The organism is Serinicoccus hydrothermalis, from assembly GCF_001685415.1.
Taxonomy (GTDB): Bacteria; Actinomycetota; Actinomycetes; order Actinomycetales; family Dermatophilaceae; genus Ornithinicoccus; species Ornithinicoccus hydrothermalis.
In genome coordinates, this window is the sequence record NZ_CP014989.1 from 1,136,398 (window position 1) to 1,248,129 (window position 111,732).

The following is a 111,732-nucleotide window of genomic DNA, read 5'->3' on the forward strand; positions in this document are numbered from 1 at the left end:
GGGGATGCACCCCACGTTGAGGCAGGTGCCGCCGAAGACGCCCTCCTCGACGACCGCGATCCGGCGCTCCTCGAGCTCGGGGGTCACGAGCGAGTTGCCCGAGCCGGTGCCGATGATGATCAGGTCGTAATGGGTGGTCTCGCTCACCGTGCCAGCGTAGGTCGGTCGGAGGAACGGCGTCACTCGACCCCTCCCGGGAGCCCCAGCCTCTGAGACCACAGGTGAAGGGCCAGGAGCGTGTCGATGGCCGAGCAGAAAACATCAGAACAACCCCTTGCATTCGTACACATGTTCGAGTATGCTGGTCGTACCAGCCCACTACGGTGGTGGGTGTCGCAGGGTCCTCGGGGGAGGTGGGTGTCATGGCGGTCACGGTGGTCGAGCCGGGACGGGAGGGTCCGCAGGTGGCGGTGCTGGGGGCGTTGGGGGTGATCGCGACCGCCCGGGGTGGCCTGGAGGCCAGGCTGATCGAGGCCGCCCGGGTGGTGGTCGCCACGACCGGGGCGGTGCTGCTCGCGGACAAGGGCTTCACCAGCGTCGACGAGCTCTCCAAGACGCGCCGCAAGATGTGGCGCGCCGAGGCCAAACGGGCCGCGTGCGCCGAGATCGAGGCCACCCTCGGCATGGGCGTCGGGGAGACCCGGCACCTGGTCGGGATCGCCTGCGCACCGGCCACCATCCGCGGACCGGTCCTGGCCGCGTTGGACGCCGGGGAGGCGACCTGGGCCATGGTCCGCGACTTCTGGGCCCGCTGCGCCCGGCTCCCGGTCGACCAGGGCGCCCTGGTCGCCGAGGCCCTCTTCGGGACCGATCCCGCGACCGCCGCCCGTGAGCTTCTCACCCCCGGCGGTGACCTGCGCGGCACACCGTGGCACGCCGCCGACTACAAGGCCGCGCTGGAACGGGAGGCCACCCGCGCCGAGGGCACCGACGCCCAAGCAGAAAGAGAACGCCGCCGCGCGGCCTACCAGGCCCGCCGCGCCACCATGACCGTCGGCGAGGACGGCACCGCCACCCTGTCCATCACCGGACCACTGATCGCCATGGCCGCCGCCCACACCCGTATCGAACGCGCCGCCCGCCTCCTCCGCAAGCACGGCGACACCCGCACCCTGGACCAGCTGCGCGCCGACATCGCCGCCACCCTGCTCATCCACGGACACCTCCCCCTGCCCCACACCGGGGACAGCGACGGGAGCACCCAGGCCGGGGACACCACGACCGGCGACACACAGGCCAGGGACGAAGATGTCAGGGATGCCGAGGCGGTGTGGCGGGACCTGCAGACCCCGGACCTGGAAGCCATCGCCCGCGTCGTGACCGGGATGCCCGCGATCCAGCTGCAGGTCATCATCCCCTGGGACACCCTCACCGCAACCCCCGCCTGCACCCACACCCAGCACCGGCACGGCGGGCACGGGGATGCAGATCGTGAACCCCCCGGCCGGGGGGTGGGCCACCTGGTCGGGTACCCGGCCTACCTGACCCCCGGGCACGCCCGCGAGCTCGCCCTGGCCCCGGGCACCACCCTGTCCCGGCTGCTGACCGACCCCGCCGACGGGCGCCTGATCGAACGCACCCAGAGCACCTACCGGCCCGACGCCGCCATGCGCACCCAGATCCACGCCGCCGACGTCCACTCCCGCGCCCCCGGCACCGGCCACCCCGCCACCAGCTGCGAGCTCGACCACGTCACCCCCTGGACCGGACCACCCGACCCCACCACCGGCCAAGCCCCCGGCGGCACCACCACCGAGACCAACCTGGTCACCCTCGACAAACGCCACCACCAGCTCAAGACCCTCGGCATCGCCACCGCCACCATCAACCACCTGCGCGACCTGACCTGGACCACCCTGCTCGGCCACACCACCACCACCCGCACCCACGACTACCGCCACTACCAGACGCCCGCACCACCCACCCGAAACGAAGGGGAGGACTCTGCCCACCAGCAGCCTCAGCCCCACGAGGACCGGGACCCCGACGACCAGCGCGACCTGCTCAACCGCGCCCTCTACACCCTCCTCTCCGAACGCGGACCCGACGCCCTGCTCACCGACCACGACGACCACCCCGGCACCGGAGACCACGGCGGACCCCTGTCCCGCTGGATGTTCATCACCAAGAACGAACGCCGCGCCGACCCACACCAGTCACCACGCACACCTCGTCGGGAGCAGCACCCCCGACCCCGCGACCACGAACCCCCACCCTTCTGAGCAGCAGGGGGCGCGGCTCGCTCAGCGCTGCAACTCCTCCAGGATCGCCGCGAGCCCGTCCCACACCTCGACGAAGGTGGTGGAGAGCGGTGACAGCCCGAGCCGGAGCCCGTCCGGGGACCGGAAGTCGGGGATCACCCCGCGGTCCCACAGCCCGGGGTAGATCTCCTCGAAGGCCGGATGGCGCAGCGTCAGGTGTCCCCCACGTCGCGCGTGCTCGCGCGGGCTGGCGACCACCACACCCAGCTCCTGCGGCCAGGTCTCGACGACCGACCAGGCGAAGTCGGTGAGGGCCAGGGACTTCTCCCGGACCGCGTCGATGCCTGCCTCAGCCAGCATCTGCACGCCGAGCCGCACCGGCACCATCCCCACGATCGGCGGGGTGCCGCTGACCAGCGCGCGGACCCCCGCGGCCGGCTGGTAGCCCTGCTCCATGAGGAAGGGGTCCCGGCGCCCCATCCACCCCTGGATCGGCTGCTGCAGGGTGGGCAGGTCATGGTGCCGCCGTGCGAGGTAGGCGTGCGCCGGCGCACCGGGACCGCCGTTGAGGTACTTGTAGTCGCAGCCCACCGCCGCGTCCCAGTCCCAGGCGTCGGCGTGCACCGGGACCGACCCCGCGCTGTGGCACGTGTCCCACAGCACCAGCGCCCCGGCGTCGTGCACCGCGCGCGTGATGGCCTCGGCATCGGCGACGAACCCGGAGCGGTAGGCCACGTGCGAGAGCAGGACCACGCCGGTGCGCTCCCCCATGACGGCTCGCACCTGGTCCTCGCGGACCCCGGTCGCGGTGTCCACCTCGATCCAGCGCAGCACGAGGCCGCGCTCGGCGGCGATCCCCTCGGCCACGTAGCGGTCAGTCGGGAAGTTGTCGGTGTCGAGCACCAGCTCCGTGCGTGAGGGGTCGACCCGGAGCTGGTGGTCGACCAGGGCCCGCAGGACCTTGTAGAGCAGGACCGTCGTCGAGTCGGCGACGACCGTCTGTCCCGGCGCCGCCCCGAGCGCGGCGGACCCCAGCAGGTCCCCGACCTGCTCGGGCCACCCCATCCACCCCTCGTCCCAGGACCGGGCGAGCCGGGTCCCCCACTCCTGCCGGACGAAGGAGGCCATCTCCTCCGCGGCCCCGGCCACCGGACGACCCAGGGAGTTGCCGTCGAAGTAGGCCACGACGCCCTCGGCGCGCTCGAAGCGCCCGGCGAAGGGCGCCAGCGCGTCCTGCTCGTCCAGCGCCGCCGCGGACTCCCGCGACGGGGACTGCTCAGCCACGTCCGTCGCCCCCGTGGTAGCCCTCCGGCGTCACGTCCTGGATGGCCGAGCGCACGTCGTAGAGCTCGGGGAAGAAGGTCAGCTCCAGCGCGCGCCTCAGGAACGGGACGCCGCTGGACCCACCGCTGCCCCGCTTGCTCCCGATGATGCGCTCCACGGTCTTGAGGTGACGGAAGCGCCATACCTGGAAGTTGTCCTCGAGGTCCACGAGCTCTTCGGCCGTCTCGTACTCCGCCCAGTGCTCCTGCGGGTCGGCGTAGATCCGGCTGAGCGCAGCGACGACACCCTCGTGCGCCTCGTAGGGCTGCGACACGTCGCGGTCCAGCACCTCCTGCGGGATGGGGTGCCCGCGCCGGGCCAGCCAGGCGAGCACCTCGTCGTAGAGGCTGGGCTCGTGCAGCAGCCGCTCCAGCTCGGCGTGCTGTTCCTCGTCGTGGGCGAAGACCGGCAGCATGCCCGCGTTCTTGTTGCCGAGCATGAACTCCACGGCGCGGTACTGCCAGCTCTGGAACCCGGACCCGGTGGCGAGGAAGGCGCGGAACTGCGCGTACTCGCTCGGGGTGAGGGTGGCCAGCACCGACCACTGCTCGGTCATCGAGGCCTGGATGTGTTTGACCCGGGCGATCCGCTTGAGCGCCTGACGGTGGTCGTCGGCGGCGAGCAGCGCCCGCGCGCTGGTCAGCTCGTGGATGACCAGGCGCAGCCAGAGCTCGGTCGTCTGGTGCTGGATGATGAAGAGCAGCTCGTCGTGCTGCGGCGGCGTCGCGCGGGGGTGCTGCGCCGAGAGCAGCGTCGGCAGGTCGAGGTAGGCCCCGTAGGACAGGTTCTGCCCGAAGTCCTGCTCGATGCCCTGCTCGAGGTCGCGCCGGGACCGGGTATGCCGGGTGACCGGGTCGAGGTCGGCCCCGGACCGGGCGTCGCTGCTCGGCATCCCGCTCACCGCGTCCGGTCGCGCAGGTCCGCGACGTGCGGGGACACCGAGGGGTCCAGCCCGAGCCCGATCGCCAGGTAGGTGGCCGCGAAGTCCAGGGCGGCGACGTGGTCGGCGAGCCGGACGATCGGTGCGCCCTCCTCGGCCTGCACCTCCATGACCCGGGCGCCGGCCTCCCGGGCCGTGGTGAGCACGGCGTCGGTGAGCGCCTCCGCCTGCACCGACTCCGGCGTCGCCGGGGAGACCGCGGCGTCGCGGAGCATGAGCAGGCCGAGCCGCGGTGGCGCCGGCCCGTCGAGGTAGGGATCGGCGAAGATGTCGTCGCCGCGGCCCGGCCCGGACTCCGGGCCCCGCGGCCGCTCCATGAGCTCGCCCTCGGGCTCGGCGAAGTGGTGCGGCTCCCAGCCGGAGGTGTCGATGTCGCCCAGCCGGATGCGCGCGTCGTCGTAGGTCCCGGCGCGCCGCCCCCCGATCGCCGTGTAGGGGCCGTCGAAGCAGGCGACGATCCCGCTCGCGGCGTCCGGCAGCTCGCCGAAGGTCGCCGGGATGCGGGCGGTCCGGGCCAGCATCGAGGCCGCCCGCGCCGCGGCGACCCCGCCGAGCGGCCCGTCACCCAGCACGACCGGCACCGTCTCGGCGAGCTGGACGGCGAGGATCTTCGCCGGGTTGACGAAGGCGTCCGAGGAGGGCCGGAACTGCTCGGCCCGCAGGTCCAGCCGCTCCGCGACCGCGTGGAGGACGTCGACCGGTGCGTCCAGCAGGCCCAGCCGGTCCGCCCCGAGGAGGACCGGGGCGAGCAGGGTCCACAGCGCCGTGCGCGAGCTGGTGCGCCCACCGGCCCCCACGCCGACGTGGACGCCCCGCGCGCTGCGGCACACCTGCGCCAGCGGCGAGTCGTCGGCGCCGACGGTGAGGAGCATGGCCCCGCGCCGCGCGGCCTCGGCCGCGACGGCGAGCGGCCCGGGTGCGCGACCGGACAGCGAGACGGCGACGACGAGGTCCATCGGGCCGACCCAGCCGGGCAGCGGGAGGTTGCGGCGCGCCTGCACCGGCACCGGCGACCCGGGCTCGGCGAGCAGCTCGAGCACGTCGGCCACGATCGAGGAACCCCCGATCGCCGCCACGAGCACCGAGCGCGGGCGGTCGGTGCTCGCGAGGCGGTCGATGCCGGCCTCCTCGGCCAGCGTCATGGCCTCCCGCACCTGCGCCCCGGCGCTGGCCAGGGCGCGCAGGGTGTCCCGCGAGTCCTTGCGCTGCAGCTCCTCCGGGTCGTCGAGGAGCGCTTCGTCGATGTAGGGCATACCGCTCTCTCCTGGTGTCCTCAGTCGGCGACCGTGACGACCACGGCGTCGTCGGCGAGCAGGACGGGTATGCCCCCGCGCCACGGGTAGCGGCGGCGCCGCCCGGGCCCCTCGCAGTCCTCGGCGCACTGCAGGGCGGGCTCCCCCTGCTCGTCGGTCACGTCGATCAGCTCGTGCCGTCCTATCGGGCAGCGCAGGATGCCGCGCACCCACGGGTCGAACTCCGGTCGAGCCATCCCTCAGTCCTCCTCCAGCAGGGCCAGGACGGCGTCCCGGACCTGCTCCATCGTCGCACCGTCGAGCGCCTCGACGGTGAGCCGCAGCAGCGGCTCGGTGTTGCTGGCCCGCAGCGAGAACCACCAGAACGCGCCGGTGCCGTCGGCCCAGCGCATGAGCATGCCATCCGTGTCGTCGGCGACGGCGCCCTGGTCCAGCGCCCAGCGCCGGACCCGCCCGGCGACCGCGGCGACGTCCCGCACCGCCGAGCTGATCTCCCCGGAGGCGGCATAGGGATCGAGCGCGCCCAGCAGCTGCGAGACGGGCAGGTCCTGCTCCCCCACGGTGGCCAGGAGGTGGAGCACGGCGAGCAGCCCGCTGTCCGCGGACCAGAAGTCGCGGAAGTAGTAGTGGCCCGAGTGCTCGGCCCCGAAGACCGCACCGTGCCGCGCCATCGCCGCCTTGACGAAGGTGTGCCCCACCCGGCAGGTCACCAGCCGGGCGCCGCTCGCGGCCACCCCCTCCTCGACCGCGCGCGGCAGGATCGACCCGTGGACGACCGTCACGTCCGCCGGGTCCTGCCCGGCGGCCACGGCGCGGGCGACGAGGCGTGGGACGAGCAGACAGGTGAGGGCACCCGCGGGCACCTGGTGGCCGCGCTCGTCCACGACGAAGACGCGGTCTGCGTCGCCGTCGAAGGCCAGGCCCAGGTCGGCGCCGCGGGCGAGCACGGCGTCCTGCAGCTCGCGCTGGTTGGCCGGGTCCAACGGGTTCGCGTCGTGGTGCGGGAAGGTGCCGTCCAGCTCGAAGTGGAGCGGGTCCACCCGCAGCGGCAGCCCGTCGACGCCCAGCACGACGGGCACGGTGTGCCCGGCCATCCCGTTGCCCGCGTCCACGACGACGTGCAGGGGCCGGATCCCGGAGACGTCGACGAGGGAGTGCAGGTGGGCGGCGTACTCGTGGAGCAGGTCGGTCTCCTGCCGTCGTCCCGGCGACGGTGCGGAGAGCCGGTGCATCTCGCCGCGGTCCAGGAGCCACTGGGCCAGGTCGCGGACCTCGGCCAGACCCGAGTCGTGCCCGACCGGGGCGGCACCCGCGCGGCACAGCTTGATCCCGTTGTAGCCCGCCGCGTTGTGGCTGGCCGTGACCATCGCCCCGGGCAGGGACCGGGTGCCGCTCGCGTGGTAGAGCCCGTCGGTCGAGCACAGCCCGATGTCGGTCACGTCGACGCCCTGGGCGAGCACGCCGTCGGCGAAGGCCGCAGCCAGCTCCGGGGAGGACTCGCGCATGTCGCGGCCCAGCACGATCCCGGTCTGCCCCTCGGGTCGCACCACCACCTGCGCGAAGGCCGAGCCCAGGGCCCGCGCCACCGTCGCGTCGAGCTGCTCCGGCACGAGGCCACGCACGTCGTAGGCCTTGACGACCTCGGCCAGCCGCATGCTCGCGCTCAGCGGTCGCGCAGCACCCGCAGGTGGCCGCGCCGGGCGATCTCGGTCACGGTCGCGCCCTCGTGCGGGCTCTGCGCGGAGTCCACCCGGACGATGGTGCCGCGGTGCTCCCGGACCGCGTCGGCCAGCGCGGCGAGGTCGTCGACGGGCGGTCGCGGCTCCCCCTCGGGCAGCTCGAGCCGCACCACGTCCCAGCCGCGCGGGGCGGTGAGCCGGGTCGCGTGCTCCTCGCACAGGTCGTAGCTGTGCGGTTCGGCATACGTCGCCAGCGGCCCCAGCACGGCGGTCTGCTCCGCGTAGACGTAGGTGAGCGTCGACGTGGCGGGGCGGACGCACGCCGTCTTCGAGCACTGGCGAGTCAGGGTCACGCCCGACACTCTAGGCGCCCGCCCCGACGATCCCGTGGTGCCACCCCGACCGGGCGCGCGCCCGGGTGCTCTATCGTCGCGCCATGGGCACGCGTCGGGACCGCCGGGACCGGGGGGTCCGTGGCCCCCTCGCCTGGCCGCGCGTGCCCGTCATGACCACCCGGCGCGACCGTTTCGACGAGCTGGTCCTCGACGCCGCCGAGGGTCTGGAGCACCGCCTGGGCACGCCGCTCGGGCTGGAGCTCGCGGTGGAGGAGGTCCCGCCGTCCGACCCCGCGCCCTGGGAGCACGACGTCGCGCTCGGCCGCCTCTTCCCCTCCGAGGCAGGTATGCCCGCACGCCTCGTGGTCTACCGCCGTCCGGTGCTGCACCGGGCCGCCGACGAGGCGGAGCTGGGTGAGCTCGTCACCGAGGTCGTCGTGGAGCAGGTGGCGCGGATGCTGGGCCGCGACCCCGAGGACCTGGTCTGACGCACCCGGTCAGGGCACCACGGCGCTGATCCGGGTCACCTCGCGGGACCACGGGACGGGAGCCAGGTCCGCCGCCGCCCGGTAGGCACCGAGCTCGTCGCGCCCGGTGAGGTGCACGGCCGCCACGACCCCGGTCCCGCCCTGCTGCACCGGGCGGACCCAGATGCCCCGCACGTCCGCGGGCACGGCGAGCAGCGAGGTCGAGTCGTTGTCCAGGTCCAGCGTCTCGCCCCGGGTGCTGCCGTCCGCGGCGCGCAGCAGGACCTCCACCTCCGTCGCGTCCAGCACCCCGACGGACAGCACCAGCTCGGCGTCCGGCACCGCTGCGGTCTCGGGGACGGCGATCCCGACCGGGTCGGTGCTGGCGGCCACCGCCGGGAGCCAGGCGAGCTCGCCCGCGGGGCGGACGAGGGGCTGGTCCTGCTCGTCCGGCTCGGCGGTCGCGGTGGCGCCGTCCTCGTCCCCGGGCTCCTCCGTGGCGTCGGCCTCGTCCCCGGGCTGCTCCGTGGCGCCGGCCCCGTCCCCGGGCTGCTCCGTCTGCTCGAGCGGCTCCTCCCCGGAGGGGGCGACGCGGATCTGCAGGGCCGCCGCGACCGGCTGGTCCGAGCGCAGCCGGAGCCCGACCGCCCCGTCCGGCAGCTCCTCGAGCGGCACGTCGGTGGTCGCGCCCGCGGTGAGGCGGACGGCCGGGATGCCCGGCGTCGCCGCCCCGTCCTCGGTGAGCGCGCCGAGCTCGACGACGGCGTCGGCCTCGGGCGCGAGCAGCCGCAGGACGACCTCCTCACCCTCATCCGCCCCCGGCAGCGGGGGGATGACGAGGTCCCGGGCGGCCGGCGCGCTCGGGCCGGTCACGTCGAGGCCGAGGTCGGTGGTGCCCTCGCGGGAGGCGTCGACGAGGTGCGCGACGACCGGGCCGCCCTCGGCGTGGACCCGGACGGCCGGTGCCGCCGTGCCGGGAGCCAGGGCGTCCAGCGCGCGGACGAGCTGCCCGCCGGCGGGCACGACCAGCCCCGAGCCCCCCGTGGTCTCGACAGGACCCTCGGCCCCGTTTACCTCGAGGTCGACCTGGACAGGGTCCGCGCCCGGGTTGGTCAGCACGACCTGTTCGGTCCGCCCGGCGGCGGCGTCGCCGCCCAGCAGCCAGTGCTCCGCCGCCGGCGCGGCGCAGCCCACGAGCGCCGCGCCCCGGGAGCCCTCGTCGGTCCCCGTCCCGACCGACAGCACCCCTCCCACGAGGCCGGGTGCACCCTCCCCGGTACCCGTCAGCAGCGCGGCCCCCGTCTCCTCCACCGACACCAGGCCGCCCTCGACGTCGCCCTCGAGCTGCGGCGTCGCGTCCCGCTCGCCCACCGGGACGAGGGATGCCGGGCGTGACTCCGCCGGTTCGCCGCCGAGCAGCTGCTGGGGCGCCAGCTCGAAGGCCACGGTGCTCTGCAGCCCGCTCGCCCCGGTGCAGCCGAGCCGGGCCTCCTCCACCAGGACGGGCGCGTCGGGGGTCGCGGACCCCGCGTCGTCGCCCGGCCCGCCGGCCGACCGCGCGGCCGCCTCCGCCCCGCCGTCGCTCCCCGGGCCCCAGCCACCGGCCTCCAGGCTCCCCCAGGTCAGCAGGCCGACCGCGAGGACCCCGGCCCCCAGCCGCGTCCAGGCCGCTCGGCCGGGTCGTGGGGTGTCGGGCTGCCCGCTCATGCTTCCTCCGCGGTGTCGTGGTCCTGGTCGGTGTCGCCGGCCGGGACGCTGGGGCCGGGGTCGGTGCGCCCCACCGGCAGGGCGAGGAAGGCGGTGACCGCCGCGAGCGCGAGCGCGACCAGCTGCCAGGGCAGACCGGGCGTGGGCAGCGTCACCTCGACGGTATGCCGACCGGCCAGCAGCGACATCGCCCCGGGCGCCTCGAGGTCCAGCTCCTCGCCGTCGACGGTGACGCGTGCGACGTCGGACCACCCGGTCCCCTCGGCGACGCGTAACGAGGCCGGCTCCGGCACCTCGACGGTGCCGCGGGCCTGCCCGTGCGGACCGGTCGCGGGGAGGACGGCCACCGTGCCCCCGTCGCCGTCACCGCCGCCGTCGCCGGCGCCGTCGATGACGCCGTCCTCGACGACGCGCGTGCGGGCCGGGTCGCCCTCGACCATCCGCCACAGGACCGTGTCCTGCGGGCTGGACACCCGGGTCAGGCCGGAGACCCGGTCGAGGTCGTCGACCACGGGGTGGGTGTCCGCCGCCGCGAGCTGGACGTAGCCCACGCCGAGGTCGAGCAGCTCCCCCTGGGCCTGGTCCGCCGAGGCGCCCCCCACGAGGGCGGAGACGGCTTGCTCGACGACCGTCTGCTCCGGCACGCCGCGGGCGAGGTCGACGGTCCGGTCGCGCAGGATGCGGGTCGGCTCAGGCTCGGCCCCCTGCAGGTCGACCAGCAGCCCGTCCTGCTCCGGCTCCAGCAGCAGGGTCCGGACCGCCGCGGGACCGCGGGCCTGCTCGGAGGCGACCGGCGGCAACGGGTCCGCGGCCACGGTCAGGCCGGGGTCGACGCGGCCGGCCACCGCCGCGCCCGCGGCGACCGCGACCGGGGCCGCGACGACGAGAGCGGCGGCCCCCATACCCAGGGCGCGGGCGGGCAGGCGCAGGACCGGGCGGCGCCTCCCCAGCAGCTCGTCGACCAGCGCGGCGGCCGCCAGGACCAGCCCGGCGCCCGCGAGCGAGAGCAGCGTCCCGGGCCACACGGTCACCAGCGACCCGGCCTCCGCGTGGCCCTCGGGGAGCACGCCCAGCGAGGTGCGCACCGCGACCTGCGCCAGGGTCAGGGCCACGACGGCGACGGTCACGGCCACGACGGCGCGGCGCCCCCGGTCCGCAGGACGGAGCAGGGCGGCCAGCGCCGCGAGCCAGACCGGGACCTGGAGCCACAGCACGAGGCCGTCGAGCCCCCCGGGGCCCACCCCTCCCGGGTGCAGCAGGAGGAGCTGCCAGGGCGAGGGGTCGGCCGGCAGCGCGGGTGAGGCCGAGGTCGCGCCGGCCCCTCCGAGGAGCTGGACCGGCCCGGCGAGCAGGCTCGGCCACCACGGGAGCAGCAGGAGCCAGGGCAGCACCGCGACGACCGCCCCGCGCCACCGGGCGCTTCCCCGCCCCAGGGCCAGGACCAGGAGCCCGGCCAGGGTGCCCGGCACGAGCACGAGGGGTACCCACTGCGCCGCGATCGCGAGCCCGAGCACGCTGCCGAAGGCCGCGGCCGCGCGGCGCACCCCTGGCCCCCGGTCGCTGACGACGAGGAGACCGGCCACGAGCAGCGGGGCGAGGACGTGCACCACCGCCGGGCCGACCCTGCCCTGCGCGACCGCGACGGTGAGGGACGGGGCGAGGGCCCAGCCGAGCGCGAGCGCTGCCCGCAGCCAGCGTCGCAGGGTGCTGCGCCGCAGCGCGAGGTATGCCGTGAGGACGCTCAGGACCGGGGCCGCGGCCAGCAGCCAGGCCAGGGCCGGCCCGGCGGCGCCCCGCCCGGCACCGGGCGCCAGGCCGACGAGCCAGGACAGGGCCGCGGCCTGCGGCAACCAGGCCGGGGGCGGGTCGTCGTGCCCGAGACCGCCGCCCCGCCACGCGTCGACCGTCGAGGACCAGAGGCCGGCGGCGTCCGTCGTGGCCGTCCCGAGCTGCCCCCCGGTCAGCCCCGTCCCCGCCGGGTCCAGGCCGGCGAGGACGCCGCGCCCGGTCCAGAGGGTCGCGGCCGCCGCGAGCAGGAGGGCGAGCGCCAGCGGCCAGCTCCACCGGCCCGGTCGACGGCCGCCACCGGACAGGTCGTCGAAGTCGTCCGACACCGGACCGCTGCGCAGGGCGCCGGTCCGCGACCCCGCCGCGGAGCCGGATCGCCGCTGGCGCGGGTCGAGGGCGTCACCGACCGTGTCCAGGGTGGCCCGCCAGCCCGTCCCCCTCGGCTCGTGCAGACCCTCCAGGTCCCGCGGTGCCACGGTCCGGCGGCGCCGGAAGCGCCGCCGGGCGGACCACCCGCGCCCGGGGCGCAGCACCGCCCGCACGTCGGCCCACTCCCCCGCGGCGTCGGCAGGGCGCTTGACGAGCAGCAGCACCAGCGCCGCGGCCAGGCTCGTGACGAGGACCCCCAGCGCCCGCCAGGGAGCCGCCCAGGCCGAGCCCCGGGCCAGCGCCAGCTGGCGCACCCGGACCCGGGTCAGCAGCGGGTCGACGACACCGAGGCCGGCCTCCCCCTGGCGCACGACGGCGTCCGGGGCCACGACGACGCGCTGCCCGGCCAGGTGGGCGCGCCACCCCAGGTCCAGGCCGTCGACGCCGTCCTGCGCGAAGGCCGGGTCGATCCCACCCACCTGCTCCAGCACGGACGACGCGACGAGGGAGCCGCTCAGTGGCACCCCCAGGACGTCCTGCCGCAGGTCGAGCTGGCCCTGGTCGACCAGGGCGGCCCGGGTGGGGTCGACGACGCGACCGGCCGGCGTGAGGTGGTGCCCCAGGGAGCGCAGCAGGCGGGGCTGGTCGGCCCGGACCAGCTTGGGCCCCACCAGCCCGACCCGGCTGCTGCGCCGGGCGGCGGTGGTGAGGGCGGTCAGGGCACCGGTCTCGGGCCGGGCGTCGGCGGCGAGGAACCAGATCCAGTGCCCGGGGCCGTCCGGCAGGGTCTCCAGCGCGGTGCGGACGGCGGCGACCCGGTCCGGTCGGGGGAGCTCGCGGACCAGGAGCGGCAGGCCCAGCTCGTGGGCCAGGTCGCCCAGCAGGTGGGCGGACCGCCCTGAGGGGTCGGGGTGGAGCAGCAGCGCCCGCTGCGGTCGGCGTCGCCCCGCCGCCACGGCCCGCAGCGCCTGCGCGAGCTCGGTGCTCAGCGCCGCGTCGAGGTCATCCTCGCCCTCGGCCGCCGACAGTTCCTCCGCCGGCAGCTCCACCGGCAGGAGCACCACCGAGACGTCGTCGACGCGGGCCCGACCGCCGCTGCCAGAGCTGTCGTCGGCGCTCAGACCGCCCGCTTCTTCAGCTTGCGCCGCTCACGCTCGGACAGCCCGCCCCAGATCCCGAACCGCTCGTCGTGGGCGAGGGCATACTCCAGGCACTCGGCCCGCACCTCGCACCCGACGCAGACCTTCTTCGCCTCGCGGGTGGACCCACCCTTCTCGGGGAAGAACGCCTCGGGATCGGTCTGCGCGCACAGCGCCCGCTCCTGCCAGGACGACTCCTCGGTGTCATCGATACCGTGCATCAACGACATGAGCTCCAGCTCGTGCATGGCTCCTCCTCGACCTCTCGCCTACACACTTCTCGCCGGCCGCGGACCCGCGCCGACTCGCCCCGGCCGCAGATCGCAACACCTGAATTACACGCGTGTCATCCGTCAGAGTCAACCCCGGATCTGCTACAACCTGCCCCGGCACCGACAATAGGGCCATGCAGATCACCGTTCTCGCCGGTGGCGTCGGCGGCGCCCGCTTCGTCCGAGGCCTCCTGTCGCACCTGCGGACCAGGGACGACGCGGAGCAGACCTCGGTGACCGTCGTCGGCAACACGGGGGACGACATCACTCTGGTGGGGCTGCGTGTCTGCCCCGACCTGGACACCCTGCTCTACACCCTGGGCGACGGCGTGGACGAGGGGCAGGGCTGGGGCCGGGCGCAGGAGAGCACCCGGGTCGCCGGGGAGCTCGCCACCCTGGGCGTCGGCCCCGACTGGTTCACCCTCGGCGATCTCGACCTCGCCACCCACCTGGCCCGCAGCCGGTGGCTCGCGCAGGGTCTGACGCTGAGCGAGGTGACCGCACGCCTCGCGCAGCGGTGGGGCCTGCCCGATCGCGGCGTGCGGCTGCTGCCCGCGACGGACACCCCGATCGAGACCCACGTGGTGGTCGACGACGGCGAGGGCGGCGAGCGGGCCATCCACTTCCAGGAGTGGTGGGTCCGGCACGGGGCCTCGCTGCCCGCTCGGCGCTTCACGGTCGCGGGCCTGGGCGAGGCGAAGGCCGCCCCGCACGTGCTCGACGCCCTCCGCACGGCCGACGTGGTGCTGTTCCCCCCGAGCAACCCGGTCGTGTCCATCGGCATCATCCTCGGCGTCCCCGGTGTCCGGGAGGCCCTGCGCGGCACCCGCGCCCCCGTCGTGGGCGTCAGCCCGCTGCTGGGCGGCCGTCCGGTCCGCGGGCACGCCGACGCGTGCCTCGCCCCGCTCGGGGTCGAGGTGAGCGCGGCCGGGGTGGCCGGTCTCTACGCCGACTTCCTGGACGGCTGGCTCGTGGACGACGCCGACGCGGGGCTGCGCTACCCGGCAGGGGCGCAGGTCCGCTCGATGGATCTGCTCATGCGCGACACGGAGGGCGCCGCGCGGCTGGCCGGTGCCGCGCTCGACCTGGGCCGGGAGCTCTCCCCCGTGGGCGCCGGCACCCGGGGCCCACGGTGACCGACGCGCACGTGCCCGGCGCGGTGCAGGTCCTCCCGCTGCCCGGCCTGCCGGAGATCACGGCCGGCACCGACCTCGCTGCCGCACTGGCGCTGTCCCTGGAGGCGGCCGGGGGGCTGCGCGACGGGGACGTCCTCGTCGTGTCGAGCAAGCTCGTCTCCAAGGCGCTCGGCCTGCGGGTGCCCGAGCCGGTGGACCGGGAGCGCGTCGTGGCCGACCAGAGCGTCCGGGTGGTGGCCGAGCGGCTGACCCCGGCCGGCCTCACTCAGGTGGTCGAGTCCGTGGCCGGGCCGGTCCTGGCCGCCGGCGGGGTCGACGCCAGCAACACCGGCCCCGAGGGCGGGCTGCTGCTGCTGCCCCCGGACCCGGACGCCGCCGCCCGGGAGCTGCACGACGGGGTCGTGCGGACGCTCGGGGCACCGGTCCGCGCCGCGCTGCTGCTCACCGACACCGCCGGGCGGCCGTGGCGGGACGGGCAGACCGACCTCGCCCTCGGCGCCAGCGGGCTGCGGGTGCTGGACGACCTGCGGGGTGGCCGCGACGGCGACGGTCGACCCCTCGCGGTGACCAGCCGGGCCGTCGCCGACGAGCTCGCCGCCGCCGCCGACCTCGTCAAGGGCAAGGCCTCGGGCACCGGGGCCGCGCTCGTCCGGGGGCTGCCCGACCTCGTGCTCGGCACCCCGGACGCCGGGTCGGGGCCCGAGGGACCGACCGGTGCCCGGGCCCTGGTCCGGACCGGCCCCGGCGACTGGTTCGCGCTGGGGCACCGCGAGGCGCTGCGCTCGGCGCTCGGCGCCCCGCCGGGGACCCCCGCCGCGCGCCGGGTCGGGCTCCCCTCGGTCGTGCCGGAGGACGAGCGGCAGCGCGCGGCCCGGGCGGTCCGGCTGGCGCTGGTGGGGCAGCCCGAGGACGACGTCGAGGTATGCCTGCCCGACGACCTCGCCGACGGCCTCTCCGTCACGGCGCCGGACCCGGTGCTGGCCGGGCGGGTCGCCGCCCGCCTCGAGGTGGCCCTGGTGGCCGAGGACCTGCACGCCGGGGTGAGCGTGCTCAGCCGCCCCCCGGCCGGCTGACCGGCAGGTGGCCGCGCGGCGCCATGCGCGGGCCACGCCGCGGCCGGCCCGCCCCGGAGAGCTCCAGCAGCCGCTGCACCCGGTAGCGGTGGCCGGCGTACGGGGCGAGCAGCTCGACGAGGCCGTGGTCGTCGACCGGCGTGCCGGTGAGCGCCCAGCCGATGTTGGCCGCGACGTGGTAGTCGCCGAAGGACACGGCGTCGGCGTCCCCGAGCGCCCGCTGCGCCGTCTCGGCGGCGGTCCACACGCCCACGCCCGGCACGGCGGTCAGCCGCCGACGCGCCTGCTGCGGCGACAGGTCGACGCACTCCTCCAGCCGGGCGGCGACCTGCACCACGCGCGCCACCGTGTCGGCGCGCTGCGGGCTGACCCCGGCGCGCAGCCACTCCCAGGAGGGCATACCCGCCAGCGTCGTCACCGAGGGCGGCACGCGCAGGCGGAGCCCGTCGGTGGCCCCCGGTCCGGGCGCGGGCTCGCCGAAGCGCCGGACCACGCGGCGCCAGCCGGAGAAGGCCTCCTGGCCGGTGACCTTCTGCTCGATGACAGCGGGCACCAGCGCCTCCATGACCAGCCCGGTCCGGGGGACCCGCCACCCGGGGCGGCGCCGGGCCGCGAGCGCGACCCGCTCGTGCACCGGGGTGAAGCCGCGGTCGTCGTCCTCCTCGCCGAGCATCCGGGGCAGCGCGTCCAGCAGCCACTCCGCCCCGGGGCCCCAGGCCTGCGCGGCGACCGGGTCCTCCGCCCCCCGAGGGGGCAGCCGCAGGGTCACCGCACCGGTCGGGACGCGCAGCCCGCGCCACAGCGTCCCGTCGACGACCCGCCAGCACGGGTCCCCCGCCCCGCGGCGCAGGGTGCCCCAGGTCGCACCGACGTCGAGCGGGCGCGACGGACGCCACACGCGGTGCCGGGCGGTGCTCACACCGGTGCACCCTGCCCCGCTCGTCCCCCGTCGCGCAACAGCACCGGCTAGCGTGGCCCCGTGCCGTACCCCTCCCAGATCCTGTCGCGGGCCGTCGACGCCGACGCGACCCGACCGGCCCTCACCTTCTACGACGACACCCCGGGAGGCCCGGGCGAGCGCATCGAGATCTCCCGCCGGGTGCTGCGCACCTGGGTGGCGAAGGCGGCGAACGCGCTGCAGGAGGGCCTGGACGTCCAGCCCGGGTCGGTCGTGCTCGTGGACCTGCCCGCCCCCCACTGGCGCCTGGCCTACTGGGCCCTCGCGGTGTGGTCGGTGGGCGCCACGCTGACGCTGGACGGGCACGAGGGGGCGGACGTGCTCGTCACCGCCGACCCGGACAGCGACGTGGCCGGCGACTGCGACGAGGTCGTGGCGGTCGCCCTGCCCGCCCTCGCGCGTGACTTCGGCGCCGAGCTGCGCTCCGGCGTCATGGACGAGGCCGCCGAGCTGGCGAGCTACGCCGACGACTTCACGGCGTGGGACGAGGCGGAGGAGGAGGACACCGCGCTGGTCAGCGGTGGTGAGCGGGTGACGTATGCCGACCTGCTCGCGGACCTGCCGCCGTTGCCGGACGGGGCGCGCGCCCTCGTCGCGACGACCGACCGGGGGCTCTTCGTCCGCCAGGTGCTCCAGCTCCTGGACGGCGACGGGTCCGCCGTGCTCGTGCTCGGCGCCCCCGCGGAGGGCGGCGACCCCCGCTGGCAGGCGGAGGGCGTGGAGCGCACGGCCGACGTCGGCACCGGCGTCGGGACCGAGCACCGCGACCGGTAGCCTCGGCGCCATGGACAAGGTCGTCGCCTCCGCATCGGACGCGCTCGAGGGGCTCACCGACGGGATGACCGTCGCGGTGGGCGGCTTCGGGCTCTCCGGCATCCCCACCGTGCTCATCCACCAGGCCCTGGAGCAGGGCACCGCCGAGCTGGAGATCGTCTCCAACAACTGCGGCGTCGACGGCGCCGGGCTGGGCCTGCTCCTCGCCGAGGGACGGATCCGCCGGGTCATCGCCTCCTACGTCGGGGAGAACAAGGAGTTCGCGCGCCAGTACCTCTCCGGCGAGCTCGAGGTCGAGCTCACGCCGCAGGGCACGCTGGCGGAGAAGCTGCGCGCCGGGGGCGCGGGCATACCGGCCTTCTTCACGCCCACCGGGGTGGGGTCGCAGATCTCCGAGGGCGGTATGCCCTGGCGCTACGACAGCGAGGGCGCGGTGGTCAAGGAGTCCCCCGCCAAGGAGACCCGCGAGTTCACCGTCCGCGACCACGCCCGCGACCACGTGCTCGAGCACGCGATCTTCGCCGACTTCGCCTTCGTCCGGGCGGCCAAGGGCGACCGGCACGGCAACCTCGTCTTCAACAAGTCGGCGCGCAACTTCAACCCGCTGTGCGCCATGTCGGCCCAGGTCGCGGTCGCCGAGGTCGAGGAGCTCGTCGAGCCCGGCGAGATCGACCCGGACGACGTCCACCTGCCGGGCATCTACGTCCAGCGGGTGCTCCCCCTCACCCCGGAGCAGGCGGCGGACAAGGACATCGAGAAGCACACCACCCGCCCCCGCCCCGACGCCGACGACGCCGAGAAGGACTGAGACCCATGGCCCTGACCCGCGAGGAGATGGCGGCGCGCGCCGCCGCCGAGCTGCGCGACGGCGACTACGTCAACCTGGGCATCGGGATGCCCACGCTCGTGCCCAACTACGTCCCCGACGACGTGGAGCTGGTGCTGCAGTCCGAGAACGGCATCCTCGGGGTCGGCCCCTACCCCTACGAGGGCGAGGAGGAGGCCGACCTCATCAACGCCGGCAAGGAGACCGTCACGGTCCGGCCCGGCGCGAGCTTCTTCGACTCGGCCACGAGCTTCGGCATGATCCGCGGCGGCAAGGTCGACGCGGCGATCCTCGGGGCCATGCAGGTCTCCGCCGCCGGCGACATCGCCAACTGGATGATCCCCGGCAAGATGGTCAAGGGCATGGGCGGGGCGATGGACCTCGTCATGGGGGCCAAGAAGGTCGTCGTCCTCATGGACCACGTGGCCAAGGACGGCTCGGCCAAGATCGTGGACGAGTGTGACCTGCCCATCACCGGGCTGCACGTCGTCCAGCGGATCATCACCGACCTCGCCGTCATCGACGTCACCGACGACGGCCTCGTGCTCCGCGAGCTCGCGCCCGGGGTGTCCGTCGACGAGGTCGTCGCCAAGACCCAGCCCCCGCTGCGGGTCGCCGTGGACGAGCCGACCCCGGAGGCGAGCCCGCCCGACGAGGGCTGAGCGGCCCCCTCGCTCAGGCCCGCGGGCCGCGCAGGAAACCGGCACCCCAGGTGAGGTGCATGGTCGCCAGGACGGCGGGCATACGAGCCACGACCCCGGCACCCCGCCCGCGGGCGATCCACGCACCGCCGAGGGTGACGGCGGCGGCATACCCCAGGGGCAGCACCCACAGCGGCCGCCAGGCGAGGCCCCCGACCGCGCCGGCGGCCACCGCGCAGAGCGCGACCGGCGGCGCGAGGTAGCGGGCGTTGACCGAGTCCGGGTGCTGGCGCACCACCTGCCGGCGCCACTGGCCGCTGGTGTAGAACTGGCGCGCCAGGGCGCGGAACGTGGACCGGGGGCGGTAGGTGACGGTGAGCTCCGGCGTGAACCAGATGGTGCCGCCGGCGGCCCGGATGCGGTGGTTGAGCTCCCAGTCCTGGGCCCGGGTGTAGGCCGGGTCGTAGCCGCCGACCCGCTCCAGCCACGCGCGGCGGAAGACGCCGAGGAAGACGGTGTCGGCCGGCCCCTCGGCCCCCCCGGTGTGGAAGCGCTCGCTGCCCATGCCCAGCGGCGAGCGCATGGCCAGGGCGACGGTCTCCTGCACCGGACCGCTCCCCTCGGCCAGCATGATGCCGCCGACGTTGGCCGCGCCGGTCTGCTCCAGCAGCTCGACGGCGCGACGGACATACCCCTCGCTCAGCTCCCCGTGGCCGTCCATGCGCACGACGACGTCGTGCCGCGAGGCCCCCACCGCGGCGTTCAACCCGTCCGGGGTGCGGCCCGAGGGGTTGTCGACGACGACGACGCGCGGGTCGTCGGCCGCCAGCCGCTCGGCCACCTCGCGGGTCCGGTCCCGGCTCGGACCGACCGCCACGACGACCTCCATCTCGCCCGGGTAGTCCTGCGAGAGCACCGAGCGCACGGCGTGGGCCAGGTGCGGTTCCTCGTCGAGGACGGTCATGATGATCGACACGGGAGGGTGGTGCGCGTGGGCGGGAGAGTCGGCGGAGCTCACGCCGCGAGGCTACCCCGGCACCCGACGCGCGAGGCGCGGCGCTCCCAGGACGTGGCAAGGTCCACCACGTAGTGTTGCCTCCCGTGCCCCACCACCCCGAGGACGACTGGACCCGTCCGATGCCGCGGACCCCGCGCAACGGACCACGTCGCGACCCCGACCCCACGGAGCGCATCCCCCGGGCCAGCACGCCGCCGCCGCGGGACCCGCGGTACGACGACCGCTACGACGACCGGCAGGGGTACCCGGAGGAGGGCTACGAGCAGGGGCGCTACGACGAGGGGTACGGCGAGGAGCGCTACGAGCAGGAGCGGTATGCCGCGCCCCGCCGCCCCGCGGGGCGCCCGCCGCGCAGCCGCCGCCCGCGCTACGGCGTCCGCCGGTTCCTGGCCCTGCTCGTGCTCGCGGTCGTCGCCTACCTCGTCGTCATGGTGGTCGTCGTCGCGATGGTGTGGGGCAGCGTCAACCGCATCGACGCCACGCCCGACGTGTCCGACCGCCCGGCCGCAGCGGCCGGCGAGAACTACCTGCTCGTCGGCACCGACAGCCGGGAGCAGCTCACGGAGGAGCAGCGGGGCGAGTTCGGCACCGGCTTCACCGAGGGGCACCGGGCCGACACCGTCATGCTGCTGCACGTCCCGACCTTCGGCACGCCCACGCTCGTGAGCCTGCCGCGCGACAGCTACGTCGAGATCCGCGACCTCGGCTGGAACAAGCTCAACGCCGCCCACTCCAACGGCGGGCCGGAGATGCTGGTCGACACCGTCGAGCGCAGCACGGGCCTGCCGGTCGACGGCTACATGGAGATCGGCTTCGGCGGCTTCGTCAGCGTCGTGGACGGCGTCGGCGGCGTGGACATGTGCCTGGACGAGCCGGTCGCGGACGAGAAGGCGCACGTGGACCTGCCGGCCGGCTGCCAGGAGCTCACCGGCGAGCAGGCCCTGGGCTACGTCCGCATGCGCTACAGCGACCCCCGCGGCGACATCGGCCGGGTCGAGCGGCAGCGCGAGTTCCTCTCCGCGCTCGTGGACAAGATGGCCCGGCCGAGCACCGTGCTCGTGCCCTGGCGGCTGCACGAGGTGGGCACCGCCACGGGCTCGGCCATCAGCCTGGGCGACGACACCTCGATGATCGAGGCCGGCCGCATGGCGTGGGCGATGCGCCAGGTGGCCTCGGGCGAGGGCAACTCGGTCACCGTCCCGGTCGCCGAGCCCAACTACCAGACCGAGGTGGGCAGCGCGGTCCTGTGGGACGAGGAGCGGGCGGCGCAGCTCTTCACCGCCCTGCGCCAGGGCCAGGACATCACCGTCGAGCCGTGAGGCCGCTCGGGCTACCCTTGCGCTGACCGGAGGTGACATGACGGATCCGCACGACGCAGACCACGACGCCGAGACGACGGCACCGGCCCCCGCCGACCAGGACCCGACGCTGGTCGCGGGCCGCTACCGCATCGTCCGCACGCTCGGCAAGGGTGGCGGCGGCCAGGTCTGGCTCGCCACCGACGAGAACCTCGGCCGGCAGGTCGCGCTCAAGCAGGTGGCCGGGGAGACCGACACCGACCTGCTGCTCAGCCGTGGCTTCCGCGAGGCCCGCACCAGCGCGACGCTCGCGCACCAGCACGTCGTGCGGGTCTACGACGCCTTCGAGCACGACGACTCCCCGTGGATCGTCATGGAGTACGTCGAGGGTCCCTCGCTCGCCGAGCTCATCGCGGACGGGCGCCGCCTGCCCCCGGACCAGGTCGCGGCGATCGGCGCGCAGATGGCCACCGCGCTGGCGGCGGCGCACAAGGCCGGCATCCTGCACCGGGACGTCAAGCCGGCCAACGTGCTGCTGACCGGCGGCGCCGGGCACGACGCCAAGCTCACCGACTTCGGCATCGCCCGTGCCGACGAGGACCCGCAACTCACCCGCACCGGCTTCGTCTCCGGCACCGCCGCCTACTTCTCCCCCGAGCTGGCGCGGGGCGAGGAGCCCAGCACGGCCTCCGACGTGTGGGCCCTGGGCGCCACCCTGTATGCCGCGGTCGAGGGGCGCCGCCCGTTCGCCGAGCGCGCCAACGCCGTGGCGCAGCTGCACACCATCGCCCGTGACGCCCCCCGTCCGCCCGAGCAGGCCGGGGACCTCACCCCGGTGCTCGCCGGGATGCTCGACCCGGACCCCGCCGCCCGGTGGAGCGCCGAGCGCGCGGCCCGCGAGCTCGCGCGGGTGGCGCGCGGCGGCACGACCGAGGCGCGACCGGGCATACCGCCCGCTGCCGCCGCCGCGGCGGGTGCGGCGGGTGCGACCGGCGTCGCGGACCGCACCGAGCGGGTCCCGCAGGTCGACCAGACGCGGACCTTCGCGCGCACGTCCCCACCTGCGGCGGCGTCGCGGGCGAAGGCCCCGGTCGCCACTCCCCAGCGCGAGCAGACGTATGCCCGGCCCGCCCCACGTCCGGCCCAGCGCAGCAGCCCCCGTCGCGGGGTCTGGTTGAGCTGGCTGCTCATCGTGCCGCTCGCGCTGCTCCTCGGCTGGCTCGTGTGGACCATCGCCACCGGCTCCGAGGGCATGGGCGGCACCGCGAACCAGGACCCGGGGGCGTCGGAGTCCGCGGAGGCCGGGACCGAGGCCGTCAGCGCCGACGAGGCGCGCGACCTGGCGCAGCGGTTCTACGACACGCTCGGCGGTGACGGCCTCCAGGCGGCACGCCAGCTGACCCTGCCGGACGCCTACGTCGCCCCCGACATCGAGGAGGGGCTGCAGTCCCTCTCGGTGGGGGACCTGTCGGCGCAGGAGCAGGGGGACGGCAGCGCGACCGTCACCGGCCTGGTGACCTACACCTACGACGTGGCCGTCATCGAGCAGGAGGAGACGCTGACCGTCGTCCGCGGTGACGACGGGCCGGTCATCGCGGTGCGCAACGCCGTCGAGGTGCAGAACACACCCGTGCAGCAGGAGGAGGACGAGGACGACGCGGAGGCCCCGGACGGGGACGCCGAGGAGGGGACCGTCAGCCCTTGAGCAGCTGGCGGGCCATGACCACGCGCTGCACCTGGTTGGTGCCCTCGTAGATCTGGGTGATCTTGGCGTCGCGCATCATCCGCTCCACCGGGAAGTCCTTGGTGTAGCCGTAGCCGCCGAGCAGCTGCACCGCGTCGGTGGTGACCTCCATCGCGACGTCGGAGGCGTAGCACTTGGCCGCCGCCCCGAAGAACGGCAGGTCCGCGTCGCCGCGCTCGGACTTGGAGGCGGCGACGTAGACGAGCTGCCGGGCCGCCTCCAGCTTCATCCCCATGTCGGCGAGCATGAACTGGATGCCCTGGAAGTCGGCGACGGCCTGGCCGAACTGCTTGCGCTCCTTGACGTAGCCGAGCGCGAAGTCCAGCGCCCCCTGGGCGATGCCGACGGCCTGGGCGCCGATGGTGACCCGGGTGTGGTCCAGCGTGCGCAGCGCGATCTTCAGACCCTCCCCGAGGCCCCCGACCATCCGGTCGCCGGGGATCCGGCAGTCCTCGAAGTGCAGCTCGCGGGTGGGGCTGCCCTTGATGCCGAGCTTCTTCTCCGGCGCTCCGAAGGTGAAGCCCTCGTCGTCCTTCTCCACGACGAAGGCGGTGACGTTGCGGCCGCGCGGCCCGTCGGGGTCGGTGACGGCCATGACGGTGTAGAACTCACTGACGCCGGCGTTGGTGATCCACGACTTCTGCCCGTTGAGGACGAAGGACCCGTCCGGCTGCTCGATCGCCTTGCACGTCATGCCCGCGGTGTCCGAGCCGGCGCCCGCCTCGGACAGGCCGTAGGAGAACATCGCCTCGCCCCGGGCGACCGGCGGCAGGTAGCGAGCCTTGACCTCCTCGGAGGCCGCCAGGATCAGCGGCATCGTGCCGAGCTTGTTGACCGCGGGGATGAGCGAGCTGCTGGCGCAGGCCCGGGCCACCTCCTCGATGACGATGCACGTCGCCAGGGCGTCAGCGCCCGCGCCGTCGTAGTCCTCCGGGACGTGCGGGGCGTGGAAGTCGGTGGCGACGAGGGCCTTGAGCGCCTCGTCGGGGAAGCGTCCCTCCTCGTCGACCGCAGCGGCGTGCGGGGCGATCTGCTCGTCCGCGATCTCGCGGACCGCCTCCCGCAGCGCCTCGTGGTCCTCGCTGATCCGGAAGAGGTCGAACTCGCTCATGGCGGCAGCCTAACGCGGACGTCAACCGCGGGCCGCTCAGCGTGCCGCCCGGCGCTTCAGCGTGCCGCCCGGCGCTCCCGCAGCTTCTCCCCCTTGGCGTAGGCCTGGTCCCGCAGGTCCGCGGCGAAGGCGGTCAGCCGCTCGCGCAGCGCGGCGGCCCGCTCCCCCTCGCCCGCACCCAGCATCCGCACCGCGAGCAGGCCGGCGTTGCGCGCCCCCGCCACCGAGACCGTGGCGACCGGGATCCCGGCCGGCATCTGCACGATCGAGAGCAGCGAGTCCATCCCGTCCAGGTGCTTGAGCGGCACCGGGACGCCGACGACCGGCAGCGGCGTGACCGAGGCGAGCATCCCCGGCAGGTGGGCGGCTCCCCCGGCGCCCGCGACGATCACGCGCAGGCCCCGGTCGGCGGCCGTCCGGCCGTAGTCGATCATCTCGGTCGGCATCCGGTGCGCGGAGACGACGTCCGCCTCGTAGGGCACGCCGAACTCCTCCAGCACCTGGGCGGCCGCCTCCATCACCGGCCAGTCGCTGTCGCTGCCCATGACCAGGCCGACGAGCGGGGCCTGTCCGTCCGTGCTCACTCCGTCACCACTCCCTGCAGGTAGTCCGCCGCGTGCCGGGTCCGCTCCCGCAGCTCCTCGAGCGAGCCCAGGTCGCCCTCGCGCCCGCCGGTGACGGTCACGTGCCCGAGCTTGCGCCCGGGCCGCACCCCCTTGCCGTAGAGGTGGATCTTGAGCCCGGGGTCGCGGGCCATGAGGTGCTTGTAGGTGGCGTAGAGCTCGGGGTAGTCCCCGCCCAGCACGTTGGCGGACGCGGTCCACGGCGCACGCGTCGAGGGGTCGCCGAGCGGCAGGTCCAGCACCGCACGCAGGTGCTGCTCGAACTGGCTGGTGACCGCGCCGTCGATGCTCCAGTGGCCGCTGTTGTGCGGGCGCATCGCCAGCTCGTTGACGAGGTATGCCGGTGCCCCCGTCCCCGGGTCGCGCACCTCGAAGGCCTCGACCGCCATCACCCCGGTCACCCCCAGCTCGCCGGCGATCCGCAGGGCGCCCTCGGTGAGCGCGGCGGCGAGGTCGGGGTCGAGCGACGGGGCGGGTGCGAGCACCTCGGTGTTGATCCCGCCCTCCTGCACGGTCTCCACGACGGGCCAGGCGGCGGCCTGCCCCGAGGGGCTGCGGCCGACCATGATCGACAGCTCGCGGGAGAAGTCCACGGCCTCTTCCAGCAGGATCCCGTCGGCCAGGCCGCCCTCGCCCACCCCGGCGAGCCAGGGCTCGAGATCGGCGAGCGAACGGCATACCAGGACCCCCTTGCCGTCGTAGCCCCCGCGCGGGGCCTTGGCCACGAGCGGCCATCCGACCTGCGCCGCGAAGGCCTCGACGTCGGCGGCATCGCGCGCCTGCGCCCACCGCGGGCAGGGCAGGCCCAGCTCGGTGAGCCGGCGCCGCATCGCCAGCTTGTCCTGCGCGAAGACGAGGGCCTGCGGGCTCGGGTGCAGGGCCACGCCCTCCTCCTGCAGCGCGAGCAGCACCTCCTGCGGCACGTGCTCGTGGTCGAAGGTCACGACGTCGCAGTCCCGGGCCAGGGCGCGCACCGCCGCGAGGTCGGTGTGCTCGCCCACGGGGCTGTGCGGGACGACGAGCGCGGCGCTCGCGGTCGGGGACTCCGCGAGGACCGACAGCGTCAGGGCCAGGTTGACCGCCGGCGGCTGGCACATCCGGGCGAGCTGGCCGCCGCCGACGATGCCGACCACGGGGAAGCCGCCCTCGGCAAGGGCAGGGCTGGGAGACGTCACCTGGCCACCCTACCCAGCGGGCGCGCCTACACTGCGGCCCCGTGACCCCCGCCTCCCCCGGCCTGCTGGCCCGCGTCCGTGCGACCTACCAGGTCCTGGTCGCCGAGCTCGCGAAGTTCGGGACGGTCGGCGCCCTCGCCTTCGTCCTGGACACGGCGCTCTACAACGTCCTGGTGTTCGGGGTGCCCGGGGTCGGGGACGGCCCCATGGCCGGATCGCCGCTCTGGGGAAAGGTGGTCGCGACGAGCGTCGCGACGGTCTTCTCCTGGGTCGGCAACCGGCTGTGGACCTTCCGGCACCGGCGCAGCGAGCCGGTGACCCACGAGTTCGCGCTCTTCGTCCTCTTCAACGCGCTCGGGCTGCTCATCGCGCTCGGCTGCCTGGGCTTCTCCCGCTACGTCCTCGGGCTGGACAGCCAGCTCGCCGACAACATCTCCGGCAACGGGGTCGGGCTGGTGCTCGGCACGCTGTTCCGATTCTGGGCCTACCGCACCTTCGTCTTCCGCGGCGAGCTGAGCCTGGAGGGCGAGGGTCAGGGCGTGGTGGCCAGGGGCAGGTAGCAGGCGAAGACGGGCGGGAAGGTGGTGACGAGCTCGACCCGTCCGCCGATCGACTCGGCCGTCTCCCGCGCGACCGCCAGCCCCAGCCCGGTCCCCGCGCCGGTGGTGATCCCGCGGTCGAAGATCGTGCGCGCGAGGTGCCGGGGTATGCCGGGGCCCTGGTCGGACACCGTGAACACGGCCGAGGGCCCGGAGCGGTAGACGTGGACCCGCACGTCCCCCTTGCCGTGGACGAGCGAGTTCTCGACGAGGGTGTTGAGGACCTGGGACACCACCGAGGCGCTGGCCTCGACGATGACGCCGCGCTCGAGGGTCAGCTCGACGGCGCGGCCGCGCTCCTCGAAGGCCGGCGTCCACTCCTCGTCGATCCCGGCGACGACCGCGTCGGCCGCGGTCACCGCTCCGCCGCTGGCGTGCCCGGCCCGGGTGCGCTGGAGCAGGTCGTCCACGACCCCGGTGAGGCGCTCCACCTGACCGATGGCGATCTCGGCCTCGGAGCGCGCCACCGCCGCGTCGTCGGACTGGGCGATCTCCTCCAGCCGCAGCAGCAGCGCCGCCAGCGGCGTGCGCAGCTGGTGCGAGGCGTCGGCGGCGAAGGAGCGCTCGAAGACGAGGGCCTTGGCGAAGGTGGTGTGGTGCCGGTCCACGACCCGCGCCACGGCGTCGATCTCGGCGATCCCGGAGCGAAACGGCTCGGGCTCGACGAGCCGACCCGGCCGCGCCTCCGGGTCGAGCGCGAAGCCGCCCGAGGCCAGCTCGTCGGTCCGCTGCGCGAGCTGGCGCAGCGGGCCTGCCGCCGTCTCGGCGGTCCGGTCGGCGAACCGGCGGGCGACCGGGATCCCGACCGCCAGCACGAGCAGCCCGCAGAGCACGAGGATCGCCGGTAGCACCCAGTCGGGCACGCTGCCCTGCCCTCCCGGCCAGGCGCTCGACCTCAGCTGCGGCAGCAGCCAGGCGACGAAGATCGCGAGCACCACGCCGCCACCCACGACGAGGAGGACGATCCGCCACGCCAGCTCGCGCAGGATCCGGCGCACGGGTCAGTCCGTCGCCTCGGCGTCGTCCCCGTCCGGGTCGTTCTGGAAGCGGAAGCCCACGCCGCGCACGGTGACGATGTGCCGCGGGTCGTGGGCGTCGTCGCCGATCTTGCGGCGCAGCACGGACACGTGCATGTCGAGGGTCTTGGTGGAGCCGAACCACGTGTCCCACACCTCGCGCATGAGCACCTCGCGGGAGACCACGCGACCCTCCTCGCGCATGAGGACGCGGAGCAGGTCGAACTCCTTGGTGGTCAGCCGCACCTCGCGGTCGTGCAGGAAGACGCGGCGGGCCTCGACGTCCATGCGCAGCGCCGAGCCGGTGGGGTTCGGCGCCGACCCCGGTCCCCGGCGCAGCAGCGCGCGGACCCGCGCCAGGAGCTCGCCGAGCCGGAACGGCTTGGTGACGTAGTCGTCGGCGCCGGCGTCCAGCCCCACGACCGTGTCCACCTCCTCGCTGCGGGCGGTGAGCATGAGCACCGGCATCCGCACCCCGGCGTCGCGCAGGGACCGGCACACCTCGACCCCGTCCAGCTGGGGCAGCCCGAGGTCCAGGACGAGCAGGTCGTGAGGGAGGTCACCGGTCGCCTCGGCGAGGGCCTGGCGGCCGTTGGGGGCCAGCGTGACCTCGTAGCCCTCGCGGCGCAGCGCGCGGGCGAGCGGCTCGGAGATCGTCGGGTCGTCTTCGGCCAGCAGCACTCGGGTCACGTCGTCTCCTCATGGCGGGCGGGGTGCCAGTATGCGTGGTGGGTCATCGTCCGGGCCACTGCGGCGTCCTCTTCTCGGCGAAGGCGGCCACGCCCTCCGCGCGGTCCCGGCTGAAGGCGGTGGCCCGCCAGCAGCCGTCCTCGATCTCCAGGCCGGCGGCCAGGTCGGTGCCCATGCCCAGCCGCATGGCCTTCTTGGCGTTGCGCACGGCGACCGGGCTGTTCGCGGCGATGGACGCCGCCAGCTCCAGGGCCCGGTCGCGGGCGCCTCCGGCCTCGACCAGCTCGTCCACGAGCCCCAGCTCGCGGCCCTCCTCGCCGGTGAACCGGCGGGCGGTGAAGATCATCGACGCGGCCCGGGACCAGCCGACCCGGCGGGTGACGAGCTGGGTGCCGCCGCCGCCGGGGATGACGCCCACCCCGACCTCGGGCAGCGCCAGGGTGGCCTCGCGGCCGGCGACGAGCAGGTCGCAGGACAGCGCGATCTCCATGCCGCCGCCCAGGGCATACCCCTCGACCGCGGCGACCGCCGGCATCGGCAGGTCGAGCACGCCGCGGTAGGCGAGCTTGGAGACCAGCCGGTGGTCCATCATCTCGGCGTCGGTGAAGCCGTTGCGCTCCTTGAGGTCGGCGCCGACGCAGAAGGCGCGCGGGTGGGTGCTCGTGACGACGACGGCGCGCACGGAGTCGTCCCGGGCCAGGTCGGCGGTCGCGGCGGTGATCTGCTCGGAGAACGCGGTGGAGATGGCGTTCATCGCCTCGGGCCGGTCGAGGCTCAGCTCGACGACGTGGTCGCCGTGCCGGGTGAGCTGCAGCATCGTCGGTGCATCCATGCGACCGACGTTACTGGTCGCGCAGGTGCTCGACGTCACCGGCGTCGTGGACGCTCTCGACGCCGGCGGTCGGGGAGGTGGCGAGGACCAGCGCCCCGCGCGCGTCCACGCGCACGGCCCGGCCCCGGACCCGGCCACCGCCAGGGCGGTGGAGCACGACGTCGCGGCCCAGGGTCGCGCACCGCGCCTCGTAGGCGCGGTGCACCCGGTCGACGTCGCCCTCGACCAGCGCCGCGTGCAGCTCGCGCAGCCGACCGAGGTAGTCCTCGAGGAAGCCCTCCCGGGCGCCGGGCGGGAGCGGCGACCCGCCGCGCACCAGCCGCCACGAGGTCGCGGTCGGCACCGGCAGCCGGGACCGGTCGTGGTCGACGTTGAGCCCGGTCCCGACGACGAGCGCGCCGCCGTCGGCCACCTGGGTGAGGACACCGCTGATCTTGCCCGGGGCGGGCCCGGCGGGGACAAGGGCGTCGTTGGGCCACTTCAGCCGCGCCTCGACCGGCCAGCGGCTCGAGGCCAGCGCGTCGACGACGGCGACGCCCGCGGCGAGCGGGAGCCAGCCCGCCAGGTCTGCCGGGAGCGGCGGGAGCACCGCGCTGACCGCCAGGGCGGCGCCGGGGGGCGAGGTCCAGGACCGTCCACGGCGACCCAGGCCGGCGCTCTGGTGGTCGGCGACGACCACCCGTCCCGGGCGCGGGTCGGCGAGCGCCGCGAGGTTCGTCGAGGGCAGCGACTCGTGCCGCTCCGGCGCGGCCCAGCGCAGTGAGGTCATGCGGCAAGGCTAAGTTGGGATCATGACGGACACGCCGCGCGCCGACAGCCAGGACGAGGACGGGCCGGACCTGCGCACGACCGCGGGCCGCCTGGCCGACTTCCGCGCCCGTGCCGAGGAGGCCGGGCACGCCGCCTCCGCGAAGGCGCTGGACAAGCAGCGCGGCAAGGGCAAGGGCACCGCGCGGGCGCGCGTCGAGGCCCTGCTCGACGAGGGCAGCTTCACCGAGATGGACGCCTTCACCCGGCACCGCAGCACCGCCTACGGCCAGGAGCAGCACCGCCCCTACGGCGACGGCGTGGTGACCGGCTACGGCACGGTGGAGGGCCGGACGGTCGCCGTCTTCGCGCACGACTACACCGTGCTCGGCGGCTCGGTGGGCGAGGTCTTCGGCGAGAAGATCGTCAAGGTGCTGGACCTCGCGATGAAGATCGGCTGCCCGGTGGTCGGCATCCACGACTCCGGCGGCTCGCGCATCCAGGAGGGCGTCGCCTCGCTCGGGATCACCGCCGAGATCTTCCGCCGCCAGGTGCAGGCCTCCGGGGTGATCCCGCAGATCTCGCTGGTCATGGGCCCCTGCCCGGGCGGGGCGGCATACTCCCCCGCCCTCTCCGACTTCGTCGTCATGGTCGACCAGACCTCGCACCTCTTCCTCACCGGCCCGGACGTCATCCAGACGGTGACCGGCGAGGACGTCACCCTCGAGGAGCTGGCCGGGGCGCAGACCCACGGCACGACCAGCGGCCTGGCCCACTACGTCGCCAGCGACGAGGAGGACGCGCTCGACTACGCCAAGGAGCTCCTGGGGCACCTCCCGCAGAACAACCTGGAGGACCCGCCGGCCTACGACGAGGAGCCGGACACCGAGATCGACGAGGCGGACGAGGCGCTGGACGTCCTCGTCCCGGACGCCGCGGGCGCCTCCTACGACATCGTCGAGGCGGTGCGCGCCGTCGTCGACGAGGGCGACTTCCTGCAGGTGGCCGAGCAGTTCGCCCCCAACGTCGTCGTGGGCCTGGGCCGGGTCGAGGGCCGCTCGGTGGGCGTCGTCGCCAACCAGCCGATGCACCTCGCCGGGACCCTGGACATCGACGCCTCGGAGAAGGCCGCCCGCTTCGTGCGCACCTGCGACGCCTTCAACATCCCCGTCCTCACCCTCGTGGACGCGCCCGGCTTCCTGCCCGGCACGGACCAGGAGCTCGGGGGCATGGTGCGCCGCGGCGCCAAGCTGCTCTACGCCTACGCCGAGGCCACCGTGCCGTTGGTCACGGTCATCACCCGCAAGGCCATCGGCGGCGCCTACGACGTCATGGGGTCCAAGCACCTGGGTGCCGACGTCAACCTCGCCTGGCCCACCGCCCAGATCGCGGTGACCGGGGCGCAGGGGGCGGCCAGCATCCTGCACCGCCGCGAGCTGGCGCAGGTCAAGGCCGACGGCGGCGACGTCGACGCCGAGCGCGCCCGCCTCGTGCGCGACTACGAGGACACCGTCGCGACCCCCTACCTCGCGGCCGAGCGCGGCTACGTCGACGCCGTCATCGCGCCCTCCCGGACGCGGGTCGAGGTCGCCCGCGCGCTGCGCCACCTGCGCACCAAGCGGGTCAACCGCGCCCCGCGCAAGCACGGGAACATCCCGCTGTGAGCGCGCCGGAGGACGTCGAGCAGACCCCGGCACCGGTCATCCGGGTCGTGCGGGGTCACCCCACGCCGGTCCAGGTCGCCGCGCTCACGGCCGTGCTCGCCGGCGCGGCGGGCGGCGGCTCCGGCGAGGGCACCGGGCGCGGTGCGACGGACGGCTCCCCGGGCAGCCTGTGGACGGCCCGGCCCCGGCCCTCGGTCGGCCCGGGTGGCTGGCGGGCCTCCTCGATGCCGCGCTGAGGTCAGCCGCCGGCTGCCCCCTGACGCCGCGCCAGGCGGCGTTCCATCGGCTCGTGGTAGCGCGGCGGCAGGCAGCCGGCCGCCACCACCTCGCGCGCCGCGGCGTCGTCGCCCATGGCCGCGGCGAAGGCGGTGCGCACGCTCACCCCGTGGCCCGGGGGTGCGTCGAGCTCGATCCCGTCGCCGGGCTCGATCCGCCCCGGCTCGACCACGCGCAGGTAGGCCCCGCTCGCCCCGTGCTCGGTGAAGCGGCTCACCCAGCGCTCCTCCCCCATGTGCCGGGCGAAGGTGGCGCACGGCTGCCGCGGGACAGACACCTCGAGCACGCTGGACCCGACTCGGAGCCGCTGGCCCAGCTCCAGCCCGTCGACGTCCAGGTCCGCGGTCGTGAGGTTCTCCCCGAAGATGCCGTCGCGCAGCACCCGGCCCAGCTCGGACTCCCACCGGTCCAACTCCTCGCGCGCCACGGCATACAGCGCCTTGTCCGCCCCGCCGTGGTGCCGCGCGTCGCCGATGTGGTCGCCGTTCGCGCCGGAGCCGTCCCCGTGGTCAGGCCCCGGGGCGACGACGTCGATCCCGCCCACCGGCTGCTTGTCGATGCCGGTCACGCGCGGGGTGCCCGGGTCGGGCTTGGGCTTGGCCAGGTTGGTCGACCGGACGCGGGGGATCATGCCCTCACGGTATGCGCTCGCCCTCGTCCTGCGCCCGCCGCGCCACCGCGAAGACCCGGCGGAAGGGCAGCACCACGCCGGCGCCCGTGCGCGGGTAGGCCTCCCGCAGCGTGGCCCGGAACTCGGCGGCGAAGTCCTCGCGCAGCCCCTCCGGCAGCGCCTGGAGCGTCGGGCGCGCGCCGGTCGCGGACACCCAGGTGAAGACCGGGTCCGTGTCCTCGCCGTCCGGGTCGAGGACGTGCAGGTAGGTCGTCTCCCAGGCGTCCACGACGCAGCCCGCACCGGTGAGCACCCGCAGGTAGTCGCCGGGGTCGTGCGAGGACGGTGAGGCGATGCCCTCCAGGTGCGCGGCATACCGCGGCTGTCCGGCGATCTCCCGCCGCAGCGTATGGCTCGGCTCGCCGAAGTTACCCGGGACCGTCAGCGCGAGCACGCCGCCGGGCCGCACCCGGGCGACGAGCGCGGGGAGCAGGTCGAGGTGTCCGGGCACCCACTGCAGCGTGGCGGTGGTGACGAGCAGGTCGACCGGCTCAGCAACCGAGGTCGACGACCCGCGTGGGGTCCATCTCGGGCACGCGCGCCAGGAGCTCGACGAAGGGGCGGTCGCGCTCCGCGGCATACCGGCCGTAGTGCGACGGGTCCCAGGTCACGGGTCCTCCTGGCCCCGCTCGTCACCCGTGGCGTCCTGCGCCCGCAACGCCCGGTAGACGGCCCGGACCCCCACCGCCCGCTCCAGCTCCTGGGTGACGACGGAGAAGAACTGGTGCCGGTAGGTGTCGTCGGTGACCGCGCTGACGATGAAGTAGAGCCCGGAGAAGGAGGCGAGGAAGAGCGAGACCTTGACCAGCTCGGCCGAGACGCTGCCGAGGTAGGGGACGTGGTGCGTCGTCTCCAGCCCGGTCCAGTTCAGCTGCGTCTGCTGCTGCATGATGATCGACCCGAAGACCAGCAGGAAGACGAAGACGGCGACGATGAGCGCCACGACCTGGACCAGCTGGATCACCAGCAGCGCGATGATGAGGTTCCAGCGCTCGAAGCCCGTCACCCGGGCGTAGGACGCCGCATCGGTCCCCGGGTCGGCGGCGAGGCGCGCCTGGGTGGTTTGCATCGGCGTGCCGCGGCAGGCGCGTTCCAGGAAGGCCTCGTCCACGGCGTCGTCGGCCTTGTCGACCTCCTCCGGCAGCCGGATGAGCTGGAAGACCACACCGACGCCGAGCAGGAGCAGCACGACCAGCCAGTGCGTGGCGAAGGGCAGGCTGGCGCTCATCTCCCACGCCTCGGCGTTGATGAAGAGGAAGGCCACGAAGAGCAGCAGCAGGGGTAGCGCCCGCATCGCCGTGCCGACGAGCAGGGGCACGCTGCGCACCGTGCGCCGCAGCGCGAAGGTGAGGATCGTGCGCGCGTGCAGTGCGGTCGAGGCATACCAGAGGCCCGCGAGGAGCAGCAGCGTCAGCCAGACCGCCGGGGCAGCGCTGACCTGCTGCGACACCCAGCCGAGGGCACCGCCCAGCGCCGCGGTGCCGAGCAGCACGAGGGCGGCGAGGGGTATCAGGTGGCGGGGCCGCAGGGCGGCGCGCGCGGCGGCGCGCTCGGCCGGGACGAAGTAGGCCAGCCCGTTGGCGAGGAACCAGCGCTCGGTCTCACGACGGGGATCGGCGGGCTCGCGACGTCTGGGCACGGGGCCAGGGTATGCCGGGTAGGTTGGGTTCTCGTGACGACGCCGACACCGACCCGCACGCCCACCGAGATCGACCGCCTCGCCGAGGAGCACCTCGACGCCACGGTGGCGCTGAGCCCGCTGGAGGCGACCTACCTGGGTGTCCCCGGCCGCGACGCCGAGATCGACGACCTGTCGATCGAGGGTCTGCGCGCGCGCCGGGACCAGGTCGCGAGCACGCTGGAGCGGCTGGAGGGGGTGGAGCCGGCCGACGACACCGACCGGGTCACCCGCGCCGCCCTGCGCGAGCGGCTGGGCCTGGAGCTGGAGCTGCACGACCTCGTGCTGGAGGGTCGCACCCCGGTCGAGTTCAACGTCCTCACCGCCGCCCCGCTCGCGGTCCGCGACGTCTTCGACCTCATGGGCAAGGACACCGAGGCGCACTGGTCGACGGTCGTGGCCCGGCTGCACGCGGTGCCCGCGTCCCTGGAGCAGTTCGTCTCGGCGCTGCGCTGGTGCGCCGGGCAGGGCCAGGTGCCGCCGCTGCGCCAGGTGCGCGCCGTCGCGGGGCAGTGCCGGGACCAGGCCGGCGACGAGGCGAGCAGCTTCGACGCCCTGACCGGTGAGGCGAGCGGCCAGCCCGAGGCGATCCGCGCCGACCTGGTCGAGGCGATCACCGTCGCCAAGGCCGCCTTCGGCGAGCTCGCGGCATACCTCGAGGACGAGCTGGCGCCCCGGGCGCCGGAGTCCGACGCCTGCGGCACCGAGCTCTACCGGCTGCACTCGCGAAGCTTCCTCGGCGCCGAGATCGACCTCGAGGAGACCTACCGCTGGGGCCAGGAGGAGCTCGCGCGGATCACCGCGATGATGGAGGAGACCGCCGAGCAGATCCGCCCGGGCGCCTCGGTCAAGGAGGCGGTGGCGCTGCTCGACGAGGACCCCGGGTATGCCCTGGAGGGCACCGAGGCGCTGCGCGAGTGGATGCAGGTCACCGCCGACCGGGCGGTCGCCGAGCTGACCGACACGCAGTTCGACGTGCCGGAGCCGGTGCGGGCGATCGAGTGCATGATCGCGCCGAGCCAGACCGGCGGGATCTACTACACCGGTCCCAGCGAGGACTTCTCCCGGCCCGGGCGGATGTGGTGGTCGGTGCCCAAGGGGGTCACCCGGTTCTCCACCTGGCGCGAGCTGACCACGGTCTACCACGAGGGTGTCCCGGGCCACCACCTGCAGATCGGGCAGACGGTCTACCGCTCCGAGCTGCTCAACCGGTGGCGCCGGCTGGCGTCCTGGACCTCGGGCCACGGCGAGGGGTGGGCGCTCTACGCGGAGTGGCTCATGGCCGACCTGGGCTACATGGACGACCCGGGCAACCGGATGGGGCTGCTGGACGGCCAGTCGCTGCGCGCGGCGCGGGTGGTGCTCGACATCGGGGTGCACTGCGGCTTCGAGGCGCCGGAGGAGGTCGGCGGCGGGGAGTGGACCTACGACAAGGCGTGGGAGTTCCTCAACAACCACGTCAACATGGACGAGGGCTTCGTGCGCTTCGAGCTGGACCGCTACCTCGGCTGGCCCGGGCAGGCCCCGAGCTACAAGATCGGCGAGCGGCTGTGGCTGGAGCTGCGGGACGAGTGCCGGCGCCGGGAGGGCGACGACTTCGACCTCAAGGCCTTCCACCGGCGGGCGCTGGACATCGGGGGTGTCGGGCTGGACACGCTGCGGGCGGCGGTGCTCGGCGAGCTGTGAGCGGGACGTCGGGGGTGCCGGAGCGGGTCACCCGCAGGCTCGTGCTGCGCGGCTTCACCGACGCCGACCGTGAGCCCTTCGCCGCGCTCAACGCCGACCCCGAGGTGACCCGCCACCTCCAGGGACCACTGAGCCGCGAGCGCTCGGACGCCTTCGTCGACCGCATCGCCGCCTGCTGGTCCGAGCGCGGCTGGGGCCTGTGGGCGCTGGAGCGGCGCGACACGGGCGAGTTCGTCGGCTACACCGGCCTGTGGCCCGCCGACTTCCTGCCGGACGGGCCGTCGGTCGAGGTGGGGTGGCGGCTCGCGCGGCCGGCGTGGGGCCACGGGTATGCACCGGAGGCCGCCCGCGAGGCGCTGCGGTTCGGCTTCACCGAGGTGGGTCTGGAGGAGATCGTCTCCTTCACCGCCGCCGGCAACACGGCCTCGCTGCGGGTCATGGACAAGATCGGCCTGGTGCGCGACCCCGCCCGTGACTTCGACCACCCCAGGGTGGACGCGGCGGCATACCCCCAGCTGGTGCGGCACCTCTTCCACGCCCTCACCGAGCAGGAGTGGCGGGTCAGCACCACCGCTCGCTGAGGGTGCGCAGGACCGTGGCGCTGCGGGTCGTGCCGACGGTCCCGCCGAGCACCTTCTCGACCTGGGCGTTGCCCAGGGTGCTGGCGTGGAAGCTCGTCCCGATCAGCAGGTGAGCCGCGCGGCCGCGCAGGACGAGGCGTTCGCCGTCGCCGCCCAGAGCTGCGGCCGCCCGGACGGCCGCGGGGACGGGCTCGTCCTTGAGCAGGACGACGTGGTGCTGTCCGGTATGCCCCTCCCCCAACTCCTCGATGTCGGCGACGAGGGCGCGGAGCTCGGGCGCGGCATACGCGATGGTGGGGACCTCGAAACCGCGATCGGCGAGGTAGGCCGCCTCCAGCGCCGCCTCGACCCGGGCCCGCGAGCGCATCCTGGTGTCGAGGCGCACGTTGCCGGTGTTGATGTACGTGGCGACGCCGTCGAAGCCCGTGTCCTCGGTCACCCGCTGGATGTCGGCCTTGGGGAACTTCCGGCGGGCGCCGAGGTTGATGGCGCGCAGGAAGGCGACGTAGGTGGCCACGTCGCGATCCTGCCACCAGACCCGCCGAGCGGACAGGCCTGTCAGCGCTGAGTCATACACTTGTTCGAAAGAGCGGGCGCCTCATGGACGAGGCGTCGCGAGCCCGGGGAGGGGGTGACGCACGATGGCAGATCCAGCAATGAGGCACGAGCCTGGTGAGGGGGATGGCGAGCGGAGTGATGGAGGCCCGCACGACCGCGGTGGCGCCCTGCTCGCCGAGCTCGGGGACGTCGCCGTGCAGCGCTCCCGGACCGAGCGCCGCCTGCTCGAGGTCGCCCGCGAGCTCGTGGCGGCCACCGGTGAGACCCTGCTCGGGCAGAAGGGCTTCTCCAGCGTCGAGGAGCTCACGGCGGCGGAGCGTCGCCGGTGGCGGGCGGAGGCGAAGCGGCTCTGCGTCGCCGAGATCCGGCTGCGGCTCGGCGTCGGCGAGCGCGAGGCCCGGGCGATGACGGGGCTGGCCTGCGCGCCGGTCGACGTGCGCGACCAGGTCCTCGGGGCGCTTGACCGTGGAGAGGTCACCTGGGGCCTGGTCCGCGGCTTCTGGGACCGCTGCGGCTCGTTGCCCGCGGAGCGGGCGGGGCTGGTCGCCGAGGTCCTCTTCGGCACCGACCCGGCCACGGCGGCTCCGGAACGCCTCGACGCCGACGGCCACCTGCGGACCGAGCCGTGGCAGCACGCGGACTACTGGGCCACCCTGGAGCGGGAGGCCGTCCGGGCCGAGGGCGAGGACGTGCAGGCCGAGCGCGAGCGGCGTCGCGCGGCCTATCGGCGGCGGCGCTCGTGGATGTCGGTCCACGACGACGGGACCGCGACGATGAGCATCACCGGCCCGCTCACCACCATGGCCGCCGTCCACGCCCGGATCGAGCGCGCGGTGCGGGCGCTGCGCAAGGCCGGCGACGAGCGGACCCTGGACCAGCTACGCAGCGACGTCCCTGCGGCACTGCTCCTCTACGGCGAGCTGCCGCTGCTGGAGCGGGCCGGTGAGGACGACCTCACGGTCTCCGACCTGGAGGCGATCAGCCGGATCATCGCGGCCCAGCCACGTGTCGACCTGCAGGTCGTCGTGCCGTGGGAGGCCTTCACGGGGCAGGCGCCGGCGACGGCGCGGGCCGCCGAAGATCCACAGCCATCCGAGACAGCCCGGTGTGACCGCCGACTCGGGTCGATCGGCCACGTCCTCGGGCACCACCCTGCCTTCATCTCCCCCGGGCACGCCCGAGAGCTGGCCCTGCTCCCGGGGACGACCCTGTCTCGCCTCCTCGTCGACCCGGCGGACGGCAGGCTGATCGAGCGCACCATCGCTCGGTACCGCCCCGACGCCGACATGCGCCGTCAGGTGGTCGCCGCCGACGTCCACTCGAGGTCCCCGCTCACGCGGGTCCCGGCGTCCCGGTGCGAGCTGGACCACGTGCTGCCCCACGGCACACCGGGCGGGGTGACCGGCGAGCTCAACCTGGCCTCGCTCGACGTCCGGACGCATCAGTTCAAGACCGCACGAGCCTGGAGCGTGGCCATCAACCGGCGCCGGGACCTGACCTGGTCCACCCTGCTCGGCCAGAGCGCCACGACGCGGGTGCACGACTACCGCCAGTACCTCGACCGGGCGATCCCGCCGCCTCCACCTCCCGGGGAGCCGTCCGGCGAGGACGGCACCCACGACATCGGGGGCATGCGCGACACCGCAGACAGGTGCGACGCCGCGGACAGGCACGACGCCCGGCGCGACCTCGCCTGCCAGGCGCTCTACTCCGCCCTCGTGCACCGCGGCGCCGACGCCTTCCTCTCTGACCTGGACGACGACGCCGACGACGGGACTCCCCTCACCGGATGGGCCGGCGTGGCTCGCCGCGTTGGCGGGGAGCCGGTGCCGACCCCGGAGGAGGTGCTGGGCATACCGGTGGACGAAGAACCGGGACCAGGCGAGGAGACGAACCCGGGCGAGGAGACGAACCCTGGCGAGGAGACGGACCCGGACGGGGGCTCGGACCTCGGCGAGGAACGGCGGGGCGACGCGGCAGGCGGTGGGTGGCGCACCCGACCCGACGACCCACCGCCCCTTCTGAGGCCCGGGGCGCCGACCCACGGGCGCGCACCCGGCGGCTCTAGGGTTGATCCGTGATCCCCTTCGTCCTCGCGTCCGCGTCCCCGGCCCGTCTGACCACCCTCACCCGGGCCGGGGTGAGACCCGAGGTCATCGTCTCCGGCGTCGACGAGGACGCCGCGATCGCGGCCGCGCAGGAGCGGCACGGCGAGCTGGGCGCCGCGGACGTGGCGCTGACCCTGGCCCGGGCGAAGGCGGAGCAGGTCAGCGCCGACCACGATCTCGACGCCCTCGTCCTCGGCTGCGACTCGGTCCTCGAGCTCGAGGACGAGATCTTCGGCAAGCCGCACTCCTCCCAGGTGGCGATCGAGCGGTGGCAGCGGATGAGGGGCCGCTCCGGCGTCCTGCACACCGGGCACTGGGTCATCGACGACCGCAGCGAGGGGACCGGGGCGACGCTCGGCGCGACCGCCTCGACCACGGTGCACTTCGCCGACCTCAGCGACGCCGAGATCGCCCACTACGTCGCCACCGGCGAGCCGCTGCACGTCGCGGGAGGCTTCACGGTCGACGGGCTCGGCGGGCCCTACGTCACCGGCATCGAGGGCGACTACCACGCCGTCGTCGGCGTGAGCCTGCCGATGCTGCGCGAGCTCCTGGGTCAGCTCGACGTCGCCTGGCACGACCTGACCGCGTGACCTCACGGTGTGACCCGCGGATGTGACCCGGCTCACACGCTTCTCCCAGGTCGGGGTGAAACGTTGTAAGTGGGTCGACCGACCCGAACATCCGACGGAAGGACGGCGACATGAACCGCACGACCTACCGAGGCGCGACCCTCCTGGCCGCGCTCACCCTCGCGACAGGGACCGCTGCCTGCACCCACGCCGGCGGCGGACGCGAGCACGAGCAGCACCAGCACGAGCAGCACCAGCGCCGGCACGACGCAGGGAGATCCTGATCCGGACACGGCCGCCGTGCCGACGGACGCCGAGGCCTACGCCAACACCTGGGTCCGCGCCTGGGGCCGCGGCGACGACGCCACCCTGGAGACCCTCAGCTCCACCGACGCGCTGCAGCAGGCGAAGGACAACCCCGGCGACAGCCACTGGGACTTCGACCACGCCGACTCCGGCGCAGGCACCTACCACGCGACCTACACCAACTCCCAGGACGGACGCCACCTCACCCTGGCCGTCGACCTCGCCGCAGCCACCGCGGGCGAGGAGCACGCCGTGCGCGACCTCGAGCTCACCGGCGCCGACCAGGTCATCCCCACCGACGCCGAGGCCTACGCCGACGCCTGGGTCCGCGCCTGGGGCCGCGGCGACGACGCCACCCTGGAGAACCTCAGCTCCACCGACGCGCTGCAGGCGGGCAGGAGCACGCCGGGTGATGCCCACTGGTCCTACGACGGGGGCGAGGCCGGGGCAGGCTCGCTGCACGCGAGCTACGTCAACGACGAGGACGGACGCACGCTGGACCTCACCGTGGACCTGTCCATCGCCTCCGTCGGCGGCGAGCACGCCGTCACCGAGGTGACGTTCGGCGAGGGCTGAGACCGAGGTGCCTGAGGCCCAGGTGTCCTGACCGGGGCGGTCAGGCGTCGTAGTCGATGGTGACCGCCTCGGTCACCGGGTGCGACTGGCACATGAGCCGGTAGCCCCGGTCCACCTCGTCCGGCTCGAGGGCGTAGTTGCGGTCCATCCGCACCTCGCCGTCGGTCACCTTCGCCCGGCAGGTGCCGCACACCCCGCCCGTGCAGGAGAAGGGCGCGTCCGGCCGCTCGCGCAGCGTCGCCGCCAGGATGGTCTCGGCGGCGCTGGGCATCGGCACGGTGGTGGTCCGCCCGTCCAGGGTCACGGTGGCGACCGCCTCCGGCGGCGCACCGGGGTCGGCCGGCTCGGCGGGGACCGGCTCGGTCACCGGTGCCCCCTCCCCGTCGACGTGGAAGATCTCGTGGTGGACGTGCTCGGCGTCGACGCCACGCTCGGCGAGGACCTCCTGCACCGTCTCCACCATCCCGAAGGGGCCGCAGAGGTACCACTCGTCGACCTGGTCCTCGGGGATGAAGGTGGCCATGAGCTGCTCGACCTTCTCGCGGTCGATACGACCGGTGAGCAGCTCGGCCTCCTGCGGCTCGCGCGAGAGCACGTTGAGCAGGGTGAAGCGACCAGGGAACCGGTTCTTGAGGTCCATCAGCTCCTCGAGGAACATGACGGAGTCGGTGCGCCGGTTGCCGAAGACGAGGGTGACCCGCGAGTGCGGCTCCTCCTCCAGGGCGGTCGTGAGCAGCGAGAGCACCGGGGTGATCCCGGACCCCGCGGCGATGCCCACGTGGTGCCGCGTCGCGGTCGGTTGGGTCGGGCAGGTGAAGGAGCCCATGGGGCTCATCACCTGCATCGTGTCCCCGGGCCGCGCCTGCTCGTTGAGCCAGGTCGACATGAGCCCGCCGGGCACCGTCGCGGTGGCCACGCGCACCTCGCCGCGCTCGCGCGACTGCGCGCGGGAGATGCAGCAGGAGTAGGAGCGCCGGGCGTCCTGGCCGTCGATGGTGGCGCGCACGGTGAGGTGCTGGCCGGGCTCGAACTCGAACTCCTCGCGCAGCTCCTCGGGGATCTCGAAGCTGATGGCGACCGCCTGGTCGGTGAGGCGGTCCACCCGGCTCACGGTGAGGTCGTGGAACCTCGCCCGACGGCGGGTCGGCTGCTGGATCAGGCTCAACGAATCGCTCCTGTCGGGGGTCTGGGGCGCAGCCCCAGCTGCGGGGGGACCCGGGGGCGGAGCCCCCGGGCGATCAGATCGTCTTGAACTCGTCGAAGGGCTCGCGGCACTCACGGCACCGGCGCAGCGCCTTGCAGGCGGTGGACCCGAAGCGCGCGACCTCCTCGGTGTCGTCGGAGCCGCAGTGCGGGCACCTGACCACGCGCATCTGCAGCCCTACCGGCACCGGCCCGTGGGCGCGGTCACCGGTGGGCGGGGCGATCCCGAAGCGGCGCAGCTTGGTGCGCCCCTCCTCGCTCATCCACTCGGTCGTCCAGGCCGGTGAGAGCCGGGTGACGACGTCGACCGGTATGCCGTGCCGCTCGGCCGCCTCCCGCACCCCCTCCTCCATGGCGTGCATGGCGGGGCAGCCGGAGTAGGTCGGGGTGATGGTCACCCGCAGCCCGGGACGCCCGTCGACGTCGGCCCGCTCGACGTCCCGGATGACGCCGAGGTCGTCGATGGTGATGACCGGGATCTCGGGGTCGGCGACGCCCCGGATCGCCCGCTCGGCGTCCTCGAGCTCGGTGTCGCGCAAGGAGAGCATCACCACGTCGCCCCCGGGTGGCTGCGGGCCAGGTGCTGCATCTCGGCCAGCAGGTAGCCCATGACCTCGGAGTGGATCCCCTCGCGCCCGCCACGGGCATACCAGCGGGGCGGGTCGGGCATGGTGAGCGTCGCCCGCTCGAGCACCTGGCCGACCGAGGCGTTGACGGCCTCGGTCAGCGTCGAGGGCAGCACCCCGATCCCCTGCTCGCTCGCCCAGCGGGCGGCGTCGTGGTCCTCGCCGAGCTCGGCGACGAAGGGGTGCACGGCGACCAGGCCCTGCTGCATGCGCTCGTGGCTCTCCGGCGTGCCGTCACCGAGGCGCAGCACCCACTGCGTCGCGTGGTCGCGGTGGTACTCCACCTCCTTGACCGCCTTCGCCGCGATCGCGGCGAGCGTCTCGTCGCCCGAGGTGAGCAGGGCGGCATACAGCTCGCACTGGTAGGAGGAGAACCACAGCAGGCGCGCCATCTCGTGCGCGAAGTCGCCGCGCGGCTGCTCGACGAGCTGCACGTTGCGGAACTCGCGCTCGTCGCGCAGCATCGCCAGGTCGTCCTCGTCCCGGACCGGGTCGGCCGCCTCGACCTCGCCGGCGCGGGTGAGCAGCGCCCGGGCCTGCCCGATGAGGTCCAGCCCGACGTTGCCGAGGGCCATGTCCTCCTCGATCTGCGGGGCATGGGTGAGCCAGCCACCGAGCCGCTGGGCATAGATGAGCGCGTCGTCGCCGAGCCCGAGGAGGTAGTCGACGTGGTGCTGGTCGCTCACAGGTACTCCACGTCCTCCGGCACGTCGTAGAACGTGGGGTGGCGGTAGACCTTGTCCGCGGCCGGGTCGAAGAAGCTGTCGCGCTCGTCCGGGCTCGAGGCGGTGATGTCGCTGGAGGCGACGACCCAGATCGACACGCCCTCCTGACGCCGGGTGTAGAGGTCGCGCGCGTTGCGCAGCGCCATCTGGGCGTCCGGTGCGTGCAGCGATCCCGCGTGCACGTGCGACAGCCCGCGCTTGGCGCGCACGAAGACCTCCCAGAGCGGCCAGCCGGCGGTCGTCATGCGACCTCCTGCGCGGCCTGCTTGTCGGCATACGCCGCCGCGGCCTCGCGCACCCACGCGCCGTCCTCGTGCGCCTCGACCCGGGTGCGGATCCGCTGCTCGTTGCAGGGCCCGTCGCCCTTGAGGACGCGCCAGAACTCGTCCCAGTCGATGTCGCCGAAGTCCCAGTGCCCGCGCTCCTCGTTCCATCTGAGGTCCGGGTCGGGCAGCGTGATCCCCAGCTTCTGGGCCTGCGGGACGGTCATGTCGATGAACTTCTGCCGCAGGTCGTCGTTGGAGAACCGCTTGATCCCCCACGCCATGCTCTGCGCGGTATGCCCGTTGCTGGCGGCCTCGCCCGAGTCCGGGGGGCCGAACATCATGAGCGCCGGCCACCACCACCGGTCGGCGGCGTCCTGCGCCATGGCCTTCTGCTCCTCGGTGCCGCGGGCGAGCGTCCAGAGGATCTCGAAGCCCTGGCGCTGGTGGAAGGACTCCTCCTTGCACACGCGGATCATCGCGCGGGCGTAGGGGCCGTAGGAGCAGCGGCACAGCGGCACCTGGTTCATGATCGCGGCACCGTCGACGAGCCAGCCGATCGCGCCCGCGTCCGCCCAGGTGAGGGTCGGGTAGTTGAAGATCGAGGAGTACTTCTGCTTGCCCTGGTGCAGCTTGTCGAGCAGCTCGGAGCGGTCCACGCCGAGGGTCTCGGCGGCGGAGTAGAGGTAGAGCCCGTGGCCGGCCTCGTCCTGCACCTTGGCCATGAGGATCGCCTTGCGCCGCAGGCTCGGCGCACGCGAGATCCAGTTGGCCTCCGGCTGCATCCCGATGATCTCGGAGTGCGCGTGCTGCGCCATCTGCCGGATGAGCGTCGTGCGGTAGGCCTCGGGCATGGCGTCGCGCGGCTCGACCCGCTGGTCGTCCTCGACGAGCCCGTCGAAGTAGGCGGCGAGCGCCTCGGTGTAGTCCTCCGTCTCGGCCGCGTTGAGCGGCGAGGGGCGCGTGGCGGTGTCGGTGCCGGGCTGGCCGAAGTCGTTGCCGTACATGTCCCCAGTGTGCCAGAGATCCGCGACTTTGTATAACGCAACTCACGTCATTCGACGGTCGAGATGTAACAAACCTTGGGTGCGAGACTGGGGTGGTGAGCCATCCGCACGAGCAGGCCCCGTCGGCCGACGCCAGCGTCCGCACCGCGCGCCCCAACGACGCCCCCGCCGTCGGGCTGGTGCAGGCCTTCGTCTGGCAGCAGGAGTATGCCGGCGTCCTGGACCCCGAGGTCCTGGACGCCCTCACCGGCCCACGCTTCGCCTCGGTCTGGCGGCAGTCCCTCGAGCAGCCGCCCTCGCCGCGGCACCGGCTGCTGGTCGCCTGCGCCGGGCCGCAGGTCACGGGGTACGTCGCCGTCGGCCCCGCGGAGGACGAGCCGGGGCTCCCCGAGGGGTCCTCGGCGCTGCTGCTCGACGGCGGTGTGCACCCCGAGGCCCGCCGCGCCGGCCACGGCTCGCGGCTGCTCAACGCGGCGGTCGACACCCTGCGGGCCGCCCACGAGGAGCTGCACGCGGTGGGCGCCTGGGTGCTGGGCGAGGCCGAGGTGACCCGCGGCTTCCTGCAGGCCGCCGGCTTCGAGCCCGACGGCGCCTACCGCGACCGGGTCGTCGCCGACGACGGCCGCACCGTCCGCGAGGTCCGCCTCGTCGCGTGGACCTGAGCCCGCGAGACGGACCCCGGTGACCTGACGTGAACGGCCGGCTGGTGGGGGTGGACCTGGCCCGCACGCTCGCGCTGCTCGGGATGTTCGCCGCGCACCTGGCCGAGCAGGAGGGGGCCGGCCCGGGCGGGGTGAGCCCGCTGTTCCAGGTCGTCGCGGGGCGCTCCTCCGCGCTCTTCGCCGTGCTGGCCGGCGTGAGCCTGGTGCTGGCCGCCCCCCGCGAGGCGGTCCTGGCCGACCCCGGGGCATACCGGCGCCGGATCCTGGTCCGGTCGTCTCTCGTCGGCGGCCTCGGGCTCGTGCTGGGGACGCCGAGCTCCGGGATCGCCGTCATCCTCACCTACTACGGCGTGCTCTTCTGCAGCGCCCTGCCCGTGCTGTCGTGGCGGGCCCGACCGCTGGCCCTGCTCGCCCTCGCCTGGGGGGTCGCGAGCCCGGTGGCCAGCCTGCTGCTGCGCCCGCTCCTGCCGGATCCGACGCTCGCCGTGCCCTCGCTCACGACGCTGCTCACCCAGCCGGTGCAGCTCCTGGGCGAGCTCCTCGTCACCGGCTACTACCCGGTCCTCACCTGGGCGACCTACCTCTTCGCCGGTATGGCGGTGGGCCGGGTCCTGCAGGCACGTGGCGACGGGGCCCGGGTCACCCGGCCCCTCGTCCTGGCCGGAGGTGGCCTCGCCGTCCTCGCCCTCGCGGCCTCGGCGCTGCTCACCCGGACCGAGCAGGTCCGCACCTCGCTGCTCGCGAGCGTCGGCCTGGGCCCCGGAGACTGGGCGCTGCTCGACCACGAGCGGCGCCTCGGGTTCTACGGGGTCTTCCCCGAGGGCAGCGCGTGGTGGCTGGGCGTGTGGGCCCCGCACAGCGGCAGCGTCGTCGACCTGGCGCACACCACGGGCAGCGCGCTGCTGGTGCTCGGGTGCTGCCTGGTCCTGGTGCGCACACTCACCGCACTCCCCTGGCCGCTGCTCGCGGGGGCCGGTCGGGCGACCCTCACCCTCTACTCCGCGCACGTGATCCTGCTGGCCACGCCGCTCGGTGACGAGGGGGTCTTCGCGCGGCACACCTCGACCGGGCTGCTGGCGCACAGCCTCGTCGCGCTGCTGGTCGGGGCGGCGCTCGTCGCGGGCCACCGGCGCGGCCCGCTGGAGGCGCTGGTCGGTGGGGTGGTCAGCTCGATCCGCCCCACTTCCGCCCCAGGCGCCCCATCCTCACCACGCTGACGACACCCGTTCACTTCGTGTTCACCTTGCGGTGAACTTTGCGCTACCTTAGGTGAACGGAAGATGAACGACTGAGGAGACTGGCTCTCCCGGAGGAGGTGGACCCCATGGCGACCGTTCGCCCGCTGCGGACCGACCCCACGCGCGCGACCCGGACCCTCACCTGGGTCCCGGTCACCGACGCCACCGGCCGCACCCGCATGGAGATGCGCTGGCACGTCGGCGCGCCCGCACCACGTATCCGCCGCAAGGCTGCTGCCTGAGGGGCAACCGGACACGACAGACGCAGGAAGGGCGGGCCCGAACGGGCCCGCCCTTCCTCATGCGTGGTGCGGCGTCACCGCCACCGGTCAGTCGGCGGAGTCCCCCGACTCGGTGCCGTTGCCGCCACCGTTGCCACCGCGACCGCGGCCACCGCGTCGGCGGCGCTGACGACGCGGGCGCTCGCCGCCCTCGTCAGCGCCCTGGTCGCCGGCGTCGTCCGTGGACTCGCCCTGCTCGGTCTGCGGGGCCCGCTCGGCCACCTCCGGCGCCTCGGCGGCGTCGGCCCGGCTGGGCTCACCGGCGTCGGCGGCGTCACCGGCCGGCTGCGCCTCGCCGCCCTGCTCCTGCGCCACGACGGCGGCCAGCGAGAGCTTGCCGCGCGGGTCGATCTCCTTGAGCTCGACCTGGACCTTCTGGCCCACGCCCAGCACGTCCTCGACCGCGTCGATGCGCTTGCCGCCGACGAGCTTGCGGATCTCGGAGATGTGCAGCAGGCCGTCCTTGCCCGGCAGCAGCGACACGAACGCCCCGAAGGTCGTGGTCTTGACCACAGTCCCGAGGAAGCGCTCGCCGATCTCCGGCATCTGCGGGTTGGCGATCGCGTTGATCGCGGCCCGGGCGGCCTCGGCCGACGGGCCGTCGGTCGCACCGATGTAGACCGTGCCGTCGTCCTCGATCGAGATGTCGGCGCCGGTGTCCTCCTGGATCTGGTTGATCATCTTGCCCTTCGGGCCGATGACCTCACCGATCTTGTCGGTGGGCACGCGGACCGAGATGACGCGCGGGGCGTAGGGGCTCATCTCGTCCGGGGCGTCGATCGCCTCGTTCATGACGTCCAGGATGTGCATCCGGGCGTCGCGGGCCTGGGTCAGCGCCCCGGCCAGGACGTCGGCGGGGATGCCGTCCAGCTTGGTGTCCAGCTGGATCGCGGTGACGAACTCCCGGGTGCCGGCGACCTTGAAGTCCATGTCGCCGAAGGCGTCCTCGGCGCCGAGGATGTCGGTGAGGGCGGCATACTGCGTCTGCCCGTCGACCTGCGCCGAGACCAGGCCCATCGCGATGCCCGCGACCGGCGCGCGCAGCGGCACACCAGCGTTGAGCAGCGACATCGTGGACGCGCAGACCGAGCCCATCGAGGTCGACCCGTTGGAGCCGAGCGCCTCGGAGACCTGCCGGATCGCGTAGGGGAACTCCTCGCGGGTCGGCAGGACCGGCATGAGGGCACGCTCGGCGAGCGCCCCGTGGCCGATCTCGCGGCGCTTCGGGGAGCCGACGCGGCCGGTCTCACCGGTCGAGTAGGGCGGGAAGTTGTAGTTGTGCATGTAGCGCTTGCGCGACACCGGGGAGAGGGTGTCGAGCTGCTGCTCCATGCGCAGCATGTTGAGCGTGGTGACGCCCATGATCTGGGTCTCGCCGCGCTCGAAGATCGCCGAGCCGTGCGCCCGCGGGATGACCTCCACCTCGGCGGAGAGCGCGCGGATGTCCTTGAGGCCACGGCCGTCGATGCGGACCTCGTCGCGCAGGATGCGCTCGCGGATGAGCTTCTTCTGCACGGCGCGGTATGCCGCGTCCAGCTCCTTGTCGCGCCCGTGGAAGGGAGCGTCCTCGCGGTCGTCGGAGTCGCCGGCCGCGTCCCAGTGCAGGCCGAGCAGCTTCTCCTTCATCGCGACCTTGATCTCGTCGAGGCGGTCCTCGCGCTCGGCCTTGCCCGCGATCTGCAGCGCCGCGGTGAGGTCACCGGTGACGGCCTCCTCGACGGCGGTGTAGGCGTCGTCCTCGTAGTCGAGGAAGCGCGGGAACTCCTCCACCTCCTTGGCGGCGGCGGTGGCCAGCTCGGCCTGCGCCTCGCAGAGGACCTTGATGAACGTCTTGGACGCCTCCAGGCCCTGGGCGACGACCTCCTCGGTCGGGGCCTGCTTGCCCTCGCTGTTGACGAGGTCCCAGGTGGACTCGGTGGACTCGGCCTCGACCATCATGATGGCGACGTCGTCCTCGACCACGCGACCCGCGACGACCATGTCGAAGGTCGAGCGCTCGGCGTCGGAGAAGTTCGGGAAGGCGACCCACTGGCCGTCGACGAGCGACATCCGCACGCCACCGATCGGACCGCTGAAGGGCAGGCCGGAGATCTGGGTGGAGGCGGACGCGGCGTTGATCGCGAGCACGTCGTACTGGTGGTCCGGGTCGAGCGACAGCACGGTGATGACGACCTGGACCTCGTTGCGCAGGCCCTTGGCGAAGGTCGGGCGCAGCGGGCGGTCGATCAGCCGGCAGGTGAGGATGGCGTCCGTGGACGGGCGACCCTCACGGCGGAAGAAGCTGCCCGGGATCTTGCCGAGGGCATACATCTTCTCCTCGACGTCCACCGTCAGCGGGAAGAAGTCGAAGTGGTCCTTGGGGTGCTTGCTGGCCGTGGTGGTGGACAGCAGCATCGTCTCGTCGTCGAGGTAGGCGGTGACGGAGCCGCCGGCCTGCTTGGCCAGGCGCCCGGTCTCGAACCGGACGGTGCGGGTGCCGAAGCTGCCGTTGTCGATCGTGGCTTCGGCGGCGGTGATCTCTGGACCCTCCATGGGCCCTCCTTTTCTCTTCACTCTCATCTGCAGCGGGCATCGTCGTTGTGCCCGCTGGTCGTGCAGGTGGAGGGTGGACCCCTCCAGACGCGAAGAAGCGGTCCCCAGTCCTGGGAACCGCTCCCTGCGAGACTCAGCGGCGCAGGCCGAGGCGCTTGATCAGCGACCGGTAGCGCTCGATGTCGATCTCCTCGAGGTAGCGCAGCAGCCGCTTGCGCTTGCCGACCAGCAGCAGCAGGCCGCGGCGGCTGTGGTGGTCGTGCTTGTGCTCGCGCGCGTGCTCGGTGAGCTCCTTGATGCGGGCGGTCAGCAGCGCGACCTGGACCTCGGGGGACCCGGTGTCGCCCTCGGTCGTGGCGTACTCCTTGATGATGTCCTGCTTGGCGGCAGTGTCGATCGCCATGGGCGACTCCTTCGTGTTGTTGCGCGGCGCCAACCCGGGCCTGTTCACCGGGGCACTCTCGATCCGCGGCCGTCATGACGGCACTGTTCAGGTTATCAGCGGGTCGCATCCGGCCCTAATCTGCGCGGTATGCCCCGCTTGCGCACCGTCTCCCCCGCCTCCCCCGGCTGGACCCGTCGGCGATCCGGGCGCGGCTTCACCTATCTGGACTCCTCCGGCGAGCGCCTGCCCGAGGAGGAGGTGGAGCGGATCAAGGCCCTGGTCATCCCTCCGGCGTGGGAGGACGTGTGGATCTGCCCGCACCCGCGGGGTCACATCCAGGCCGTCGGCACCGACGACGCCGGGCGGCGGCAGTACCTCTACCACCCGGCCTGGCGGGAGAAGCGCGACAAGATGAAGTTCGACCGGGTGCTCGCGGCGGCCGAGCGGCTGCCCGCGGCGCGACGCCGGGTGATCCGCGACCTGGCGCAGGAGGGTATGCCGGTGGAGCGGGCCGAGGCGGTGGCGGTGCGGCTGCTGGACCTGGGCTACTTCCGGATCGGCAGCGACGTCTACACCGATGCGCACGGCAGCTTCGGGCTGACCACGCTGGAGCGCCGCCACGTCCGGGCCCGGGGCGACGTCCTCGTCTTCCGCTTCGTGGGCAAGTCCGGGGTCGAGCACACCGTGGAGATCGACGACGCCGACGTCATCGCCGCCCTGGACCGGATGCGCCGGCGTCGGTCGGGGGCACGGCTGCTGGCCTACCAGGACGGGCGCCGCTGGATCGACCTCGACGCCGCGGCGGTCAACGTCTACCTCGACGAGCTGCTCGGCGGCGAGCTCACGGCCAAGGACTTCCGGACCTGGCACGCGACCGTGCTCGCGGCCACGTCCCTGGCGCTCTCGGAGGAGGCGGGCGACACCCAGGCCTCCCGGAAGCGGGCGGTGAAGGCCGCCGTGGAGGAGGTGGCGGCATACCTGGGCAACACGCCGACCGTCGCCCGCTCCTCCTACATCGACCCGCGCGTCATCGACCTCTACGAGCACGGCACGACGATCGCGGAGGCGGCCCGCCGGCGGCACCGCTCCCCCGCTGCCCGGACCCGCGACCTCGAGCGCGCCGTGCTAGAGATGCTGTCATGAGCCTCGAGACCTTCCCGACCGACTGGCAGCGCGCCCTGTGCGTCGTGGCCCACCCCGACGACCTGGAGTACGGCACCGCGGCCGCGGTCGCCCGGTGGACGGGCGAGGGCAAGGAGGTCACCTACCTGCTCGTGACGCGGGGAGAGGCGGGCATCGCGACGATGCCGCCGGAGGAGGCCGGTCCGCTGCGGGAGCAGGAGGAGCGCGACGGTGCCCGGAAGGTCGGCGTCGAGGACGTGCGCTTCCTGGAGGGCTTCTCCGACGGGGTGGTGGAGGCCGACCTGCGGCTGCGGCGCGAGCTGGCCCGGGTCATCCGCGAGGTGCGGCCGGAGGTCGTGACGACCATCACGCACGCCGAGACCTTCCCCAACGGCGGGCTCAACCAGGCCGACCACCGCGCCGTCGGGCTGAGCGTCGTCGACGCGGTCGCGGCGGCCGGCAACCGGTGGATCTTCCCCGAGCTGGTGACCGAGGGCCACGAGCCGTGGGACGGGGTGCGCTGGATCGCGTCCTCGGCCGGCCACACCCCCACGCACGAGGTCGACGTCACCGACACCTTCGAGGCCGCGGTGGCCTCGCTGGAGGCGCACCGGGAGTACCTCGGCGCCCTCGGCGCGGACTACCCGACCCCGCGCGAGCTGCTCGGCACGATCCTCGGGGCCGGCGAGGGCGAGACCGACGACGGCGACACGCCCAGCCGCTACCGCTGGGCCGCCCAGGTCTGGCCCCGCTGAGGGTAGGCGCCCCCTACGTGCGGCGCTGGCAGTTGCCGCACCAGAAGAGGTTGCGGCCGGCGACGACCTTGTGCCGGACGGTCGCGCCGCAGCGCAGGCACGGCAGACCGGTGCGCTGGTAGACGGCGAACTCCCGCGGGACCTCGGGCAGCTCACCCCGCTGCAGCGCCGCCTCGGTGTCCTCGAGCACGTCGTCGAGGGTGATGATCGTGCCGGTCCGCACGCCGTACGGCATGAGCCGCACGAGGTCGTCCCAGACGAGCTGCCACGACGCGGCCTTGAGCGAGCGCCCCGGCCGCAGCGGGTGCAGCCGGTGCCGCCACAGCACCTCGCAGCGGTAGATGTTGCCGACCCCGGCGAGCACCGTCTGGTCCATGAGCAGCTCGGCCACGCTCTTGCCCGACCGCCGGATCGAGGCGTAGGCCTGCTCCGGGTCGTTGAGCTCGCTCACCGGCTGCAGCGGGTCCGGTCCCTGCCGCCGGACGAGGCGGTCGACCTCGGCCTCGTCCACGACCTGGCAGGCCATCGGCCCGCGCAGGTCGGCGACGTGCTCGTCGGACAGCACCCGCAGCCGCACCGCCCCGGTGGCCGGCGGCTCCGAGCCCACGGGCACGACCGGCAGCACGAACCACTTCCCGATCAGCCCGAGGTGGACGTAGAGCGTGCGCCCCTGCGCGAAGTCGACGAAGAGCAGCTTGCCGTGCGCCCAGGAGCGCTCCACGGTCGTGCCGTCGAGCACGGCCGCGCCGTCCGCGAAGCGCCCCTGCGGGCTGCTCACGGACGGCTCGGTCCCGGCGAAGGCGCGGTCCAGGGCACCGGCCAGGCGGTGCAGAGTGTGACCCTCGGGCATACCCGGATGGTCTCACCCTCAGCTGTCGGTGCGGACGACGTCCCCGTTCTGCACGTCGACGAGGACGTCCACGTCGTCGCCGGAGGAGGTGCGGTCGACCGACACCTCGAAGAAGTGCTCGCCGTCCTCCTCCTCGAGCGAGGCGTCGTCGAGCCGGCCGTCGACCTCCGCCAGGGCGGCCTCGACCGCCTCGCCGAGGCTGATCTGCGCCGCGTCGAGCCCGGCGGCGTCGTCACCGTCGAGGTCGTCGTCCTCGGTGCGGCCGACCGTGCCGTCGGGTCCGACCTGGACCTCCACGGAGCGGTCGTCCACCCGCACGTCCACCTCCCAGGCGCCGTTGCCGTCGGCGTCGTCGAGGCCGTAGGCGGTCCCGCCGGTCTCCTGCTCGGCCGCCGTGATCGCCGCGAGCGCGGCGGCCACGAGGTCCGCGTCGCCGCCGTCCTGGCCGGCGGCCTCCGACGAGGACTCCGTGGCCGAGGTGTCCGTGGCGGAGGTCTCGGTCTCCTCCTCGGTCATCTCGGTCGTCGCCTCCTCGGTCATCTCCTCGGTCGCGGCGTCGGTGGTCTCCTCGGGGCTCTCCTCCTGCACGGAGGCCCCGCCGTCGGTGTCGGTGGCGGTGTCCCCGCCGCCGCAGGCGGACAGGGCGATGGTCATGGTCAGCGCGAGCGCCAGCGCGCCCCGTCGGTGTGCTCGTGAGGTGTTCATGCTCCCAGTGTGGAGGCCCCGGATGAGGGGCCTTCTCATGAGAGCTCTCTCATGATCAGCCGGTGTTGCGCAGACCTGCCGCGACGCCGTTGACCGTGACGAGCAGCGCCCGCTGCAGCTCGTCGACCTCCTCCTCGTCGGCACCCGCCGCAGCCTCCTCGCCCTCGTCCTCCTCCGGGCGGTCGCGCAGCCGCCGCAGCAGCTCCACCTGGAGGTAGGAGATCGGGTCGAGGTAGTTGTCCCGCACCGCCAGCGTCCGCTTGAGCGTCGGCTGGTCGTCGAGCAGGTGCTCCTCGCCGGTGAGCTCCTTGAGCTCGGCGACGGTGAGCTCGAACTCCGCACGGATCGTGTCGAAGACGTGCCGCAGCTCGGTCGGCACGAGCGTGTCGACGTAGTGCGCCGCGATCCCCAGGTCGGTCTTGGCCACGGTCATCTCGACGTTGGAGATGACCGAGCGGAAGAAGTGCCAGTGCTCCAGCATGTCGTGCAGCGCCTCGCCGTGCCCGGCCTCGCGCGCCGCCCGCAGCCCCGACCCCACGCCGAACCAGCCGGGGACGATCTGCCGCGTCTGCGTCCACCCGAAGACCCACGGGATGGCGCGCAGCCCCTCCAGCCCCTTGCCGGTGTCCGGTCGCTTGCTGGGCCGGCTGCCGATGTTGAGCGCGCCGAGCTGGTCGACCGGGGTCGCCGCGACGAAGTAGGCCGGCAGGTCCTCGTCGTCGATGAGGCTCCGGTACGCCGCGAAGGCGGCGTCGCTGGTGACGTCCATGACCGTGTCGTAGCGCTCCCGCTCCTCGGCCGTGGTCCGCGGGTCGCGGTGCAGCGCGGAGGCCCGGAGCACCGCGGCCAGGGACAGCTCGAGGTTCTCCTGCGCGAGCGCGGGCAGGGAGTACTTGTCGGAGATGACCTCGCCCTGCTCGGTGAACTTGATCTCTCCCTCGAGCACGCCGTTGGGCTGGGCCAGGATCGCGTCGTAGGTCGGCCCGCCGCCGCGGCCGACCGACCCGCCGCGGCCGTGGAAGAGCCGCAGCCGCACCCCGTGCTTGGCGGCCACGTCGCGCAGCGCCCGCTGCGCCTGGTGGATGCCCCACTGGCTGGTGAGCACCCCGGCCTGCTTGTTGGAGTCGGAGTAGCCGAGCATGACCTCCTGCACGTCCCCGCGCAGGCGCACCAGCTCGCGGTATGCCGGGGTGGACAGCATCGAGTCGACCAGCGCGGCGGCACCACGCAGCTCGTCGATGGTCTCGAGCAGGGGGGCGAACCCGACGAGCGCGAAGGCCCCCTCGCCACCGGAGTCCCCGTGCAGGTCGACCAGCCCGGCCTCGCGCGCCAGCACGGCGGCGGCGAGCACGTCGTCCGGTCCCTGGGTCATGGAGATGATGTAGGTCTCGACGACGTCCTCGCCGTAGGTCGCCACGGCCTCCCGGAGCTCGTCGAAGACCGCCAGCGTCTGCTCCCGGGGGGCGGCGCGGGTGAGCAGCGGGCGGCGCGAGCCGAGCTCGTCGCCCAGCAGCTCCAGCCGGGCCTCCCGGTCCAGCGCGTCGTAGCCCGCCTCGCCCGCGGCACCGGCCGCGTCGAGCATGGGCGCGAGCGCCTCGTGGTGCTTCTCGGAGTGCTCGCGCACGTCGAGCGTCGCGAGGTGCAGCCCGGTCGCGGCGATGGTCTGGGTCGCGTGCGCCAGGCGCCCGTCCGCGACGAGCTCCCCGCCGTGCCGGCGCAGCGAGTCGGCGACCACCTGCAGGTCGGCGACGATCTCGTCCGTCGAGGCGTAGTCGCGACCCTCCTCGTGCGGGGTGCCGCCCTCGAGGCGACGGCGGGTGTTGAGCAGCTTGGCCCGCACGCAGGTGAGCTTGAGCCGGTAGGGCTCCTGGGCGTTGAGCTCCAGCACCCGCTTGTCCAGCCCGGGCAGGTGCGCGAGGTCCTCCTGCACCGAGTCCAGCAGCTCCTGCTCGACGTCGACGACGAGGGTGGAGGAGGAGACCTGGGAGATGAGCACGTCGACGAGGGCCAGCGCCACCTTGATGGCGTGCGACCCCTGCAGCCTGAGCACCTCGCGGGTCACCGCTGGCGTGACGAACGGGTTGCCGTCCCGGTCCCCGCCGATCCAGCTGCCGAAGCGCAGCGGCGGTCGGGAGGCGTCCATGCGCACGTCCTGCTCGGCGAGCAGGTCGGACAGGTGGCCCAGCAGCGCGGGCATGGTGGTGGTGAGCACCTCGTCCAGGTAGTACATCGCGTTGCGCGCCTCGTCGAGCGGGGTCGGGCGGTTCTGCCGCAGCTCGTCGGTCTGCCAGATGAGGTCGACCAGCTCGCCGAGCTCCCGGTCCTGGCGGCGCCGGGCCTGCGTGTCGGGCTCGGTGGTCGTGGCGAGCAGGTCGGACAGGTGCCGGATCTTGGTCAGCACGCTGCGCCGTGACGCCTCGGTCGGGTGCGCGGTGAAGACCGGGCGCATGTCCAGCTCGGCGACGCTGCTCGCGAGCAGCTCGGGGCCGCCGTGCTCGACGACGTCACGCACCGCGGAGGTCAGCCAGCCCTCCTCCTCGGGGCGGGCGGCGTGGGTGCGCACGCGGTGGACCTGCTCGGCGGCGTTCGCGAGGTGGAAGTATGCCGAGAACGCCCGGACCAGGTCGGTCGCCTGGTCCAGGGGGAGCCCGGAGAGCACCCGGCGGACGTCGGCGGCGGCCTGCTCGTCCCCCTCCTTGCTGGCCTTGGCGGTGAGCCGCACCTCCTCGACGGTGTCCAGGAGGTCCTGGCCGTGGTGCCGGACGAGGGCCTGGCCGAGGAGGGTGGAGACCCGCCGGACGTCGGCGCGGAGCTCGGGGCTGATGGGGTCGGTGGACGTCGCATCGCTCACGTCCCGACCCTACGGCAACCTGGACCCCGCCCCGAACCCGATCAGGGCTCCGCGACCTCCTCGGCCAGCGCCAGCTCCCACCAGTCGCACCCGTGCCACCGGCCGAACTTGCGGCCCACCCGGGTGAAGGAGCCCACCTGCGCGAAGCCGAGGGAGCGGTGCAGGGCGGCGCTGCCGGGGTTGGGCGGCGTCAACCCGGCCACCGCCGTGCCGTAGCCGAGCTCGCGCAGCCGGTCCAGCAGCGCGCGGTAGAGGTGGGCGCCGATCCCCTGGCCGCCCAGCCCGTGCGCGAGGTAGACGCTGGTCTCGGCGGTCCGTGCGTAGGCGCGGCGCGGCCGGTAGGAGCCGGCGTAGGCATACCCCAGCAGCGACCCGTCCCGCTCGGCGACCAGCCACGCGTGCCGCTGCTGGGCGGCGGCGATGCGGCGGGCGAGCTCGGCGCCGTCCGGCGGGTCGGTCTCGAAGGTGAGCGCGGTCTCGCGGACGTAGGGGGCGTAGATCGCCGCGCACCCCGCCGCGTCGCGGGCCTCGGCGTCGCGGACCGTGACCCGCTCCGGTGCTGACCAGCTCATCGTTCCTCCTGCGCACGCAGCGTCTCCCAGATGGCGCGGGCCGCGGGCGCCGCGACGTCGGAGCCGATGCCGCCCTGCTCGACGACGACGAGCACGACGTACTCCGGGTCCTCCACCGGCCCGTAGGAGGCGAACCACGACGTCGGATCCTGGCCGAAGGACTCGGCCGAACCGGTCTTGCCGGCGACCGGGTAGGCCTCCATCGGCCAGCCCGCGAAGGCACCGGCGGCGGTGCCGCCCGTCGTGACGGCCTCCAGCCCGGAGTGCAGGATCTGCCAGGTCTCGTCGTCGAGGGACACGCTGCCCTGGTCGGGCAGCTCCAGGTCCTCCACGACGGTGCCGTCGGCCCGCACCAGCGCGTCGGCCAGCTGCGGGGTGACCAGGCGGCCGCCGTTGGCGACCGCGGCGTAGACGACGGCCATCTGCAGCGGGGTGGTCGCCACGTCGCCCTGCCCGATGGAGAAGTTGGCGGCGTCCCCCGGGCGCCACTGGCCACCGTCCACGCAGTTCTCCCGGGCGAGCTGCTCGAGGAACTCGCGGCGCTCCTCGTCCTCCACCCCCGGGTAGCCCTCGTCCGCGCGGCGGCAGGTCTCCTCGCGGGTGGACTCCCAGTACTCCTGCTTCCAGGCCCGCGAGGGCAGCGTGCCTGCCTCCTCCCCGGGTAGGTCCACCCCGGTGCGCTGCCCCAGCCCGAAGCCGCGGGCCACCGCGAGGAAACGGTCCCGGGAGTCGGCCTCCACGCCGCCGTCCAGCCCGCCTAAAGAGCGCCACTGGTCGTAGGCCCACCGGTAGAACGTCGTGTCGCAGGAGACCTCGAGGATGCGCGGCAGGTCGATCTCGCCGTAGGCCTCGGACTCGTAGTTGGTGAAGCGCTGGCCGGCGATGGAGACCGCGCCGGGGCAGGCATACTCGCCCTCGGGGTCGATGCCGGTCTGCAGCGCCGCCGGGAGGCTGACCACCTTGAAGGTCGAGGCGGGCGGGAAGGTCTCGCCGATGACCCGGTCGACCAGCGGCGCCCCGCGGTCGGGGTCGAGCAGCCGCTCGTACTCCCCGGCGCTGACCCCGCGCGTCCAGATCCCCGGGTCGTAGGTGGGGAAGCTGGCCGCGGCGACGACGGCGCCGGTGTCCGGGCGGAGCACGACCGCGGCCCCGCTCGTGGCGGGCGCGCCGGCCCGGCGCGCCGCCCGCACCGCCTCGACGAGGGCGGTCTCGCTCGCGGCCTGGACCTCGACGTCGAGGTGGGTCCGCAGGTCGGCCCCCTGCACCGGGTCGGTGCGGTCGAGGGTGCCGGTGACCACCCCGCGGGGGTCGACGGTCACTGTGGTCCGTCCCGGCGTGCCCCGCAGGCCCTCGTCGTAGACCGCCTCCAGGCCCGCGCGGCCCAGCCACGCCTCGGCGTCCAGGTCGCCGTCCGCCTGCTCGAGCTCCTCCGCGGTGACCCGTCCCAGGTAGCCGACGAGGTGCGCGGCGTTGATGCCCTCGGGGCCGGGGTAGGCGCGCACCGGGACGCTGTCCACCTGCACGCCGGGGTAGCGCTCGGGCCGCTCCAGCAGGGCGAGCGCGTCGACCGGGTCGACGTCATAGACCAGGGGGACCGGCAGGTAGGGCGACCCGCTGAAGCAGAAGGGCACCGCGGGGGCGTCCTGCGTGCCGCACAGCCGGGTGCGGCCCCACAGCTCCTCCTCCGGGAGCCGGAGCGCGGCGGCGACGGAGGCGACGAGCGCCCGCCCGCCGTCCTCGGCCTCGAGCAGCACCTGGGGGTCGACGGTCACGACCGAGCTGGCGGTGTTGCCCACGACCGGGGTGCCGTCCGCGGCCAGGACGCGGCCGCGCAGGGCGGGGGTGAGGATCTCCCGGGTGCTCACCTCCGCGGCCTGGGTCGCGAGCTGCTCGTGCCGGGCCAGCTGGACCTGCCCGAGGCGTCCGACGAGGACCCCGCCGAGCAGGAGCACGACGACGACCGCGGCCCACAGCGGCCTCGTCGAGCGGCGACGACGGACCCGGGGCGGCGTGACCGTGGGCCGGGGCACCCGCACGGTGCCGGGGCGGCCCCGGCGGGGACCGGGCGTGCTCATGCCCACCCCCGGACCGACATCCAGCGCTCCAGGGACATGAGCACCGGCAGCACGAGCACGGCGACGAGCATGGTGACCACCCACGACCAGGCCAGCTCCGCCGGCAGCGCCCGCCCGAGCCCGGCGGCCGCGCTCACCCCGCGGACCCCGAGCACGAGGGCGACGGCGACCCCGGTCGCCACCCACGGCAGGAGTGGGGAGACCACGAGGGCGCGCCGCGCCCACCCGAGGCCGAGGCCAACGGCGGCGTAGCTGAGCGCGCTGGCCCCCAGCGGCTCCCCGCCGGGCGGGACGAGGTCGACGAGCCAGCCCCCGGCCAGCCCGACGAGCAGGCCCACCTGCGGGCGGTGCAGCAGCGCGGCGGCCGCGACGACGAGCAGGACGAGGTCGGGGCGCGCCAGCCCGGCCGGCCAGGCGCTCGGCAGCAGGACGGCGACGACCAGCAGCACCGCGCGCACCGTCGGGCCCAGGAGGCGGATCACCGCCCCTCCCCCAGGACGACGGCCACGAGGTCGAGGGTGTCGGTGTCGACGTACGGCCGGACCACGGCCGTCCGCCCGAGCTGGCCCCGGTCGGGGTCGACGGCGGTCACCGTCCCGAGCGGTATGCCCGCGGCATACGGGACGTCGTCCGGGCTGCCGAGCGTGGTCACCTCGTCGCCCACCGTGATCTCGCTGTCCCCGAGCGCGGTGAGCGTCAGCTCGCCGTGACCGCGACGGGGCAGCTCCGGCGGGGTGCCGGCCTGCACGTCCCCCAGCGCCCCCTCGGCCCCGAAGCGCACACCGACGACGACCTGGGCGTCCCCGAGGAGCAGCACGTCCGCGCTGCGGGGGGCGACGCGCAGCACCCTCCCCACCAGGCCGTCGACGCTCACGACGGTCTGGTCCGGCGCCACCCCGTCCTCGCTGCCCACGTCGAGGGTGACCGTACGGCTCCCCACCGGTGAGCTGCCCGGGGCGAAGGCGACGACCCGCGCCGGGAGGAGCTGACGGTCCACCGCGGACACCGTGCTGGAGCGGGCGAGCGCCTCGAGCTCGACGACGTCGCGCTCGCGGGCCTCGAGGCGCTCCACCTCCGCGGCGAGGGCGTTGCGCTCCTCGCTCAGCCGCGCCAGCTCTCCGTCGTCCCACCCGGCGAGCGCCCGTTGCGCCGGGGCGGCGGCCACCGCCACCACCTCCCGCACCGGCTCGGCGAGGCCCGGTCGGGCGAGGTCGACGACGAGCGCCGCCGCGGTCGCCCCCGTCAGCAGGACCGAGACCAGGGTGAGGCGCTGCATCAGGCCTGCATCGCGGGGCGGCGCGTGAGGACCTGGCGCAGCGCGCCCATGTCGTCCACGCAGGCACCCGCCCCACGGATGACCGACAGCTGCGGGTCCTGCGCCAACCGCACCGGGACCCCGAGCTCGTGCCGGAGCCGCTCGGTCCAGCCCCGCAGCAGCGCGCCGCCCCCGGTGAGCGTGATCCCGGTGTCGAGCAGGTCCCCGGAGAGCTCCGGCGGGCACACGTCGAGGACCGAGCGCACCACCTCGACGACCTGCGCGGTGACGGGCTCGATCATGCGGCGCACCTCCTCGCTCCCGAGCTCGATCGTCCGCGGCAGGCCGGTGCTGAGGTCCCGGCCCCGCACCCGGGTGGTGAGCTTCTCGGCCACCGGCCACACCGAGCCCACCTGGTGCTTGATCTGCTCGGCGGACCGCTCCCCCAGCAGCAGGTCGTGCTCCCGGCGCACCCCCTCGGCCAGCGCCTCGTCGACCTCCTCTCCCCCGACGCGCAGGCTGCGCGCGTTGACGACGCCGCCGAAGCTGATCACCGCCACGTCGGTGGTCCCCCCGCCGAGGTCCACCACCATGTTGGCCGCGCCGCTCTCGACCGGGAGGCCCGCACCGACGGCGGCCGCCATCGCCTCCTCCACGGCGTAGACGCGTCGGGCGCCGCACCGCATGGCGGCGTCCTCGAGGGCCCGGCGCTCGACGGCGGTGATCCCGCTCGGCAGGCAGACGACGGTCCGGGGGCGCACCAGCCGGGTGGGGCGCACCCGCTCCAGGAAGTGGCGCAGCAGCTGCTCGGCGAGGTCACCGTCGGTGATGACGCCGTCGGAGAGGGGGCGCAGGGCGAGGACGTGCTGGGGGGTGCGCCCGAGCATCTCGTGCGCGCTCGCCCCGGCCGCGACGAGGCGGCCGGTGCCGGTGTCGACCGCGACGAGGGTCGGCTCGTCGAGCACCACCCCGCGCCCCTGCACGTGCACCTGGGTGGTGGCGGTGCCGAGGTCGACGGCGAGGTCCCGGCCGAGCAGCGAGGACCCGCGTGGTCGCCGGCCGCCCTCGTTGCTCACCCCGGCATCGTACGCAGCGTCACCGGTCGCCCGGTGCGGCGCTCCACGGCGCCCCCCAGGCGACGAACGCCCCGGCCAGCGGGTGGCCCTGCGCGGCGGCGCGGCTCAGCGCCTCGTCCGCCGGTATGCCCTCCGCGAGCAGCCGGTGGTAGCGCGGCAGGTGCTCCGCGGCGACCTCGTCCGGCACGCGGCACGGCGCGGCGACCACGCTGGAGGCGCCCAGCCAGAGCAGGCCGGCCGCGAGGCCGAGGGCGGCCGAGCCGCCCCGGTGGCGCGAGCGTCCGGAGTCGCAGGCGGAGAGCACGACGTGGCTGGCGCGCCGGCTCTCGCGCTCCAGGTCGGCGAGGAAGTAGGGACCGTCGGCGAGCCACAGGGAGGAGAAGAGCGGGCTGTCGTCCCGGTGCCGCCCGTGCGCCGCGACGTGGACGACGTCGGCCCCGCCCAGCGCGGCCGCCAGGTCCGCGGCGCCGGCCTCCCCCAGGGAGGTCGCCCGGGTGCCGCCCCAGGCGTCGGCCACGCGCGCGACCTCGTCCTGGGCCCGGGCCAGCTCCGGTCCGGCCAGGGCCACGACGCGGCGACCCTCGACGGTGGTGGCCGGTCTCGCCCAGGCCGTGAGGCTCGGCGCGACCGGGGTCGGCCGGCCGGACCGGCTCGGCAGCACGCCCCACGGCACCGCCGCCAGGCCCGGCGTCGGCACGACCAGCACCCTCCCGTCCAGCCCCAGCGGCGCGAGGGTGGCCTCGTCGAGGAGCTGGGCGGTGCGCCGCAGCGAGCGCTGGAGCAGCTCCTCCATCGGTCCGCCGTGGGACCGCGCTCCGGTCTCGAGGTCCGCCGCCAGCCGCCGGGCCAGCTCCTGGACGGGGGTCGCGGGGCCGAGCTCGACCGTGCGCATCCGCCCCTGCACGCTGACCTCGGCGAAGAGCGTGCCGGACGCCTCGACGACGTAGACGAGGGAGGTGTCCCGCTCGCGCAGGGTCCCGAGGGACCGGCCCAGCTGCTCCCGGGTGACGACCTCGCGCCCGGCCTCGCCGCCGGGCGCAGACCACGACAGCGCCGCCACCGACCGCTCGAGCTCGCGCAGCCGTGGACGCAGCCGGTCGGCGCGGTCGGGGTCGTCCCGGACCTGCTGGCGCAGGTGCCGCAGCACCGTGGTCCGGCGGGCGAGCTCCGGGTCGGCGGGCGGCCGGAGCGCCGGTGACCGGCTCGCCGCCTCGCGCCAGCGCTCGACCGCCAGCAGGCGGTCCCGGGAGCGGTCCGGTGCGACCGCCAGGTCCAGCGACGCCAGGCCCTGGGCGTAGTGGTGGGTGGCGGCCCGCAGCTCCAGGCTGGAGCTGCCGGCCACGGTCCGGGTCAGGTCGGCGAGCGCCGCGCGCAGGTGCCGTCGTGCCGTCGGGTGGTCCTGCTCCGCCCGGGCCGCGGCGGCGAGGACCCCGCGGGCGCGCAGCCGGGTGCTCAGCGAGCCCACGTGGGTGAGGTCGGCGGTCGCCCGCAGGAGCCGCACGGCCTCTCCCGCCCGCTGCCGGTCCACCTCCGTCTCGGCCACCACCAGCCGGGCGAGGTCGGCCGCCACGTGGTCGCCGTCGCGGTCGAAGGCGGCGACCAGGCCCTGGCCGCGGCGGACCACCTCCGCGAGCCGCCGGCCGCGTCGCCGGTGGGCGTCCAGGAGCACCAGCTCCGCGCGCCGGCGGACGCCTGGTGCGCGGCCCGCGAGCGACCGGCGCGCCCCCACCGCGGTGCGCGCCGCCGCCACGTCGTCCCCGTCGACGAGCTCCGCGAGGGCGAGGTCGGCCCGGATCTCGCCCTCGACCAGCCGCTCGCCCGTCCGCCCCGCCTCGGTCGCCGCTCGCTGCAGCATCTCCCGTGCCTCGGCGACGAGCCCGGCGTCCAGGAGGGTCAGGGCGCGGCCGTGCAGGGCGACCGCCGCGGAGGCGGACATCCCGCCACCCAGCCGCTCGATGTCGCGGAAGAGACGCAGCGCCCGCGGCAGGTCCCCCTGCAGGGCGACGGCCTGGGCGAGGTTGTGCCGCGCCATGAACTCCTCGGTCGCCAGACCCTGCTCGTGGGCGAGGTCGGCGGCGCGGGTGAAGTCCGCCTCGGCCCGGCGGGGGTCGTGGCTGTCGGTGCGCGCCGCGCCGCGGGACAGGAGCAGCGCGAAGCGGTCCCGGGGCTCCAGCCGGTCGAAGGAGGACATCGCCCGGTCCAGGTGGGCCAGCGCCGCGTCGGTCTGGCCGGTCCGACCGTGGATCATCGCCAGCTGGAGCCGGCACTTCGTCACGAGCAGCGCCTGCTCCTCCCGTCCGAGCAGCGGCCCCTCGGCCAGGTGCAGCGCGCTCGTCGCGACCTCGAGCGCGGGCCCGGCACCGTGCCGCTGCACCAGGGAGGTGCTCAGCGACAGCAGGACCCGGACCCGCGCCTCGGGCGCCCCGGCCACGCCCCCGCGCACCGACTCCAGCCCCGGCACCGGTCCCTCGTGGTGGTCCAGCGAGCGCAGGGCGCTGCGCAGCAGCCGCTCCCCCTCCGCGGGCCGCCCGGCGAGGTTGGCCTGTCGGCCCGCGTCGTAGCGCGCCGCCGCCGACGGCGACGCCCGTGCCGGGGCCTGGCGATCCACGTCAGATGGTGAACGTGGGGGTCAGGACGGTGCGGTGACCCACCGGGTGCACCACGAGGTAGGCCGGGCCCGTGCTCACCGCGGCGAAGACGAAGCGCCCCTCCTGGACCTCGGCGCGCTCGCCGCGCCCGTCCGGGCGGGCCAGCTCGACCTCGGGCACCTCGCAGGTGAGCCAGCCGTCGACCCGCGCCGTACCGTCGCCCAGCGGGCTCACCGTGACCATGATGCTCACGCTCTCGGTGCTGAAGGTCACGGTCATCGCCTGGTCCGGCTCGTCGTGGGCCTCCTCGCCCCGGGTGAGCGCCATCGGTCGCCGGGTGAGCTCGGCGACCTCGGCCTGCAGCGCGTGCACGGTCAGGGCGAAGGCGATCCGGTCGGTGAGCCCCGCCGGGGCGGGGTCGAGCCGGTCGAACGTCTCGCGCAGCTCGTGCAATAGCGCGACGTCGGAGCCGTCGAGGGGCGCCAGCCCACGGTCGTCGTCGGTCATCGGTCCTCCCACCTCTCGTCGGCGGCCAGCGACCGCCGCAGCTTGTCCAGGCACCGGCCGCGGGTGGGCCCGATGCTCCCCCTCGGCATACCCAGCGCCGCCGAGACCTCGTCGTAGTCGGGGCGGTCGCAGAAGGCGACGATGCGCAGCAGCTGCCGGCACCGCTCGGAGAGGTCGTGGACGGCACCCCACAGCAGCTGCTGACGCTCGGTGAGGATGGTGGCCGCCTCGGGGCCGGCCTCGGTCCCGCCGGGGTCGACCGTCCCGGTCGGGTCGTAGGACGTGCGGCGCGCCACCCGGGCGGTGCGCCAGCTCTCCCGCTTGACGGCGATAACGAGCCAGCCCAGCACGGCCCCGCTCTCCCGGATGTCCGCGGCGCGGTCCACGAGGCGGATCCAGACGTCCTGGACGACATCCTCGGCGGCCTCCCGGTCGCAGCCGTGGGCACGCGCGACGTTCCACAGCAAGGGGGTCGCCAGCTCCACGAGCTCGCCCAGGGCCTGGTCCTGGCCCTCGCGGTAGCGGTGGAAGCAGGCGCCGGCGCGGTCACCCAGCGACGGCGGGTCCCCCTGCACCCCGGTCTCCGGCCCGTCCTCGGTCAGCATCGGTCCTCCTCGCTCAGCAACGCGGGCAGGCACCGGAGGGCACGACCCCGCAGCGCCTCCGGGGCATCACCCTCGTCGTCGTCGGCCAGCTGCACGGACAGGGCGTCGGCGAGCTCGCCGGCCAGCCACGGGGCGGCGAAGCTCGTGCCGCTCCAGACGCCGAAGCCGCCGCGGAGGTCGTCCGGGTCGGGGGTCGACCGGGTGCCGCGCGCGGTGCCGACCCTGCGGGCCGGCTGGGCCGAGGCGTCGAAGGTGACGGGCAGCGTGCTCACGACGTTGACGCCCGGTCGGTGCGTCGTCACCCACGGGCCGGCGTTGCCGAAGAGGGCGACCGAGCACCGGTCCGGGTTGAGGGCACCGACGCCGACGAGCGGCACCCCCTTCGTCCGGCCCGGGGAGGACCCGGCGTGCAGCGCCCACCCGGCGGGGTACATCGGGGTCGTGGTCGCCTGGTTGCCGGCCGCGGCCACGACGCTGACCCCGGAGCGCCCGTAGAGCTCGAGCAGGCTCCGCACCGGGTGCTGGTCCACCTCCCCGTCCTGGTGGTAGAAGCCCAGGGACAGGCTCAGCACGTCCACCACCCCGCCGGCGTCGCCGAAGTCGTCCCGTCCACGTGCCTGGCCGAGGGTGTGCAGGACGAGCAGGACCGCCAGCGTGCGGACGACGTCATGCTCCGCCGCCAGCCCCGCGGAGTCCAGCACCGGCAGCGCGACGATCCGGGCGTCCGGGGCGCACTGCCGCACGATGCCGGCGATGAAGGTCCCGTGCCCGGACAGCAGGTCCAGCCCCCCGGTGAGCTCGTCGTAGACCCCGTCGCCCTCGGGCCACGGGTCGGGCTCCCCGTCCGGGAGCACGGGCCAGCCCAGGAGCGAGCGGCGCTCGGCGGCCAGGTCGCCGTGGTCGAACCACGGGTGCTTCCCCAGGCCCGTGTCCGGGACGACGACGACCGGGGCGCGCCTGCCCCGCGCCTTCCTCGTCGGGTCGGGCAGCGCCAGCTGGACCGGCGTCCGGTCGGGGGTCACGCCGGGCACCCCGCCCTGGCCGCCCCAGTAGAGACCGCCCGTCTGCCCGCCCCAGTAGAGACCGCCGGTCTGGCCGCCCCAGTAGAGACCGCCCGTCCCCGGGAGGACGAGGTGCTCCAGGTCCACGTCCTCCAGGCCCGCCGCCCGCGCCGCCAGCAGCAGCGCCCAGGGGTCCGGCTCCCGGGTGCCGCTGCCCGGCACGACGAAGACGCGGGAGGCATACCCCGCGTCCAGCTCCCGGGCGCTGAGGGCGCCCACCCGCAGCCCGGGGTCGACGCGGGTCACCGTGTCCTCGGGGCCCAGCGGTGTGCTGCGCACCCGCTCGAACTCCTTGCCGGCCCCGTCCTCGGCGCCGGTCTCCACCGCGAGCAGCAGCCACCGGGTGAAGGCCTCGTCGGCGGCGTCGGGACGCAGGGAGACGTCGAACCCTGCCTCGCGCAGGACCCGCTCCAGCTCGCCGATGCGGTCCACCGCGGAGAGGCCCAGCAGCCCGGTGACGAGCAGCCGGCTGTTGCGGTATGCCGTCGCCGACGGCGCCTGCAGCCCCGCACCGTCGCGGGTGGTCTCGCGGGCGGCGGTCGAGGGGTCCAGCAGTCTGGCGTCGTGGCGGCGCAGCAAGGCGGAGGGGAGGGTGAGCTCGACGGCGTCGCGGTGGGGCATCAGGCCTCCTTGGCCGGCTCGGTCCCCTACGAGACCCAGCCTAGGGGTCAGGTGACCCTCAGAGCAGCCCCTCGCCCCGCAGATACATCGGATCGTGACGTGCGCGGGCGGTTGCCGGGGCCGGGACCCCGCGCCAGAGTGGCGGGCGACGGGCAGAGAGGACCGCACATGACACGCCAGATCTCACGACGGACCATCCTGGGAGCCGGCGGCGGCACCGCGCTGGCGGGCAGCGCCCGCACGGCGGGCGCCACGACCGGCGACCACCGGGGCGGGGACGACGACCCCACGGGGCGCAGCCTCGCGGAGCTGCAGCGCCTCCTCGCGCGCGGCCGGCTGTCCTCCCGCGACCTCACCCGGGCCTACCTGCGACGCATCGAGCGCATCGACGCCGGCGGGCCGCGGCTCGCCTCGGTCATCGAGGTCAACCCGGACGCCGAGCGCATCGCGCGCGAGCTGGACCGCGAGCGCCGGCGCGGGCACGTCCGCGGGCCGCTGCACGGCATACCCGTGCTCGTCAAGGACAACATCGACACCGACGACGCGATGCTCACCACCGCCGGGTCGCTCGCCCTGGTCGACTCCCGTCCCGGCGCGGATGCCACCGTGGTCGCGCGGATGCGCGAGGCGGGCATGGTGCTGCTCGGCAAGACCAACCTCTCGGAGTGGGCCAACTTCCGCGGCGACCAGTCCTCCGGCGGCTGGTCCGCCCGGGGCGGGCAGACGAAGAACCCCTACGTGCTCCCCCGCAACCCCTCGGGGAGCTCCTCGGGGTCCGCGGCCGCCGTCTCGGCCTTCCTCGCCCCGGTGACCCTCGGCACCGAGACGGACGGGTCGATCGTCAGCCCGGCACAGGCGTGCGGCGTCGTGGGGATCAAGCCGACCGTCGGCCTCACCAGCCGCGCGGGTGTCGTGCCGATCAGCCGCACCCAGGACACGGTCGGACCCCTGGGCCGGACCGTGGCCGATGCCGCCGCCGTCCTGGGTGTCCTCGCCGGTCCGGACCCCCGCGACGAGGCCACCGCCGACAGCGAGGGCCGCACCCACGAGGACTACACCCGGTTCCTGCGCCCCGACGGTCTCGCCGGCGCGCGGATCGGCGTACCCCGCCAGCTGGGCGTGGACAGCCCGGAGGCGACCGCGGTCTTCGAGGAGTCGCTCGCCGCGCTCCGGGCCGCCGGGGCGGTGCTCGTCGACCCCGTCGACATCCCGTCCTACGAGGAGTTCAGCACCAGCTCGGCCGAGTTCGAGGTGCTGCTGTGGGAGTTCAAGGCCGGCATCGCCGACTACCTCGCCACCCGCACCGCGGGCTCACCGCGCACCCTGGCCGACCTCATCGAGCTCAACCTCGAGCGGGCCGAGGAGGAGTTGCGGTGGTTCGGCCAGGAGACCTTCGAGCTCGCCCAGGCCAAGACCGGGCTGGACGACCCGGAGTATGCGCGGACGCTGGCCACGAGCCGGCGCATCTCGCGCACCGAGGGCCTGGACGCGGTGCTGGACGAGCACGACCTGGACGCGCTCGTGGCCCCGACGGGCGGCCCCGCGTGGGTGACCGACCTCGTCAACGGGGACAACTTCCTCGGCGGCACCTCGTCCTACGCGGCCATGGCCGGATACCCGCTGGTGACCGTGCCGAGCGGCGCGGTCTTCGGCCTGCCGCTGGGCCTGACGTTCATGGGTCGGGCGTGGAGCGAGCCGACGCTCCTCCGGCTGGCCGGCGGCTTCGAGGCGCAGACGCGGGCGCGCTCCGCCCCGCGCTACCGGAGCTCGGTCACCGGCGACGGGCGTCACCGCTGAGCGCCCGGCGGGCTCAGCCCTGCGCGGGGAACCAGATGGCGATCTCGCGCGCCGCGGACTCCGGGCTGTCCGAGCCGTGGACGATGTTCTGCTGCACCTTGAGGCCCCAGTCGCGCCCGTGGTCGCCGCGGATCGTGCCCGGGGCGGCGGCGGTGGGATCGGTCGCCCCGGCGAGGGAGCGGAAGCCGGGGATGCAGCCGTTCCCCTCGATGATGGCGGCGGTGACCGGCCCGGAGGACATGAACTCCAGCAGCGGCTCGTAGAAGGGCTTGCCCTCGTGCTCGGCGTAGTGCTGCTCGAGCTGCTCGCGCGAGGGGGTCACGACGGCCAGGGCGGCGAGCGTGTAGCCCTTGGCCTCGACCCGGCGGAGCACCTCCCCGGACAGGCCGCGGCGGTAGCCGTCGGGCTTGACGAGGACGAGGGAGCGTTCGGTCTGCGCGGCGGTGGTGTCGGTCACGGACCCAGCGTAGGGCGTGCGGGCCGGGGATCGCCGTCAGGGTTGGAGCACGCCGAGGCCCAGCAGGGCGAAGAGGACCAGGGCCAGCACGATCCGGTAGACCATGAACGGCGTGAACGTGTGGGTGGTGATGTAGCGCATGAACCAGGCGATGACGGCATACCCCACGGCGAAGGCGAGGACGGTCGCCACCGCGATGGCCCCCCACCCGGTGCCCGACCCGATCGCGTCGCCGGTCATCACCTTGACCAGCTGCAGCCCGCCCGAGGCGAGCACGGCCGGGATCGCGAGCAGGAAGGAGTAGCGCGCCGCTGCCTCCCGCGTGTAGCCCATGAAGAGGCCGCCGGCGATGGTGCCACCGCTGCGCGAGACGCCCGGGACGAGGGCGAGCGCCTGCCACAGGCCGAAGCCCAGGCCGTGCCGCCAGGTGAGCTGGTCCAGCTGGCGCTGCTGCCGCCCGACCCGTTCCGCGGCGAGGATCACCAGGGCGAAGACGAGCAGCATCGTCGCCGTGATCCACAGGCTGCGCAGGTCGGTCTCGATCCAGTCCTGCAGCAGCAGCCCCAGGATGCCGATGGGGAAGGTGCCGAGGATGACCCACCAGCCGAGGACCGCGTCCGGGTCGTTGCGGGGGATCCGGCCGGCCAGGGAGGCGAACCATGCGCGGACGATCCGGACGATGTCGCGCCAGAAGTAGAGGAGCACGGCGGCCTCGGTGCCGAGCTGGGTGATCGCGGTGAAGGCGGCACCGGGGTCCGCGCCCTCGTCGCCGAGCAGGCGTCCCACGATGGACACGTGGGCGCTGGAGGAGATCGGCAGGAACTCGGTCAGCCCCTGCACGATCCCCAGCACGATCGCGGTCAGCAGATCCATCTCAGTCGCTCTCCCCGCCCCTGGCGGTCTCGTCGGGGCCCACCCCGGCCTCCTCCTGCGCGGCACGCTGCGCCGTGACCCGGTCCATCCGCATCCCCTGGGTCAGGCAGAGCCACCACAGGAAGCCGAAGAGCCCCGCGACGACGAGCATCGCCGGCAGCACCACCCCGGCGGCCAGGGTGAGGAACTGCGCCAGCCAGCCGAGGAGGATCCCGGCCCGGCCGCGCAGCGCGCCGGCGGCGACCACGCACAGGGCCGTGAGCACGAGCCCGCCCCAGAGGTATGCCTGCGCCCGGGGGTCCGCGGTCGTCTGCCCGAGCCGCCACGCGACGAGGGTGCCGAAGAAGACCGACATCGCCTGCGCGAGCAACGTCGTGGCACACAGACGTCGGGTGAGGGTGCCGGGGGTCACGCGCGCCAGTCTCGCAGACCCACCCTGGGAGGCTTCCCAGCAACCCGCCAGTCGGAGCGCATACCCTGGGGTGCGTCGACGCCGACAGCCGATTCCCGAACCGTCCTGCCAGGAGCGCACCGATGCCCCGACCCGACCGCAAGCCCGCGGCCTCCGACCGCGCCGCCAAGGCGGCCAAGATCCAGAAGGCCGGCGCCGCCGCCGAGCGCCGCCGGGGGATGCTCATCTGGGGGTCGGTGGTGGCCGTCGTCGTGGTCATCGTCGGGGCGGTCGTCTTCGCCGTCGTGCGGGACTCGCCGGCCCTGGTCGACCTGTCCGGGGTCGAGGAGTACCAGAACGACGCGGCCAACCACGTCGCCGACCAGGTCGACTACGAGCAGACCCCGCCCGTCGGCGGGCCGCACAACCCCGCGTGGTGGAACTGCGGTGTCTACACCGAGGAGGTCCCGCGGGAGCACGCGGTGCACTCACTCGAGCACGGGGCGGTGTGGCTGACCTACCGGCCCGACCTGCCGGCCGACCAGATCGAGGTGCTGACCGAGCTCGGCGGCGCGGACTACATGCTCGTCAGCCCGGTGGCGGACCAGGAGAGCCCGGTCGTCGCGACCGCCTGGAACCACCAGCTCACGCTCGACACCGCGGACGAGCGGACGCTGCAGGCCTTCATCCGGGAGTACAAGCAGGGCCCGCAGACCCCGGAGCCGGGCGCGGCCTGCACCAGCGGCACCAGCACCGACCTCGTGGAGCGCGGATGAACGACCGCTGGCGCACCTTCGGTGCACCCGCGCTGGCCGTGGTGACGGTCGTGGCGCTGTGCCTGGGTGCCCTGGTGGGCTGGCTGTCCTTCGGCGACCGCCCCCCGCCGGACGACGGCGCGGACGCCGGCTTCGCCCGGGACATGAGCGAGCACCACGCGCAGGCGGTGCAGATGTCCCAGCTGGTGATGCAGCGGACCGAGGACGAGGCGGTCCGGAGGCTGGCCGTTGACATCAGCAACAACCAGGGCTTCGAGCGGGGGATGATGGCCACCTGGCTGCAGGAGTGGGACCTCCCCCGGGCGCGGGGCGAGGAACGTATGGCCTGGATGTCGATGGACGGGATGAACCACGCGGAGATGATGGATCTCCCGGCCGGCGTGCCCATGCCGGGCATGGCCTCCCCCACCGAGATCCAGGAGCTGACCGACGACTCCGGCGAGGAGGCCGAGGTGCTCTTCCTGCAGCTCATGACGACGCACCACCTCGCCGGCGTGGAGATGGCCGACGCGGCGCTTGAGGAGGCCACCCAGCCCGAGGTGCTCGCCGCCGCCCAGCGCATGGTCGACGCCCAGGTCGGCGAGATCGTCCTCATGCAGGACATGCTCGAGGAGCGGGGCGCCGAGCCCCGGGAGGACGTCGACGCCTGGGTCGCGGAGCAGGAGGCGACCGAGCCTGCCGGGGACGGGACCGCGCCCGACGGCGGCTCTGGGGAGCACGACCACTGACCACCGACGGGCCACCGCACGTTGCGGTTGCGCGGCGCTGGGCCAGAGACGATGCTCGGGGCGGGGCCGCGGACCTCGCGGCCACGACCGACAGAAGGGTGGATGCGATGAGCACGCAGGACAACGACCCGTTCGAGGACGTCCCCGAGGCCGGACCCGGCACCGAGGGCGGTGCCGACGGTCACGCCGGACCCGGTGGCGACGGTGGAGCCGACGGCGGTGCTGACGGTCACGCCGGACCCGGTGGCGACGGAGGGGCCGACGGCAGTGCCGACGGCCACGCCGGACCCGGTGGTGACGGTGGAGCCGATGGAGGCGCTGACGGCCACGCCGGACCCGGTGGCGACGGTGGAGCCGACGGCGGTGCTGACGGCCACGCCGGTCCCGGTGGCGACGGTGGGGCGGACGGAGGCGCCGACGGCCACGCCGGCGCGGGCGGTGACGGCGGAGCCGACGGTCCCGCCGAGTGACCGACGGACCGCAGGTGGTGAGGGCCGGGAGACCGGCCCTCACCCGACTCCTGGGCACGCTCGACCCTGACACCTTCGCCCGCGAGCACTGGGGGCATACCCTCCACCTCGCGTCCGTCGAGGACCGCGGCGGTGACGACTTCGCCGACCTCTTCTCCCTGGACGCCGTCGACGAGCTCGTCTCCGAGCGGGGACTGCGCACCCCCTTCCTGCGCGTCGCCCAGGACGGCTCGACGCTGCCCGAGAGCGCCTTCACCTCCTCCGGCGGCACGGGGGCTGGGATGCCGGACCAGGCGGACGACAGCAAGCTGCTGCGGCTCTTCGCGGACGGGGCCACGATCGTCCTGCAGGGCCTGCACCGCACCTGGTCGCCGATCCGCCGCCTGGCCGACGACCTCGCGGCCGACCTGGGCAGCCCGGTGCAGGTGAACGCCTACGTCACCCCACCGGCCAACCAGGGGTTCGACGACCACTACGACGTGCACGACGTCTTCGTGCTGCAGATCTCGGGGACCAAGAGGTGGGCGCTGCGCGAGCCGGTGCTCCCGCAGCCGCTGCGCAGCCAGCCCTGGACCGACCGCCGCGACGAGGTGGCCGCGGCCGCGCAGCAGCCGGCCTACCTCGAGACCACGCTGCAGCCCGGCGACTGCCTCTACCTCCCCCGCGGCTGGATCCACTCGGCCCGCGCCATGGGTGAGGTGAGCACCCACCTGACCATCGGCGTGCACGCCTGGACGCGGCACCACCTGGCGCGCTCGGCGCTGGACCTGCTCGGGGCGGGTCTCGGCACCGAGGACGAGGTGCGACGCAGCCTGCCCCTGGGCGCCGGTCTCGCGGACGTCGAGGAGTGGCGGGACGACGTGGAGCAGGTGCGGGAGACGCTGCTGCGGCTGCTGCGCGAGCTGCCCGCGGAGGACCTCGCCACCGCGCTGCACCAGAGACACCGGGCCAGTGCCCGGCCCGCCGCGGTGCGGCCGGTCGCGCAGGCCGCGGCCGCGCAGGGTCTGCAGACCGGGGACGCGATCGTCCTGCGGTCCCACCTCGTGCCGCAGCTGCTCGACGAGGGCGACCGCGTCACCGTGCGGTCGAGGGTGGCGTCCTTCACCCTCCCCGGGTCCTACCGTCCCGCCCTGGAGCGCCTGCTCGAGGGAGAACCCGTCTCGGTGCAGGACCTGGGGGCGACGGGCGGGCTCGACGACGACGCGGCCCTGGAGCTGGCGCGCGGGCTCCTGCGGCGGGGCATCGCCGTGGTGCCGGACGCAGGCGTTCGCGACTGACCGAATGACCGAGACCTTCCGCTGCTCCGACGCCGCGCGGGAGCGCGCCGACCCGATGGGCGGCACCGCTCCCCCGCAGCCCCGGCTGCTGCTCGTCGAGGTACCGGGCGGCTGGCCCTTCGACGCCCTCCAGGCGCTGCCGGCGGACGTGCGGGACGACGTCCTCCGAGAGAGCGCCGCGGCCCGGGCTCGGGTGCTGCTCATCCGGCGCCCGGGCGAGCACCCCCGGCGGGAGGGTCCGTGGCGCTGGTATGCCGTCGACCCGGGTGCCCCCGCCGGCTCCCGCACCGTGCGGGGCAGCTGGCAGACCGGGGAGGAGCTGCTCGCCGGGGCCCGCCGGGTGCGGCAGATGGCGCAGGAGGTGGCCCGGCCCGGCGGCGACGCCCCCGAGGACGGCCCCGAGGACGAGCAGCTGCTGCTCGTGTGCACCCACGGCCGCAAGGACGTCTGCTGCGCGCTGCGCGGCCGGCCGGTCGCCGCCGAGCTGGGCCGGACCTGGCCGGAGCAGACCTGGGAGTGCTCGCACACCGGCGGTGACCGCTTCGCCGCCAACCTCCTCGTGCTGCCCGACGGCGCCTGCTACGGCGGTCTCGACGCCGGCACGGTGGCCCAGGTCGTGCGCGACCACCGGGGCGGCGCCCCGGCCGTGGGGCATCTGCGCGGCCGGGTCGGCCAGGACCGGATGGTGCAGAGCGCAGTGCTCGCGGCCCTGGGCCGCTGGCCGGTGCCCTGGGACGCGGTGCAGCCGCTCGGCGCACCGGTCCCGCTGCCGCCGGAGGCTGTGGACGAGCCCCGTCCCGGCTCCGAGCCGGTGGTCGCCCGGTGGCGCACCGACCTGAGCGTGCGCGGGCACGGGGCCTGGCGGGCGACGGGGGTCGAGCGACTCGCGCCCGCCCAGCGGCTGACCTGCCGCGCGCCCCAGGCGGGGTCGGTGCGCATACCCGAGGTGGTCGGGTGGGCCGAGCTTCCCGCGGCCCGCGACCGCTAGGGGATCAGGCGGAGCGCTGGCCTAGCAGCTCGCGGACCTCCGCGGCCGTGGTCACCGAGCCGGTGGCGAGCACCGCCCCGCCGACCCCGCCGTCGTCGGCGAGGCCGGCCGCGACGTCCAGCGCGTCCGGCAGGTCCGCGACCACAGTCACGCGGTCCTCGCCGAAGAACTCGGCGACCAGCTCGCCGAGCCGCTGCGGCCGGATCGCCCGGGGCGAGGTGGTGCGCGAGACCACGACGTGGTCCAGCACCGGCTCCAGCGCCTGGATCATCTGCTCGGCGTCCTTGTCCTCGAGCACCGCGAGCAGCCCGACGAGCCGGGTGAAGGTGAACGACTCGCGCACCGCCTCGACCAGCGCCTCGACCCCGGCCGGGTTGTGGGCCGCGTCCACGAGCACGGTGGGCGAGCGCCGGACGATCTCGAGCCGGCCCGGCGAGCTGACCTCCGCCAGCCCGGCGCGCAGCACCTCGTCGGAGAGCGGCTGCTCACCACCCCCGACGAAGGCCTCGACCGCCGCGATCGCCAGCGTGGCGTTGTGCGCCTGGTAGGCGCCGAAGAGCGGCAGGAACAGGTCGGGGTAGTCCCCCGCCAGGCCCCGCACCGAGAGCTGCTGGCCGCCGACCGCGACCTCGCGGGCGAGCACCCCGAAGGCGACGCCCTCGGCGCGCAGCTGCGCCCCGACCTCCTCGGCCCGGTCCGTGAGGACCTGCATGACCTCCGGCTCCTGCACGCCGACCACGGCGATCGCGTCGGGCTTGATGATCCCGGCCTTCTCGGTCGCGATCTCCTCCAGCGTCGACCCCAGCAGCCGGGTGTGGTCCAGGGCCACCGGGGTGAGGACCGCGACGTCGCCGTCGGCGACCGAGGTGGCGTCCCACACCCCGCCCAGGCCGACCTCGACGACGGCGACCTCGACCGGGGCGGCGGCGAAGGCGGCGTAGGCCAGCGCGACGATGACCTCGAAGTAGGTCATCCGCACCCGGTCCGCCTCGTCCGGGGACTCCATGCTCTCGGCGTCCACCATCTCGACGAAGGGCAGCACGTCGTCGTAGGCGGCCAGGAAGGCCTCGATCGAGACCGGCCGGCCGTCGATGCTCACCCGCTCGCGCATGTCGTGCAGGTGCGGGCTGGTGAACCGGCCGGTCCGCAGCCCCATCTCCCGGAGCAGCCGCTCGGTGATGCGGGCCGTGGACGTCTTGCCGTTGGTGCCGGTGAGGTGGATCATCCGGAACGAGCGCTGCGGGTCACCCATGAGCTCCATGACCCGCGCGACGCGGTGCAGCGTCGGCTGCGGCATGTGCTCGGGGGTGCGCGCGAGGATCGCCTCGCTCACCTCGGCGTAGCGCGCCAGCAGCGCGGGGTCCGTCGTCTCGGTCCCGCCCCGCCCGCTCAGCGAGGTCACCTCGGCGGTGGGCACCGCGCTGCCCGGGTCCAGCGGCAGCTCGGTGCTGCCGTCCTCGCCCTCGAAGAAGTTGTCGCTCATCGTCCTGCCTCCTCACGTCGGCTGATCAGCAGCTCCACGGTATGCCCACCGCCCAGGTCCGCGGTGCCCGCGTGGGCCCCGTCCTTCGCGGGGGGCAACGCCTGCCCGGCGCCCGCCGCACCGAACTGGACGGCGAGGGTCTCGCTCATGACGAGCTGCTGGTGCGCCATCGCGGCGTCCCACACCTCGTCGTCGCCGACGACGGTCAGGCTGATCCGGTCGCTGATGTCCAGCCCGGCGTCCTTGCGGGCACCCTGGACCGCCCGGACCAGGTCACGGGCGAGACCCTCCTTGGCCAGGTCCTCGGTGACCTCGGTGTCGAGCACGACGAAGCCGCCGCCGTGGCCGCGCAGCATCGCGGTGGCCCGGGACCCGGCCTCGCCGCCCTGGGCGTCCTGCCCACCCGGGCCGTCGTCCACCACCGTCTCCAACGTGAACTCGCCCTCGGCCAGCTCGATGCCGCCGCTGGTCACCGTCCCGTCCTCGGACACCGACCAGTCGCCGGACTTCGAGCCCTTGATCGCGTGCTGCACCTCCTTGCCGAGCCGAGGACCGGCGGCACGGGCGTTGACCGTGAGCCGCTGCGTCACCCCGAAGTCCGTGGCGCTCGCGCCCTCCTCGCTCAGGTCGTGGACCACCACCTCCCGCACGTTGACCTCGTCGGCCACGATGTCAGCGAGGTCCGACAGACCCTGCGGGTGCGCGGTCGCCACGGTGAGCCGGGGCAGGGGAAGGCGCACGCGCAGCCCCTGGGCCTTGCGCAGCCCGAGCGCAGCCGAGCACACCTCGCGCACGGTGTCCATGGCGGCCACCAGCTCCTCGTCGGCCGGCAGGTCGGCCACCTCGGGCCAGTCCGTGAGGTGCACCGACTCGCCACCGGTGAGCCCGCGCCATACCTCCTCGGTCATGAGCGGGAGCAGCGGGGCGGCGACCCGGCAGGTGATCTCGAGCACGGTGTAGAGCGTGTCGAAGGCTGCCTCGTCCTCGGCCCAGAAGCGGTCGCGGGAGCGCCGGATGTACCAGTTGGTCAGCACGTCGACGAAGTCGCGGATGACCTCGGCGGCCTCCGCGATCTCGTCGCCGTCGTAGGCCGCCTGCGCCGCCCCGACGAACTCGCGGGTCTTGGCGAGGACGTACCGGTCTAGCTCGTGCTCGGATCCGGTGGACCAGCGCGCCTGGTAGCCGGCGGCGTTGGCGTAGAGCCCGAAGAAATACCACGCGTTCCACAGCGGGATCATCGTCTGGCGCACGCCGTCGCGGATGCCCTGCTCGGTGACGATGAGGTTGCCGCCGCGCAGGATCGGGCTGGACATGAGGAACCAGCGCATCGCGTCGGCGCCGTCGCGGTCGAAGACCTCGCGGACGTCGGGGTAGTTCTTCAGCGACTTGGACATCTTCTGCCCGTCGCTGCCGAGCACGATGCCGTGGGAGAGGCAGGTCGAGAAGGCGGGCCGGTCGAAGAGCGCGGTCGCGAGGATGTGCAGGGTGTAGAACCAGCCGCGGGTCTGCCCGATGTACTCCACGATGAAGTCGGCCGGGAAGTGGTGCTCGAACCACTCCGCGTTCTCGAACGGGTAGTGGACCTGGGCGTAGCTCATGGACCCGGAGTCGAACCACACGTCGAGCACGTCCTCGACCCGGCGCATCGTGCTCTGCCCGGTGGGGTCGTCCGGGTTGGGCCGGGTCAGCTCGTCGACGAACGGTCGGTGCAGGTCGACGTGGCCCTCGCGGTCCCGCGGGAGCTCGCCGAAATCGGCCTCGAGCTCGGCGAGGCTGCCGTAGACGTCGATCCGCGGGTAGGCCGGGTCGTCGCTGCGCCAGACCGGGATCGGGCTGCCCCAGAAGCGGTTGCGCGAGATCGACCAGTCGCGGGCGTTCTCCAGCCACCTGCCGAACTGCCCGTCCTTGATGTGGTCCGGGACCCAGGTGATCTCCTGGTTGGTCCGCAGCATGTCCTCCTTGAAGGCCGTCACCTCGACGAACCAGGACGACACCGCCTTGTAGATGAGCGGCTGCTTGCAGCGCCAGCAGTGCGGGTAGGAGTGGGCGTAGGACTCCCGGCGCAGCAGCACCGTCCCCGCGGTCACCGAGCCCTGGTCGTGCTGCGTCGCCCCCGGCAGCTGGTTGCGGGTCGCCGCGGTGAGGTGGTCCTGGATCGGCGCGTTGGCGTCGAAGACCAGCATCTGCGCGTACTCGTCCACCGGGTGCATGAACGCCCCGTCGGCGCCGACCGGCATGACCGGCTCGATGCCCTCGCGGTCGGTGACCACCTTGTCGTCCTCACCGAAGGCGCCCGCGGTGTGCACCAGGCCGGTGCCGTCCGTCGTGGTCACGAACTCGGCGACGACGAGCCGGTGCGCCCGCTCCCAGCCCTGGTAGTAGGAGAACGGCGGCACGTAGGAGCGACCGGCCAGCTCGGCACCGGTGTAGGTGCCCAGCACCTCGGAGTCCTCCCCCAGCTCGTGGGCGTAGGCCCCGAGCCGCTCCTTCGCGATGAGGTAGCGCTGCGGCTCCCCACCCTCCTCGGCACCGGGCAGCGGGGCTCGCACGACGACATACTCGATGTCCTCGCCGACCATGATCGCGAGGTTGGCGGGCAGGGTCCACGGCGTGGTCGTCCAGACCAGGGCGAGCGCGCCGTCGAGGATCTCGTCCGGGGCGTCGCCGGGCAGCAGCCGCGCGCCCACCGTCACGGCCGGGTCCTGGCGCACCTGGTAGACCTCGTCGTCCATCCGCAGCTCGTGGTTGGACAGCGGCGTCTGGTCGTTCCAGCAGTAGGGCAGGACGCGGAAGCCCTCGTAGACGAGCCCCTTGTCGAAGAGGCTCTTGAAGGCCCAGAGCACCGACTCCATGTAGTCGACGTTGAGCGTCTTGTAGTCGTGCTCGAAGTCGACCCAGCGCGCCTGCCGGGTGACGTAGTCCTGCCACTCGTCGGTGTACTTCAGCACCGACTCGCGGCACTTGGCGTTGAAGGCCTCGATGCCGAGGCCGAGGATCTCGTCCTTGGTCTTGATGCCGAGCTGGTCCATCGCCTCGAGCTCGGCGGGCAGGCCGTGGGTGTCCCAGCCGAAGCGGCGCTCGACCCGGCGCCCGCGCATGGTCTGGTAGCGCGGCACGACGTCCTTGACGTAGCCGGTGAGCAGGTGGCCGTAGTGCGGGAGGCCGTTGGCGAACGGCGGCCCGTCGTAGAAGACGTACTCGTTGGCACCGTCCTCGCCCGCGTCGCGCTGCTCGACGCTCCTGGCGAAGGTGTCGTGCTCGCGCCAGTAGGCCAGCACGGCCTGCTCGATCTCCGGGAAGCGCGGGGCGCTGGTCAGCGCGTCGGCGGAGGTGCTGGTGCGGGGGTAGGCCATGGGTGGCGGCTCCTGGTCTGCGTCATCGACTCGTGTCACCACGAGGACGACGCTGCCCGGGTATGCCACCCGGTCGGCACCGCGGTACCACCTCGCTTGCGCGCCGCTCGCCCCTGGCCGGGGCTGGCAGCACGCCGCTTCGTGACGGCTGTGACGGGCCTGCCCGTGCGGGTCTAGTGGGCGCTCCCGCCGGGATGCGGGTGCCGTTCTTCCGCAGGCTCGCCGCTGATGACGGCTCGAGCGCCTGTGCCTCCATGCTAGCCGACGGAGGCGGGCCTTCCGGGCCACCGGCGGGCCGGGTGCGCACGAGGGTCGCCCCGCGTTACGTTGCCCTGGCGGAAAGAGAGGATCGGCATGGACACGGACGAGGAAGCCCGCAGCACCGGCTCCCGGCAGGGAGGCGTCCTGGACGTCATCGAGCGCTGGGGCAACCGCATACCCCACCCGTTCTGGCTCTTCACCGGCCTCGCGATCCTCGTCGCCCTGCTCAGCGCCGTCCTCAGCCAGACCCCGATCAGCGTGCAGGTCCCGGGCGAGGACGCCCCGGTCGCCATCGAGAACCTGCTCACGGTGGAGAACCTGCGCCGCATGGTGGTGGAGTCGATCAGCAACTTCACCGGCTTCCCGCCGCTGGGGATCGTGCTCGTCGTCATGCTGGGCGTGGCCGTGGCCGAGGGCAGCGGGATGATCATGGCCGCCGTGCGGCTCGTGGTCACCTCGGTGTCGGGCCGGTGGCTGACCTTCGCCATCGCCTTGACCGGCATCACCGGCTCCATCGCCTCGGACGCCATCACCGTGATCCTGCCGCCGCTGGCCGCGATGGCCTTCCTCGCCGTGGGCCGCAACCCGCTGGTGGGCATCGGGCTGGGGTTCACGGCCGTGAGCGCCGGCTTCAACGCCTCGCTCATCATCAACGCCACCGACCCCCTGCTGGCCGGCATCTCGACGACCGCGGCCCAGCTCGTGGAGGAGGACTACGTCGTCTCCCCGCTGGCCAACATCTACTTCACCGTCGTCTCCTCGGTCCTGCTGGCGGTCATCATCACCGTGGTCTTCGAGCGGTGGATCAGCCCGCGGATGGAGGCCGAGGGATGGCGCTCGGAGGACACCCGGGCCGGCGAGGACGTCGAGGAGGACCAGGCGAGGCAGGAGCCGGACGAGGACGACCAGGCAGCGGACACCGAGTTCGAGAGCCTCGAGGACGCCGAGCTGGACCGGACCGAGAAGCGCGCGCTGAAGGTGGGCGGCCTGGCCGCCCTGGCCTATCTCGCCGTCGTGGCGATCATCACCGCGATCCCCGGCTCGCCCCTGCGCGGCGAGGACGGCGCCGTCCTCACCGGGCCGGCGATCCTCAGCGTGTCCATCCTCATCGCCGGGCTGTTCGTCGTCGCCGGCGTCGCCTACGGGCGGGTCGCGGGCACGATCACCTCGTGGGCCGACCTGCCGACCTTCATGGCCAAGGGCATGTCCGACCTGGCCCCCGTGCTCGTCCTCTTCTTCGCCGCGGCGCAGTTCATCGCCTGGTTCGGCTGGTCCAACATGGGCACGGTGCTCGCGGTCTCCGGCGCGAACGCGATCGAGAGCCTGGGTGTGCCGCCGCTCGTCGTCATCCTGCTGGTCGTGCTCATGACCTACGTGCTCAACCTGTTCATCACCAGCGGCTCGGCGCAGTGGACGCTCATGGCGCCGGTCATCGTGCCGGCGCTCATGCTGCTGGGGATCGCCCCCGAGGTGGCACAGATGGGCTTCCGGATCGGCGACTCGGCCTCCAACATCATCACGCCGCTCAACGTCTACTTCGCCCTCATGCTGACCTACCTGCAGCGCTACAAGAAGGACGCCGGTGTCGGCACCCTCATGGCGATGACCCTGCCGGCCTCGCTCGCGATCCTCGTCGGCTGGGTGGCCTTCTTCGTGCTCTGGTATGCCGTCGGCCTCCCCCTCGGACCCGGTTCCCCGGTGCGCTGAGCCACCCGGGGGCGACCCGCGCGACCCGGGTGGTGCGGTTGCCTGCCGGGGGTGCGGCGGCTAGCGTCATGGGCACCACGACAGAGTTTCACTCGAGGTGGAGCTCGGAGGGAGAGGATGACGATGGCATGCGTCGCCTACAACCTGTCCGCAGCGATCAAGAAGAGCGAGGTGGATCCGGCCGAGCTGGACCAGCTCGTCGCCACGTGGGGCACCACTGAGTGACCTTCACGTCATGGCGAAGGACGACCGGGGAGCTCACGCTCCCCGGTCGTCCTTTCGTCTGGGGAGGCCGGGCGGAACGCGAGCTGTCCGGCGACCAGGCGTGGCAGCGCATCCATGACGACCTCGGGCACCTGGGGTGGAGCAGCAGCGCCCGGTGGGCCGACCACGCCGGCCCGACCGCCGCGCAGTGCATCCTGCGCGAGGGTGCGCGAGAGATCGAGCTGGGTGTCGGTGCAGGGAAGGGCCGGCTCGACGTCGCCGTCGTCGGCGCCCACTTCGAGGCGCTCGAGCACGCGGTCACCGGGCCGTCGTGGGCTCCCCACCTCCCGGTGACGGCGGTGGACCGGGCGGACCCTCGTCTGGTCGAGGCGTGGCAGGGCGAGGAGTGGTGGGATCGACTCGACGGATCCTCGCTGGCCTGTGTCCGGGCCACCGCCCTGGGCGCGGGCGAGGACTTCCCCGCACCCCTGTTCCGCAGCGCCCCGTGGATGCTCGACGAGAGCCCCGAGGTCGGGGCCCTGCGACGGCGGACGGGTGACGACACCGACTACGGCGCGGCAGCCGCATACTCGACCAACAGCGGCAGCGCGATCGGCGCCACGGCGCAGGAGGCCATCCTGCACGGGCTCAACGAGAGCGTGGAGCGTGACGCCCTCTCCCTCTTCCTGCTGCTGCACGTCCTGGGAGGTGGCCCCGTGCCGCCGCTCGTCCGGATCTCCCCCGAGGACGAGGAGCTCGCGTCGTGCCGGACGTGCGCCGAGGAGATCCTCGGGGAGGAGATCACCCTGCTGGACATCACGACCGACATCGACGTCCCGTGCGTGCTCGCCCTGGCCGGCACCAGCACCGACGAGCCGGTGTACGGGTCGGGGGCGTCCAACGATCTGCGCGTGGCCGTCGAGCGCGCGCTCACCGAGATCGTCCAGGGGCACCTCCTGCGTCGGGCCGTGGCCGAGCCCGGCACGTCGGGAGGTGAGGGCTCCGAGATCGGCCCGGGCCCCTCGTACCTCCGGCTCTCGCAGGAGCAGGCCGGGCAGCATCGCGAGGTCGTCGACCGGTTCGCCGCCCACCCGGCGCTGCTGCGCTGCGCGACGCTGCGTCTCGGCCACCTTGCGACTCCCGGCGCGGTGACGCACGTGCCCCTGACCGCGACGAACCGGTCCGTGTCGGAGCAGGTGCGCTGGGTCGTGCGGAGCCTGCAGGACGCCGGCCACCGCGCTGGGTGGGTCCCGCTCCAGCAGTGGCCGTCGGGCACCACCGTGGCCCAGGTGCACGTGCCGGGCCTGGAGTCGTTCCACCAGGTGCTCGTCGGGCATGCGCCGGCTCCGGGAGCACGGGCAGTTCGGCTGCGGGAACGGCAGGGCGTCTAGGTCCGTCTCGCCAGACTGACCAGCGTCACGTGCGCGTCGTGCTGGTCGAGCCTGGCGCGGGGCTCGAGCCCGAGGGCAGCTGCCGCGTCCAGCGCCTGCTGCGCGGTCCACCGGCACCGCCCCTGCACCGAGAGCCGCCATGCCCTGGCCAGCTGGAGCACGTCGTCGACGTCCGCCTCGTCCGAGACGGTCGCCAGGACGACGCGCCCGTCGTGGCCCAGGCATCGTGCGACGGCCCGCAGCGCCGGGGGAGCCTCGTCCTGGCCGATCATCGGCAGCGACAACCAGACCAGGTCGTAGACGTCCTGCGCATCCAGGTCCACGACATCGGCGTGGTCGAGCCGGACCCGCTCCGTGCACCCCCTGCTCCTCACCACGTGGCGCGCCAGCTCCAGGACGGCGGGGTCGACGTCGATCCCCCGGACCGTGGACCCGGGCCACTTCAGGGCGACGCTGCTGGCGACACCACCGACGCCCGTGCCCACGTCCAGGAGACGGAAGTCGTGGTCGAGCAGCTCCCCGAGCCCGGTGTCCTCGTGGCTGAGGTCGGCCAGGATGCGCATCACCTCGGCCCCCGACTCGAGCCCTGTCTCCAGCTGGTCCTCGGGCCGAGGCGTCACCTCACCGCCGATGGTGGTGGTCACCTCACCCAGCGCGCGCCGTAGGGCACGCCGGATCTCCACCGGCACCTCGGCCTGGTCGGCCCCGCCCCAGCGTGCGGCCGCCAGGGTGCGCAGACGTTCCTGCGCCTCGCCGGGCGGGCGGGACGCGGCACCGGTCTCGGCGAGGGCGGCGGAGAGCCACAACGCCTCGGCGGCTCGCCGGGCGAGAGGGACGTCGTGCGACACGTCGATGATCCTTCCGGACGCGGCGAGGGCCGGGAGCGTGCTCGCTCCCGGCCCTCGCCGTTCGTGCGGTATGCCGTCAGCCGCGGCCGCGCGGCGTGGTGGTGCCACCGGCGCCGAAGCCGTCGTCGTCCGGGTCGGCCAGCTGGTTGTGGCCCGAGGAGTTGACGACCTGGTTCTCCTCCGCCAGCTCCTCCACGGCGATCTCCTTCTCGTGGTCGAGCTTGCCCAGCTCGAAGAGCTTGCCGGAGCGGTAGTCCGCCCAGTACTCCTTCATCTCCTTCTTGATCACCGGGAGCAGGAAGTAGACGCCGAGCAGGTTGATGAAGGCGCAGAGGAAGAGGATGACGTTGGTGAAGTCGATGAGCTGGCCGAAGCTCAGCACACAACCCATGACCGTGAAGAGCAGGAAGACACCGCGGTAGATCGCCACCGAGGCCTTGCTGTCCTTGAAGAGGTAGGCCCACGCCCGCTGGCCGTAGTAGGACCAGGTGATGAGCGTCGAGACCGCGAAGAGCGCGACCGCCAGCGCCAGCAGCAGCGGGAACCAGCTGATGGCCGACTCGAAGGACTCGGAGGTGACGACCACACCGTCGGCGGCGGCCTCACCGTCGAAGTAGCTCTGGCGGGCGTCGTTGTAGAACTGTGTGTCCGCGATGATGATCGTCAGCGCGGTCATGGTGCAGATGAGGACCGTGTCGATGAACGGCTCGAAGAGGGCGACGAAGCCCTCCGACACCGGGCGGCGCGTCTTCACCGTGGAGTGGGCGATCGGGGCCGAGCCCAGGCCCGCCTCGTTGGAGAAGGCCGAGCGCTGCAGGCCGACGATGAGGGCACCGAGGAAGCCGCCGGCCACGGCCTGCGGGGCGAAGGCGCCGCCGACGATCTCGCCGATGGCGCCCGGGATCTGGCCGACGTTGGTGAGGATGACGAAGAGGCAGGCCAGGACGTAGATGCCGCCCATGAACGGCACCAGCGTCGAGGTCACCCGCCCGATGGACTTCATCCCGCCGATGATGACCGCGCCGATGATGACCGCGATGATGATGCCGATCCCGAACTGCCAGGCCAGCGCGACGAACGGCGAGTCCTCTCCGCCGGTGACCTGCACCAGCTGGGCGTAGGTCTGGTTGGACTGGAACATGTTTCCGCCGGCGACGCCGAAGAGGAGGATCGCGACCGCGAAGGCGCCGGTCAGGCCGACGGACAGGAACTTCGGGAACTTGCTGAAGGCGACGGGGAGGTACTTGAACGGCCCACCGGAGACGGTGCCGTCGGCCCGGATCTCGCGGTACTTCACGCCCAGGGTGCACTCGGCGAACTTGGTCGCCATCCCGAGGATGCCCGCGCAGATCATCCAGAACGTGGCTCCGGGACCACCCATGACGACGGCGGCGCCGACACCGGCGATGTTGCCGAGGCCGACGGTGCCCGAGACGGCCGAGGTGAGGGCCTGGTAGTGCGGGATCTCACCGGGGTCGTCCGGCGAGGAGAACTTGCCCTGCACCACCTGGCGGGCCAGGTTGAGGCCGCGCAGCTGCGGGAAGCCCAGGTAGATGGTGATGACCACGGCACCCACGAGGAGCCAGGCCACGATCCACGGCATGGGGAAGAAGTCCGGCGCCCAGAACAGGACGGTGTCGAACCAGACGGTCAGGTTGGTGAAGGCGCTGTCGACGGCACCCTCGATGGCCTGCAGCCACTGCGGGTCGTTCGTCTCCGTCACGCTCATGGGCACGGGAAAGGATCGCAACATGCGTCACACAGTGAGTCAGAACGCGGCGGTGGTCAACGACATACCCCTATCGTGACCAAATCGTGACCGAACCCCGGAACACCGCGGGCGACGTCCTCGTTGGGGACCTTTCGTCCCGGTCGTGCGGCCCGCCGACGGTCTGGGACAATACCGGGCATGGACCACACCCCCCAGATCGCTCCCTCGCGCCCGGCGCAGCTGCCCGAGCGCCCGTCCGTCGACGGCCTGGAGGAGAAGTGGGTCGGGGTATGGAAGGACGCCGACGTCTACGCCTTCGACCGCGAGGCCGCGCTGGCCGGCCCCCGGGAACAGGTCTTCGCCGTCGACACCCCGCCCCCGACGGCGTCGGGCACCCTGCACCTCGGCCACGTCTTCGGCTACACCCAGGCGGACTGCCTGGCCCGCTACCACCGGATGACCGGCAAGCAGGTGTTCTACCCGATCGGCTGGGACGACAACGGCCTGCCGACCGAGAAGCGGGTACAGAACTACTACGGCGTCCGCGGTGACGCCTCGCTACCCTACGACCCGGACTTCACCCCGCCGCAGCGCGGGGGCGAGGGCAAGAGCCTCAAGGCCGCCGACCAGGTTCCGGTGAGCCGCGCCAACTTCATCGAGCTCTGCGAGGAGCTCACCGTGGTCGACGAGCAGGCCTTCGAGGAGGTCTTCCGCCGCCTCGGCCTGGCCATCGACTGGAACGTGCAGTACCGCACCATCGAGGACCGCTCCCGCGCCGTCGCCCAGCAGGCCTTCCTGCGCAACCTCGCCCGCGGCGAGGCCTACCAGTCCGAGGCGCCAGGCCTGTGGGACATCACCTTCCAGACCGCGGTCGCGCAGGCCGAGCTCGAGGCCCGCGACTACCCCGGCGCCTACCACCGCGTCGCCTACCACCGCGCCGGTGGCGACCCGGTCTTCATCGAGACCACCCGCCCCGAGCTCATCTGCTCCGTGGTCGCGCTGGTCGCCCACCCCGACGACGAGCGGTATGCCGACCTCGTCGGCACGACGGTCACCTCCCCGCTCTTCGGGGTCGAGGTGCCGGTGCTGGCCCACCCGGCGGCGGAGATGGACAAGGGCGCCGGCATCGCCATGTGCTGCACCTTCGGCGACATGACCGACGTCGTGTGGTGGCGCGAGCTGGGCCTGCCGACCCGCTCGGTCATCACCCGCAGCGGACGCTTCCAGGCCGAGGTGCCGGAGTGGGTCGCCGGCGGCCCCGGGGAGGAGCTGTACGCCGAGCACCTCGCCGGCCGGACCACGCACTCGGCCCGCGAGGCCACCGTGGCGGCGCTGCGCGAGAGCGGCGACCTCGACGGCGAGCCCACGAAGACCCAGCGCAAGGCCAACTTCTACGAGCGCGGCGAGAAGCCGCTGGAGATCGTCACCAGCCGGCAGTGGTTCATCCGCAACGGTGGGCGCGAGGAGGACCTGCGCGCCGCCCTCATCGCGCGCGGCGACGAGATCGACTTCCACCCCGCGTTCATGCGCAGCCGCTACAAGAACTGGGTCGAGGGGCTCAACGGCGACTGGCTCATCAGCCGCCAGCGCTTCTTCGGGGTCCCCTTCCCGGTCTGGTATGCCGTCGACGAGCACGGCGAGATCGACCACGAGCGGGTGCTCGTCGCCGACGAGGCCAGCCTGCCGGTCGACCCCGTGAACGACGTGCCCCCGGGCTACACCGAGGAGCAGCGGGACGCCCCGGGCGGCTTCACCGCCGACACCGACGTCATGGACACCTGGGCGACCAGCTCGCTCTCGCCGCAGATCGCCGCAGGCTGGCCGACCCGCGGAGGTCAGGGCGACGGGTCCGACGCGGAGCTCTTCGACGCGATCTTCCCCTTCGACATGCGGCCGCAGGGCCACGACATCATCCGGACCTGGCTCTTCGCCACCGTGGTGCGCGCGCACCACGAGCACGGCTCGCTGCCCTGGACCGACGCCTACCTCAACGGCTGGATCCTCGACCCGGACCGCAAGAAGATGTCCAAGTCCAAGGGCAACGCGGCCACCCCGCTGGGGATGCTCGAGGAGAACGGCACCGACGCCGTGCGCTACTGGGCGGCCGCCGCCCGCCCCGGCGTCGACACCGTGGACGACCCGGGCCAGGTCAAGGTCGGTCGCCGCCTCGCGATCAAGCTGCTCAACGCGAGCAAGTTCGTGCTGTCCTTCGGCGAGCTGCCGGAGGGCGCCGACGAGGCCTCGCTCGTGACCGAGCCGCTGGACCGCGCGATGCTGGCCGGCCTCGCCGAGGTGGTGCGCCGGGCGACCGACGCCTACGAGGCCTGGGACTACTCCACCGCCCTCGACGTCACCGAGTCCTTCTTCTGGACCTTCTGCGACGACTACCTCGAGCTGGTCAAGGAGCGCGCCTACGGCGGCGCCTTCAGCGCCGACGGACCGACGAGCGACCCCTCGCCGGAGACGCTCTCCGCGCGGGCGGCGCTGCGGCTGGCGCTGTCGGTGCAGCTGCGCCTGCTGGCCCCGGTCGTGTCCTTCGCGACCGAGGAGGTCTGGTCGTGGTGGCACGAGGAGGGCAGCTCGGTCCACACCCAGCCGTGGCCGGTCGTGCAGGAGCTGTCCCTGCCCGGTGCCGACGACGCGCCGCCGGCGCTCCTGTCGACCGTCGGGCAGGCGCTCGCGGGGCTGCGGCGGGCCAAGTCCGAGGCCAAGGTCAAGATGCGCACGGAGATCTCCGCCGCGACCATCGCCGGGCCGGCGAGCGAGCTGGACCAGGTGCGCTCGGCCCTCTCCGACCTGCGCGCCGCCGGCAAGGTGGTGGGCGAGGTCGCCTTCGTCGACGCCGACACCCTGCGCGTCGGTGACGTCGCCCTGGTGGAGGACCCGGCCTAGGGTGAGGTCATGCGCAGGGGCATGAGGTCGACGGTCGCCGTCGCCGTGGCCGCTGCCCTCGCCGCCATCACCCTGCTGCTGTGGAGCTCCAGCAGCGGCGCGCCGCTCGTCGGCCCGCCGCAGAGCACCTGGGCGCCCTCCATGGGTATGCCCGACTTCCCGGCCGTGACCGAGGGTCCCAGCCAGCAGGTCCTCGAGGGTGACGGGCAGCAGAGAGAGGGCCGGGCCGTCGACTGGCTGCTCATCGGCTTCCTCGTCCTGGTGACGGTGGTCATCCTCATCGTGCTGCGGATGCTGGCCAACCGGCAGGTGCGCGAGCGCGAGCAGCTCACCGTCGAGGAGGACGAGGAGCTGGTCGCCCTGCTCGAGGCCACCGGCGACGACGTGCGCTACCGCGCCCTCGCCGAGGGCGACCCGCGCAACGCGGTCGTCGCCTGCTGGGTCGCGCTCGAGGAGGCGGTGCGCCGCTCCGGCCTGCACCAGAACCCGGCCGAGACGGCCGCGGAGCTGACCCGGCGGGTCCTCACGCGGTGGGAGGTCGACGAGACCGCCATCCGCTCGCTCTCCGAGGCCTACCGCGAGGCACGCTTCTCCCGGCACCCGGTGAGCGAGGACCAGCGCGACCGCGCGGTCGCCGCCCTGGAGCGGATCCACGACGACCTGCGCCGGCGGGTGCTCGCCGAGCAGGCCCGCGCCGAGGAGGACGAGGCGCAGGCCGCCGCCGCCCGCGAGGGTGGGTCCGGGCATACCGGAGGGAGCCGGTGAGCCCCACGGTCCACGGCGCGGTCACGCGCCGCAGCCTGCGTCGCCACCTGACCTCGGCGCTCGCGGCTGCTCTGGTCGTCGGTGGCCTGCTGTGGTTCATCGGCTCGCTGCCGTACGCCCTGCCGCTGGCGGTCCTCGCCGTGCTGCTGGCGGGCCTGGTCACCGGCCTCGCGCTGTGGGGGGCCGGCAGCACCTCCCAGGACGTGGAGCAGGCCTACTGGGTCTCGACACCGCGCCAGGAGTCGGCGCCGCCGGACGCGATGGACTACCGCCTGCTCCGGCTGCGCCGCGACCTGCGGGACGCGCTGGACCGGGACGACCGGGGCGACGAGATCTACCCGGTCGTCCGCGCGCTCGCGGCCGAGCGGCTGCTGGCCCACCACGACATCGACCTGGACACCGAGCCGGAGAGGGCGCAGGACGTGCTCGACCCGCACCTGTGGGGCTACCTCACGCACCCGCCCACCGACACCCGCAGGCGCAGCAAGAGCGCGCTGCACACCGCCATCGAAGGAGTCGAGAAGCTGTGAGCCAGACCAGCACCCCCGCCCCGGCCCTGACCACCGAGGAGGTCTCGCGCCGCGCCGCGGACGTGCTCGACCGGGTGGAGCAGGCCGTCGTCGGCAAGCGCGAGGCCCTGACGATGGTGCTCACCGCGATCCTGTCCCGCGGGCACGTGCTGCTGGAGGACTTCCCCGGGCTGGGCAAGACGCTCGCCGCCCGCTCCTTCGCGCAGACCCTCGGGCTCGAGTTCACCCGCGCGCAGTTCACCCCTGACCTGCTGCCCTCGGACCTCACCGGGTCCTTCGTCTACGACCAGAAGGCGGTCGAGTTCGCCTTCCGCCCCGGTCCGCTGTTCACCGGGCTGCTGCTCGCCGACGAGATCAACCGCACGCCGCCCAAGACCCAGTCCGCGCTGCTGGAGGCGATGCAGGAGCACCAGGTGACCGTCGAGGGGCAGACCTTCCCGCTGCCGCAGCCCTTCCACGTCCTCGCGACCGCCAACCCGGTCGAGTACGAGGGCACCTACCCGCTGCCCGAGGCGCAGCTGGACCGCTTCCTGGCCCGGGTCTCCTTCGGCTACCCCTCACCCGAGGAGGAGTGGGACGTGCTGCGCCGGCGGGTGTCGCGCCGGACCGAGGACCAGCGGCTGGAGGCGGTGACGGACGCCGCCGGGCTGTCGGCCATGCAGGACGCGGTCGAGCGGGTGCCGGTCGAGGACGACATCTCGCGCTACTGCGTCGAGCTGGCCTCGGCGACCCGGCGGCACCGCGCCGTCCTCGTCGGGGCATCCCCCCGCGGCTCGCTCGCGCTCATGCTCACGGCGCGGGCGTATGCCGTCATCCACGGCCGTGACTACCTCACCCCCGAGGACGTCAAGGCGGTGGCGCACGCCGTCCTGGACCACCGGATCTCGATCAAGCCCGAGCTGTGGATGTCGGACACCGGCGGCGCGGCGGTCGTCACCGCCGCCCTCGGCCAGGTGCCGGTGCCGGGCTCGCGCACCGGTGCCTCGACGGTGGACGACGGCGACAGCGCCGTCCAGGGCTGATGGCCCTCACCGAGCGGGCCGACGCGTGGCGGCCCACGCACGCCTTCGCCCGGTGCCTGGTGGCCATCCTGCTCGTCGCGCCGGTCGCGCTGCTGTGGCGCCGGCCCGACCTGCTCGTCCTGCTGAGCCCGCTCGTCGTCGTCCTGGCGTGGAGCCTGGTGACGCGGCCGACCGAGCTCCCGGACCACCGCTTCGCCCTCTCCCACGCCCAGGTGCGCGAGGGCGAACAGGCGCTGGCCGTCGCCGACCTCGAGCCGGTCGAGGGCGCGCAGGTCCTCTCCGCCGCCCTGGCGCCCGCACCTTTCGTGGAGGCGGTGGTGCGGGAGAAGATGCGCCTCACGCTGGACCGCGACGACCTGCCCGTCCAGCGCACAGCCACGGTGGCCGACGCGCAGGGTCCGCTCGCGCAGGGCCGTCGTCGGCTGCTCGTCGGGCTGAGGGTGACCCGATGGGGGGTCCGGCGGATCGGGCCGATGCAGGTGGCGGCCAGCAGCGCATGGGGCTCCTACCGCTGGGGCCCGGTCTCGCTCGACGCGCAGGGGCTGCGGGTGCTGCCCCAGCCCGCCGCCTTCGACAGCTCGGCACCGGCGCCGCACCCCCGCGGGCTCGTGGGCATGCACCGCTCCACCCGCCCGGGGGACGGCAGCGAGTTCGCGACGATCCGACCCTTCCAGGTGGGTGACCGGCTGCGCCGCATCCACTGGCCGCGGTCCACCCGGACCGGCGAGCTGCACGTCACGTCGAGCTATGCCGACCAGGACACCCACGTCGCCGTCCTCGTGGACGCGCACTACGACCTGGGCCGCTCCGGCGGGCTCTCCGGCACGCCCAGCTCGCTGGACCGCTCGGTCCGTGCGGCCGCCGCCGTGAGCGAGCACTTCCTGCAGCAGGGCGACCGGGTGAGCCTGCGGGTCCTCTCGGCACGCACGCCGCTCACCGTCCCGGTGGGCACCGGGAAGCGCCACGGCGTGCGCATCCTGGACACCCTGAGCCGCATCCAGCCGGCGGCCGACGACCAGACCGACCCGCGCCGGGTCCACCTCGGCGTGGGCTCGGGGACGCTGGTCGTCATGATCTCGGCCCTGGTCTCCCCGGACGCGCTGACCCAGGCGGCCACGCTGGCCGCCCGTGGGCTGTCGGTCGTCGTGGTGGACGCCCTCGTCGAGGCCGGCGCGGGCGTCGTCCCCAGCGCGGACCGCGACCCCCTGGCCCGCACCGCCTGGCGGCTGCGCATGCTGGAGCGCGACCGGGAGATCCGCGCGATCCGCGGGCAGGGTGTGGCCGTGGTGCCGTGGCTCGGGCCGGGCAGCCTGGACGTCGTGCTGCGCGAGCTGGCGCACCGGCGCCGCGGGGCGGGGGTGTAGCCGTGGGCGAGCTCCGGGAGCACTGGGTCAACCTGCGCACCGCCACCCCCAGCCACCGCCGGGTGCGTCTGCTCGCCGTGCTCGGCGCGCTGGGCTTCGCGCTCTCCCAGGCCGCGGCCGGCGGCGGTGGCCCGGTCGCCTGGGTGGGCGCCGTCGTCCTAGGCCTGCTCGTGGTGGTCCAGCCGAACGGCATCATGCCCGCGCTCTTCCTCGTGTGGGCGATCGCCAGCTGGTGGGCCGGGGTCGAGGGCCCGTGGCACTGGGCGCTGCTGCCGGCCACCTGGAGCCTGCTGCTGGTGCACGCCAGCGCCGCGCTCGCGGCCTCGGTGCCCCCGCAGGCCAGCGTGCCCGCCTCGGTCCTGCGACGGTATGCCGTCCACACCGGGGTCGTCGCCCTCGTCAGCACCGTGGTCTGGGCCCTCGCGGCCCTGGTGACGACCGGCGGTGACGGTGGCGGGCCGCTGCCCGCCGTGCTGGGGCTCGCGCTGCTCGCCCTGGCCCTGGTCGGCTACGTCCGGGTGCGCGAGCGCCAGCGACAGCAGGCCTGAGGATCCTCCCTATGCTGGACGCGTGAGCGCAGACCCGACCCAGGCGGTGCCCCGATGACCGGACGCCGCAGCTCGGCCCGCCTGCCGCGGTCGGTGTATGCCCGGGGCTCGGAGCCCGACCCCCGCTTCAGCCTCGCCAACGAGCGGACCTTCCTCGCGTGGATCCGCACCGCGCTGGCGTTCCTCGCCGCGGGCGTGGCGCTGGAGGCGCTCGCCGTGCCGATCGACCCGGGCTTCCGGCTGGCCGCGTCTGCGGTCTTCGTGGTCCTGGGGATGCTGGCCTCGCTGCAGGCCTGGGTCGGGTGGTTCCGGGTGGAGCGCGCCATGCGGGAGGGGCGGGCGCTGCCGCCGCTGACCATCGGCTCGGTCATCGCGGTCGGGCTGCTCCTCGCGATCCTGCTCGTGGCGATCGGGCTGCTGGTGTGAGCGCACCGGCCTACGACCCCGGACTGCAGCCGGAACGCACGCTGCTGGCCTGGCGGCGCACCTGCCTGGCCCTGGCGGTCATCGGGGCCGGCATCGCGCGCTTCACCGGGGCATACCTGGGGCTGGTCACGGCCGCAGTCGTCGGGGGGCTCGTCGTGGCCGGCGCCGCCTGGGCCTACCACCGGGCGACCGGTCGCTACCGCCGGGACCACCTGCGGCTGCACCACGACGACACCATCGCCTCGGACGGCATGGCCTTCGTGGTGGCGAGCATCAGCCTCGGGCTGGTCAGCCTCGCGGCGGCGACCTTCGTGCTCCGGGTGGGGCTGGAGCGCCTCTCCTGACCGGATCGGTCAGGCGCTCTCCTTGCGCTGCTGGCGCTTGCGCGGCGCGACCTCGCGCCGCACGATCGTCGGGTTGACGTTCTCCTGCACCACCTCGCGGGTGATGACGACCTTGGCGATCTCGTCGTCGGAGGGGACGTCGAACATCACCGGGAGGAGGACCTCCTCAAGGATGGCGCGCAGCCCGCGGGCACCGGTGCCGCGCAGTAGCGCCTGGTCGGCGATGGCCTCCAGCGCGTCGTCGGCGAACTCCAGCTCGACGCCGTCGATCTCGAACATCTTCTGGTACTGCTTGACCAGCGCGTTGCGCGGCTCGGTGAGGATGTTGACCAGCGCGTCCCGGTCCAGCGGCGAGACGGTGGTGATGACCGGCAGCCGGCCGATGAACTCCGGGATGAGCCCGAACTTCATGAGGTCCTCGGGCAGGACGTCCCCGAAGTGCTCCCCCACGTCCTTGGCCGACTTGAGCTCGGCCCCGAAGCCGAGGCCCTGCTTGCCGGTGCGGGACTCGATGATCTTCTCCATGCCGGCGAAGGCACCGCCCACGATGAAGAGCACGTTGCCGGTGTCGATCTGGATGAACTCCTGGTGCGGGTGCTTGCGCCCGCCCTGCGGCGGCACGCTGGCGACCGTGCCCTCGAGGATCTTCAGCAGCGCCTGCTGCACGCCCTCGCCGGAGACGTCCCGGGTGATCGAGGGGTTCTCGCTCTTGCGGGCGATCTTGTCGATCTCGTCGATGTAGATGATCCCGGTCTCGGCCTTCTTCACATCGAAGTCGGCGGCCTGGATGAGCTTGAGCAGGATGTTCTCGACGTCCTCACCGACATACCCCGCCTCGGTGAGCGCGGTCGCGTCGGCGATCGCGAAGGGCACGTTGAGCATCCGGGCCAGGGTCTGCGCGAGGTAGGTCTTGCCGCAGCCGGTCGGGCCGATGAGCAGGATGTTGGACTTGGCGATGTCGACGTTCTCGTCGCTGCCGCTCTTGCCCTCACCGGCCTGGATGCGCTTGTAGTGGTTGTAGACCGCGACGGCGAGCGCGCGCTTGGCCGGGTCCTGGCCGACGACGTAGTTCTGCAGGAAGTCGAAGATCTCCCGCGGCTTGGGCAGCTGCCCGAGCCCGAGATCGCTGGACTCGGCCAGCTCCTCCTCGATGATCTCGTTGCACAGGTCGATGCACTCGTCGCAGATGTAGACCCCGGGGCCCGCGATCAGCTTCTTGACCTGCTTCTGGCTCTTCCCGCAGAAAGAGCACTTCAGCAGCTCGCTGCTCTCGCCCATCCGTGCCACGTGGTCGTCCTTCCCGCCTTCTGCATCCTCGTCGTGGTCCGGGCGAGCCGGGCTCGCCCTGTCTGCCCGACGCTACCTTGCCGGGCCGTGTTTCGGCACGGTTTTCCGGGGGCGATCCGCGTGTTGGGCCCGCGACCCGCGCTCGGCGGACGCTGGCCACGGACCACCCCCGGGTATGCCGTCAGTCGTCCAGCGACGCCTTGCGCGAGCCGAGCACCTCGTCGACGAGGCCGTACTCCTTGGCCTCGCTGGCGGTGAGGATCTTGTCGCGCTCGATGTCCTGCTGGACCTGCTCGGGGCTGCGGCCGGAGTGCTTGGCCCAGGTCTCCTCGAGCCAGGTCCGCATGCGCAGCACCTCGTTGGCCTGGATCTCGATGTCCGAGGCCTGGCCGTAGTCACCGCCGGCCAGCGCCGGCTGGTGGATGAGCACGCGGGCGTTGGGCAGCGCGAAGCGCTTGCCCGGCGCACCGGCGGCCAGCAGCACCGCGGCGGCCGAGGCCGCCTGGCCGATGACGAAGGTCTGCACGTCCGGCTTGATGTACTGCATCGTGTCGTAGATCGCCGTCAGCGCGGTGAACGAGCCGCCCGGCGAGTTGATGTACATGAGGATGTCGCGGTCCGGGTCCTGGCTCTCCAGCACGATGAGCTGGGCGATGATGTCGTCGGCCGAGGCGTCGTCGACCTGGACGCCGAGGAAGATGATCCGGTCCTCGAACAGCTTGGTGTAGGGGTCCTGGCGCTTGGTGCCGTAGGACGTGCGCTCCTCGAACTGCGGCAGGATGTAGCGGCTGCTGGGCGCCAGCGGGCGGGCGATGCCGCCACCGGGCTGCTGCACCGGGTCGGTGCCCATCCAGGCGCCACCGGCATACGGGCTCTGCGGGGGGAAGGTCATGGTGGGGTCAGCTCTCTTCTCGCGTCAGGGGGGCCGGTCAGGAGGTGGGTCCGGCGTCGCCGGAGCGCTCGTAGACGTGGTCGACGAAGCCGTAGTCCTTGGCCTCGGCCGCGGTGAACCAGCGGTCGCGGTCGGAGTCGCGGGTGATCTGCTCCTGGCTCTGACCGGTGTGCTCGGCGATCAGCTCGGCCATCTGCCTCTTGATGTGCAGCATCTGCTCGGCCTGGATCTTGATGTCGGAGGCGGTGCCGCCGATGCCGCCGGAGGGCTGGTGCATCATCACCCGGGCGTGCGGGGTGGCGTACCGCTTGCCGGGGGCGCCGGCGGAGAGCAGGAACTGCCCCATCGAGGCGGCCAGGCCCATCGCGACCGTCGCGACGTCGTTGGGGATCCACTGCATGGTGTCGAAGATCGCCATGCCCGCGGTCACCGACCCGCCCGGGGAGTTGATGTAGAGCCAGATGTCCTTCTCCGGATCCTCGGCGGCGAGGAGGAGCAGCTGGGCGCAGATCGCGTTGGCGTTGTCGTCGCGCACGTCCGAGCCGAGGAAGATGATGCGTTCCTTGAGCAGCCGGTTGTAGATCTGGTCGTCCAGACCCGCCTGGACCGGTCGCTCGGCCATCGTGGTGTCGTCAGTCATGTGCTGCTTTCCCTCGCTTCGTCCGGGGTATGCCGTGCGGCACTGTGCTTGTCATCGACCCTAACGTCCGCCCCTGCCGCGAAACTCCCCCACCGGCGCCGTGTTCGCCCTGAGCGCACTGCCACCCGACCGGCCGCACGGTTTGCGTCGACCGGCCGCACGGTATGCGTCGACCGGCCGCACGGTATGCGTCGACCGGCCGCACGGTATGCGCCGACCGGCCGCACGGTATGCGCCGACCGGCCGCACGGTATGCGCCGACCGGCCGCACGGTTTGCGTCGACCGACCGCACGGTATGCAGGGCCCCGACCCGTGCGAGGCTGTCCCGGTGACCCACACCCTCCGCACCGACCGCACCTGGCTGGTCGCCCTGGCCGCCTCGCTCTGGGGCCTGTCCGCGCTGTGGCGCGGACCGCTGGCCCGCGAGCTGCCCTCGCTGGCGATCGTCTTCTGGGAGCACGCGCTGCTGACCCTGCTGCTCCTGCCGTGGCTGGTGCCCGCGGTGCGGCGCTGGCGGGCCGCCACGCTGCGCACCCAGATCTCCGTCCTCGTCATCGGAGCGGGCAGCTCGGCCCTGGCCACGACCCTCTTCACCGCCGCCTTCCGCCTCGGTGACCCGATCACGCCGCAGGTGCTGCAGAAGCTGCAGCCCTTCCTCGCGCTGGCCCTCGCCGCCGTCCTGCTCGGCGAGCGGCTGCGCCGCTCCTACCTGCTCTTCCTGGCCCCGGCCGTGCTCGGCGCGTGGCTCATGACCTTCGCCGACCCGCTGGCCGTGAGCGTCAGCTCGGCCCAGGCGGCCCTGCTGGCGCTGGGGGCCGCGGCCCTGTGGGCGTGCGGCACCGTGCTGGGGCGGGCCGCCAGCGCCGAGCTGCGCTTCGCCGACCTGACCGCGCTGCGGTTCGCCGTGGGCCTGGTGACCCTGGCCGTCATCGCCGGCTTCACCAGCACCCCGCTGGCCGTGCCGCTCTCCGCCGCGCCGTCGATCGTGGCCCTGGCGCTGCTGCCCGGCCTGGCCGCGATGACGCTCTACTACCGGGCGCTGCGGCATACCCCGGCCTCCCGGGCGACCCTCGCCGAGCTGGCCTTCCCGCTCACCGCTGCCGCCGTGGGCGTCATCGCCTTCGCCAGCCGTCCGGAGCCGAGCCAGTGGATCGGTATGGCGCTCGTCGTCGCCTCGGTCGTCGCCCTCTCGGTGCACGAGCGGCGCGCCACGCAGCCGTCGGTCCGGGTGCCCGAGCGCGCCGAGTCCCTCCAGCGCTGACCACTCCCCCGGCCCGGAAAAGCGCGACTGCACCGGGTATGTCGCGACATCGCCCTGCCGGGTGACATATCCGCTGCAGTCGCACCATGACCGGACCCGATCGTGCCCGAGCGTGCGTCAGCGCTCAGCCCTGTCCCGGGAAGTAGCGGCGCCACTCGTCGCTCGGCGGCCCGAGCCGGATGCCCCGCTGCGCGAAGATCCGCCGCAGCCGCTCCACCGTCTGCCCTGGCGTGCGGTAGATGTCCGCGGCGACGAGCACGACGATGCGCCACTGAGCGTCCTCGAAGTCCTCACGCCGCCCGAGGTCCGCCTCCCAGCTGCGCTCCCGCTCGATGTGGTGACGCCCGTCGTACTCCACCGCGGTCCGCGTGGCCCGATCCCCCGCGTCGAGTCGGCGCACCAGGTCGCCCCGTTCGTCGTGGAAGCGGATGTCGGTCTCGAGCTCGGGAAGCCCCGCGAGCACCCGGAGCATCCGCGACCGGGTCTCCATGGGTGAGTCCACGCCCGCCCGGACGAGGCCGGCAGCGCGCCGGGCGAGGCGAGACCCCCGGCCCGTCGACTCCTGCGCCCCCTGCCTCAGCTGCTCGGGCGAGATCCGACGCCGCGCGACGAGGCTGTCGCCCAGCACCACCAGGTCGACCAGATCGAGCACACGCGCGCAGTCGAGGAAGGTGTCCATCGGCGTCGTGACCCGCTGGCCCCGGAACATCACCGGCTCGCGCGACGAGGCGTGCACGACGAGATCCTCCCGGGCCGACCTCGGCCGCCCGGTCGGCACGCTGACGTGCGGACGCACCGCGTGCGGGACGACGGCACCCCAGAGCTCGGCCGCGGTGTGGTGGGACACGAAGGCGTCGGCCGGCGCGACCAGCAGCACGGCCCGGGCGCGCACATACCCGTCCACCCGCACCCGCCGGTCGACGTACACGCTGCGCAGCAGGCACACGTGGTCCCGGCGCAGCTGGGCACGGGTCATCCCCGCCTCGCGCGCACGGCGATAGGTGAACGGCATCGCCGTGAATCCCTCGACGCTGCCCTCCGACCGGCTCATCGAGCCAGCGTGCCTGCTGCCTCCCCGTGGCCGCAGAAGTTGTCCACACCTCATCCCGCCGACCAAGCAAGAACGCGACTGCACCGGGTATGCCGTGGATTCGCCGTGCTGGCAGGCATACCCGGTGCAGTCGCGCACCGTGAGTGGTGAGTCAGCTCTTGGCGGCCGGCTCCTCCTCGGTCTCGACGACCTCGTCGCCGGCCTCCACGACCTGGTCACCGGCAGCGACCTCGGCCTCCTCGTCCTCGTCGTCACCCTCGATGGCGTCCAGGTCGACGACGTTGCCCTCGGTGTCGGTGACCTGGGCCTGCTCGAGCACGTTGGCCAGCGCCTTGCGGCGGCCGACCTCGGCGACCATGGCGGGCACCTGGTTCTGCTGGTCGATCTGCTGCGCGAACTGCTGGGCGTTCATGCCGTACTGCTGCGCGGTCATCATGATGTACTCGATGAGCTCGCCCTGGTCGACCTCGACCTCGTCCCGCTTGACCAGCGCGTCGAGCAGGAACTGCGTCTGCATGGCCTTGATCGTGGACTCGGTGACCTCGGCGCGGTGCTCGTCGTCCTCGAGCCGGCTCTCGCCCTCGAGGTGACGGTGCACCTCGGCCTCGACGAGGCTGTCGGGCACCGGGATCTCGACCATCTCGAGCATGGCCTCCAGCACCTTGTCGCGGGCGCCGACGCCCTGCTCGAAGCGGGCGCCCTGCTCGGCCTGCTTGGCCAGGTCCTCGCGCAGCTCGTCCATCGTGTCGAACTGGCTGGCGAGCTGGGCGAACTCGTCGTCCAGCTCGGGCAGCTCGCGCTCCTTGGCGGCCTGCACGGTCACGGTGACGTCGGCGCTCTCGCCCTTGCGGTCGCCACCGGCCAGCGGCGAGCTGAACTCGACGGTGTCGCCGGCCTTGGTGCCGCGCAGCGCGGTGTCCAGGCCGTCGAGCATCGTGCCGGAGCCGATCTCGTAGGAGACGCCGGTCACCGAGTCGATCTCCTCCTCGCCGATCTTGGCGGACAGGTCGATCGTCAGGTGGTCACCGGTCTTGGCCTTGCGCTTGATCGGCTTGAGCGTGCCGAAGCGCTCGCGCAGGTTGTCGATCCTGGCCTGCACGTCCTCCTCGGACGCCGAGGCCGGGTCGACGACGACCTCGATGCCGGAGAAGTCGGGCAGCTCGAACTGCGGGACGATGTCGACCTCGGCCTCGAAGGCGAGGTCCTGGCCCTCCTCCATCGGCAGCGAGGTGAGGTTGACCTCGGGCTGGGACAGCGGGGTGAGCTCGTTCTCGGTCATCGCCTGCGTGTAGTACTCGGGTAGGGCGTCGTTGACGGCCTCCTGCACCACCGCACCGCGTCCGAAGCGCTGGTCGATGATCCGGTTCGGCACCTTGCCCTTCCGGAATCCGGGGATCTGCACGTTGGCGCCGATGCTCTTGTAGGCGGCGTCCAGCTTCGGCTGGAGATCGGCGGCGGGGACCTCGACGGTCAGCTTGACCCGGGTCGGGGTCAGGGTCTCGACAGCGCTCTTCACTGCTGGTTGCTCCGTTGTCATGTCGGGGGTATGTCGTCTCTCGCCGGGCATACAGAGGGCCCGCGGCGAGGACGCGGATCAGCACCATGCTAGGTGGTCGGGGTAGCCGGATTCGAACCGGCGGCCTTCCGCTCCCAAAGCGGACGCGCTACCAAGCTGCGCCATACCCCGTCGCGGGCGGCGTCACGGACGCCACGGGCGAGGGCTTAGACTATCTGCTCGGCCCGGCGGGACACGCACCGCGCAGGGTCACGCGGGTGTAGCTCAATGGTAGAGCCCCAGTCTTCCAAACTGGCTACGCGGGTTCGATTCCCGTCACCCGCTCCACCTCTCCCTCAGTAGCCGCCCGGCGGCGGCACCATCTCCCCGCGCACCCCCAGCAGCCGCACCGGCCGCTCGTCGTCCAGCCGCTCGTACAGCTCGAATGCCGTGTCCGCCAGCACCTGCGGGTCGGTCGTCGGCACGGCCAGCTTCCGCCCCCGGTGGTAGGTGAAGAAGGGCACGAAGCGCACCTTGAGGAAGACCCGCTGCACCGGCCGGCCCTCGGCCCCCACGTCCTCCACCACCCGGGCGGCCAGCTCGGCCAGCGCCGCCCGCACCTGCTCCGGCGAGACCAGGTCCTCCTGGTATGTCGTCTCCCGCCCCCGTGCGCGCGGCACCCAGGGCGAGTCGTCGGGCCAGTCAGCTCCCCCGCCCCGACCCAGCTCGGACAGCCGTGGCCCGCTGGTCGGCCCGAACTCCGCCTGCAGCACCGCGTCGTCGGCGTGGGCCAGCTGCTCGACCGTCGAGATCCCCACGCGCTCCAGCCGGGTGGCGATGCGCTTGCCCACGCCCCAGAGCGCCGTGGTCGGTCGCGGCCCCATCACCTCGGGCCAGGTCTCGCGTGTCAGGACGTAGGTCCCGCGCGGCTTGCCGAAGTCGGTGGCGGTCTTGGCGCGCACCAGGCTGTCGCCGATGCCGATGGAGCAGTGCAGCCCGGTCCGCTCCAGCACGGCCGCCTGCAGACCGGACGCCACCGCCTCGGCGTCGTCGCTCTCCACCCCGACGAAGGCCTCGTCCCACCCGAGCACCTGCACCACCGCACCCGGCCAGCCGCGCAGCGTGTCCATGACCCGCTCGGAGGCGTCCTCGTAGACCGGGAAGTCGACCGGCAGGAAGACCGCGTCGGGGCAGCGCCGGGCCGCGACGCGCAACGGCATACCGGAGCGGATGCCGTGCTCACGCGCCTCGTAGGACGCGGTCGAGACCACGGCGCGCTCGGTGGGGTCGCCCCGGCCGCCGACCACGACCGGGCGCCCCACCAGCTCCGGCCGGCGCAGCAGCTCGACGGCGGCGAGGAACTGGTCCATGTCCACGTGGAGGACCCAGCGACGCGTCACCGGCACAGTCTCCCCCGTCCGGCCCCCTGCCCGCCTACCCTGACGGTATGCACACCCCCACCCCGGGCGCGGGCCCGGACCGACCGACCGAGGACCGGGTCGTGGTCACCGGGACCGGTCGGGCCGGCGCACCGCCGGACTCGGTCGTGCTCGACCTGCACCTGGAGGGGCACGGGTCCACGGTGGCCCAGGCGCTGCAGGCCCTCACCGCCGCCTCCCGCGCCTGCACCGACGCCCTGCCCGAGCACCGGGTGCGCACCCACGCACTGACCCTGTCCCCCAGGTACGACCACCACGGGGCGCCCCACGGGCATACCGCCGGGCAGTCGCTGCGTGTCGTGGCGCCCGACCCGGCACGGGCCGGCGAGCTCGTGGCCACCCTCGCCGAGGCGGTCGGTGACGCCCTGACGGTCCAGTCGCTGCGGCCGGAGGTGTCGGACACCGTCGGGCTCGAGGTCCGGGCCCGCGAGCTCGCCCTGCTCGACGCCCGGCGGCGGGCGGAGGAGTATGCCGCCCTCGTGGACCGGGCGGTCGGCCGGGCCGTGACCGTCGAGGAGCTGCCCGGTCCCGGGGCGCCGGTCCCCCACGGAGCCGTGGCGCGGATGAGCGCGGAGGCCGCGGGGCCTCCGGTGGACGCCGCGGACCACGAGATCACGGTGCAGGTGCGGGTGACCTGGGACCTCACCGGCTGAGCAATCCTCCCGGTCGACAGCCCTCGACAAGTGTGGTTGCGTGGTGACGCACAGGAGGTGCCCCGGCCGGGGCACCGGACCCGATGGGAAGGAGTCACGCCATGGGCTTCATGGACAAGGCCAAGGACCTGGCGGGAGAGCACGACGAGAAGATCGACGAGGGCATCGAGCAGGGCGGTGACTTCGTCGACGACAAGACCGGGGGTGAGCACTCCGAGCACGTCGACAAGGCGCAGGACTTCGCCAACGACAAGGCCGACGCGATCGGCGGCGTCGAGGACGGGGGCGGCGGCGAGGGCGACGACAACGCCTGAGCGCGCCAGCGCCTGCGAGGCCCCCACCCGGTCCGTCCGGGTGGGGGCCTTCGTCGTGCGGGCGCGGGCAGCGGCACGACGGGCGTGTTCCCCCGGACGCCCCCGTGGCGGGAGTTACCGTGAGTGGTGGCGTCGGTCCGGCGCCGGTCGCGACCCGTCCCGAGGAGCTCCATGTCCGTCCACCCTGTCCGAGGCCGCGCCCGTCGCCGGTGGGCGGCGCTCACCGCCGCGGCGGTGGTGGTGCTGGGCGCCTGCACCCCGGGCTCCGGCTCCTCCGGCGATGACGGCTCCTCCACCGGGGGCGGCGGAGCCTCCGGCGGGCAGGAGCAGGACCCCGACGCCCTCGTCGCGGCACCCGCGTCCGTCCAGGAGACGGCCGTGCTCCCCGGTGAGGGCGCGACCGAGCTGTCCGTCGAGGCCTCCAGCACCTTCTTCGAGCAGGCCCCCGTGGTCGTCGTCGCGGCGGAGGGCGAGCAGCTGGCCGCCGCCTCGGCCGGTGTCGCGCTCGGGGTGCCCGTCCTCGTCGACGGTGCCGGGGTGGCCGAGGAGCTGGACCGGCTCGGGGCGGAGACGGTCCTCACCGTGGGGGCCGTCGAGGACCCAGGGGTCGACGTGCTGGCCGTCCCGGACGCGCAGGGGTTGGCCGACGCGCTCGGGACCGACGGAGCCGCCGAGCAGGTGCCGGAGGGCGACCACGTGCAGGCTCTGCTCGGGCTCGACCCGTCCTCCATGACCCTGCTCGCCGGCGCCCCCGAGGACGGCGCCTCCGGCGACGACACCGACGCCACGACGAGCACAGCCGGCGAGAGCGCGAGCGCGACCGCGGCTCCCGCGCCCACCCTGGAGTCCGACGTCGACGAGCTGCCCTCCACCTCGGCCCCGCAGCCGGTCGAGGGACTGACCGTCATGACGACAGGCGCCGACCGCGACGCGGCCGCCGTCGCCTCGGCCGTGGCCGTCGGCGCCCAGGTGCTCGTCGTGCCCGAGGGTGACCCGCGGGCCACCTCGGACACGGTGCAGGCCAGCGCTGACGCGGGCGCGGAGACCGTGGTCGGGATCGGCACGGAGTTCGGCGACGCGCAGACGCTCGCCTGGCGGGCGGCCACCGCCGCGACCGGCGTCGAGCTGCCCGGCGGCGGTCAGCTCATGCTGCCCGGCAAGACCTACGTCGCGCTCTACGGCAACCCGACGACGCCCGCCCTGGGGGTCCTCGGCGAGCAGGGGCCGGAGGAGACGGTCGCGCGCGCCGAGGAGATCGCCGCGGAGTACACCGACCTCGTCGACCACCCGGTCGTCCCGTCGCTGGAGATCATCGCCACCGTGGCCAGCGGCGACGCCGGGGGTGACGGCAACTACTCCGCCGAGATGGACCTGGAGACCCTGCGTCCCCTGGTCGACCTGGCCGAGGAGGAGGGGATGTACGTCGTCCTGGACCTGCAGCCGGGCCGGACGGACTTCCTCACGCAGGCGAAGCTCTACGAGGAGCTGCTCCTGCGTCCCCACGTCGGCCTGGCCCTGGACCCGGAGTGGCGCCTGCGCCCGGACGAGGTTCATCTGCAGCAGATCGGGCAGGTCGGCGTGGACGAGGTCAACTCCGTGGTCGACTGGCTGGCCGACCTCACGCGGGACAACGACCTGCCGCAGAAGGTCCTCGTCCTGCACCAGTTCCAGATCCGGATGATCCCGGGGGCCGACGACGTCGACCAGTCCCGCTCCGAGGTCTCGGTGGTCATCCACGCCGACGGACAGGGCGCACAGGGCGACAAGCTCGCCACCTGGCAGGCGCTGCACGACGCCGCTCCGTCGGTGACGCACTGGGGCTGGAAGAACTTCTACGACGAGGACATCCCCGGACCGCTCTCACCCGAGCAGACGATGCAGATCGAGCCGACCCCGGACTTCATCAGCTACCAGTGAGGCACGCGAGGAGGCCCCCGCCCGGATCCGACCGGGCGGGGGCCTCCTGCGTGGGTTCAGGGCAGCGGCGGGAGCGTGCCGTCGACCTCGTAGGCGCGCATCATGTCGATCCGGCGCTGGTGCCGCTCGTCCCCGGAGAAGGGCGTGCCGAGGAAGGCCTCGACGATGGCCCGCCCCTCCTCCTGGGTATGCATCCGCGCACCGATCGAGACGACCTGCGCGTCGTTGTGCTCGCGGCACAGGCGGGCAAGCTCGGGGTCGTAGGCCAGCGCGGCACGGATGCCGGGGACCTTGTTGGCCGCCATCTGCTCGCCGTTGCCGGACCCGCCGAGGACGATCCCGAGCGAGTCCGGGTCCTCGGCCACGGCGGCGGCGGCACGCAGCACGAAGACGGGGTAGTCGTCCTGGGCGTCGTAGTCCGCGGGCCCGTGGTCGACGACCTCGTGGCCCTGCTCGCCCAGCCAGGTGACCAGGTCCCGCTGCATCTCGTAGGCGGCGTGGTCACCGCCGATGTGTACCCGCACGGAGCCCTCCTCTAGCTGAAGTCCGGGCCCACGGAGCGGGTCCGCTTGATCTCGTAGAAGCCGGGGGTGCCGGCGACCAGCAGGCAGCCGTCCCAGAGCCGCCCGGCGGCCTCGCCCTTGGGCGCGGGGGTGACGACGGGGCCGAAGAAGGCGACACCCTCGACGCCCACCACGGGCGTGCCCACGTCGTCCCCGACGAGGTCGATCGCCCGCTGGTGGCTGGCGCGCAGCGCCTCGTCGTGGTCCTCCGAGGTGGCCGCCTGCGCCAGCGAGGCGTCGAGCCCCAGCTCCTCGATCACCTCGGGCGTGATGGCCTCGAGGTCCTCGCTGCCACGGCCGTCCAGGTGGATCCGCTGGCCATAGGCGTCGTACATCTTCTTGCGCAGCTCGTTGGCCTCCTGCGCGGGCAGGTCGGCGGTCGCCGCGATGATGGTGCGGACCGGCCCCCACGCACGGTCGAGCATCGCGCGGTAGTCCTCGTCCAGGTCGCGGCCCTCGTTGAGCACCGCCAGGCTCATGACCGACCAGGTGATCTCGAGGTCGCGCACCTCAGCCGCCTCCATCAGCCACCGGGACGTCATCCACGCCCAGGGGCACAGGGGGTCGAAGAACATCTCGGCGTGGGTGGTCTGGGTGGTCGCGGACGGGTCCGACGTGGTCTGGGCGCTCATGCGACCATCGTGTCACGGCATACCCTGGCCGTCAGTCCGGCCCGACCCTCGACGAGGAGACACCTGCATGCCCGGCACCAACCTGACCCGTGACGAGGCCGCCGCCCGGTCCGCGCTCATCCAGACCGAGTCCTACGACGTCGCGCTGGACCTCACCCGGGGCGCGGAGACCTTCGGGACCCGCACCATCGTCCGGTTCACCTGCGCCAGCCCGGGCGAGGACACCTGGATCGACTTCGTCGGCGCCTCGGTGGAGCGGGTCGAGCTCAACGGCACCGAGCTCGACCCGGCCACGGCGTGGGTCGACTCCCGCATCGCCCTGCCCGGTCTCGCGGAGAGCAACGAGCTCACCGTCGAGGCGACCGGGACCTACATGAACACCGGCGAGGGCCTGCACCGCTTCGTCGACCCCGCGGACGGCGAGGTCTACCTCTACACCCAGTTCGAGGTCCCGGACAGCCGCCGGATGTATGCCGCCTTCGAGCAGCCCGACCTCAAGGCCACCTTCGCCTTCACGGTCACCGCCCCGGAGCACTGGCAGGTCATCTCCAACGAGCCGACGCCCGAGCCCACCCCCGCCGGCGAAGGCGCCGACGGCCCGAGCGCCACCTGGTCCTTCCCGGCGACGCCGCCGATCTCCTCCTACATCACCGCGCTGGTGGCCGGCCCGTACGACGTCGTCCGCGACAGCGTGAGCACCCGGGCCGGCGAGATCCCGCTCGGCGTCTTCTGCCGCCGCAGCCTCACCCCGCACCTCGACGCGGAGAACATCCTCGACGTCACCAAGAAGGGCTTCGCCTTCTTCGAGGAGGAGTTCGACCGCGCCTACCCCTTCACCAAGTACGACCAGATCTTCACGCCGGAGTACAACATGGGCGCGATGGAGAACGCCGGGTGCGTGACCATCGTGGAGAACTACGTCTTCCGGTCCAAGGTGACCGAGGCGGTCGTGGAGCGGCGCGCGCTGACGATCCTGCACGAGCTGGCGCACATGTGGTTCGGCGATCTCGTGACCATGACGTGGTGGGACGACCTGTGGCTCAACGAGTCCTTCGCCGAGTGGGCCTCGACGACCGCCCAGGCCGAGGCGACGGAGTGGAAGGACGCGTGGACCACCTTCGGCACCGCCGAGAAGGCCTGGGCCTACAAGCAGGACCAGCTCTCCTCCACCCACCCGGTCGCCGCGGACATGGTCGACCTCGCCGCGGTCGAGGTGAACTTCGACGGCATCACGTATGCCAAGGGCGCCTCGGTGCTCAAGCAGCTGGTCGCCTACGTCGGCCGTGAGCCCTTCCGGGACGGGCTGCGCGCCTACTTCGCCAAGCACGCCTGGGGCAACACCACGCTCCGGGACCTGCTCGCCGAGCTCGAGGCGACCAGCGGCCGCGACCTCACCTCGTGGAGCGAGGTCTGGCTGGAGACGGCCGGGGTCAACACGCTGACCCCCGAGGTCGAGGTCGCCGACGACGGCACGATCACCGCGCTGGAGATCGTGCAGACCACCCCGGAGGAGCACCCGACCCAGCGTCCGCACCGGCTCGCCGTCGGGTGCTACGACCTCGTCGAGGGCGTGCTGCGCCGGACCCACCGGGTGGAGCTGGACGTCGACGGCGAGCGCACCGAGGTGACCGACCTGGCCGGCCGCCCGATGCCGGACCTGCTCCTCGTCAACGACGACGACCTCGCCTACGCCAAGGTGCGGCTGGACGGGCGCTCGCTCGCGACCGCCCTGGAGCACGTCCGCCGCATCGAGGACTCGCTGGCCCGCGCCCTGGTCCTCGGTGCCGCCTGGGACATGACGCGCGACGGCGAGATGTCCGCGAGCGACTACGTCCGGCTGGTGCTCACCGCGCTGCCCGGGGAGACCGACTCCACGCTGCTCCGGGTCCTCATCCAGCAGGTCAGCGCTGCCGCCCTCACGTATACCGCGCCCGGGCACCGCCAGGCCGTGGTGGCCGAGCTCACGGCCGGGCTGCGGGCGGCCACGCTGCAGGCCGAGGGCGGGAGCGACGCTCAGCTGCAGCTGGTCACCGCGTGGGCCTCCTTCGCGCAGGCCGAGGAGGACCTCGTCCTCGTGCACGCCCTGCTCGACGGCGAGCGCGAGCTGGCCGGACTCACCATCGACCAGGACATGCGCTGGACCCTCCTCACCGCGCTGGCGACCGCCGGCGCCGTCGGCGAGGAGGAGATCGCGGCCGAGCGGCAGCGGGACAACACCGCCACCGGGCACGAGAAGGCCGCCCGGGCCCGGGCGGCCCAGCCCTCGCCCGAGGCCAAGGACAAGGCGTGGGTCGACGCGGTGGAGACCGCCGGCCTGTCCAACTCGGTGCTCGCCGCGATGGCCCTCGGCTTCGGCCGGGTGCACGACGAGGCGCTGCTCGAGCCCTACGTCGAGCGCTACCACGCGGTGATCGACCGGGTGTGGCAGGAGCGGACCCACCACATCGCCGAGTCGCTGGCGGTGGGCTTCTACCCCCTGGCGCTGGCGAGCCCGCAGCTGCTCGAGGCGAGCCAGACCTGGCTCGCCGAGCACCCGGAGGCCTCCAACAGCCTGCGGCGCACCGTGGCCGAGAACCGGGACGCCGTGGCCCGCGCCGTGGCCGCCCAGGAGGCCGACGCCGGCTGAGGCGGCGGCCCGCCGCCTCCACGGGAAGGATCAGCACATGGAGCAACCGCCAGCGGCCGCAGGGTCACCGCGCACTCCGGCGACCGCCCGGGCCGGGCGGGGCGCCCTGCTCGGCGCCGTCTTCCTCATGGCCACCAGCGCCATCGGGCCCGGGTTCATCACCCAGACCACGGTCTTCACCGCCGAGCTCGGTGCGGCCTTCGCCTTCGCGATCCTGGTCTCGGTGCTCGTGGACGTCGCGGTGCAGCTCAACGTGTGGCGGGTCATCGGCGTCAGCGGGCTGCGGGCGCAGGACCTGGCCAACCGGGCGCTCCCGGGCGCGGGCTACCTGCTCGCGGCGCTGGTCGTCTTCGGCGGGTTCGTCTTCAACATCGGCAACATCGGCGGCACCGCGCTGGGCGCCAACGCCATGCTCGGGCTCGACCCGCGGATCGGCGGCGCCGCCTCCGCGCTGGTGGCCATCGTCATCTTCCTCAGCAAGCGCGCCGGGGTGGCCATGGACCGGATCGTGGTCGTCCTCGGGCTGGTGATGATCGTCATGGTCACCTGGGTGGCGATCACCTCCGACCCCCCGCTGGGCGAGGCGCTGCGGCAGACGGTGCGCCCGGACCGGGTGGACTTCCTGGTCATCGTCACCCTCATCGGCGGGACGGTCGGCGGCTACATCACGTATGCCGGGGCGCACCGGCTGGTGGACTCCGGGATCACCGGACCGGACCGGGTCCGGGAGATCAGCAGGGTCTCGGTCACCGGCATCCTGGTCGCGGGCGTCATGCGCGGGCTGCTCTTCCTGGCCGTGCTGGGCGTCGTGGCCGGGGGCGTCGCCCTGTCCGAGGAGAACCCTCCGGCCTCGGCCTTCGAGGCCGCGCTCGGCGAGGTCGGCCTCATCATCTTCGGGGTGATCCTCTGGGCTGCGGGCATCACCAGCGTGATCGGCGCCTCCTACACCTCGGTGTCCTTCCTCGCCACCTTCTCCGACTGGCTGCAGCGACGTCGGGGATGGGTGGTGGTCGCGTTCATCGCCCTGTCCACCGTGGTCTACGTCGCCCTGGGGCAGGCCCCTGTCACGCTGCTCATCCTCGCCGGAGCGCTCAACGGGCTGATCCTGCCGGTCGGCCTCGGCGTCATCGTGTGGGTGGCGCTGCGCCGCCGGGACCTGCTGCAGGGCTACCGCTACCCGCTCTGGCTGAGCCTGTGCGGTCTGGCAGTCTGGATCCTGACGCTCTATCTCGCGTGGCAGTCGCTCGGCGGGATCGCCCAGCTGTGGGAGTGATGACATGACGCACATCGACCTCAACGCCGATCTCGGCGAGAGCTTCGGGCGCTGGACGCTGGGCGACGACGACGCCCTGCTCGAGGTCGTCACCAGCGCCAACGTCGCCTGCGGCTTCCACGCCGGCGACCCCGGCGTGCTCCGGCACGCCTGCGAGGGTGCGGCCGCCCGCGGGGTGGTCGTCGGCGCCCAGGTCGGCTACCGCGACCTGGCCGGCTTCGGCCGACGCTTCCTCGACCTGCCGCCCGCCGAGCTCACCGACGACGTGCTCTACCAGATCGGTGCCCTCGAGGGCCTGGCCCGGGTGGCCGGGACCCGGGTGGCCTACGTCAAGCCGCACGGCGCCCTCTACAACGCGATCGTGCACCACGAGGAGCAGGCCGCCGCCGTGGTCGAGGCGGTCCGGTCCTACGACCCGACCCTGCCCGTGCTCGGCCTGCCGGGGTCCGCCTGGCTGCGGCTGGCGGAGGAGGCGGGGCTGCGCACGGTCCAGGAGGCCTTCGCCGACCGGGCCTACACGCCCGAGGGCACCCTGGTCTCACGCCGCGAGGCCGGCGCCGTGCTGGAGGACCCCGACGAGATCGCCGCCCGGTGCGTCCGGATCGCCACCGAGGGGACGGTCACCGCGGTGGACGGCACGGAGGTCGCGGTGGACGCCGCGTCGGTGTGCGTGCACGGCGACAGCCCCGGCGCCGTCCGGGTCGCCCGGGCCGTGCGCTCGGCGCTGGAGGCGGCCGGGGTGGAGCCCCGGCCCTTCGTCGGTGCCGGGCCGGGGGCCTGACCCATGCGCTGCCTGCCGTGCGGGGAGGTCGGTCTCCTCGTGGAGCTCGACGACCTGCAGCAGGTGCTCGCCCTGCACGCCGCGCTGGAGCAGGACCCGCCCACCGGCGTCACCGACCTGGTCCCCGCCGCGCGGACGCTGCTCCTGCTCCTCGACCCGGCCCGTACCGACGTCGTGACCCTCGCCGACCAGGTCCGCTCGACCACGGTCCGCCCCGGTGCCGCACCGGAGGCCGGTGAGGTGGAGATCCCCGTGGTCTACGACGGGGAGGACCTGGCCGAGGTCGCCGAGCTCACCTCGCTGTCCACGCAGGAGGTGGTGGCCGCGCATACCGGGCAGGAGTGGACCGTCGCCTTCTGCGGCTTCGCCCCCGGCTTCGGCTACCTCGTCGGCGAGGACCGGCGGCTGCACGTCCCGCGCCGCAGCACCCCGCGCAAGCGGGTCCCGGCCGGGGCGGTGGGCCTCGCGGGTGAGTTCGGCGGCGTCTACCCCCGCGAGTCGCCGGGCGGGTGGCAGCTCATCGGGCGCACCGACGCGACCCTCTGGGACGTCGACCGGGACCCGCCGGCCCTGCTCACGCCCGGGGTCCGCGTCCGCTTCGTGGAGGCGAGGTCGTGAGCAGCGGCGCCCAGGCACACGGCCTCGAGGTGCTCCGGGCAGGTCCGGGAGCCACGGTCCAGGACCTCGGCCGGCCGGGCCTCGCGCACCTCGGCGTCGGGCGCTCCGGCGCGGCGGACGTGCCCTCGCTGCGGCTGGCCAACCGGCTGCTCGGCAACGACGAGGGCGCGGCGGCGCTCGAGGTCACCGTGGGCGGGCTCGCGGTGCGCTGCACGGGTGGCGCCTTCGTCGCCCTCACCGGCGCCCCGTGCCCCCTCACCCTCGACGGGCGGGCGGCCGCCCCCGACACGGTCCTCTGGCTCCCCGACGGTGCCGAGCTCGAGCTGGGTATGCCGACCGTCGGGCTGCGCAGCTATCTCGCGGTCCGCGGGGGCGTGGACGTCGAGCCGGTCCTCGGCTCCCGCTCGCGCGACACCCTGGCCGGGCTCGGGCCGGAGCCGCTCACGGAAGGCACGCAGCTCCCGGTCGGCCCGGCTCCGGACGCCGAGCCGGTGGTCGACTCCGCGCCGCTGGCGCCGCCCACCGGCGGTGAGATCAGCCTGCGCGTCCGCCTGGGGCCACGGGAGGACTGGTTCGCGCCCGGTGCCGAGAAGGCCCTGCTGGGACAGGCATACCAGGTGAGCGCCGACTCCGACCGGGTCGGTGCGCGGCTCGAGGGCCCGGCGTTGGAGCGCGCAGACGACGACCGGGAGCTGCCGAGCGAGGGGATGGTGCTGGGGAGCCTGCAGGTGCCGCCGTCCGGGCAGCCGACGATCTTCCTGGCCGACCACCCCGTGACCGGGGGTTACCCGGTCATCGGTGTGCTCGACCCGCGCGACGTCCCGGCCGCCGCGCAGGCCCGGCCCGGTCAGTCGGTGCGCTTCGTCCGCGCGCCCTCCGCCGCGTCCGGGAGCGGCTGACCCTCGTCCTGCCCGGAGGTGTCCACCGTGCGCGCGAGCCGGCGCGCCGAGCGCCACGTCACCCACTCCTCGAGCAGCACGGGCTTGCCGTCGGGCCCGGCGAGTGGGACCCGCCAGTTGGGGTACTCCTCGTCGGTGCCGGGCTGGTTGATGACCCGGGTGTCGCCGGTGAGGTCGCTCACGCTGACGCCGAGGAGCTTCGCGGGCGTACGGGTGAGGAAGGCGTGCAGGGCCTGCACCTGCTCGGTGACGTCGGCGTCCTCGCCCAGCAGCCCGCGCCGCCGCAGGTCGGTCAGCACCTCGTCCCGCGAGCGCGCCTCCTCCGCCATTTCCTCCTCCAGCGGCCGGTCCAGCAGCCCCAGCCGGGAGCGCAGGTCGACGTGCACGCCCTCGAGGTAGCCGGCGGTGGGCGGCAGGTCGTGGGTGGTGACCGTGGCGAGGCACAGCTCGCGGTAGTCCTCGGGGTCCAGCAGCCGGCCGTCGCCCTCCCAGTCGCGCTCGAACCACAGGATCGAGGTGCCCATGACCCCGCGCTCGCGCAGGTAGTCGCGCACCCAGGGCTCGACCGTGCCCAGGTCCTCGCCGATGACGACGGCCCCGGCCCGGTGCGCCTCGAGCAGCAGGATGCCGATCATCGCCTCGTGGTCGTAGCGCACGTAGGTCCCCTGGAACGGCTCGGCGCCCTCGGGGATCCACCACAGCCGGAAGAGCCCGATGACGTGGTCCACCCGCAGGCCCCCGCTGTCCCGCAGCGCTGCCCGCACCATCTCGCGGTAGGGGGCATACCCGAGCTCGGCGAGCTTGTCCGGG

Annotated in this window: 106 protein-coding genes and 2 tRNA genes (2 of these 108 cut by a window edge); 49 read left to right on the forward strand and 59 right to left on the reverse strand. The window is 73.9% G+C overall.

Translation table 11 applies throughout. The features are described from left to right. A protein-coding gene (locus tag SGUI_RS05205) for a mycothione reductase (RefSeq protein WP_066642832.1) crosses the window boundary here: on the reverse strand, positions 1–147 show its 5' portion. The gene continues 1,284 nt to the left of window position 1, outside the view; only the first 147 of its 1,431 coding nucleotides appear in the window; its start codon is at positions 145–147; its stop codon lies off the left edge, out of view. Positions 148–362: 215 nt separating this feature from the next. On the opposite strand from SGUI_RS05205, the gene SGUI_RS05210 reads away from it, so the two are divergent. After that, on the forward strand, positions 363–2,222 hold the full coding sequence (locus tag SGUI_RS05210; RefSeq protein WP_066637159.1) for an HNH endonuclease signature motif containing protein: 1,860 nt from the start codon (positions 363–365) through the stop codon (positions 2,220–2,222). Between the two features lie 21 nt (positions 2,223–2,243). Here the strand turns inward: SGUI_RS05210 and SGUI_RS05215 are convergent, their stop codons facing one another. The 6 genes from SGUI_RS05215 to SGUI_RS05240 are packed head-to-tail and all read right to left on the reverse strand — an operon-like array spanning position 2,244 to position 7,749. Further along, complete coding sequence (locus SGUI_RS05215; protein WP_066637160.1) at positions 2,244–3,485, reverse strand: kynureninase; 1,242 nt, start codon at positions 3,483–3,485, stop codon at positions 2,244–2,246. Next, positions 3,478–4,416 carry a tryptophan 2,3-dioxygenase gene (locus tag SGUI_RS05220; RefSeq protein WP_066637161.1) on the reverse strand — a complete coding sequence of 313 codons (939 nt, stop codon included), beginning with the start codon at positions 4,414–4,416 and terminating at the stop codon, positions 3,478–3,480. Before SGUI_RS05220 ends, SGUI_RS05215 begins: the two co-directional genes overlap by 8 nt. 5 nt (positions 4,417–4,421) lie before the next feature. Then, complete coding sequence (locus tag SGUI_RS05225; protein WP_066637163.1) at positions 4,422–5,717, reverse strand: SIS domain-containing protein; 1,296 nt, start codon at positions 5,715–5,717, stop codon at positions 4,422–4,424. Between the two features lie 20 nt (positions 5,718–5,737). Continuing rightward, the gene (locus SGUI_RS05230; RefSeq protein ID WP_066637166.1) at positions 5,738–5,953 is read right to left on the reverse strand and encodes a Trm112 family protein; all 216 of its coding nucleotides are present in this window, start codon (positions 5,951–5,953) and stop codon (positions 5,738–5,740) included. A 3-nt stretch (positions 5,954–5,956) separates the two neighbouring features. Continuing rightward, a complete protein-coding gene (locus SGUI_RS05235; RefSeq protein ID WP_066637169.1) occupies positions 5,957–7,372 on the reverse strand; it encodes a phosphohexomutase domain-containing protein in 1,416 nt (471 codons plus the stop codon). An 8-nt stretch (positions 7,373–7,380) separates the two neighbouring features. Then, entirely contained in the window at positions 7,381–7,749 is a 369-nt protein-coding gene (locus tag SGUI_RS05240) for a DUF3499 domain-containing protein (protein ID WP_066642838.1), read from the reverse strand. Positions 7,750–7,832: 83 nt separating this feature from the next. On the opposite strand from SGUI_RS05240, the gene SGUI_RS05245 reads away from it, so the two are divergent. Next, a complete protein-coding gene (locus SGUI_RS05245) occupies positions 7,833–8,219 on the forward strand; it encodes a metallopeptidase family protein (RefSeq protein ID WP_066637172.1) in 387 nt (128 codons plus the stop codon). Positions 8,220–8,228: 9 nt separating this feature from the next. Here SGUI_RS05245 and SGUI_RS05250 read toward each other — a convergent pair whose 3' ends face one another. From SGUI_RS05250 to SGUI_RS05260, 3 genes are read right to left on the reverse strand one after another with little or no spacing between them, the layout of a single operon-like run. Beyond that, positions 8,229–9,905 carry a DUF5719 family protein gene (locus SGUI_RS05250; protein ID WP_066637178.1) on the reverse strand — a complete coding sequence of 559 codons (1,677 nt, stop codon included), beginning with the start codon at positions 9,903–9,905 and terminating at the stop codon, positions 8,229–8,231. Then, positions 9,902–13,126: a glycosyltransferase gene (locus SGUI_RS05255; RefSeq protein ID WP_066637181.1), complete on the reverse strand. Its 3,225-nt coding sequence runs from the start codon at positions 13,124–13,126 to the stop codon at positions 9,902–9,904. Before SGUI_RS05255 ends, SGUI_RS05250 begins: the two co-directional genes overlap by 4 nt. Positions 13,127–13,179: 53 nt before the next feature. After that, positions 13,180–13,449, reverse strand: a complete 270-nt coding sequence (locus SGUI_RS05260; RefSeq protein ID WP_066637184.1) for a WhiB family transcriptional regulator — start codon at positions 13,447–13,449, stop codon at positions 13,180–13,182. Positions 13,450–13,607: 158 nt separating this feature from the next. Between SGUI_RS05260 and cofD the strand changes: the two genes are divergently transcribed. After that, positions 13,608–14,609 (forward strand): 2-phospho-L-lactate transferase, encoded by a 1,002-nt coding sequence (cofD, locus tag SGUI_RS05265; protein WP_066637189.1) that lies wholly within the window; start codon positions 13,608–13,610, stop codon positions 14,607–14,609. Beyond that, positions 14,606–15,682, forward strand: coding sequence for a coenzyme F420-0:L-glutamate ligase (locus tag SGUI_RS05270; RefSeq protein WP_066637192.1), 1,077 nt, complete (start codon positions 14,606–14,608; stop codon positions 15,680–15,682). The genes cofD and SGUI_RS05270 overlap by 4 nt, the downstream gene beginning before the upstream one ends. On the opposite strand, the gene SGUI_RS05275 is transcribed toward SGUI_RS05270, so the two are convergent. After that, on the reverse strand, positions 15,660–16,601 hold the full coding sequence (locus SGUI_RS05275; RefSeq protein ID WP_066637194.1) for a DNA-3-methyladenine glycosylase family protein: 942 nt from the start codon (positions 16,599–16,601) through the stop codon (positions 15,660–15,662). The genes SGUI_RS05270 and SGUI_RS05275 overlap by 23 nt on opposite strands. 60 nt (positions 16,602–16,661) lie before the next feature. Between SGUI_RS05275 and SGUI_RS05280 the strand changes: the two genes are divergently transcribed. The 3 genes from SGUI_RS05280 to SGUI_RS05290 are packed head-to-tail and all read left to right on the forward strand — an operon-like array spanning position 16,662 to position 18,902. Then, a complete protein-coding gene (locus SGUI_RS05280; RefSeq protein WP_066637197.1) occupies positions 16,662–17,414 on the forward strand; it encodes a TIGR03089 family protein in 753 nt (250 codons plus the stop codon). A 10-nt stretch (positions 17,415–17,424) separates the two neighbouring features. After that, positions 17,425–18,222, forward strand: a complete 798-nt coding sequence (locus SGUI_RS05285; RefSeq protein ID WP_066637202.1) for a CoA transferase subunit A — start codon at positions 17,425–17,427, stop codon at positions 18,220–18,222. Between the two features lie 5 nt (positions 18,223–18,227). After that, a complete protein-coding gene (locus SGUI_RS05290) occupies positions 18,228–18,902 on the forward strand; it encodes a 3-oxoacid CoA-transferase subunit B (RefSeq protein WP_066637204.1) in 675 nt (224 codons plus the stop codon). A gap of 13 nt (positions 18,903–18,915) precedes the next feature. Here SGUI_RS05290 and SGUI_RS05295 read toward each other — a convergent pair whose 3' ends face one another. Continuing rightward, complete coding sequence (locus tag SGUI_RS05295; protein ID WP_335675529.1) at positions 18,916–19,899, reverse strand: glycosyltransferase family 2 protein; 984 nt, start codon at positions 19,897–19,899, stop codon at positions 18,916–18,918. Positions 19,900–19,982: 83 nt separating this feature from the next. On the opposite strand from SGUI_RS05295, the gene SGUI_RS05300 reads away from it, so the two are divergent. Further along, positions 19,983–21,218 carry an LCP family protein gene (locus SGUI_RS05300; protein WP_066637206.1) on the forward strand — a complete coding sequence of 412 codons (1,236 nt, stop codon included), beginning with the start codon at positions 19,983–19,985 and terminating at the stop codon, positions 21,216–21,218. A 37-nt stretch (positions 21,219–21,255) separates the two neighbouring features. Further along, positions 21,256–22,902, forward strand: a complete 1,647-nt coding sequence (locus SGUI_RS05305) for a serine/threonine-protein kinase (RefSeq protein ID WP_066637209.1) — start codon at positions 21,256–21,258, stop codon at positions 22,900–22,902. Here the strand turns inward: SGUI_RS05305 and SGUI_RS05310 are convergent. The 3 genes from SGUI_RS05310 to SGUI_RS05320 are packed head-to-tail and all read right to left on the reverse strand — an operon-like array spanning position 22,892 to position 25,850. After that, a complete protein-coding gene (locus SGUI_RS05310; RefSeq protein WP_066637212.1) occupies positions 22,892–24,052 on the reverse strand; it encodes an acyl-CoA dehydrogenase family protein in 1,161 nt (386 codons plus the stop codon). The genes SGUI_RS05305 and SGUI_RS05310 overlap by 11 nt on opposite strands. A 56-nt stretch (positions 24,053–24,108) precedes the next feature. Beyond that, positions 24,109–24,597: a 5-(carboxyamino)imidazole ribonucleotide mutase gene (gene purE / locus SGUI_RS05315; RefSeq protein ID WP_083190813.1), complete on the reverse strand. Its 489-nt coding sequence runs from the start codon at positions 24,595–24,597 to the stop codon at positions 24,109–24,111. A 35-nt stretch (positions 24,598–24,632) separates the two neighbouring features. After that, positions 24,633–25,850: a 5-(carboxyamino)imidazole ribonucleotide synthase gene (locus SGUI_RS05320; RefSeq protein WP_066637220.1), complete on the reverse strand. Its 1,218-nt coding sequence runs from the start codon at positions 25,848–25,850 to the stop codon at positions 24,633–24,635. Positions 25,851–25,891: 41 nt separating this feature from the next. Here SGUI_RS05320 and SGUI_RS05325 point away from each other — a divergent pair, with 41 nt between their 5' ends. Beyond that, a complete protein-coding gene (locus SGUI_RS05325; protein WP_066637221.1) occupies positions 25,892–26,410 on the forward strand; it encodes a GtrA family protein in 519 nt (172 codons plus the stop codon). Here the strand turns inward: SGUI_RS05325 and SGUI_RS05330 are convergent. Genes SGUI_RS05330 through SGUI_RS05345 form a run of 4 tightly spaced genes read right to left on the reverse strand, consistent with a single transcriptional unit; the run spans position 26,383 to position 29,756 of the window. After that, positions 26,383–27,447 (reverse strand): sensor histidine kinase, encoded by a 1,065-nt coding sequence (locus tag SGUI_RS05330; RefSeq protein WP_066637222.1) that lies wholly within the window; start codon positions 27,445–27,447, stop codon positions 26,383–26,385. The two genes, SGUI_RS05325 and SGUI_RS05330, sit on opposite strands and share 28 nt — an antisense overlap. Positions 27,448–27,450: 3 nt before the next feature. Beyond that, positions 27,451–28,155 (reverse strand): response regulator transcription factor, encoded by a 705-nt coding sequence (locus SGUI_RS05335; RefSeq protein WP_066637223.1) that lies wholly within the window; start codon positions 28,153–28,155, stop codon positions 27,451–27,453. A gap of 43 nt (positions 28,156–28,198) precedes the next feature. Then, on the reverse strand, positions 28,199–28,987 hold the full coding sequence (locus SGUI_RS05340; RefSeq protein ID WP_066637226.1) for an enoyl-CoA hydratase/isomerase family protein: 789 nt from the start codon (positions 28,985–28,987) through the stop codon (positions 28,199–28,201). 10 nt (positions 28,988–28,997) lie between these two features. Then, a complete protein-coding gene (locus SGUI_RS05345; protein ID WP_066637228.1) occupies positions 28,998–29,756 on the reverse strand; it encodes a biotin--[acetyl-CoA-carboxylase] ligase in 759 nt (252 codons plus the stop codon). A gap of 22 nt (positions 29,757–29,778) precedes the next feature. Here SGUI_RS05345 and SGUI_RS05350 point away from each other — a divergent pair, with 22 nt between their 5' ends. Both SGUI_RS05350 and SGUI_RS05355 read left to right on the forward strand, forming a co-directional pair. After that, complete coding sequence (locus SGUI_RS05350; RefSeq protein WP_066637230.1) at positions 29,779–31,398, forward strand: acyl-CoA carboxylase subunit beta; 1,620 nt, start codon at positions 29,779–29,781, stop codon at positions 31,396–31,398. After that, positions 31,395–31,634 carry an acyl-CoA carboxylase epsilon subunit gene (locus SGUI_RS05355; RefSeq protein ID WP_066637233.1) on the forward strand — a complete coding sequence of 80 codons (240 nt, stop codon included), beginning with the start codon at positions 31,395–31,397 and terminating at the stop codon, positions 31,632–31,634. Before SGUI_RS05350 ends, SGUI_RS05355 begins: the two co-directional genes overlap by 4 nt. A gap of 2 nt (positions 31,635–31,636) precedes the next feature. Here SGUI_RS05355 and SGUI_RS05360 read toward each other — a convergent pair whose 3' ends face one another. The 3 genes from SGUI_RS05360 to SGUI_RS05370 form a co-directional block, all read right to left on the reverse strand. Next, positions 31,637–32,305, reverse strand: a complete 669-nt coding sequence (locus tag SGUI_RS05360) for an MOSC domain-containing protein (RefSeq protein ID WP_066637234.1) — start codon at positions 32,303–32,305, stop codon at positions 31,637–31,639. Positions 32,306–32,309: 4 nt separating this feature from the next. Next, complete coding sequence (locus SGUI_RS05365; RefSeq protein WP_335675530.1) at positions 32,310–32,795, reverse strand: class I SAM-dependent methyltransferase; 486 nt, start codon at positions 32,793–32,795, stop codon at positions 32,310–32,312. 156 nt (positions 32,796–32,951) lie between these two features. Beyond that, positions 32,952–33,983, reverse strand: coding sequence for a hypothetical protein (locus tag SGUI_RS05370; protein WP_066637237.1), 1,032 nt, complete (start codon positions 33,981–33,983; stop codon positions 32,952–32,954). A gap of 33 nt (positions 33,984–34,016) precedes the next feature. Between SGUI_RS05370 and SGUI_RS05375 the strand changes: the two genes are divergently transcribed. Beyond that, complete coding sequence (locus tag SGUI_RS05375) at positions 34,017–35,708, forward strand: DUF885 domain-containing protein (RefSeq protein WP_066637243.1); 1,692 nt, start codon at positions 34,017–34,019, stop codon at positions 35,706–35,708. Beyond that, positions 35,705–36,289 (forward strand): GNAT family N-acetyltransferase, encoded by a 585-nt coding sequence (locus tag SGUI_RS05380; protein ID WP_066637245.1) that lies wholly within the window; start codon positions 35,705–35,707, stop codon positions 36,287–36,289. The genes SGUI_RS05375 and SGUI_RS05380 overlap by 4 nt, the downstream gene beginning before the upstream one ends. Here the strand turns inward: SGUI_RS05380 and SGUI_RS05385 are convergent. Next, positions 36,270–36,806, reverse strand: coding sequence for a DUF1697 domain-containing protein (locus SGUI_RS05385; RefSeq protein ID WP_066637246.1), 537 nt, complete (start codon positions 36,804–36,806; stop codon positions 36,270–36,272). The genes SGUI_RS05380 and SGUI_RS05385 overlap by 20 nt on opposite strands. 139 nt (positions 36,807–36,945) lie before the next feature. On the opposite strand from SGUI_RS05385, the gene SGUI_RS05390 reads away from it, so the two are divergent. The 4 genes from SGUI_RS05390 (at position 36,946) to SGUI_RS05400 (ending at position 40,409) form a co-directional block, all read left to right on the forward strand. Then, positions 36,946–38,928 carry a hypothetical protein gene (locus tag SGUI_RS05390; RefSeq protein ID WP_066637247.1) on the forward strand — a complete coding sequence of 661 codons (1,983 nt, stop codon included), beginning with the start codon at positions 36,946–36,948 and terminating at the stop codon, positions 38,926–38,928. Next, the gene (locus SGUI_RS05395) at positions 38,925–39,548 is read left to right on the forward strand and encodes a Maf family protein (protein WP_066637249.1); all 624 of its coding nucleotides are present in this window, start codon (positions 38,925–38,927) and stop codon (positions 39,546–39,548) included. Before SGUI_RS05390 ends, SGUI_RS05395 begins: the two co-directional genes overlap by 4 nt. A 110-nt stretch (positions 39,549–39,658) precedes the next feature. Further along, on the forward strand, positions 39,659–39,811 hold the full coding sequence (locus tag SGUI_RS17340; protein WP_157621745.1) for a hypothetical protein: 153 nt from the start codon (positions 39,659–39,661) through the stop codon (positions 39,809–39,811). A 16-nt stretch (positions 39,812–39,827) separates the two neighbouring features. Beyond that, entirely contained in the window at positions 39,828–40,409 is a 582-nt protein-coding gene (locus SGUI_RS05400) for a hypothetical protein (RefSeq protein WP_066637251.1), read from the forward strand. 40 nt (positions 40,410–40,449) lie between these two features. On the opposite strand, the gene paaE is transcribed toward SGUI_RS05400, so the two are convergent. The 5 genes from paaE to paaA form a co-directional block, all read right to left on the reverse strand. Further along, entirely contained in the window at positions 40,450–41,574 is a 1,125-nt protein-coding gene (gene paaE, locus SGUI_RS05405; RefSeq protein WP_066637253.1) for a 1,2-phenylacetyl-CoA epoxidase subunit PaaE, read from the reverse strand. 73 nt (positions 41,575–41,647) lie between these two features. Continuing rightward, positions 41,648–42,160 carry a 1,2-phenylacetyl-CoA epoxidase subunit PaaD gene (gene paaD, locus SGUI_RS05410; RefSeq protein WP_157621934.1) on the reverse strand — a complete coding sequence of 171 codons (513 nt, stop codon included), beginning with the start codon at positions 42,158–42,160 and terminating at the stop codon, positions 41,648–41,650. Continuing rightward, complete coding sequence (gene paaC / locus SGUI_RS05415) at positions 42,160–42,924, reverse strand: 1,2-phenylacetyl-CoA epoxidase subunit PaaC (RefSeq protein WP_066637256.1); 765 nt, start codon at positions 42,922–42,924, stop codon at positions 42,160–42,162. Before paaC ends, paaD begins: the two co-directional genes overlap by 1 nt. Next, positions 42,921–43,208 (reverse strand): 1,2-phenylacetyl-CoA epoxidase subunit PaaB, encoded by a 288-nt coding sequence (paaB, locus tag SGUI_RS05420; protein WP_066637260.1) that lies wholly within the window; start codon positions 43,206–43,208, stop codon positions 42,921–42,923. Before paaB ends, paaC begins: the two co-directional genes overlap by 4 nt. Next, entirely contained in the window at positions 43,205–44,233 is a 1,029-nt protein-coding gene (paaA, locus tag SGUI_RS05425) for a 1,2-phenylacetyl-CoA epoxidase subunit PaaA (RefSeq protein ID WP_066637263.1), read from the reverse strand. The genes paaB and paaA overlap by 4 nt, the downstream gene beginning before the upstream one ends. A 95-nt stretch (positions 44,234–44,328) precedes the next feature. Here paaA and SGUI_RS05430 point away from each other — a divergent pair, with 95 nt between their 5' ends. The 3 genes from SGUI_RS05430 to SGUI_RS17345 all read left to right on the forward strand — a co-directional run bounded on the left by SGUI_RS05430 (position 44,329) and on the right by SGUI_RS17345 (position 46,375). Further along, the gene (locus tag SGUI_RS05430) at positions 44,329–44,895 is read left to right on the forward strand and encodes a GNAT family N-acetyltransferase (RefSeq protein WP_066642849.1); all 567 of its coding nucleotides are present in this window, start codon (positions 44,329–44,331) and stop codon (positions 44,893–44,895) included. A gap of 29 nt (positions 44,896–44,924) precedes the next feature. Beyond that, a complete protein-coding gene (locus SGUI_RS05435) occupies positions 44,925–46,112 on the forward strand; it encodes a heparan-alpha-glucosaminide N-acetyltransferase domain-containing protein (RefSeq protein WP_066637266.1) in 1,188 nt (395 codons plus the stop codon). Positions 46,113–46,219: 107 nt separating this feature from the next. Continuing rightward, positions 46,220–46,375: a hypothetical protein gene (locus tag SGUI_RS17345; RefSeq protein WP_157621746.1), complete on the forward strand. Its 156-nt coding sequence runs from the start codon at positions 46,220–46,222 to the stop codon at positions 46,373–46,375. Positions 46,376–46,462: 87 nt separating this feature from the next. Here SGUI_RS17345 and SGUI_RS05440 read toward each other — a convergent pair whose 3' ends face one another. Together SGUI_RS05440 and rpsO are read right to left on the reverse strand one after the other, a co-directional pair. Beyond that, positions 46,463–48,946 (reverse strand): polyribonucleotide nucleotidyltransferase, encoded by a 2,484-nt coding sequence (locus SGUI_RS05440; protein ID WP_066637269.1) that lies wholly within the window; start codon positions 48,944–48,946, stop codon positions 46,463–46,465. 133 nt (positions 48,947–49,079) lie between these two features. After that, positions 49,080–49,349, reverse strand: a complete 270-nt coding sequence (rpsO, locus tag SGUI_RS05445) for a 30S ribosomal protein S15 (RefSeq protein WP_066637271.1) — start codon at positions 49,347–49,349, stop codon at positions 49,080–49,082. A gap of 129 nt (positions 49,350–49,478) precedes the next feature. On the opposite strand from rpsO, the gene SGUI_RS05450 reads away from it, so the two are divergent. Next, a complete protein-coding gene (locus SGUI_RS05450) occupies positions 49,479–50,474 on the forward strand; it encodes a DNA topoisomerase IB (RefSeq protein WP_066637273.1) in 996 nt (331 codons plus the stop codon). Continuing rightward, the gene (locus SGUI_RS05455; RefSeq protein ID WP_066637275.1) at positions 50,471–51,208 is read left to right on the forward strand and encodes a PIG-L deacetylase family protein; all 738 of its coding nucleotides are present in this window, start codon (positions 50,471–50,473) and stop codon (positions 51,206–51,208) included. Before SGUI_RS05450 ends, SGUI_RS05455 begins: the two co-directional genes overlap by 4 nt. A gap of 13 nt (positions 51,209–51,221) precedes the next feature. Here the strand turns inward: SGUI_RS05455 and SGUI_RS05460 are convergent, their stop codons facing one another. The 12 genes from SGUI_RS05460 to SGUI_RS05515 are packed head-to-tail and all read right to left on the reverse strand — an operon-like array spanning position 51,222 to position 65,974. Further along, the gene (locus tag SGUI_RS05460; RefSeq protein WP_066637277.1) at positions 51,222–52,058 is read right to left on the reverse strand and encodes an Fpg/Nei family DNA glycosylase; all 837 of its coding nucleotides are present in this window, start codon (positions 52,056–52,058) and stop codon (positions 51,222–51,224) included. A gap of 18 nt (positions 52,059–52,076) precedes the next feature. Then, positions 52,077–52,763 (reverse strand): PepSY domain-containing protein, encoded by a 687-nt coding sequence (locus tag SGUI_RS05465; RefSeq protein WP_066637279.1) that lies wholly within the window; start codon positions 52,761–52,763, stop codon positions 52,077–52,079. A 55-nt stretch (positions 52,764–52,818) separates the two neighbouring features. Continuing rightward, the gene (gene ppc, locus SGUI_RS05470; RefSeq protein ID WP_066637281.1) at positions 52,819–55,614 is read right to left on the reverse strand and encodes a phosphoenolpyruvate carboxylase; all 2,796 of its coding nucleotides are present in this window, start codon (positions 55,612–55,614) and stop codon (positions 52,819–52,821) included. A 41-nt stretch (positions 55,615–55,655) separates the two neighbouring features. Next, on the reverse strand, positions 55,656–56,186 hold the full coding sequence (locus tag SGUI_RS05475; RefSeq protein ID WP_066637283.1) for a GNAT family N-acetyltransferase: 531 nt from the start codon (positions 56,184–56,186) through the stop codon (positions 55,656–55,658). Then, positions 56,183–58,261 (reverse strand): penicillin-binding protein 2, encoded by a 2,079-nt coding sequence (gene mrdA, locus SGUI_RS05480; protein WP_237141459.1) that lies wholly within the window; start codon positions 58,259–58,261, stop codon positions 56,183–56,185. Before mrdA ends, SGUI_RS05475 begins: the two co-directional genes overlap by 4 nt. Next, positions 58,258–58,743 carry a hypothetical protein gene (locus SGUI_RS05485; protein WP_066637285.1) on the reverse strand — a complete coding sequence of 162 codons (486 nt, stop codon included), beginning with the start codon at positions 58,741–58,743 and terminating at the stop codon, positions 58,258–58,260. Before SGUI_RS05485 ends, mrdA begins: the two co-directional genes overlap by 4 nt. Next, positions 58,740–59,537 (reverse strand): rod shape-determining protein MreC, encoded by a 798-nt coding sequence (mreC, locus tag SGUI_RS05490; RefSeq protein WP_066637288.1) that lies wholly within the window; start codon positions 59,535–59,537, stop codon positions 58,740–58,742. The genes SGUI_RS05485 and mreC overlap by 4 nt, the downstream gene beginning before the upstream one ends. Continuing rightward, positions 59,537–60,592 carry a rod shape-determining protein gene (gene mreB / locus SGUI_RS05495; protein ID WP_066637291.1) on the reverse strand — a complete coding sequence of 352 codons (1,056 nt, stop codon included), beginning with the start codon at positions 60,590–60,592 and terminating at the stop codon, positions 59,537–59,539. The genes mreC and mreB overlap by 1 nt, the downstream gene beginning before the upstream one ends. 19 nt (positions 60,593–60,611) lie before the next feature. Further along, on the reverse strand, positions 60,612–63,200 hold the full coding sequence (locus SGUI_RS05500; protein ID WP_066637293.1) for a CHAT domain-containing protein: 2,589 nt from the start codon (positions 63,198–63,200) through the stop codon (positions 60,612–60,614). Between the two features lies 1 nt (position 63,201). Beyond that, complete coding sequence (locus SGUI_RS05505; protein WP_066637295.1) at positions 63,202–63,687, reverse strand: hypothetical protein; 486 nt, start codon at positions 63,685–63,687, stop codon at positions 63,202–63,204. Next, positions 63,684–64,292: an RNA polymerase sigma factor gene (locus SGUI_RS05510; protein WP_083190517.1), complete on the reverse strand. Its 609-nt coding sequence runs from the start codon at positions 64,290–64,292 to the stop codon at positions 63,684–63,686. The genes SGUI_RS05505 and SGUI_RS05510 overlap by 4 nt, the downstream gene beginning before the upstream one ends. After that, positions 64,286–65,974: a S8/S53 family peptidase gene (locus SGUI_RS05515; protein ID WP_066637296.1), complete on the reverse strand. Its 1,689-nt coding sequence runs from the start codon at positions 65,972–65,974 to the stop codon at positions 64,286–64,288. The genes SGUI_RS05510 and SGUI_RS05515 overlap by 7 nt, the downstream gene beginning before the upstream one ends. 168 nt (positions 65,975–66,142) lie before the next feature. Here SGUI_RS05515 and SGUI_RS05520 point away from each other — a divergent pair, with 168 nt between their 5' ends. Next, positions 66,143–67,771: an amidase gene (locus SGUI_RS05520; RefSeq protein WP_066637297.1), complete on the forward strand. Its 1,629-nt coding sequence runs from the start codon at positions 66,143–66,145 to the stop codon at positions 67,769–67,771. Between the two features lie 13 nt (positions 67,772–67,784). Here the strand turns inward: SGUI_RS05520 and ndk are convergent, their stop codons facing one another. Genes ndk through SGUI_RS05535 form a run of 3 tightly spaced genes read right to left on the reverse strand, consistent with a single transcriptional unit; the run spans position 67,785 to position 69,513 of the window. Then, entirely contained in the window at positions 67,785–68,228 is a 444-nt protein-coding gene (ndk, locus tag SGUI_RS05525) for a nucleoside-diphosphate kinase (protein WP_066637302.1), read from the reverse strand. 36 nt (positions 68,229–68,264) lie between these two features. Further along, entirely contained in the window at positions 68,265–69,101 is an 837-nt protein-coding gene (locus SGUI_RS05530; RefSeq protein ID WP_066637304.1) for an undecaprenyl-diphosphate phosphatase, read from the reverse strand. A gap of 1 nt (position 69,102) precedes the next feature. Beyond that, the gene (locus tag SGUI_RS05535) at positions 69,103–69,513 is read right to left on the reverse strand and encodes a DUF4233 domain-containing protein (protein ID WP_157621747.1); all 411 of its coding nucleotides are present in this window, start codon (positions 69,511–69,513) and stop codon (positions 69,103–69,105) included. 122 nt (positions 69,514–69,635) lie between these two features. Here SGUI_RS05535 and SGUI_RS05540 point away from each other — a divergent pair, with 122 nt between their 5' ends. The 5 genes from SGUI_RS05540 (at position 69,636) to SGUI_RS05560 (ending at position 73,731) form a co-directional block, all read left to right on the forward strand. Further along, positions 69,636–70,268 carry a DUF3105 domain-containing protein gene (locus SGUI_RS05540; protein WP_066637306.1) on the forward strand — a complete coding sequence of 211 codons (633 nt, stop codon included), beginning with the start codon at positions 69,636–69,638 and terminating at the stop codon, positions 70,266–70,268. Then, positions 70,265–70,996 carry a DUF305 domain-containing protein gene (locus SGUI_RS05545; RefSeq protein WP_066637308.1) on the forward strand — a complete coding sequence of 244 codons (732 nt, stop codon included), beginning with the start codon at positions 70,265–70,267 and terminating at the stop codon, positions 70,994–70,996. Before SGUI_RS05540 ends, SGUI_RS05545 begins: the two co-directional genes overlap by 4 nt. A 107-nt stretch (positions 70,997–71,103) precedes the next feature. After that, positions 71,104–71,466 carry a hypothetical protein gene (locus SGUI_RS05550; protein ID WP_066637311.1) on the forward strand — a complete coding sequence of 121 codons (363 nt, stop codon included), beginning with the start codon at positions 71,104–71,106 and terminating at the stop codon, positions 71,464–71,466. A gap of 17 nt (positions 71,467–71,483) precedes the next feature. Next, a complete protein-coding gene (locus SGUI_RS05555; RefSeq protein WP_157621935.1) occupies positions 71,484–72,743 on the forward strand; it encodes a JmjC domain-containing protein in 1,260 nt (419 codons plus the stop codon). Between the two features lie 4 nt (positions 72,744–72,747). Continuing rightward, the gene (locus SGUI_RS05560; protein WP_066637315.1) at positions 72,748–73,731 is read left to right on the forward strand and encodes a sucrase ferredoxin; all 984 of its coding nucleotides are present in this window, start codon (positions 72,748–72,750) and stop codon (positions 73,729–73,731) included. A 4-nt stretch (positions 73,732–73,735) separates the two neighbouring features. Here SGUI_RS05560 and SGUI_RS05565 read toward each other — a convergent pair whose 3' ends face one another. Further along, positions 73,736–75,214 carry a bifunctional folylpolyglutamate synthase/dihydrofolate synthase gene (locus SGUI_RS05565; RefSeq protein WP_083190519.1) on the reverse strand — a complete coding sequence of 493 codons (1,479 nt, stop codon included), beginning with the start codon at positions 75,212–75,214 and terminating at the stop codon, positions 73,736–73,738. Further along, entirely contained in the window at positions 75,211–78,567 is a 3,357-nt protein-coding gene (gene ileS / locus SGUI_RS05570; RefSeq protein WP_066637317.1) for an isoleucine--tRNA ligase, read from the reverse strand. The genes SGUI_RS05565 and ileS overlap by 4 nt, the downstream gene beginning before the upstream one ends. Positions 78,568–78,921: 354 nt before the next feature. Here ileS and SGUI_RS05575 point away from each other — a divergent pair, with 354 nt between their 5' ends. Both SGUI_RS05575 and SGUI_RS05580 read left to right on the forward strand, forming a co-directional pair. Further along, positions 78,922–80,535 carry an AbgT family transporter gene (locus SGUI_RS05575; protein ID WP_066637323.1) on the forward strand — a complete coding sequence of 538 codons (1,614 nt, stop codon included), beginning with the start codon at positions 78,922–78,924 and terminating at the stop codon, positions 80,533–80,535. A 221-nt stretch (positions 80,536–80,756) separates the two neighbouring features. Then, positions 80,757–82,130, forward strand: a complete 1,374-nt coding sequence (locus tag SGUI_RS05580) for a YcaO-like family protein (protein ID WP_066637326.1) — start codon at positions 80,757–80,759, stop codon at positions 82,128–82,130. Here the strand turns inward: SGUI_RS05580 and SGUI_RS05585 are convergent. Together SGUI_RS05585 and SGUI_RS05590 are read right to left on the reverse strand one after the other, a co-directional pair. Continuing rightward, positions 82,127–82,978 carry a methyltransferase domain-containing protein gene (locus tag SGUI_RS05585; RefSeq protein ID WP_066637333.1) on the reverse strand — a complete coding sequence of 284 codons (852 nt, stop codon included), beginning with the start codon at positions 82,976–82,978 and terminating at the stop codon, positions 82,127–82,129. The genes SGUI_RS05580 and SGUI_RS05585 overlap by 4 nt on opposite strands. Before the next feature lie 76 nt (positions 82,979–83,054). Next, positions 83,055–84,707 carry an alanine/glycine:cation symporter family protein gene (locus SGUI_RS05590; RefSeq protein WP_066637334.1) on the reverse strand — a complete coding sequence of 551 codons (1,653 nt, stop codon included), beginning with the start codon at positions 84,705–84,707 and terminating at the stop codon, positions 83,055–83,057. A gap of 180 nt (positions 84,708–84,887) precedes the next feature. Between SGUI_RS05590 and valS the strand changes: the two genes are divergently transcribed. The 8 genes from valS to SGUI_RS05630 are packed head-to-tail and all read left to right on the forward strand — an operon-like array spanning position 84,888 to position 92,580. Next, positions 84,888–87,581, forward strand: coding sequence for a valine--tRNA ligase (valS, locus tag SGUI_RS05595; RefSeq protein ID WP_066637336.1), 2,694 nt, complete (start codon positions 84,888–84,890; stop codon positions 87,579–87,581). Between the two features lie 9 nt (positions 87,582–87,590). Continuing rightward, positions 87,591–88,346, forward strand: a complete 756-nt coding sequence (locus SGUI_RS05600; RefSeq protein ID WP_083190521.1) for a DUF4129 domain-containing protein — start codon at positions 87,591–87,593, stop codon at positions 88,344–88,346. Continuing rightward, entirely contained in the window at positions 88,343–88,876 is a 534-nt protein-coding gene (locus tag SGUI_RS05605) for a hypothetical protein (RefSeq protein ID WP_066637351.1), read from the forward strand. Before SGUI_RS05600 ends, SGUI_RS05605 begins: the two co-directional genes overlap by 4 nt. Next, positions 88,873–89,898: an AAA family ATPase gene (locus SGUI_RS05610; protein ID WP_066637353.1), complete on the forward strand. Its 1,026-nt coding sequence runs from the start codon at positions 88,873–88,875 to the stop codon at positions 89,896–89,898. The genes SGUI_RS05605 and SGUI_RS05610 overlap by 4 nt, the downstream gene beginning before the upstream one ends. Further along, positions 89,898–91,262 (forward strand): DUF58 domain-containing protein, encoded by a 1,365-nt coding sequence (locus SGUI_RS05615; RefSeq protein WP_066637355.1) that lies wholly within the window; start codon positions 89,898–89,900, stop codon positions 91,260–91,262. The genes SGUI_RS05610 and SGUI_RS05615 overlap by 1 nt, the downstream gene beginning before the upstream one ends. Positions 91,263–91,264: 2 nt before the next feature. Next, entirely contained in the window at positions 91,265–91,810 is a 546-nt protein-coding gene (locus SGUI_RS05620) for a hypothetical protein (RefSeq protein WP_066637357.1), read from the forward strand. Positions 91,811–91,864: 54 nt separating this feature from the next. Next, entirely contained in the window at positions 91,865–92,236 is a 372-nt protein-coding gene (locus SGUI_RS05625) for a YidH family protein (RefSeq protein ID WP_066637359.1), read from the forward strand. After that, entirely contained in the window at positions 92,233–92,580 is a 348-nt protein-coding gene (locus SGUI_RS05630; protein ID WP_066637361.1) for a DUF202 domain-containing protein, read from the forward strand. The genes SGUI_RS05625 and SGUI_RS05630 overlap by 4 nt, the downstream gene beginning before the upstream one ends. Positions 92,581–92,589: 9 nt before the next feature. Here SGUI_RS05630 and clpX read toward each other — a convergent pair whose 3' ends face one another. The 3 genes from clpX to SGUI_RS05645 form a co-directional block, all read right to left on the reverse strand. After that, the gene (clpX, locus tag SGUI_RS05635; protein WP_066637363.1) at positions 92,590–93,867 is read right to left on the reverse strand and encodes an ATP-dependent Clp protease ATP-binding subunit ClpX; all 1,278 of its coding nucleotides are present in this window, start codon (positions 93,865–93,867) and stop codon (positions 92,590–92,592) included. A gap of 181 nt (positions 93,868–94,048) precedes the next feature. Beyond that, positions 94,049–94,717, reverse strand: coding sequence for an ATP-dependent Clp protease proteolytic subunit (locus SGUI_RS05640; protein ID WP_066642866.1), 669 nt, complete (start codon positions 94,715–94,717; stop codon positions 94,049–94,051). 79 nt (positions 94,718–94,796) lie between these two features. After that, on the reverse strand, positions 94,797–95,399 hold the full coding sequence (locus tag SGUI_RS05645; protein ID WP_066637365.1) for an ATP-dependent Clp protease proteolytic subunit: 603 nt from the start codon (positions 95,397–95,399) through the stop codon (positions 94,797–94,799). Between the two features lie 329 nt (positions 95,400–95,728). Here SGUI_RS05645 and SGUI_RS05650 point away from each other — a divergent pair, with 329 nt between their 5' ends. Further along, positions 95,729–96,661 carry a DMT family transporter gene (locus SGUI_RS05650; protein ID WP_083190814.1) on the forward strand — a complete coding sequence of 311 codons (933 nt, stop codon included), beginning with the start codon at positions 95,729–95,731 and terminating at the stop codon, positions 96,659–96,661. A 124-nt stretch (positions 96,662–96,785) separates the two neighbouring features. Here SGUI_RS05650 and SGUI_RS05655 read toward each other — a convergent pair whose 3' ends face one another. From SGUI_RS05655 to SGUI_RS05665, 3 genes are all read right to left on the reverse strand, one after another. Beyond that, a complete protein-coding gene (locus SGUI_RS05655; protein ID WP_066637371.1) occupies positions 96,786–97,712 on the reverse strand; it encodes a hypothetical protein in 927 nt (308 codons plus the stop codon). 151 nt (positions 97,713–97,863) lie between these two features. Next, the gene (gene tig / locus SGUI_RS05660) at positions 97,864–99,228 is read right to left on the reverse strand and encodes a trigger factor (RefSeq protein ID WP_066637373.1); all 1,365 of its coding nucleotides are present in this window, start codon (positions 99,226–99,228) and stop codon (positions 97,864–97,866) included. A 94-nt stretch (positions 99,229–99,322) separates the two neighbouring features. Then, a tRNA-Pro gene (locus tag SGUI_RS05665) sits at positions 99,323–99,399 on the reverse strand. A gap of 82 nt (positions 99,400–99,481) precedes the next feature. Here SGUI_RS05665 and SGUI_RS05670 point away from each other — a divergent pair. Then, positions 99,482–99,555, forward strand: a tRNA-Gly gene (locus SGUI_RS05670). 8 nt (positions 99,556–99,563) lie between these two features. On the opposite strand, the gene SGUI_RS05675 is transcribed toward SGUI_RS05670, so the two are convergent. Continuing rightward, a complete protein-coding gene (locus tag SGUI_RS05675; protein ID WP_066642877.1) occupies positions 99,564–100,577 on the reverse strand; it encodes a DNA polymerase IV in 1,014 nt (337 codons plus the stop codon). 77 nt (positions 100,578–100,654) lie between these two features. Between SGUI_RS05675 and SGUI_RS05680 the strand changes: the two genes are divergently transcribed. From SGUI_RS05680 to SGUI_RS17350, 3 genes are all read left to right on the forward strand, one after another. Continuing rightward, positions 100,655–101,299 carry an SIMPL domain-containing protein gene (locus SGUI_RS05680; RefSeq protein WP_066637376.1) on the forward strand — a complete coding sequence of 215 codons (645 nt, stop codon included), beginning with the start codon at positions 100,655–100,657 and terminating at the stop codon, positions 101,297–101,299. Between the two features lie 101 nt (positions 101,300–101,400). Then, entirely contained in the window at positions 101,401–101,613 is a 213-nt protein-coding gene (locus SGUI_RS05685; RefSeq protein ID WP_066637379.1) for an antitoxin, read from the forward strand. A 171-nt stretch (positions 101,614–101,784) separates the two neighbouring features. Next, complete coding sequence (locus SGUI_RS17350) at positions 101,785–103,530, forward strand: hypothetical protein (RefSeq protein WP_066637381.1); 1,746 nt, start codon at positions 101,785–101,787, stop codon at positions 103,528–103,530. 56 nt (positions 103,531–103,586) lie between these two features. On the opposite strand, the gene SGUI_RS05695 is transcribed toward SGUI_RS17350, so the two are convergent. After that, positions 103,587–104,054, reverse strand: a complete 468-nt coding sequence (locus SGUI_RS05695; protein WP_066637383.1) for a ribose-5-phosphate isomerase — start codon at positions 104,052–104,054, stop codon at positions 103,587–103,589. An 11-nt stretch (positions 104,055–104,065) separates the two neighbouring features. After that, complete coding sequence (locus SGUI_RS05700) at positions 104,066–104,725, reverse strand: mycothiol-dependent nitroreductase Rv2466c family protein (RefSeq protein WP_157621748.1); 660 nt, start codon at positions 104,723–104,725, stop codon at positions 104,066–104,068. Positions 104,726–104,792: 67 nt separating this feature from the next. Between SGUI_RS05700 and pepN the strand changes: the two genes are divergently transcribed. Genes pepN through SGUI_RS05725 form a run of 5 tightly spaced genes read left to right on the forward strand, consistent with a single transcriptional unit; the run spans position 104,793 to position 110,922 of the window. Next, positions 104,793–107,351, forward strand: coding sequence for an aminopeptidase N (gene pepN / locus SGUI_RS05705; RefSeq protein WP_066637386.1), 2,559 nt, complete (start codon positions 104,793–104,795; stop codon positions 107,349–107,351). A 37-nt stretch (positions 107,352–107,388) separates the two neighbouring features. Beyond that, positions 107,389–108,624, forward strand: coding sequence for an NRAMP family divalent metal transporter (locus SGUI_RS05710; RefSeq protein ID WP_066637389.1), 1,236 nt, complete (start codon positions 107,389–107,391; stop codon positions 108,622–108,624). 4 nt (positions 108,625–108,628) lie between these two features. Further along, entirely contained in the window at positions 108,629–109,405 is a 777-nt protein-coding gene (locus tag SGUI_RS05715) for a LamB/YcsF family protein (RefSeq protein ID WP_066637392.1), read from the forward strand. A 3-nt stretch (positions 109,406–109,408) separates the two neighbouring features. Then, entirely contained in the window at positions 109,409–110,023 is a 615-nt protein-coding gene (pxpB, locus tag SGUI_RS05720) for a 5-oxoprolinase subunit PxpB (protein WP_066637395.1), read from the forward strand. Beyond that, positions 110,020–110,922 (forward strand): 5-oxoprolinase subunit C family protein, encoded by a 903-nt coding sequence (locus SGUI_RS05725; RefSeq protein ID WP_066637397.1) that lies wholly within the window; start codon positions 110,020–110,022, stop codon positions 110,920–110,922. The genes pxpB and SGUI_RS05725 overlap by 4 nt, the downstream gene beginning before the upstream one ends. On the opposite strand, the gene malQ is transcribed toward SGUI_RS05725, so the two are convergent. Beyond that, positions 110,871–111,732: the 3' end of a 4-alpha-glucanotransferase gene (gene malQ / locus SGUI_RS05730; protein WP_066637400.1), read on the reverse strand. 1,322 nt of this gene lie beyond the right edge of the window; only the last 862 of its 2,184 coding nucleotides appear in the window; the start codon falls outside the window, past its right edge — the gene reads right to left on this strand; its stop codon occupies positions 110,871–110,873. The genes SGUI_RS05725 and malQ overlap by 52 nt on opposite strands.

What these genes read in the sequence shown, in the direction of transcription:
- SGUI_RS05210 (WP_066637159.1), top strand. Translation starts at nt 363, where the DNA reads ATGGCGGTCACGGTGGTCGAGCCGGGACGGGAGGGTCCGCAGGTGGCG.
- SGUI_RS05220 (WP_066637161.1), bottom strand. Translation starts at nt 4,416, where the DNA reads ATGCCGAGCAGCGACGCCCGGTCCGGGGCCGACCTCGACCCGGTCACC.
- SGUI_RS05225 (WP_066637163.1), bottom strand. Translation starts at nt 5,717, where the DNA reads ATGCCCTACATCGACGAAGCGCTCCTCGACGACCCGGAGGAGCTGCAG.
- SGUI_RS05230 (WP_066637166.1), bottom strand. Translation starts at nt 5,953, where the DNA reads ATGGCTCGACCGGAGTTCGACCCGTGGGTGCGCGGCATCCTGCGCTGC.
- SGUI_RS05235 (WP_066637169.1), bottom strand. Translation starts at nt 7,372, where the DNA reads ATGCGGCTGGCCGAGGTCGTCAAGGCCTACGACGTGCGTGGCCTCGTG.
- SGUI_RS05245 (WP_066637172.1), top strand. Translation starts at nt 7,833, where the DNA reads ATGGGCACGCGTCGGGACCGCCGGGACCGGGGGGTCCGTGGCCCCCTC.
- SGUI_RS05250 (WP_066637178.1), bottom strand. Translation starts at nt 9,905, where the DNA reads ATGAGCGGGCAGCCCGACACCCCACGACCCGGCCGAGCGGCCTGGACG.
- SGUI_RS05260 (WP_066637184.1), bottom strand. Translation starts at nt 13,449, where the DNA reads ATGCACGAGCTGGAGCTCATGTCGTTGATGCACGGTATCGATGACACC.
- cofD (WP_066637189.1), top strand. Translation starts at nt 13,608, where the DNA reads ATGCAGATCACCGTTCTCGCCGGTGGCGTCGGCGGCGCCCGCTTCGTC.
- SGUI_RS05285 (WP_066637202.1), top strand. Translation starts at nt 17,425, where the DNA reads ATGGACAAGGTCGTCGCCTCCGCATCGGACGCGCTCGAGGGGCTCACC.
- SGUI_RS05290 (WP_066637204.1), top strand. Translation starts at nt 18,228, where the DNA reads ATGGCCCTGACCCGCGAGGAGATGGCGGCGCGCGCCGCCGCCGAGCTG.
- SGUI_RS05305 (WP_066637209.1), top strand. Translation starts at nt 21,256, where the DNA reads ATGACGGATCCGCACGACGCAGACCACGACGCCGAGACGACGGCACCG.
- SGUI_RS05310 (WP_066637212.1), bottom strand. Translation starts at nt 24,052, where the DNA reads ATGAGCGAGTTCGACCTCTTCCGGATCAGCGAGGACCACGAGGCGCTG.
- purE (WP_083190813.1), bottom strand. Translation starts at nt 24,597, where the DNA reads ATGGGCAGCGACAGCGACTGGCCGGTGATGGAGGCGGCCGCCCAGGTG.
- SGUI_RS05340 (WP_066637226.1), bottom strand. Translation starts at nt 28,987, where the DNA reads ATGGATGCACCGACGATGCTGCAGCTCACCCGGCACGGCGACCACGTC.
- SGUI_RS05345 (WP_066637228.1), bottom strand. Translation starts at nt 29,756, where the DNA reads ATGACCTCACTGCGCTGGGCCGCGCCGGAGCGGCACGAGTCGCTGCCC.
- SGUI_RS05350 (WP_066637230.1), top strand. Translation starts at nt 29,779, where the DNA reads ATGACGGACACGCCGCGCGCCGACAGCCAGGACGAGGACGGGCCGGAC.
- SGUI_RS05360 (WP_066637234.1), bottom strand. Translation starts at nt 32,305, where the DNA reads ATGATCCCCCGCGTCCGGTCGACCAACCTGGCCAAGCCCAAGCCCGAC.
- SGUI_RS05390 (WP_066637247.1), top strand. Translation starts at nt 36,946, where the DNA reads ATGAGGCACGAGCCTGGTGAGGGGGATGGCGAGCGGAGTGATGGAGGC.
- SGUI_RS17340 (WP_157621745.1), top strand. Translation starts at nt 39,659, where the DNA reads ATGAACCGCACGACCTACCGAGGCGCGACCCTCCTGGCCGCGCTCACC.
- paaD (WP_157621934.1), bottom strand. Translation starts at nt 42,160, where the DNA reads ATGCTCTCCTTGCGCGACACCGAGCTCGAGGACGCCGAGCGGGCGATC.
- paaB (WP_066637260.1), bottom strand. Translation starts at nt 43,208, where the DNA reads ATGACGACCGCCGGCTGGCCGCTCTGGGAGGTCTTCGTGCGCGCCAAG.
- paaA (WP_066637263.1), bottom strand. Translation starts at nt 44,233, where the DNA reads ATGTACGGCAACGACTTCGGCCAGCCCGGCACCGACACCGCCACGCGC.
- SGUI_RS17345 (WP_157621746.1), top strand. Translation starts at nt 46,220, where the DNA reads ATGGCGACCGTTCGCCCGCTGCGGACCGACCCCACGCGCGCGACCCGG.
- SGUI_RS05440 (WP_066637269.1), bottom strand. Translation starts at nt 48,946, where the DNA reads ATGGAGGGTCCAGAGATCACCGCCGCCGAAGCCACGATCGACAACGGC.
- rpsO (WP_066637271.1), bottom strand. Translation starts at nt 49,349, where the DNA reads ATGGCGATCGACACTGCCGCCAAGCAGGACATCATCAAGGAGTACGCC.
- SGUI_RS05450 (WP_066637273.1), top strand. Translation starts at nt 49,479, where the DNA reads ATGCCCCGCTTGCGCACCGTCTCCCCCGCCTCCCCCGGCTGGACCCGT.
- SGUI_RS05455 (WP_066637275.1), top strand. Translation starts at nt 50,471, where the DNA reads ATGAGCCTCGAGACCTTCCCGACCGACTGGCAGCGCGCCCTGTGCGTC.
- SGUI_RS05460 (WP_066637277.1), bottom strand. Translation starts at nt 52,058, where the DNA reads ATGCCCGAGGGTCACACTCTGCACCGCCTGGCCGGTGCCCTGGACCGC.
- SGUI_RS05465 (WP_066637279.1), bottom strand. Translation starts at nt 52,763, where the DNA reads ATGAACACCTCACGAGCACACCGACGGGGCGCGCTGGCGCTCGCGCTG.
- SGUI_RS05475 (WP_066637283.1), bottom strand. Translation starts at nt 56,186, where the DNA reads ATGAGCTGGTCAGCACCGGAGCGGGTCACGGTCCGCGACGCCGAGGCC.
- mrdA (WP_237141459.1), bottom strand. Translation starts at nt 58,261, where the DNA reads ATGAGCACGCCCGGTCCCCGCCGGGGCCGCCCCGGCACCGTGCGGGTG.
- mreC (WP_066637288.1), bottom strand. Translation starts at nt 59,537, where the DNA reads ATGCAGCGCCTCACCCTGGTCTCGGTCCTGCTGACGGGGGCGACCGCG.
- SGUI_RS05505 (WP_066637295.1), bottom strand. Translation starts at nt 63,687, where the DNA reads ATGACCGACGACGACCGTGGGCTGGCGCCCCTCGACGGCTCCGACGTC.
- SGUI_RS05510 (WP_083190517.1), bottom strand. Translation starts at nt 64,292, where the DNA reads ATGCTGACCGAGGACGGGCCGGAGACCGGGGTGCAGGGGGACCCGCCG.
- SGUI_RS05515 (WP_066637296.1), bottom strand. Translation starts at nt 65,974, where the DNA reads ATGCCCCACCGCGACGCCGTCGAGCTCACCCTCCCCTCCGCCTTGCTG.
- SGUI_RS05520 (WP_066637297.1), top strand. Translation starts at nt 66,143, where the DNA reads ATGACACGCCAGATCTCACGACGGACCATCCTGGGAGCCGGCGGCGGC.
- SGUI_RS05530 (WP_066637304.1), bottom strand. Translation starts at nt 69,101, where the DNA reads ATGGATCTGCTGACCGCGATCGTGCTGGGGATCGTGCAGGGGCTGACC.
- SGUI_RS05540 (WP_066637306.1), top strand. Translation starts at nt 69,636, where the DNA reads ATGCCCCGACCCGACCGCAAGCCCGCGGCCTCCGACCGCGCCGCCAAG.
- SGUI_RS05545 (WP_066637308.1), top strand. Translation starts at nt 70,265, where the DNA reads ATGAACGACCGCTGGCGCACCTTCGGTGCACCCGCGCTGGCCGTGGTG.
- SGUI_RS05550 (WP_066637311.1), top strand. Translation starts at nt 71,104, where the DNA reads ATGAGCACGCAGGACAACGACCCGTTCGAGGACGTCCCCGAGGCCGGA.
- SGUI_RS05560 (WP_066637315.1), top strand. Translation starts at nt 72,748, where the DNA reads ATGACCGAGACCTTCCGCTGCTCCGACGCCGCGCGGGAGCGCGCCGAC.
- SGUI_RS05565 (WP_083190519.1), bottom strand. Translation starts at nt 75,214, where the DNA reads ATGAGCGACAACTTCTTCGAGGGCGAGGACGGCAGCACCGAGCTGCCG.
- ileS (WP_066637317.1), bottom strand. Translation starts at nt 78,567, where the DNA reads ATGGCCTACCCCCGCACCAGCACCTCCGCCGACGCGCTGACCAGCGCC.
- SGUI_RS05575 (WP_066637323.1), top strand. Translation starts at nt 78,922, where the DNA reads ATGGACACGGACGAGGAAGCCCGCAGCACCGGCTCCCGGCAGGGAGGC.
- SGUI_RS05590 (WP_066637334.1), bottom strand. Translation starts at nt 84,707, where the DNA reads ATGAGCGTGACGGAGACGAACGACCCGCAGTGGCTGCAGGCCATCGAG.
- valS (WP_066637336.1), top strand. Translation starts at nt 84,888, where the DNA reads ATGGACCACACCCCCCAGATCGCTCCCTCGCGCCCGGCGCAGCTGCCC.
- SGUI_RS05600 (WP_083190521.1), top strand. Translation starts at nt 87,591, where the DNA reads ATGCGCAGGGGCATGAGGTCGACGGTCGCCGTCGCCGTGGCCGCTGCC.
- SGUI_RS05615 (WP_066637355.1), top strand. Translation starts at nt 89,898, where the DNA reads ATGGCCCTCACCGAGCGGGCCGACGCGTGGCGGCCCACGCACGCCTTC.
- SGUI_RS05625 (WP_066637359.1), top strand. Translation starts at nt 91,865, where the DNA reads ATGACCGGACGCCGCAGCTCGGCCCGCCTGCCGCGGTCGGTGTATGCC.
- SGUI_RS05640 (WP_066642866.1), bottom strand. Translation starts at nt 94,717, where the DNA reads ATGGGCACCGACCCGGTGCAGCAGCCCGGTGGCGGCATCGCCCGCCCG.
- SGUI_RS05645 (WP_066637365.1), bottom strand. Translation starts at nt 95,399, where the DNA reads ATGACTGACGACACCACGATGGCCGAGCGACCGGTCCAGGCGGGTCTG.
- SGUI_RS05655 (WP_066637371.1), bottom strand. Translation starts at nt 97,712, where the DNA reads ATGAGCCGGTCGGAGGGCAGCGTCGAGGGATTCACGGCGATGCCGTTC.
- SGUI_RS05675 (WP_066642877.1), bottom strand. Translation starts at nt 100,577, where the DNA reads ATGGACCAGTTCCTCGCCGCCGTCGAGCTGCTGCGCCGGCCGGAGCTG.
- SGUI_RS05680 (WP_066637376.1), top strand. Translation starts at nt 100,655, where the DNA reads ATGCACACCCCCACCCCGGGCGCGGGCCCGGACCGACCGACCGAGGAC.
- SGUI_RS05685 (WP_066637379.1), top strand. Translation starts at nt 101,401, where the DNA reads ATGGGCTTCATGGACAAGGCCAAGGACCTGGCGGGAGAGCACGACGAG.
- SGUI_RS17350 (WP_066637381.1), top strand. Translation starts at nt 101,785, where the DNA reads ATGTCCGTCCACCCTGTCCGAGGCCGCGCCCGTCGCCGGTGGGCGGCG.
- SGUI_RS05700 (WP_157621748.1), bottom strand. Translation starts at nt 104,725, where the DNA reads ATGAGCGCCCAGACCACGTCGGACCCGTCCGCGACCACCCAGACCACC.
- pepN (WP_066637386.1), top strand. Translation starts at nt 104,793, where the DNA reads ATGCCCGGCACCAACCTGACCCGTGACGAGGCCGCCGCCCGGTCCGCG.
- SGUI_RS05710 (WP_066637389.1), top strand. Translation starts at nt 107,389, where the DNA reads ATGGAGCAACCGCCAGCGGCCGCAGGGTCACCGCGCACTCCGGCGACC.
- SGUI_RS05715 (WP_066637392.1), top strand. Translation starts at nt 108,629, where the DNA reads ATGACGCACATCGACCTCAACGCCGATCTCGGCGAGAGCTTCGGGCGC.
- pxpB (WP_066637395.1), top strand. Translation starts at nt 109,409, where the DNA reads ATGCGCTGCCTGCCGTGCGGGGAGGTCGGTCTCCTCGTGGAGCTCGAC.